This window comes from Rhodobacter maris (assembly GCF_900217815.1).
In the GTDB taxonomy this organism is placed as follows: domain Bacteria; phylum Pseudomonadota; class Alphaproteobacteria; order Rhodobacterales; family Rhodobacteraceae; genus Rhodobacter; species Rhodobacter maris.
Genome location: NZ_OBMT01000011.1, coordinates 1 through 109,840, shown reverse-complemented (window position 1 = coordinate 109,840; position 109,840 = coordinate 1). Strand labels below are relative to the sequence as shown.

The 109,840-nt window shown below is 65.7% G+C and carries 103 protein-coding genes, 2 tRNA genes and 1 pseudogene; 55 read left to right on the top strand and 51 right to left on the bottom strand.

The window, feature by feature from the left end:
* Nucleotides 1–773: 773 nt before the first annotated feature.
* Nucleotides 774–1,214 carry an ion channel gene (locus CRO22_RS14040; RefSeq protein WP_097070790.1) on the bottom strand — a complete coding sequence of 147 codons (441 nt, stop codon included), beginning with the start codon at nt 1,212–1,214 and terminating at the stop codon, nt 774–776.
* 108 nt (nt 1,215–1,322) lie between these two features.
* On the opposite strand from CRO22_RS14040, the gene smpB reads away from it, so the two are divergent.
* The 6 genes from smpB to CRO22_RS14010 all read left to right on the top strand — a co-directional run bounded on the left by smpB (nt 1,323) and on the right by CRO22_RS14010 (nt 7,110).
* A complete protein-coding gene (gene smpB, locus CRO22_RS14035) occupies nt 1,323–1,796 on the top strand; it encodes an SsrA-binding protein SmpB (RefSeq protein ID WP_097070797.1) in 474 nt (157 codons plus the stop codon).
* A gap of 71 nt (nt 1,797–1,867) precedes the next feature.
* Nucleotides 1,868–2,719, top strand: coding sequence for a 3-mercaptopyruvate sulfurtransferase (gene sseA / locus CRO22_RS14030; protein WP_097070789.1), 852 nt, complete (start codon nt 1,868–1,870; stop codon nt 2,717–2,719).
* Complete coding sequence (locus tag CRO22_RS14025; RefSeq protein ID WP_097070788.1) at nt 2,719–3,900, top strand: amino acid aminotransferase; 1,182 nt, start codon at nt 2,719–2,721, stop codon at nt 3,898–3,900. Before sseA ends, CRO22_RS14025 begins: the two co-directional genes overlap by 1 nt.
* A gap of 115 nt (nt 3,901–4,015) precedes the next feature.
* Nucleotides 4,016–4,474, top strand: a complete 459-nt coding sequence (locus CRO22_RS14020) for a MarR family winged helix-turn-helix transcriptional regulator (RefSeq protein WP_097070787.1) — start codon at nt 4,016–4,018, stop codon at nt 4,472–4,474.
* Nucleotides 4,464–5,552 carry an HlyD family secretion protein gene (locus CRO22_RS14015; protein WP_097070786.1) on the top strand — a complete coding sequence of 363 codons (1,089 nt, stop codon included), beginning with the start codon at nt 4,464–4,466 and terminating at the stop codon, nt 5,550–5,552. Before CRO22_RS14020 ends, CRO22_RS14015 begins: the two co-directional genes overlap by 11 nt.
* Before the next feature lie 4 nt (nt 5,553–5,556).
* Nucleotides 5,557–7,110: a DHA2 family efflux MFS transporter permease subunit gene (locus CRO22_RS14010; RefSeq protein ID WP_097070785.1), complete on the top strand. Its 1,554-nt coding sequence runs from the start codon at nt 5,557–5,559 to the stop codon at nt 7,108–7,110.
* Nucleotides 7,111–7,174: 64 nt separating this feature from the next.
* Here CRO22_RS14010 and CRO22_RS14005 read toward each other — a convergent pair whose 3' ends face one another.
* Together CRO22_RS14005 and CRO22_RS14000 are read right to left on the bottom strand one after the other, a co-directional pair.
* Nucleotides 7,175–8,530 carry an ammonium transporter gene (locus CRO22_RS14005; protein ID WP_097070784.1) on the bottom strand — a complete coding sequence of 452 codons (1,356 nt, stop codon included), beginning with the start codon at nt 8,528–8,530 and terminating at the stop codon, nt 7,175–7,177.
* 25 nt (nt 8,531–8,555) lie between these two features.
* Nucleotides 8,556–8,894 (bottom strand): P-II family nitrogen regulator, encoded by a 339-nt coding sequence (locus CRO22_RS14000; protein ID WP_097070783.1) that lies wholly within the window; start codon nt 8,892–8,894, stop codon nt 8,556–8,558.
* 259 nt (nt 8,895–9,153) lie between these two features.
* Here CRO22_RS14000 and CRO22_RS13995 point away from each other — a divergent pair, with 259 nt between their 5' ends.
* Entirely contained in the window at nt 9,154–11,394 is a 2,241-nt protein-coding gene (locus CRO22_RS13995) for a transglycosylase domain-containing protein (protein WP_097070782.1), read from the top strand.
* Between the two features lie 52 nt (nt 11,395–11,446).
* Here the strand turns inward: CRO22_RS13995 and CRO22_RS13990 are convergent, their stop codons facing one another.
* Both CRO22_RS13990 and CRO22_RS13985 read right to left on the bottom strand, forming a co-directional pair.
* Nucleotides 11,447–12,067, bottom strand: a complete 621-nt coding sequence (locus tag CRO22_RS13990; protein ID WP_245860983.1) for an MlaC/ttg2D family ABC transporter substrate-binding protein — start codon at nt 12,065–12,067, stop codon at nt 11,447–11,449.
* Nucleotides 12,057–12,824, bottom strand: a complete 768-nt coding sequence (locus tag CRO22_RS13985) for an MlaA family lipoprotein (RefSeq protein ID WP_097070796.1) — start codon at nt 12,822–12,824, stop codon at nt 12,057–12,059. The genes CRO22_RS13990 and CRO22_RS13985 overlap by 11 nt, the downstream gene beginning before the upstream one ends.
* A gap of 200 nt (nt 12,825–13,024) precedes the next feature.
* On the opposite strand from CRO22_RS13985, the gene CRO22_RS13980 reads away from it, so the two are divergent.
* Both CRO22_RS13980 and CRO22_RS13975 read left to right on the top strand, forming a co-directional pair.
* Nucleotides 13,025–14,761, top strand: coding sequence for a type I secretion system permease/ATPase (locus CRO22_RS13980; RefSeq protein ID WP_097070780.1), 1,737 nt, complete (start codon nt 13,025–13,027; stop codon nt 14,759–14,761).
* Nucleotides 14,758–16,257 carry an HlyD family type I secretion periplasmic adaptor subunit gene (locus CRO22_RS13975; RefSeq protein WP_245860982.1) on the top strand — a complete coding sequence of 500 codons (1,500 nt, stop codon included), beginning with the start codon at nt 14,758–14,760 and terminating at the stop codon, nt 16,255–16,257. The genes CRO22_RS13980 and CRO22_RS13975 overlap by 4 nt, the downstream gene beginning before the upstream one ends.
* On the opposite strand, the gene CRO22_RS13970 is transcribed toward CRO22_RS13975, so the two are convergent.
* Nucleotides 16,254–17,420: a lytic murein transglycosylase gene (locus CRO22_RS13970; RefSeq protein WP_097070779.1), complete on the bottom strand. Its 1,167-nt coding sequence runs from the start codon at nt 17,418–17,420 to the stop codon at nt 16,254–16,256. The genes CRO22_RS13975 and CRO22_RS13970 overlap by 4 nt on opposite strands.
* Before the next feature lie 194 nt (nt 17,421–17,614).
* Between CRO22_RS13970 and CRO22_RS13965 the strand changes: the two genes are divergently transcribed.
* A complete protein-coding gene (locus CRO22_RS13965) occupies nt 17,615–17,962 on the top strand; it encodes a hypothetical protein (RefSeq protein ID WP_245860981.1) in 348 nt (115 codons plus the stop codon).
* 8 nt (nt 17,963–17,970) lie between these two features.
* Here CRO22_RS13965 and fmt read toward each other — a convergent pair whose 3' ends face one another.
* The 3 genes from fmt to def (CRO22_RS13950) are packed head-to-tail and all read right to left on the bottom strand — an operon-like array spanning nt 17,971 to nt 19,920.
* Nucleotides 17,971–18,867 (bottom strand): methionyl-tRNA formyltransferase, encoded by an 897-nt coding sequence (fmt, locus tag CRO22_RS13960; RefSeq protein ID WP_097070777.1) that lies wholly within the window; start codon nt 18,865–18,867, stop codon nt 17,971–17,973.
* A complete protein-coding gene (gene def, locus CRO22_RS13955) occupies nt 18,867–19,376 on the bottom strand; it encodes a peptide deformylase (RefSeq protein ID WP_097070776.1) in 510 nt (169 codons plus the stop codon). The genes fmt and def (CRO22_RS13955) overlap by 1 nt, the downstream gene beginning before the upstream one ends.
* A 1-nt stretch (nt 19,377) precedes the next feature.
* Nucleotides 19,378–19,920, bottom strand: coding sequence for a peptide deformylase (def, locus tag CRO22_RS13950; RefSeq protein WP_097070775.1), 543 nt, complete (start codon nt 19,918–19,920; stop codon nt 19,378–19,380).
* A gap of 188 nt (nt 19,921–20,108) precedes the next feature.
* On the opposite strand from def (CRO22_RS13950), the gene CRO22_RS13945 reads away from it, so the two are divergent.
* The 6 genes from CRO22_RS13945 to CRO22_RS18900 all read left to right on the top strand — a co-directional run bounded on the left by CRO22_RS13945 (nt 20,109) and on the right by CRO22_RS18900 (nt 23,326).
* Nucleotides 20,109–21,287, top strand: coding sequence for a MalY/PatB family protein (locus CRO22_RS13945; RefSeq protein ID WP_097070774.1), 1,179 nt, complete (start codon nt 20,109–20,111; stop codon nt 21,285–21,287).
* A 111-nt stretch (nt 21,288–21,398) separates the two neighbouring features.
* The gene (locus tag CRO22_RS13940) at nt 21,399–21,638 is read left to right on the top strand and encodes a GlsB/YeaQ/YmgE family stress response membrane protein (RefSeq protein ID WP_097070773.1); all 240 of its coding nucleotides are present in this window, start codon (nt 21,399–21,401) and stop codon (nt 21,636–21,638) included.
* The gene (locus CRO22_RS13935) at nt 21,638–21,898 is read left to right on the top strand and encodes a hypothetical protein (RefSeq protein ID WP_097070772.1); all 261 of its coding nucleotides are present in this window, start codon (nt 21,638–21,640) and stop codon (nt 21,896–21,898) included. The genes CRO22_RS13940 and CRO22_RS13935 overlap by 1 nt, the downstream gene beginning before the upstream one ends.
* Before the next feature lie 36 nt (nt 21,899–21,934).
* Nucleotides 21,935–22,816, top strand: coding sequence for an SPFH domain-containing protein (locus CRO22_RS13930; RefSeq protein WP_097070771.1), 882 nt, complete (start codon nt 21,935–21,937; stop codon nt 22,814–22,816).
* Nucleotides 22,816–23,088, top strand: coding sequence for an NfeD family protein (locus CRO22_RS13925; RefSeq protein WP_097070770.1), 273 nt, complete (start codon nt 22,816–22,818; stop codon nt 23,086–23,088). The genes CRO22_RS13930 and CRO22_RS13925 overlap by 1 nt, the downstream gene beginning before the upstream one ends.
* An 85-nt stretch (nt 23,089–23,173) precedes the next feature.
* Nucleotides 23,174–23,326, top strand: coding sequence for a hypothetical protein (locus tag CRO22_RS18900; RefSeq protein ID WP_176518653.1), 153 nt, complete (start codon nt 23,174–23,176; stop codon nt 23,324–23,326).
* 66 nt (nt 23,327–23,392) lie between these two features.
* Here CRO22_RS18900 and pyrF read toward each other — a convergent pair whose 3' ends face one another.
* Complete coding sequence (gene pyrF / locus CRO22_RS13920) at nt 23,393–24,103, bottom strand: orotidine-5'-phosphate decarboxylase (RefSeq protein WP_097070794.1); 711 nt, start codon at nt 24,101–24,103, stop codon at nt 23,393–23,395.
* A gap of 128 nt (nt 24,104–24,231) precedes the next feature.
* Nucleotides 24,232–26,847 carry an ATP-dependent chaperone ClpB gene (gene clpB, locus CRO22_RS13915; protein ID WP_097070769.1) on the bottom strand — a complete coding sequence of 872 codons (2,616 nt, stop codon included), beginning with the start codon at nt 26,845–26,847 and terminating at the stop codon, nt 24,232–24,234.
* Nucleotides 26,848–27,130: 283 nt separating this feature from the next.
* On the opposite strand from clpB, the gene CRO22_RS13910 reads away from it, so the two are divergent.
* Complete coding sequence (locus CRO22_RS13910) at nt 27,131–28,393, top strand: DNA polymerase IV (RefSeq protein WP_097070768.1); 1,263 nt, start codon at nt 27,131–27,133, stop codon at nt 28,391–28,393.
* Between the two features lie 3 nt (nt 28,394–28,396).
* On the opposite strand, the gene CRO22_RS13905 is transcribed toward CRO22_RS13910, so the two are convergent.
* Nucleotides 28,397–29,272: an N-formylglutamate amidohydrolase gene (locus CRO22_RS13905; protein ID WP_097070767.1), complete on the bottom strand. Its 876-nt coding sequence runs from the start codon at nt 29,270–29,272 to the stop codon at nt 28,397–28,399.
* A gap of 157 nt (nt 29,273–29,429) precedes the next feature.
* Between CRO22_RS13905 and CRO22_RS13900 the strand changes: the two genes are divergently transcribed.
* Nucleotides 29,430–29,504, top strand: a tRNA-Val gene (locus CRO22_RS13900).
* Between the two features lie 63 nt (nt 29,505–29,567).
* Nucleotides 29,568–29,693, top strand: coding sequence for a type B 50S ribosomal protein L36 (ykgO, locus tag CRO22_RS13895; protein ID WP_013069105.1), 126 nt, complete (start codon nt 29,568–29,570; stop codon nt 29,691–29,693).
* An 83-nt stretch (nt 29,694–29,776) separates the two neighbouring features.
* Here the strand turns inward: ykgO and CRO22_RS13890 are convergent, their stop codons facing one another.
* Genes CRO22_RS13890 through CRO22_RS13880 form a run of 3 tightly spaced genes read right to left on the bottom strand, consistent with a single transcriptional unit; the run spans nt 29,777 to nt 32,192 of the window.
* Entirely contained in the window at nt 29,777–30,439 is a 663-nt protein-coding gene (locus CRO22_RS13890; RefSeq protein WP_097070766.1) for an HAD family hydrolase, read from the bottom strand.
* On the bottom strand, nt 30,436–30,999 hold the full coding sequence (gene rsmD, locus CRO22_RS13885; protein ID WP_097070765.1) for a 16S rRNA (guanine(966)-N(2))-methyltransferase RsmD: 564 nt from the start codon (nt 30,997–30,999) through the stop codon (nt 30,436–30,438). The genes CRO22_RS13890 and rsmD overlap by 4 nt, the downstream gene beginning before the upstream one ends.
* Complete coding sequence (locus CRO22_RS13880) at nt 30,996–32,192, bottom strand: NAD(P)/FAD-dependent oxidoreductase (RefSeq protein WP_097070764.1); 1,197 nt, start codon at nt 32,190–32,192, stop codon at nt 30,996–30,998. The genes rsmD and CRO22_RS13880 overlap by 4 nt, the downstream gene beginning before the upstream one ends.
* Nucleotides 32,193–32,266: 74 nt before the next feature.
* On the opposite strand from CRO22_RS13880, the gene CRO22_RS13875 reads away from it, so the two are divergent.
* Complete coding sequence (locus tag CRO22_RS13875; RefSeq protein ID WP_097070763.1) at nt 32,267–32,755, top strand: peroxiredoxin; 489 nt, start codon at nt 32,267–32,269, stop codon at nt 32,753–32,755.
* A gap of 24 nt (nt 32,756–32,779) precedes the next feature.
* Here the strand turns inward: CRO22_RS13875 and CRO22_RS13870 are convergent, their stop codons facing one another.
* From CRO22_RS13870 to smc, 5 genes are read right to left on the bottom strand one after another with little or no spacing between them, the layout of a single operon-like run.
* Nucleotides 32,780–33,943, bottom strand: coding sequence for a GNAT family N-acetyltransferase (locus CRO22_RS13870; protein WP_176518652.1), 1,164 nt, complete (start codon nt 33,941–33,943; stop codon nt 32,780–32,782).
* 48 nt (nt 33,944–33,991) lie between these two features.
* Nucleotides 33,992–34,750, bottom strand: a complete 759-nt coding sequence (locus CRO22_RS13865) for a glycerophosphodiester phosphodiesterase family protein (protein ID WP_097070793.1) — start codon at nt 34,748–34,750, stop codon at nt 33,992–33,994.
* Nucleotides 34,750–35,211, bottom strand: a complete 462-nt coding sequence (locus CRO22_RS13860) for a RidA family protein (RefSeq protein ID WP_097070761.1) — start codon at nt 35,209–35,211, stop codon at nt 34,750–34,752. The genes CRO22_RS13865 and CRO22_RS13860 overlap by 1 nt, the downstream gene beginning before the upstream one ends.
* Nucleotides 35,212–35,223: 12 nt before the next feature.
* Nucleotides 35,224–35,688, bottom strand: coding sequence for a YbjN domain-containing protein (locus tag CRO22_RS13855; protein WP_097070760.1), 465 nt, complete (start codon nt 35,686–35,688; stop codon nt 35,224–35,226).
* A 54-nt stretch (nt 35,689–35,742) separates the two neighbouring features.
* Nucleotides 35,743–39,201 (bottom strand): chromosome segregation protein SMC, encoded by a 3,459-nt coding sequence (gene smc, locus CRO22_RS13850; RefSeq protein WP_097070792.1) that lies wholly within the window; start codon nt 39,199–39,201, stop codon nt 35,743–35,745.
* Between the two features lie 183 nt (nt 39,202–39,384).
* Between smc and CRO22_RS13845 the strand changes: the two genes are divergently transcribed.
* Both CRO22_RS13845 and CRO22_RS13840 read left to right on the top strand, forming a co-directional pair.
* On the top strand, nt 39,385–39,741 hold the full coding sequence (locus CRO22_RS13845; protein ID WP_097070759.1) for a CidA/LrgA family protein: 357 nt from the start codon (nt 39,385–39,387) through the stop codon (nt 39,739–39,741).
* Nucleotides 39,734–40,450: an LrgB family protein gene (locus CRO22_RS13840; protein WP_097070758.1), complete on the top strand. Its 717-nt coding sequence runs from the start codon at nt 39,734–39,736 to the stop codon at nt 40,448–40,450. Before CRO22_RS13845 ends, CRO22_RS13840 begins: the two co-directional genes overlap by 8 nt.
* Here the strand turns inward: CRO22_RS13840 and rnhA are convergent.
* The 5 genes from rnhA to CRO22_RS13815 all read right to left on the bottom strand — a co-directional run bounded on the left by rnhA (nt 40,447) and on the right by CRO22_RS13815 (nt 45,164).
* Nucleotides 40,447–40,908 (bottom strand): ribonuclease HI, encoded by a 462-nt coding sequence (rnhA, locus tag CRO22_RS13835; protein WP_097070757.1) that lies wholly within the window; start codon nt 40,906–40,908, stop codon nt 40,447–40,449. The two genes, CRO22_RS13840 and rnhA, sit on opposite strands and share 4 nt — an antisense overlap.
* Entirely contained in the window at nt 40,908–41,510 is a 603-nt protein-coding gene (locus tag CRO22_RS13830; protein ID WP_097070756.1) for a LysE family translocator, read from the bottom strand. Before CRO22_RS13830 ends, rnhA begins: the two co-directional genes overlap by 1 nt.
* A 7-nt stretch (nt 41,511–41,517) precedes the next feature.
* Nucleotides 41,518–42,468, bottom strand: coding sequence for a 4-hydroxy-3-methylbut-2-enyl diphosphate reductase (gene ispH, locus CRO22_RS13825; RefSeq protein ID WP_097070755.1), 951 nt, complete (start codon nt 42,466–42,468; stop codon nt 41,518–41,520).
* Nucleotides 42,469–42,558: 90 nt separating this feature from the next.
* The gene (locus tag CRO22_RS13820; RefSeq protein ID WP_097070754.1) at nt 42,559–43,263 is read right to left on the bottom strand and encodes a response regulator transcription factor; all 705 of its coding nucleotides are present in this window, start codon (nt 43,261–43,263) and stop codon (nt 42,559–42,561) included.
* Entirely contained in the window at nt 43,260–45,164 is a 1,905-nt protein-coding gene (locus CRO22_RS13815; protein WP_097070753.1) for a PAS-domain containing protein, read from the bottom strand. Before CRO22_RS13815 ends, CRO22_RS13820 begins: the two co-directional genes overlap by 4 nt.
* Nucleotides 45,165–45,374: 210 nt before the next feature.
* Here CRO22_RS13815 and CRO22_RS13810 point away from each other — a divergent pair, with 210 nt between their 5' ends.
* From CRO22_RS13810 to CRO22_RS13775, 8 genes are all read left to right on the top strand, one after another.
* Complete coding sequence (locus CRO22_RS13810) at nt 45,375–47,540, top strand: AMP-binding protein (RefSeq protein WP_097070752.1); 2,166 nt, start codon at nt 45,375–45,377, stop codon at nt 47,538–47,540.
* Nucleotides 47,537–48,355, top strand: coding sequence for an ABC transporter ATP-binding protein (locus CRO22_RS13805; RefSeq protein ID WP_097070751.1), 819 nt, complete (start codon nt 47,537–47,539; stop codon nt 48,353–48,355). The genes CRO22_RS13810 and CRO22_RS13805 overlap by 4 nt, the downstream gene beginning before the upstream one ends.
* Nucleotides 48,348–49,334, top strand: a complete 987-nt coding sequence (locus CRO22_RS13800) for a branched-chain amino acid ABC transporter permease (protein ID WP_097070750.1) — start codon at nt 48,348–48,350, stop codon at nt 49,332–49,334. The genes CRO22_RS13805 and CRO22_RS13800 overlap by 8 nt, the downstream gene beginning before the upstream one ends.
* Before the next feature lie 162 nt (nt 49,335–49,496).
* Nucleotides 49,497–49,682: a hypothetical protein gene (locus CRO22_RS13795; protein WP_097070749.1), complete on the top strand. Its 186-nt coding sequence runs from the start codon at nt 49,497–49,499 to the stop codon at nt 49,680–49,682.
* A 49-nt stretch (nt 49,683–49,731) separates the two neighbouring features.
* Nucleotides 49,732–50,808 carry a branched-chain amino acid ABC transporter permease gene (locus CRO22_RS13790; RefSeq protein WP_097070748.1) on the top strand — a complete coding sequence of 359 codons (1,077 nt, stop codon included), beginning with the start codon at nt 49,732–49,734 and terminating at the stop codon, nt 50,806–50,808.
* 63 nt (nt 50,809–50,871) lie between these two features.
* Nucleotides 50,872–52,158 (top strand): ABC transporter substrate-binding protein, encoded by a 1,287-nt coding sequence (locus CRO22_RS13785; protein ID WP_097070747.1) that lies wholly within the window; start codon nt 50,872–50,874, stop codon nt 52,156–52,158.
* A gap of 49 nt (nt 52,159–52,207) precedes the next feature.
* Nucleotides 52,208–53,029: an ABC transporter ATP-binding protein gene (locus tag CRO22_RS13780; RefSeq protein ID WP_097070746.1), complete on the top strand. Its 822-nt coding sequence runs from the start codon at nt 52,208–52,210 to the stop codon at nt 53,027–53,029.
* A 78-nt stretch (nt 53,030–53,107) separates the two neighbouring features.
* Nucleotides 53,108–54,328 carry a phenylacetate--CoA ligase family protein gene (locus CRO22_RS13775; RefSeq protein WP_097070745.1) on the top strand — a complete coding sequence of 407 codons (1,221 nt, stop codon included), beginning with the start codon at nt 53,108–53,110 and terminating at the stop codon, nt 54,326–54,328.
* A gap of 9 nt (nt 54,329–54,337) precedes the next feature.
* Here CRO22_RS13775 and map read toward each other — a convergent pair whose 3' ends face one another.
* On the bottom strand, nt 54,338–55,147 hold the full coding sequence (map, locus tag CRO22_RS13770; protein ID WP_097070744.1) for a type I methionyl aminopeptidase: 810 nt from the start codon (nt 55,145–55,147) through the stop codon (nt 54,338–54,340).
* 111 nt (nt 55,148–55,258) lie between these two features.
* Here map and CRO22_RS13765 point away from each other — a divergent pair, with 111 nt between their 5' ends.
* Genes CRO22_RS13765 through CRO22_RS13755 form a run of 3 tightly spaced genes read left to right on the top strand, consistent with a single transcriptional unit; the run spans nt 55,259 to nt 57,632 of the window.
* On the top strand, nt 55,259–55,987 hold the full coding sequence (locus CRO22_RS13765; protein ID WP_097070743.1) for a competence/damage-inducible protein A: 729 nt from the start codon (nt 55,259–55,261) through the stop codon (nt 55,985–55,987).
* Entirely contained in the window at nt 55,984–56,694 is a 711-nt protein-coding gene (locus tag CRO22_RS13760; RefSeq protein WP_097070742.1) for a GNAT family N-acetyltransferase, read from the top strand. Before CRO22_RS13765 ends, CRO22_RS13760 begins: the two co-directional genes overlap by 4 nt.
* Nucleotides 56,691–57,632, top strand: coding sequence for an OmpA family protein (locus CRO22_RS13755; RefSeq protein ID WP_097070741.1), 942 nt, complete (start codon nt 56,691–56,693; stop codon nt 57,630–57,632). Before CRO22_RS13760 ends, CRO22_RS13755 begins: the two co-directional genes overlap by 4 nt.
* Nucleotides 57,633–57,692: 60 nt before the next feature.
* On the opposite strand, the gene CRO22_RS13750 is transcribed toward CRO22_RS13755, so the two are convergent.
* Nucleotides 57,693–58,598, bottom strand: coding sequence for a LysR family transcriptional regulator (locus CRO22_RS13750; protein WP_097070740.1), 906 nt, complete (start codon nt 58,596–58,598; stop codon nt 57,693–57,695).
* 212 nt (nt 58,599–58,810) lie between these two features.
* Here CRO22_RS13750 and CRO22_RS13745 point away from each other — a divergent pair, with 212 nt between their 5' ends.
* From CRO22_RS13745 to CRO22_RS13720, 6 genes are all read left to right on the top strand, one after another.
* Nucleotides 58,811–60,823 carry an NADPH-dependent 2,4-dienoyl-CoA reductase gene (locus CRO22_RS13745; RefSeq protein WP_097070739.1) on the top strand — a complete coding sequence of 671 codons (2,013 nt, stop codon included), beginning with the start codon at nt 58,811–58,813 and terminating at the stop codon, nt 60,821–60,823.
* 65 nt (nt 60,824–60,888) lie between these two features.
* Nucleotides 60,889–61,311, top strand: a complete 423-nt coding sequence (gene arfB, locus CRO22_RS13740) for an alternative ribosome rescue aminoacyl-tRNA hydrolase ArfB (protein WP_097070738.1) — start codon at nt 60,889–60,891, stop codon at nt 61,309–61,311.
* On the top strand, nt 61,304–62,566 hold the full coding sequence (locus tag CRO22_RS13735; protein ID WP_097070737.1) for an aspartate aminotransferase family protein: 1,263 nt from the start codon (nt 61,304–61,306) through the stop codon (nt 62,564–62,566). The genes arfB and CRO22_RS13735 overlap by 8 nt, the downstream gene beginning before the upstream one ends.
* Nucleotides 62,563–63,534, top strand: coding sequence for a phosphotransferase enzyme family protein (locus CRO22_RS13730; protein WP_097070736.1), 972 nt, complete (start codon nt 62,563–62,565; stop codon nt 63,532–63,534). The genes CRO22_RS13735 and CRO22_RS13730 overlap by 4 nt, the downstream gene beginning before the upstream one ends.
* Nucleotides 63,534–63,980: an NUDIX hydrolase gene (locus CRO22_RS13725; RefSeq protein ID WP_097070735.1), complete on the top strand. Its 447-nt coding sequence runs from the start codon at nt 63,534–63,536 to the stop codon at nt 63,978–63,980. The genes CRO22_RS13730 and CRO22_RS13725 overlap by 1 nt, the downstream gene beginning before the upstream one ends.
* A 102-nt stretch (nt 63,981–64,082) precedes the next feature.
* Nucleotides 64,083–65,555 (top strand): inorganic phosphate transporter, encoded by a 1,473-nt coding sequence (locus CRO22_RS13720; RefSeq protein WP_097070734.1) that lies wholly within the window; start codon nt 64,083–64,085, stop codon nt 65,553–65,555.
* Between the two features lie 27 nt (nt 65,556–65,582).
* Here CRO22_RS13720 and pncB read toward each other — a convergent pair whose 3' ends face one another.
* The 3 genes from pncB to CRO22_RS18895 all read right to left on the bottom strand — a co-directional run bounded on the left by pncB (nt 65,583) and on the right by CRO22_RS18895 (nt 67,744).
* Nucleotides 65,583–66,875 (bottom strand): nicotinate phosphoribosyltransferase, encoded by a 1,293-nt coding sequence (gene pncB / locus CRO22_RS13715; protein WP_097070733.1) that lies wholly within the window; start codon nt 66,873–66,875, stop codon nt 65,583–65,585.
* Nucleotide 66,876: 1 nt separating this feature from the next.
* Nucleotides 66,877–67,485 carry a bifunctional nicotinamidase/pyrazinamidase gene (pncA, locus tag CRO22_RS13710; RefSeq protein WP_097070732.1) on the bottom strand — a complete coding sequence of 203 codons (609 nt, stop codon included), beginning with the start codon at nt 67,483–67,485 and terminating at the stop codon, nt 66,877–66,879.
* Between the two features lie 100 nt (nt 67,486–67,585).
* Entirely contained in the window at nt 67,586–67,744 is a 159-nt protein-coding gene (locus tag CRO22_RS18895; protein ID WP_176518651.1) for a hypothetical protein, read from the bottom strand.
* A 153-nt stretch (nt 67,745–67,897) separates the two neighbouring features.
* On the opposite strand from CRO22_RS18895, the gene mbfA reads away from it, so the two are divergent.
* From mbfA to CRO22_RS13695, 3 genes are read left to right on the top strand one after another with little or no spacing between them, the layout of a single operon-like run.
* Complete coding sequence (gene mbfA, locus CRO22_RS13705; RefSeq protein WP_097070731.1) at nt 67,898–68,875, top strand: iron exporter MbfA; 978 nt, start codon at nt 67,898–67,900, stop codon at nt 68,873–68,875.
* 39 nt (nt 68,876–68,914) lie between these two features.
* The gene (locus tag CRO22_RS13700; RefSeq protein ID WP_097070730.1) at nt 68,915–69,832 is read left to right on the top strand and encodes an AEC family transporter; all 918 of its coding nucleotides are present in this window, start codon (nt 68,915–68,917) and stop codon (nt 69,830–69,832) included.
* Entirely contained in the window at nt 69,829–70,446 is a 618-nt protein-coding gene (locus tag CRO22_RS13695) for an HAD family hydrolase (protein WP_097070729.1), read from the top strand. Before CRO22_RS13700 ends, CRO22_RS13695 begins: the two co-directional genes overlap by 4 nt.
* Before the next feature lie 21 nt (nt 70,447–70,467).
* Here CRO22_RS13695 and dxs read toward each other — a convergent pair whose 3' ends face one another.
* The 8 genes from dxs to CRO22_RS13655 all read right to left on the bottom strand — a co-directional run bounded on the left by dxs (nt 70,468) and on the right by CRO22_RS13655 (nt 78,325).
* Nucleotides 70,468–72,378 (bottom strand): 1-deoxy-D-xylulose-5-phosphate synthase, encoded by a 1,911-nt coding sequence (gene dxs / locus CRO22_RS13690; RefSeq protein WP_097070728.1) that lies wholly within the window; start codon nt 72,376–72,378, stop codon nt 70,468–70,470.
* 7 nt (nt 72,379–72,385) lie between these two features.
* On the bottom strand, nt 72,386–73,204 hold the full coding sequence (locus tag CRO22_RS13685) for a polyprenyl synthetase family protein (RefSeq protein ID WP_245860984.1): 819 nt from the start codon (nt 73,202–73,204) through the stop codon (nt 72,386–72,388).
* 47 nt (nt 73,205–73,251) lie between these two features.
* A complete protein-coding gene (locus CRO22_RS13680; protein WP_097070726.1) occupies nt 73,252–73,494 on the bottom strand; it encodes an exodeoxyribonuclease VII small subunit in 243 nt (80 codons plus the stop codon).
* Nucleotides 73,495–73,839: 345 nt separating this feature from the next.
* Nucleotides 73,840–74,460 (bottom strand): queuosine precursor transporter, encoded by a 621-nt coding sequence (locus tag CRO22_RS13675; protein WP_097070725.1) that lies wholly within the window; start codon nt 74,458–74,460, stop codon nt 73,840–73,842.
* A gap of 93 nt (nt 74,461–74,553) precedes the next feature.
* The gene (locus tag CRO22_RS13670; RefSeq protein ID WP_176518650.1) at nt 74,554–75,456 is read right to left on the bottom strand and encodes an esterase-like activity of phytase family protein; all 903 of its coding nucleotides are present in this window, start codon (nt 75,454–75,456) and stop codon (nt 74,554–74,556) included.
* Complete coding sequence (gene mepA / locus CRO22_RS13665) at nt 75,429–76,331, bottom strand: penicillin-insensitive murein endopeptidase (protein ID WP_097070724.1); 903 nt, start codon at nt 76,329–76,331, stop codon at nt 75,429–75,431. The genes CRO22_RS13670 and mepA overlap by 28 nt, the downstream gene beginning before the upstream one ends.
* A gap of 16 nt (nt 76,332–76,347) precedes the next feature.
* Nucleotides 76,348–77,694, bottom strand: coding sequence for an MFS transporter (locus tag CRO22_RS13660; protein WP_097070723.1), 1,347 nt, complete (start codon nt 77,692–77,694; stop codon nt 76,348–76,350).
* A gap of 94 nt (nt 77,695–77,788) precedes the next feature.
* Entirely contained in the window at nt 77,789–78,325 is a 537-nt protein-coding gene (locus tag CRO22_RS13655; RefSeq protein ID WP_097070722.1) for an acyl-CoA thioesterase, read from the bottom strand.
* Nucleotides 78,326–78,465: 140 nt separating this feature from the next.
* Here CRO22_RS13655 and CRO22_RS13650 point away from each other — a divergent pair, with 140 nt between their 5' ends.
* Both CRO22_RS13650 and recQ read left to right on the top strand, forming a co-directional pair.
* Nucleotides 78,466–78,753: a YggT family protein gene (locus CRO22_RS13650; RefSeq protein ID WP_097070721.1), complete on the top strand. Its 288-nt coding sequence runs from the start codon at nt 78,466–78,468 to the stop codon at nt 78,751–78,753.
* Nucleotides 78,754–80,820 (top strand): DNA helicase RecQ, encoded by a 2,067-nt coding sequence (recQ, locus tag CRO22_RS13645; RefSeq protein ID WP_097070720.1) that lies wholly within the window; start codon nt 78,754–78,756, stop codon nt 80,818–80,820.
* On the opposite strand, the gene CRO22_RS13640 is transcribed toward recQ, so the two are convergent.
* Complete coding sequence (locus CRO22_RS13640; RefSeq protein WP_097070719.1) at nt 80,821–83,043, bottom strand: response regulator; 2,223 nt, start codon at nt 83,041–83,043, stop codon at nt 80,821–80,823.
* Between the two features lie 139 nt (nt 83,044–83,182).
* Here CRO22_RS13640 and CRO22_RS13635 point away from each other — a divergent pair, with 139 nt between their 5' ends.
* Nucleotides 83,183–88,627, top strand: coding sequence for an alpha-2-macroglobulin family protein (locus tag CRO22_RS13635; RefSeq protein WP_097070718.1), 5,445 nt, complete (start codon nt 83,183–83,185; stop codon nt 88,625–88,627).
* Nucleotides 88,624–90,666 carry a penicillin-binding protein 1C gene (gene pbpC / locus CRO22_RS13630; protein WP_097070717.1) on the top strand — a complete coding sequence of 681 codons (2,043 nt, stop codon included), beginning with the start codon at nt 88,624–88,626 and terminating at the stop codon, nt 90,664–90,666. Before CRO22_RS13635 ends, pbpC begins: the two co-directional genes overlap by 4 nt.
* Here pbpC and bktB read toward each other — a convergent pair whose 3' ends face one another.
* The 4 genes from bktB to CRO22_RS13610 all read right to left on the bottom strand — a co-directional run bounded on the left by bktB (nt 90,667) and on the right by CRO22_RS13610 (nt 95,724).
* Nucleotides 90,667–91,842: a beta-ketothiolase BktB gene (gene bktB, locus CRO22_RS13625; protein WP_097070716.1), complete on the bottom strand. Its 1,176-nt coding sequence runs from the start codon at nt 91,840–91,842 to the stop codon at nt 90,667–90,669.
* Between the two features lie 247 nt (nt 91,843–92,089).
* A complete protein-coding gene (locus tag CRO22_RS13620) occupies nt 92,090–92,848 on the bottom strand; it encodes a metallophosphoesterase family protein (protein ID WP_097070715.1) in 759 nt (252 codons plus the stop codon).
* 64 nt (nt 92,849–92,912) lie between these two features.
* Entirely contained in the window at nt 92,913–94,508 is a 1,596-nt protein-coding gene (serA, locus tag CRO22_RS13615; protein WP_097070714.1) for a phosphoglycerate dehydrogenase, read from the bottom strand.
* Between the two features lie 70 nt (nt 94,509–94,578).
* Nucleotides 94,579–95,724, bottom strand: coding sequence for a phosphoserine transaminase (locus CRO22_RS13610; RefSeq protein WP_097070713.1), 1,146 nt, complete (start codon nt 95,722–95,724; stop codon nt 94,579–94,581).
* Between the two features lie 166 nt (nt 95,725–95,890).
* Here CRO22_RS13610 and serB point away from each other — a divergent pair, with 166 nt between their 5' ends.
* Nucleotides 95,891–96,763, top strand: a complete 873-nt coding sequence (gene serB / locus CRO22_RS13605; RefSeq protein ID WP_097070712.1) for a phosphoserine phosphatase SerB — start codon at nt 95,891–95,893, stop codon at nt 96,761–96,763.
* On the opposite strand, the gene nagA is transcribed toward serB, so the two are convergent.
* Nucleotides 96,739–97,887, bottom strand: coding sequence for an N-acetylglucosamine-6-phosphate deacetylase (nagA, locus tag CRO22_RS13600; RefSeq protein WP_097070711.1), 1,149 nt, complete (start codon nt 97,885–97,887; stop codon nt 96,739–96,741). The two genes, serB and nagA, sit on opposite strands and share 25 nt — an antisense overlap.
* Nucleotides 97,875–98,699, bottom strand: a complete 825-nt coding sequence (locus CRO22_RS13595) for a BadF/BadG/BcrA/BcrD ATPase family protein (RefSeq protein ID WP_097070710.1) — start codon at nt 98,697–98,699, stop codon at nt 97,875–97,877. Before CRO22_RS13595 ends, nagA begins: the two co-directional genes overlap by 13 nt.
* A gap of 139 nt (nt 98,700–98,838) precedes the next feature.
* On the opposite strand from CRO22_RS13595, the gene CRO22_RS13590 reads away from it, so the two are divergent.
* The 3 genes from CRO22_RS13590 (at nt 98,839) to CRO22_RS13580 (ending at nt 100,729) form a co-directional block, all read left to right on the top strand.
* A complete protein-coding gene (locus CRO22_RS13590; RefSeq protein ID WP_097070709.1) occupies nt 98,839–99,459 on the top strand; it encodes a hypothetical protein in 621 nt (206 codons plus the stop codon).
* Between the two features lie 139 nt (nt 99,460–99,598).
* Nucleotides 99,599–100,372, top strand: coding sequence for a DUF6478 family protein (locus CRO22_RS13585; RefSeq protein ID WP_097070708.1), 774 nt, complete (start codon nt 99,599–99,601; stop codon nt 100,370–100,372).
* A 9-nt stretch (nt 100,373–100,381) separates the two neighbouring features.
* Nucleotides 100,382–100,729, top strand: a complete 348-nt coding sequence (locus CRO22_RS13580; protein WP_097070707.1) for a hypothetical protein — start codon at nt 100,382–100,384, stop codon at nt 100,727–100,729.
* Here the strand turns inward: CRO22_RS13580 and mtaB are convergent.
* Together mtaB and dapF are read right to left on the bottom strand one after the other, a co-directional pair.
* Nucleotides 100,726–101,985 (bottom strand): tRNA (N(6)-L-threonylcarbamoyladenosine(37)-C(2))-methylthiotransferase MtaB, encoded by a 1,260-nt coding sequence (gene mtaB, locus CRO22_RS13575; RefSeq protein ID WP_097070706.1) that lies wholly within the window; start codon nt 101,983–101,985, stop codon nt 100,726–100,728. The genes CRO22_RS13580 and mtaB overlap by 4 nt on opposite strands.
* Nucleotides 101,982–102,815 (bottom strand): diaminopimelate epimerase, encoded by an 834-nt coding sequence (dapF, locus tag CRO22_RS13570; protein WP_097070705.1) that lies wholly within the window; start codon nt 102,813–102,815, stop codon nt 101,982–101,984. The genes mtaB and dapF overlap by 4 nt, the downstream gene beginning before the upstream one ends.
* Before the next feature lie 105 nt (nt 102,816–102,920).
* Here dapF and CRO22_RS13565 point away from each other — a divergent pair.
* A tRNA-Lys gene (locus CRO22_RS13565) sits at nt 102,921–102,996 on the top strand.
* Nucleotides 102,997–103,252: 256 nt separating this feature from the next.
* Nucleotides 103,253–103,924 (top strand): hypothetical protein, encoded by a 672-nt coding sequence (locus tag CRO22_RS13560; RefSeq protein ID WP_176518649.1) that lies wholly within the window; start codon nt 103,253–103,255, stop codon nt 103,922–103,924.
* Here CRO22_RS13560 and CRO22_RS13555 read toward each other — a convergent pair.
* The 4 genes and pseudogenes from CRO22_RS13555 to CRO22_RS13540 form a co-directional block, all read right to left on the bottom strand.
* Nucleotides 103,925–105,048 (bottom strand): annotated as a pseudogene (locus CRO22_RS13555) (transposase). It abuts the gene before it with no gap.
* Between the two features lie 179 nt (nt 105,049–105,227).
* The gene (locus tag CRO22_RS13550) at nt 105,228–106,202 is read right to left on the bottom strand and encodes a sensor histidine kinase (protein WP_097070704.1); all 975 of its coding nucleotides are present in this window, start codon (nt 106,200–106,202) and stop codon (nt 105,228–105,230) included.
* Nucleotides 106,199–106,876, bottom strand: a complete 678-nt coding sequence (locus CRO22_RS13545) for a response regulator transcription factor (RefSeq protein ID WP_097070703.1) — start codon at nt 106,874–106,876, stop codon at nt 106,199–106,201. Before CRO22_RS13545 ends, CRO22_RS13550 begins: the two co-directional genes overlap by 4 nt.
* Nucleotides 106,873–108,360, bottom strand: a complete 1,488-nt coding sequence (locus CRO22_RS13540) for a DUF4153 domain-containing protein (protein WP_102024758.1) — start codon at nt 108,358–108,360, stop codon at nt 106,873–106,875. Before CRO22_RS13540 ends, CRO22_RS13545 begins: the two co-directional genes overlap by 4 nt.
* A gap of 331 nt (nt 108,361–108,691) precedes the next feature.
* Here CRO22_RS13540 and CRO22_RS13535 point away from each other — a divergent pair, with 331 nt between their 5' ends.
* From CRO22_RS13535 to CRO22_RS13525, 3 genes are all read left to right on the top strand, one after another.
* Complete coding sequence (locus CRO22_RS13535; RefSeq protein WP_097070701.1) at nt 108,692–109,063, top strand: hypothetical protein; 372 nt, start codon at nt 108,692–108,694, stop codon at nt 109,061–109,063.
* 215 nt (nt 109,064–109,278) lie between these two features.
* Nucleotides 109,279–109,554: a hypothetical protein gene (locus CRO22_RS13530; RefSeq protein ID WP_141399449.1), complete on the top strand. Its 276-nt coding sequence runs from the start codon at nt 109,279–109,281 to the stop codon at nt 109,552–109,554.
* Between the two features lie 41 nt (nt 109,555–109,595).
* Nucleotides 109,596–109,840, top strand: a 245-nt coding sequence (locus CRO22_RS13525) for an RNA ligase family protein (RefSeq protein WP_176518648.1), incomplete at its 3' end; no start/stop codon positions are given.

Genomic DNA, 109,840 nt, shown 5'->3' with positions numbered 1-109,840 from the left:
GAAGCTAGAGCGCCGATATGTCTCGGTCCGCAGTCGCTTTCGCGCCCAAACCGCCCACATATCTCTTCAGATATCCATCAATGTCAAAGAGCAGGGAAACAAATTCAACTAGTTGCGCCCAATCTCGTGGCGCCGCTAGCCAACCTCATCTCCATTTTTTCCTTCGCTTTCAGTCGCTTGCGCTTCCGTCCGCTACACCGTCGCGCTGTGTTCCGCTTCGGTGAGGGGCTATCTACGGATCTCCATCCCCCTCCGCAACCCCCTTTCACAAAAAATCCAAAACTTTTTCCAACACAACGCCAAACTCCCTTGTTTCATTGAAAGAATCCCGAAAACTTTCCTCCCGAAACACAGCCACAGCCCCTCAATAACCTCACCCGAACCACCCCGGGAAACACAAAACGAAAGAATCTTGCGCGAATAGGGGTGACAGCGAAACAGGATCCAGTGAATCGTAGAGGAATCGCCCGCCCCCTGATCACCCCTGTCTCGCGCGCCGAGAATCCGCGCCGGAAGCGTCGCCCCGATCCCCTCGGCCCGGCACACGATCTGTGCCAAAAGCGTCAGTCCGGAAGGGTCCCGCAACGAGGGGCAAGACCGGCATCGACCTTGCCGTCGGGGGCCGGGGTGTCGCTGGATGCGGTGCAGGGCACCACCGAGAACCATCACCGAGAACGATCACGGGCGGCGCCGGGGCGGTGAGGTTGCCCCGGCCATCGCATGCCGTGCGCGGTGCCTGCCGGCAAGATCAGCGCCCCGGCGGGCGCCGCAGTTTACTGGCGGCGCAGTGCCTCGATCTGATTGACCCGCACCTGACGCAGCGCTTCCACGAGCATCGCGGCGAGGATGCCGAAGTTCAGGAAGCCCCCTGCCCCGGTCATGCCGCCAAGGATCCGCCACTCCTGCGGCAGGATCACGTCGCCGTATCCGAGCGTGGTATAAGAGACGAGCGAGAAATAGACCGCCGCCTCCATCGAGTGAAAGACGCCGAGCACCCGGTAACAGAGCGCCCAGAACCAGACCCCCACCGTGACCACCGCCATCGCCCAGAAGGTAATCAGCAGAAGAACGATCAGAAGCTTCGGCCGGTAGGGGCGGCGCATCAGCCAGCCATGCCAGCGCAGGAACGCCCATTCCATCAGCCAGGCCGCGAGCCCGGCGACCAGCACATTGCCGAGGATCATCCCCGATCCGATCAGAATTTGCAAAAACATCGCCGCCTCCCCGCGCCTGTCTTGCGCTACTGCCCCGCGGGCGCTCCGGTCAAGCGTGATGGCGCCGCACTGGACATGGCGCCCCGGCTCCCCTATTTCGGGCGGATCATGGCCCAGAAATCCGACCCCAATTCCAAGCTGATCGCCGAGAACCGGCAGGCGCGTTACCATTACGCGATCGAGGATGATCTCGAGGCCGGGATCGTGCTCATGGGTTCGGAGGTGAAAAGCCTGCGCACCGGGCAGTCCAACATTGCCGAGAGCTATGCCTCGGTGGAGAATGGCGAGTTGTGGCTGATCAACTCCTATATCGCCGCCTACAAGGAGGCGGGCGTGTTCGGCCATGAGGAGCGGCGGCATCGCAAGCTTCTGGTCTCGAAAAAGGAGCTGAGCCGGCTCTGGAGCGCGATCGGCCGTGAGGGCATGACGCTGGTGCCGCTCGCGATGTATTTCAACGACAAGGGCCGGGTGAAGCTGAAGCTCGGCATCGCCAAGGGCAAGAAGCTTGCCGACAAGCGCGAGACCGAGGCCAAGCGCGACTGGAACCGACAAAAGCAGCGCCTTTTGAAGCAGCACGGATAAGAGCTTCGGCCTTGCTCCCATGATCGTGCGAGTCTAAGCACGAAACGATCACTGGAGGGCAAGCGATGGCTATGGACGACCCGAAAACGCTCGTTTCCACCGACTGGCTGGAGGCACATCTGCGCGACCCGGATCTGCGCATTCTCGATGGCTCCTGGTTCCTGCCGCAAATGGGGATCGACGCGAAAGCGGCCTATGACGAGGCGCATATTCCCGGCGCACGGTTTTTCGACATCGACGAGATCAGCGACACCCGGTCAGAGCTGCCGCATATGGCGCCGCCGGTCGAAAAATTCATCTCGCGGATGCGGGCGATGGGCGTGGGCGATGGCCATCAGGTCGTGGTCTATGACCAGAAGGGGATCTTCTCCGCCCCGCGCGTGTGGTGGACTTTCCGGCTGATGGGCAAGACCGATATCGCCGTGCTCGATGGCGGCTTGCCGAAATGGATCGCCGAGGGGCGTGAAGTGGAAGACATGCCGCCCGTGCTGCGCGACCGCCACATCACCGTGCAGCGGCAGGCAAGCCTCGTGAAGGATGTCACCCAGGTCGCCCATGCCTCGAAGCTCGGCGATCACGAGATCATCGATGCGCGCGCGCATGGCCGTTTCATCGGGGCCGATCCCGAACCGCGGCCGGGGCTGCGCCAGGGTCATATCCCGGGTTCGAAGAATGTGCCTTGGGACAGCGTTCTGACCGATGCGGGCACGATGAAATCGCCCGAGGCGCTGCGCGCGGTGTTCGAAGCGGCGGGCGTCGATCTTTCCAAACCCGCGATCACTACCTGCGGCTCGGGCGTCAGTGCGGCACTGCTCGCCTTCGCGCTCGAACGCATCGGCCACCGCGACCATGCCGTTTATGACGGGGCCTGGGCCGAATGGGGCATGTTCAACGACCTCAGGGTCGCAACCGGAGAAGCATGATGTTCAATTCCCTCAAAGCGCAGGCGCCGGACAAGATCCTGGCCCTGATGGGTCAGTTTCGCGCCGACCCGCGGCCTGAGAAGATCGACCTCGGCGTCGGTGTCTACAAGGACGCCGAGGGCCGGACCCCGGTGATGCGGGCGATCAAGGCCGCCGAAAAGCAGCTTTGGGACAGCGAGACGACGAAGACCTATACCGCGCTCGCGGGCGAGCCGGCTTTTCATGCGGTGATGGCGGAGATGGTGCTCGGCGCGGGCTATCCGGCCGAACGGCTTTCCTGCCTCGCCACGGTGGGGGGCACCGGCGCCTGCCGTCAGGGCTTTGAGCTTGCGCGCATGGCGAACCCGGGTGCCACAGTCTGGGTCTCCGATCCGACCTGGCCGAACCACCTCTCGATCCTCGCCTTCATGAAGCAGGACTACAAACTCTACCGTTACTTCGACAGCGCCGCGCGCACGGTGGCGTTTGAGGCGATGATGGAAGACCTCGCCGCGGTGAAAGCGGGCGATCTGGTGCTGCTGCACGGCTGCTGCCACAACCCGACCGGCGCGAACCTCACGCTCGAGCAATGGGCCGCCGTGGCCGACCTGCTGGAGGCGAAAGGCGCGGTGCCGATGATCGACCTCGCCTATCAGGGCTTCGGCGACGGGCTCGATCAGGATGCCGCGGGCACCCGGCTGATTGCCTCCCGCCTGCCCGAGGTGATCATCGCGGCGTCGTGCTCGAAGAACTTCGGCATCTACCGCGAGCGCACCGGCTGCCTGATGGTGCTCTCCGATGCGGCCGCGAAAGAGGTCACGCAAGGTACCCTTGCCTACCTCAACCGGCAAAACTACTCCTTCGCGCCCGATCATGGATCGCGGCTGGTGACGATGGTGCTCTCCGATCCGGCCCTGAAAGCGGACTGGATGGCGGAGCTCGAAGAGGTGCGCAACGGCATGCTGGGCCTGCGCGAGCAACTTGCCGCCGAGCTGCGCCAGCTCTCCAACTCCGACCGCTTCGACTTCATCGCCCGCCACCGCGGCATGTTCTCGCGGCTGGGCGCGAGCCCCGAAGCGGTGGAAAAGATGCGTGTCGATAACGGCATCTACATGGTTGGCGATTCGCGGCTCAACATCGCCGGGCTGAACACCAAGACCGTGCCGGTTCTCGCACGAGCGATCATCGCCGCGGGCGTGTGAGCGCAAACACAGCGATGTGAATGGACGGCCCCCGCGGGGGCCGTCTTTTTTTGATTATGTCACTTGAATTGATAAGCACGCTTATAATATATCTGCTCACCTCCTGGAGGATGAGATGAGTGATTGCGAGATACCCCGTGAAAGCCTCGGCTTTCTGTTGCAAGACGCGACGCGACTGATGCGGCGCCGGTTCGAGCTGCGCGCCGCCGATCTTGGCCTGACCTCGTCGCAGTGGCGGCTTCTGGTCACGTTGATGAAACGCGGGCCCCAGCCGCAGGCGCGGCTGGCCGAATTTATCGAAATCGAGCCGATCTCGCTCTCGCGCCTTGTCGATCGGATGCAGGAGGCGGGCTGGGTCGAACGCCGCCCCGACCCGACCGACCGGCGGGTGCGCATCGTCCATCCGACCGAACGCACGAAGACCGCGATCCGCGAGGTCAAGGATATCGCCGAAGCCATTTACGCCGATGCGCTCGACGGCCTTTCCTCCGAAGCGCGGCAAAACCTGATCGACGCTCTGCGCCGGATCATCTGCAACCTTTCCCAAACGACCGAGACCACCGATGAGTGCTGAAGCCCAAAGCCTGAAGAGAAAACCGAAAACCCTGCTGATGGCGGCGCTTCCGCTCGCGCTGGTCGCCGCCGGCCTGTGGATCTGGCTCGAGTCAGGCCGTTACGAGAGCACCGACAATGCCGCCGTGCAACAGGCGCGGATTTCCGTCGCCTCGGACATCTCCGGCCGGGTGACCGGTGTCTATGTTGCCGACAATGCGCTGGTGAAAGCGGGCGATCCGCTCTTCCAGGTCGACCCCGAGCCCTACAAGCTGGCGCATGCGCAAGCCGAGGCGGCGCTCGCCCAGGCCCGGCTCACAGTCGAGCAACTGCGCGCCGCCTGGGCCGCCGCCGTGGCCGAAGAGAAGGTCGCGCAGGACAATGCCGATTACCTTGCCACCGAACTGAAGCGGCAGGAGGCGATCACCGGACGCGGCGCGGGCACTGAATCGGCGCTCGACGAGGCGCGCCACAATGCTTCTTCGGCGCTGCAATCGCTGGCGGCCGCGCGGCAAAACGTGGTCGCTGCGCTGGCCGCGCTGGGCGGCGATCCGGATGTGAAGACAGACGATCACCCCACGGTGCAGGCCGCGCTTGTCGCACGCGATACCGCCGCCTACAACCTCGGGCTGACCACGGTGAAAGCGCCAGCCGATGGCGTGATCTACAAGGCCGACAGCTTCAAGAAAGGCCAGTTCGTCAGCACCGGCGCCGCGCTCTTCTCGCTGGTCGAAACCGGCGACACCTGGATCGAGGCGAATTTCAAGGAAACCCAGATCGGCCATATGGAACCCGGGCAGAAGGCCAAGGTGGAATTCGACACGTTCCCGGGCGAGGAGTTCGAGGCGGTGGTGAGCGCTGTCGGGGCGGGCACGGGTGCGGAATTCTCGCTGCTCCCGGCGCAGAACGCCACCGGCAACTGGGTCAAGGTCACCCAGCGTGTGCCGGTGATGCTGCGTCTTCTGCCCGGCGAGACCACGACCGGGCTGCGCACCGGGCTTTCTGCCTCGGTCACGGTGGACACCAAGGCGAAGACCCATCTCGATGCGCTGGTGAAGCAGATCGAGGCGAACCCGGCCCACGCCGACACCGGGAACTGAGCCAATGTCCACCGGTCACACCGAGGTCAAGCATCACGGGCTGATCACCGCCTCGCTGATGCTGGCCACGATCATGCAGGTACTCGACACCACGATCGCCAACGTCGCCCTGCCCGCGATGCGCGCCGACCTCGGCGCCTCCTCGGATACGATCAACTGGGTGCTCACGTCCTATATCGTCGCCGCCGCCATCGCCACGCCGCTTTCGGGCTGGTTCTCCGAACGGTTCGGGCGCAAGGAGGTGTTCATCGCCTCGGTCGCCGGTTTCGTCCTCACGTCGATGTTTTGCGGCATCGCCTGGAGCCTCGAGTCGATGGTGTTCTTCCGCATGGCCCAGGGCGTATTCGGCGCCGCCATCGTGCCGCTCAGCCAGACCTTCCTGCTCGACATCAACCCGCGCGAAAAGCACGGTCAGGCAATGGCGATCTGGGGTGCGGGGATCATGGTCGGCCCGATCATCGGCCCGACCCTCGGCGGCTACCTGACGGATACATTCAACTGGCGCTGGGTGTTCTATATCAACGTGCCGCTGGGCGCGATCGCGTTGATGGGCTGCGCCGCCTATCTGCCCAATATGGCTCGCCGGATCCGGCGGTTCGATTTCATCGGCTTTGCCGCGCTCGCCATCGGCGTCGGCGCACTGCAATTGCTGCTCGACCGCGGGGGCGAGGTGGACTGGTTCAACTCCGCCGAAATCTGGATCGAACTCGCCATCTCCCTGAGCGGCTTCTGGGTCTTCGTGATCTGGATCATGGGCACCGAGCACCCTTTCCTCGATCCGCGGATGTTTCTCGACCGCAACTTCTCGACCGGTCTTGTTTTCATCTTCGTCGTCGGCATCATCCTGCTCGCATCGCTGGCCCTCCTGCCGCCGATGCTGTCTGGCCTCTTCAGCTATCCGATTGTCACCACCGGCCTCGTGATGGCGCCGCGGGGCGTCGGTACGATGATCATGATGATGGCCGCGGGCAAGCTGATCCGGGTGATCGACCCGCGCAAGATCGTTGTCACCGGGCTCCTGCTTGCCGCATGGTCGCTCTACATCATGACCGGTTTCGGCCCGGAAATGAACGCCACGCCGATCGTCGTTTCGGGCTTCATTCAGGGGCTCGGGCTCGGGCTCGTGTTCGTGCCGCTCTCGACCGTGGCCTTCGCCACGATCGAACCGCAGTATCGCGGCGATGCCACCGCGCTCTTCAGCCTCGTGCGCAATATCGGCTCCTCGATCGGCATCTCGGTGGTCACCCTGCTGCTCACCCGCAATACGCAGATCAACCATACTGAACTCGCGACCAATATCTCGATGCTCGATCCGCAATTCTCGGCCCTGATGAGCGGACAGTTCGGCGCGCTCCTGAAGTCGATGACGCTGACCTATGGCGAATCTGCCTTCTGGACCGTGATCAACCAATCCGTCACTGCGCAGGCGATGATGATTTCCTACATCGATGACTTCAAGGCGCTGATGTGGGTGACACTCGCCGCGGTGCCGCTCGCGCTTTTGCTGCGCAAACCCTCGGCGCCAGCGCCGGGCGCGCTTCCGGTCGCCGCAGACTGAGCCTGACCGGCACAACGGAAAAGGCCCGGGGTCCCCCCCGGGCCTTTCTGGTGATGTGCCGCTCTTACGAGTGGTAGGCGCTTTCGCCGTGGGTCGTGAGGTCCAGACCCTGACGTTCGTCATCCGCCGCAACGCGCAGGCCAGTGACCGCCTTGACGATGTAAAGCAGGATCAGCGAACCGACGCCCGACCAGACGATGGTCACGAGAACCGCTTTCGCCTGGATGAACACTTGCGAAGCGATCGAGAAATCGTCGCCGCCGGTGCCACCGAAGGAGGGGGCCATCAGCACGCCGGTCATGATCGCGCCGACCATCCCGCCGACACCGTGAACGCCGAAGACGTCGAGGCTGTCGTCGTATTTCAGCATCGCCTTCACCTTGGTGACGAAGAAGTAGCACACCGGGGATACGAGGAGGCCGAGCACGATCGCCCCCACCGGACCCGAGGTGCCGCAGGCCGGGGTGATCGCCACGAGGCCTGCCACCATGCCCGAGGCGGCGCCGAGACCCGAGGGCTTGCCACGGAAGAGCGCCTCAACGGCAACCCAGCTCACCACCGCGGCGGCAGTCGCCACGAAGGTATTGAGCAGGGGCAGCGCGGCAGCGGCGGTCGCTTCGAGGTTCGACCCGGCGTTGAAACCGAACCAACCCACCCAGAGCATCGCAGCGCCGGTCATGGTGAGCGTCATCGAGTGCGGCGCCATGTTCTCTCTGCCAAGACCGATGCGCGGGCCGATCACGAAGGCGAAGACAAGCGCGGTGATCCCGGCGTTGATGTGCACAACGGTGCCGCCCGCGAAGTCGATGGCGCCCCAGTTGAAGATCAGGCCCGAACCATCCCAGACCATATGGGCGATCGGGAAATAGATCACGGTGACCCAGAGGATGGTGAAGAGCACCACGGCCGAGAATTTCACCCGCTCGGCGAAAGCGCCGACATAGAGCGCGGGCGTGATCGCGGCGAAGGTCATCTGGAAGGCGATGAAGACATATTCGGGCAGCACGACACCATCGGTGAAGGTGGCCGCGGTCGAATCAAGGTTCACGCCGGACAGGAAGAGCTTGCCCAGGCCGCCCCAGAACGGGTTGGTGCCGCCGCCAAAGGCGAAGGAATAGCCCCAAAGCACCCAGACGATCATCACCACCGAGGTGATCATCGTGGTCTGCATCAGCACGGAGAGCATGTTCTTGGTGCGCACGAGGCCGCCGTAGAACAGCGCGAGGCCCGGCACGATCATGAACAGGACGAGCACCGAGGCGGTCATCATCCATGCCACGTCGCCCTTGTCGATGACCGGCGCGGTTTCCACAACTTCGGCCACGGCTTCGGCCGCAGCGGCCGTCTCCTGAGCGAAGGCGGGCAACGCCAGCGCGGAAAGCGCCGCGGCAAGGCCCGAAATTTTTGCGAGGTTTTTCATTTGTCTCTGGTCCCCCTGAGCTTGCTTAGAGCGCGTCGTCGCCGGCTTCGCCGGTGCGCACCCGCACCGCCTGGTTGACGTCGAGCACGAAGATCTTGCCATCGCCGATCTTGTCGGTCTTGGCGGCTTTCAGGATCGTCTCGACCACTTCATCGGCAAGGCCATCGGCCACGACGATCTCGAGCTTCACCTTCGGCACGAAATTGACCGCATATTCGGCCCCACGATAAATTTCCGTGTGCCCCGACTGAGCGCCGAAGCCCTTGATTTCCGTCACCATCATGCCGCGCACGCCGATGGCGGTGAGCGCCTCGCGCACCTCCTCGAGCTTGAACGGCTTGATTGCTGCAATGATGAGTTTCACTGTATGTCCCTTCCTATTGTCAGCACTCCCCGATGCCCCGGAGGCACCGCACGGACGTAGAAGGCGCGGGAAGGGGGGTTCGCACAAGGACGCCCGCCTCATTCCTGAGCAAGCCAAATCCGATTCCGGACCCCGGAAGCAGAAATTGGGCAATGCGCATAAAATTTAAGCACAGCAAAAACCGAATCGTGATGCGTTGCGGCTCGAAATGGCTGCGACCTGCGTGTAAGTTGCCCAAAACAACGGGCACGGACGGACAATGGCAGGATCGGGCGGGCGGCGCGGGCCTTTGGTGGCAGACAAGCGATATGCAGCGAAACAAGGTACGAAAGCGGCGCCGAAACCGGCCTCTGCGGCAAAGAACACACCCGCGCGCAAGCCCCGCAAACCCCGCCGCAGCGGCCCGATCCGCAGCTTCTTCTTCGGGTTTTTCGGGCTCGTCTGGCGGGTGATCTGGGGCTTCAGCTGGCGCTCGGCAGCCGTTGTGGGGCTGATTCTGGGGCTCGCGACCTTTTATTTCTACAGCCAGTTGCCCGATTACACGGCACTTCTCGATGGCCGCAACCGCGGCTCGGTGACGATGCTCGACCAGTCCGGCCAGGTCTTTGCCTGGCGCGGCGAGACCTTCGGCGGCCAGACGACGGCGGACAACGTCTCGCCCTACCTGCGCAACGCCATCGTCGCCACCGAAGACAAGCGCTTCTACCGCCATTTCGGTGTCAGCCCGCGCGGCATCATTTCGGCGATCCGTATCAACCTTTCCGAGGGACGGGGGCCGCTTTCAGGGAACGGAGGCTCGACGATCACGCAGCAGGTTGCCAAGCTTCTCTGCCTCGGCGTGCCCTATGACCCGAAGCGCTGGAAGACCGAGGCCGATTACGAGACTGACTGTCGCTCCGGCGGCGTGACGCGCAAGGTCAAGGAAATCCCCTACGCGCTGGCGATGGAGATCAAGTATTCCAAGGATGAAATCCTGACAATCTACCTCAACCGCGCCTATCTCGGTGCGGGCGCGCGCGGCTTCGAGGCTGCGGCGCAGCGCTATTTCGGCATCTCGGCCGCCAATGTGAACCCGCAGCAGGCCGCGATGCTGGCCGGGTTGCTGAAGGCGCCCTCGACCTATGCGCCGACGACCAACCTCAAGCGCTCGCAGGAGCGCGCGGGCATGGTGCTGGCGCTGATGCATGAACAGGGGTATCTGACCGACACGCAATGGACCGAAGCGCGCGCGCATCCCGCCACGCTCTCGCAGGCAGCCCAGGCGCGCGCGGGCGGCTATTTTGCCGATTGGGTGATGGATTCGATCCCCGATTTTCTCGCCCGCGACACCACCGAAGACGTGGTGATCCGCACCACGCTTGACCAGCGCGTCCAGACCGCGGCCGAACAGGCGCTGAAAAGCGTGTTCGAGACCAAGGTCAAGGACGGCTCGGAAGCAGAGGCCGCGATCGTGGTGATGTCGGCCGATGGCGCGGTGCGCGCAATGGTCGGAGGGCGCGCCTCCAAGGTCTCCGGCGCCTTCAACCGCGCCACGCAGGCGCGCCGCCAGACCGGCTCCACGTTCAAACCCTTCGTCTATGCCGTCGCACTCGACATGGGCTGGACACCCGACACGATCGTCGAGGATGCGCCGCTCACCATCTACGTGCCGGGCTCCGGTCCCTGGACGCCGAAGAACTACGACAAGGACTATCTCGGTGCGATCCCGCTCTGGAAGGCGCTCGCGAAATCGATCAACACCGCCACAGTACGGGTGGGGCAGGCGGTGGGCTTTGATGCCGTGCGCCGCGCCGCAACCGATTTCGGCTTCGCCTCCGATCTGGCGAAAGGCCCCGCAGTGGTGCTCGGTGTCTCGGAGTCCACACTTCTCGAAATGACTGGCGCCTTTGCCGGCATTCTCAACGGCGGCTCCTCGGTCCGGCCCTACGGGCTCACCGACCTGCGGCTGAAAGGCGACAGCGATCCGCTTTTCGGTGCGGGTGGCGGCATGGGCGAGCGGGTAATCTCTGAAAAGGCCGCGCGCGAACTTATGTGGATGATGCATCAGGGGGTCGAGCAGGGCACCGGCATGCGCGCGCGCCTTGAGGGCCGCGAAGTGGCGGGCAAGACCGGCACCACCCAGGCCGCCCGCGATGCCTGGTTCATCGGCTTCACCGCCGATTACGTGGCGGGCGTCTGGATGGGGTATGACAACAACCGTCCCCTTTCGGGCGTGACCGGCGGCGGGCTTCCCGCCGAGATCTGGCACGAGGTCATGGCACGCGTCGAAGAGGGCCAGCCGGTCAATCCTCTGCCGATGGCCCAGCCCGAGGAATGGCGCGCGGGTGCGGCTTATGCCGGGCAGACCTGGAACTCGGGCGATCCGATCCCCGAGGGGGGCGTGCCGGTGGTGAACGGGCAACTGATGGCGCCCGGCCAGGTGCCGCCGCAGCCCGAGACGCGCAGCAAACCGCAAGGCCTGGGCCAGGCGATCGATTCCCTGCTGCGCGGCCTTTACTGACGAAAACGCGGCCCCGAAGGGCCGCGGGTCACCTTCGGATGTGCGCAGCCGCTCAGCTCGCCGTTTTCAAATCGGCGATCAGCGCGTCAAGGCTGCCGCGGCGGGCATCGAGCATCGCACCGATCTCGGTGCGCTCGGCCGCGAGCATGTTCACGCCCTCGATGATGATGTTGAAGAACAGGTTCTTGCCCGACTTGTCAGACACATGCCAGAGCGCCTCGAACGGCGCCTGGCCGCGCAGATGCGCCACCGTCTTCACTTCGTAGAAGGTCTTGACCTTGCGCGCGCCTTCCACCTCGAAACGCGCGCCGATGAATTCGTTGAAGCGCTTGCCATATTTACGCGAGATATAGCCGCGGAACGCCGTGGTGAAGGCCGACATCTGGCCCGGGCTCGCCTGCCGCGCGGCAACGCCCAGCGCCGAGCGCGCGATCGTCGGCACATCCGCGTATTTGGTGAAGATCGCCTCGAATTGCGCATAGAGCGCCGCGCCCGATTTGCCCGAATCGATCGCGGCATTGACGTCGTTCACCGCCTGACCGATCAGCGCCCGCGCCTGCGCATCATCGAGCGCGAAAGCCGGGCCGGGGCGCAAGGGGCCGAGCGCGACAAGCGCGCTGGCGCCCGCCCCCAGAATCACGCCGCGCCGGGTGGCACGGGTCTCATTGTGCATCGGGCTCTCCATAAGGATCGGCATAGGGATCCCAGGCTTCCTCATCATTCGTCTCCTCGCCCGCCACCTGGTGGCGGCGCATCTGCAGATAAAGCAGGCGTTCCTGCGCATAGCTGTCGGCGCTGTCATAGAGCACGGATTCGACGATATCGCCGTGCTGTTTGCGCTCGGCCACCTTGCCACCGACCGAAACCGTGCCAGCGACTGTCGCCTCGCGCGCGTCAAACGCATTGCCAAGCGGATCCAGCGCGAAATCGACGACCCGACCCACGGCATCGCGCGCCGTCGACGGGCCGAGGAGGGGCAGCTCCACATAAGCGCCCTCGCCCACCCCCCAGACGGCCAATGTCTCGCCAAAATCGGTATCGGTCTCGGGCAGGGCCAGCGCATGGCCGGCCGGATCGAAGATCCCGCCGATGCCGATCGTGGTGTTGATCACGAAACGGAACGTGTTCTTGACCGCCGGTGCGGGACGGCCCTGCAGGAGCGAGTTGACCACCTTCCCCGGCAAGGACAGGTTCGACCCCGCATTCGAGAAGCCGCGATAGACCGCATTGTCAACGCTGCGCGGCTCGCCGGGGCGTGCCTTGAAGAGGGCGCGGTCGACACCTTTGTTGAAGGCATGGATCTGCCGGTTCGTGGACTCGTAGGGGTCATTGATTCCCCCGGGCGTGGCAGGCCCCGCCGATATGGTTCCACCGCCACATCCTGCCAGAGCGACACTCGCGAGCAGGCAAAGACCGAAAATTTTCCGCATCATTCCCCCGGCAGCCCCGCGCCGGATGCGTCAAGGCAGGTGACAATCACTGTTTTTTGGGTCAAACCCCTGCCCAGCATTAAGGACGCATCGCGGAGGAAACAAGGCGCTGCGGCATAATTTATGGTTTGGCCGCACCGGACGGGCCGCCGCAGGGCGCGGCTCGGCAGGGAATCGCCGGTCATGCGTGGAGACGAGGCATGAAACGAGACGAGCTGGCCGCAGGCAAGGCCGAACTGCGGGCCGCGCGCCGCCAGGACCGGCGGTTGTTCTGGGCGGTCGGGCTGTTTTCGGCCTTCGTCAACCTGCTGATGTTGACCGGGCCGCTGTTCATGCTTCAGGTCTATGACCGGGTGCTTGGCGCGCGCTCGGTGGAAACGCTCACCGCGCTCTTCCTGCTCGTGATGTTTCTCTTTGCCGCAATGGGCCTGCTCGACCATGCCCGCGCACGGCTCGCCGCCCGGATTGGCGCGCGCCTGCAGGCGCGGCTCGAATCGCGGGTCTTCGATGCGGCGCTGCGCCGCAATGCGCTCGCCCCCAATGACTCGGTCTCCGCCGCGGGCCTGCGCGATCTCGACTCGATCAACCGCTGCCTTTCCGCACCGGTCTTTCTTGCGCTTTTCGACCTTCCGTGGGTGCCGATCTTCCTGTCGGCAATCTTCCTGTTTCACCCCATGCTCGGACTGCTCTCGATCGGTGGCGGGGTGTTCCTGATCTTTGCAACCTTGCTCAACCAGACGCTCAGCGCCCGCCCGCTGGCCGAGGCCACCGGAACGCAGATGCGCTCCGACCGGCTGGCCGATCAACTGCGCGACGAGGCGGAGCTGGTGCAGGCGCTCGGGATGCGCGCGGCGGCGTTCCGGCGCTGGCAGCAGGCGCGTGGACGGGCCGTGGAAGCCAGCCTCGGCGCGGCCGATCTGGGCGGCAGCTTTTCCACCTTCACCCGCACCTTCCGGCTTTTCCTGCAATCGGCGATCCTTGCGCTCGGGGCCTGGCTCGTGTTGCAAGGGCAGCTCACCCCCGGCGCGATGATCGCGGGCTCGATCCTGATGGGCCGAACGCTCGCGCCGGTCGAGCAGGCGGTGGCGGGTTGGGCTGTCCTCGCCCGCGCACGCGATGGCTGGGGCCGGCTCGCGCTCCTGCTCACCGCGACCCCGCCGGAGCAACCCCGCACGCCCCTGCCGCGCCCGCGCGCGGCACTCGAGGCGCAAGCACTCACCGTCGTGCCGCCCGGCGCGCAGGTGCCCACGCTGCGCGCCGTCTCCTTCCGGGTCGACCCAGGCCAGGCATTGGGTGTCATCGGCCCCTCGGGCGCGGGCAAATCCACCCTGGCGCGGGCGATCTGCGGGCTCTGGCGCCCCGCCAATGGCTCCCTGCGGCTCGATGGCGCCACGCTCGATCAGTTCGACCCCGATGTGCTGGGCCATCTGGTCGGCTATCTGCCCCAGAGAGTCGGGCTGTTTGACGGCACGATCGCCGAGAACATCGCCCGCCTCGCCGAGCGGCCGGACCCGGAGATGGTCGTCGATGCGGCCAAACGCGCCGCCGCGCATCAGCTCATCCTCGATCTGCCCGAGGGCTATGATACGAAGGTCAGCCAGACCGGCGGGCGGCTTTCGGGCGGGCAGATCCAGCGCATCGGCCTTGCCCGCGCGCTTTACGGCAACCCGGTGCTTCTGGTGCTCGACGAGCCCAATGCCAATCTCGACAACGAGGGCAGCCAGGCCCTCAACGCTGCGGTGCGGGGCATGAAAGCGGCGGGCGGCGCGGTTTTGATCATGGCGCACCGCCCGGCCGCAATCGCCGAATGCGACACGCTTCTGGTGCTCGACAACGGCACCCGCCGCGCCTTCGGACCGCGTGAAGAGGTGCTCAAGGCGATGGTGCAGAACGCTGCGGAACTGACCCGCAAACCGAGCCCCGGAGGTGTGGCATGACCCGCAAGACCGACACAGAACCGGGCCGGACGCCCCAGGAACTTGCCCCCGGCTTGGCGCCGACAGAAGCCGCAGCGCAGCGCTCGGCCGAGGATCTGGTGCGCGAAGCCGTCACCCCTCGCGGGCTTTCGACGCGTCCCAAAGCTGCGGCCATGGCCCCGGCGGCACCCGCCCCGGGCACATCGGGCGGCGCGGCGCCCCCTTCCGCACGGCTCTCGCCCCGGATCGCGCTCGCGATCGGCTTTCTCACCCTCGCGGTGCTCCTTGGCGGCTTTGGCGCCTGGTCAGTGTTTTCCTCGATTGCGGGCGCCGTGGTCGCCTCGGGCCGGGTCGAGGTGGATCAGCACCGTCAGGTGGTGCAGCATCCCGATGGTGGCGTGGTGGCCGAAATCGCGGTGAAGGAAGGCGATCACGTCGAGGCCGGGCAGCTTCTGATTCGGCTTGATGGCGAACTGGCGCAATCGGAGCGTGCGATCGTCGAGGGGCAGTTCTTCGAACTCCTCGCCCGGCGGGGCCGACTTGAGGCAGAGCGCGCCGATGCCTCCGAGATCAGCTTCAACGAGGAGCTGCTCACCAAGGCGCAAAAGGATCCGGACGTCGCGGAGCTGGTCGAGGGCCAGCGTCGGCTGTTCGCGGCCCGCCTCGAAACCCTGCAAAAATCGCTCGAACAGGTCGGCAAGCGCCGCGAGCAGACCCAGTCGCAGATCGACGGGATCGAGGCACAGCGCGCCGCGCTCGACCGTCAGCAGGAGCTGATCGAACAGGAACTCGTCGACCAGCGCGGCCTTTTCGAAAAAGGCCTCGCCCAGGCGAGCCGCGTGCTTGCCCTTGAACGCGAGGCGGCCAATCTTGCTGGCGACACGGGCGAACTCACCGCGGAAAAGGCACAGGCCGAGGGCCGGATGACCGAGCTTGAACTTGAGGCGCTGCGGCTGTCCTCGCAACGCCGCGAGGATGCCGAAAGCGAATTGCGCGACATCGGCTACCGCGAACTTGAACTGGCCGAGCGGCGCCGGTCGTTGACCGAGCAGATCAACCGGCTGGAACTGCGCGCCCCCGTTGCGGGCCGGATCTACGAGCTCTCGGTGACGACGCCGCGCGCGGTGATCCGTGCCGCCGAACCCGTTCTTTATATCGTGCCGCAGGATCGCCCGCTCGTGGTGACGGTGCAGGTTTCGCCGATCAATATCGACGAGATCACCGTGGGCCAGCCGGTGACGCTGCGCTTCCCGGCTTTTGCGAGCCGCACCACGCCCGAGATGTTCGGGCAGGTGACACGCATCTCCGCCGATGCGCTCACCGACGAAGCGACGCGGACAAGTTACTTCCGCGTCGAAGTGATGCTGAACCCCGGTGAGATGGACAAGCTTGGCGGCCTCGTGCTGCTGCCGGGCATGCCCGCCGAAGCCTATATCCGCACCGGCGACCGCAGCCCGCTCGCCTATCTCACCAAGCCCTTCACCGATTACTTCGCCCGCGCGTTCCGCGAGAACTAGAGCTTCGCAAGCAGCGCCGGGGTGGGCCAGGCATCGGCGGGCAGGCCCAAACGGGCTTGCTCGCGCTGCACCGCCTCGCGGGTCTTTTCGCCCAAGATCCCGTCGATCGGGCCGACATCATGACCGCGCGCCGCGAGTTTCTTTTGCAGCGCCTTCATCTGCTCGACGCCGAGCCCCGGCTCAGCCGCGCGCGGGTCGAGCCGGGGCGCGCCTTCCAGCCGGGTCGCAAAGTAAGCGGCCGTCGTCACATAGACGAAGCTCTTGTTCCACTCGAACAGCACCTCGAAATTCGGATAGGCGATAAAAGCGGGCCCCTTGCGCCCCATTGGCAAAAGCACCGCGCCCTGCCGCCCCTGAAAGGCGCCCGAACGCGGCCGCACCCCCATCCGCGCCCATTGGTCGGTCGAGAGGCTGTGGTTCAGCCCGGTTTGCGCCCAGTCCATCTGTTCGGGCACGGTGATCTCCTGCAGCCAGGGCTCGCCCCGGCGCCAGCCCATGCCCGAGATCATCTTTGCGCCCGACATCAGCGCATCGGCGCTCGATCCCTTCAGGTTCACATGGCCGTCGCCATCGCCATCCACGCCATTGCGCAGAATGTCCGCGGGCAGCATCTGCACCTGCCCGACCTCGCCCGCCCAGGCACCAATCGTGCGCGCAGGGTCAAAATCGCCCCTCTGGTAAAGCTGGGCCGCGGCGATCACCTGCGGGCGGAACAGATCCGGGCGGCGGCAATCATGCGCGAGCGTGACGAGGGCATCGCGGGTGTTGAAATCCCCCTGCACTTGCCCGAAATCGGTCTCGAGCGCCCAGAACGCCAAAAGCACCCCGCGCGAGACGCCATAGTCCCGCTCGATCCGGTCGAACACGGCATCGTAGCGCTGCGCCATTTTCGCGCCCGTGGTGAGCCGGTTTTGCGAGATCACCGCGGAGGCAAAATCGACAAAGGTCTTGCGAAACACGCCCTGCGCGCGGTCTGCCTTGAGCACGCGGCCATCCTGCCGCACGCCCTTGAAAAAGGCATTCGTCTCGGCGGCACTCAGCCCGGCGCGTTGCGCCTCGGCCTTGAGCCCGGCGACGAAAGCGGAAAAATCGCCGCCGCATTGCGCCTGTGCCGCCACGGGTAGGCAGGCGGAAAGGCAAAAGGCAGAAATAAAGGCACGCATGGTAATCCCCGGCTAACTCCTGCCGAGAGGCTAGCGCCGCCGTGCCGGCCCGGCAACCACCTGACGCCGGTGCGGGTCCGGCATGGTGCAAGGATCTTTATAGATTAACGCGACGATCCGCTTGATTTTTAAACTTTATGTTACAGATTTGATTTAGGCTGTCTTAGGGAGAGATCGGCCGACTGGAGGATGTGATGGAGTTCTTGCCGAACGACATTCTGAATGGTCTGCAACAGGCGCGAAGCCGGGAGACGAAGCGCCCCTCACGCCTGAGCGTGCATGCGGCGGGCAAGGTCTGGCCGGTGCTGCGGCGCTGGGTGGGCGGCTTTTCGCTCGATGCGGAAGGCGTGAGCAAACTGCGCGGCCACGTTGATCTTTATGAGGGGCCGCGCCATATCTCGACGGCGCTGATCATGGCCTCCGAGGTCGAAGGCAGCGAGCTTCTGTGCACCACCAAGCGCGAAACCCCGGTGCGGCAGGGCCCGGCGCTCGACTTCGTGCGCGATGAGAATGCGCCCGTGGGCTATCTGCCCTCCGCCTGAAGCCCGAATCAGTCGAGCCGGTCGGGGAGCGTCAGCCCCTTGAGCACCTCGCCCGCCGGCATCGGTTTCTTGCCCTCGCGCTGGGCTTCCAGCACGCGCAGAGCACCCGTGGCACAGGCAACATCGAAGCCCCCGAGCACCTGACCGGGCGCGCCCGCGCCCTCGGCAGTGGTGGCGCGCAACAGCTTCACCCTTTCGCCCCCCACAAGGCACCAAGCCCCCGGGAAGGGCGAGAGCCCGTTGATCTGGCGCAAGACCTCCGCCGCCGGGCGCGCCCACGCCACCCGCGCCTCTGCCTTGTCGATCTTTTTCGCATAGGTGACGCCCAGCTCGGACTGCACCTCCGGGGTCAGCTCACCAAGCAGATCGAGCGCTTCAAGGATCAGCTTTGCGCCCAGCGCGCTCAGCCGGTCATGCAGTTCGCCGGTGGTCTCGGTTGCGCCAATCGCAAGCGACTCACGCAACAGCACCGGCCCGGTATCGAGCCCCGCTTCCATCTGCATGATGCACACGCCCGTATCGGCATCGCCCGCCATCACCGCGCGGTGGATCGGCGCCGCGCCGCGCCAGCGCGGCAAAAGCGAGGCATGAATATTGAGGCAGCCAAGCCGCGGCGCATCGAGCACGGCTTGCGGAAGCAACAGCCCGTAGGCGACGACCACGGCAATATCGGCATCAAGCGCGGCCAGCGCTTCGCGGTCTTCGGCGGCCTTGAAATTCAGCGGATGGCGCACCGCGAGCCCCAGAGCCTCGGCGCGCGCCTGCACCGGCGCGGGGCGAAGCGCCTTGCCGCGCCCGGCGGGCCGCGGCGGCTGGGTATAAACAGCACAGATCTCGTGGCGCGCCGCCAGAGCGTCGAGCACCGGCACAGAAAAATCGGGGGTGCCCATGAAGAGGATGCGCATCAGGCTCTCTTTGCGAATTTGGCCGATTTCGCCACCAGCATCTTGCGCCGGAGCGCGCTGAGGTGGTCCACGTAAGTCTTGCCGTTCAGATGGTCGATCTGGTGCTGCACCGAAGTGGCCCAGAGCCCGACAAAATCGCGCTCTTCCACCGCGCCCTGATCGTTGAGAAACCGCACCGTCACTGCGCGGGGGCGCTCGATGGCCGCCCAGACGCCGGGCAGATTCGGGCTGCCCTCTTCGTGCTTGCGAAACTGCACCGAGGCATGAAGCACTTCGGGGTTCGCCATCCGCACCACCTGCCCCCGCGCCTCGGAGGCATCGACCACGGCGAGCCGCATCAGGATACCGATCTGCGGCGCGGCCAAGCCAACGCCCTGCCCCGGCATCGCCTCCATCGTGTCGATCATGTCATCCCAGATCATCCGCACCGTCTCGGTGATCGCGGCAACCGGGTCGGCAGGCGTATGCAGGCGCTTGTCGTCGTAAGCGATGAACGGGCGGACGGCCATTTCAGACCCAGCTGCTGCTCTTGGTTTCCCGCGCCTTCTCGCGCTTCCACTTTTCGAGCTTGCGGGTGATCATCTGCCGCTTGAGCGGCCCCAGATGGTCGATGAAAAGCTTGCCGTTGAGGTGATCGAGCTCGTGCTGCGCGCAGGTCGCCCAGAGGCTGTCGAACTGTTCCTCATGCATCTGCCCGTCAAGGCCGAGCCAGCGCATCCGCACCTCTTTCGGGCGGGTGACATCGGCATATTGTTCGGGCAGCGACAGGCAGCCCTCTTCATGCACGTTCTTTTCCTCGGAGACCCAGCTGATCTCCGGGTTCACCATCACCATCGGCTCGGGAATGCCGAGCTTGTCCTTGGCGCAATCCATCACGAAGATGCGCTTGAGCACGCCCACCTGCGGCCCCGCAAGGCCAACGCCGGGGGCGTCATACATCGTCTCGAGCATGTCATCGGCGAGTTGCCGGATCTCGTCGTCAATCGTAGCGACGGGATCGCAGGTCTTCTTGAGCCGCGGATCGGGATGGAGCAGGATGGTTTTCAGCGTCATGGAACTGATCTAAGCCATGGCTCGCGCGCGTGCAATATCTGCGCCGATGGCGACACGGCGACCTTTGCGCGCAGGTCCGTTCCTGAAATTGGCATAATTTCAGGAATTTGTTCTATCTTTTTTATCTTCACTGGAACAATGGACCGGAATATCACTCACCATAAGAACATCGCCCCAAGGAGCCCGGCATGACCACCCTTCCCGACTTCGATGAAGTCATCGACCGTATCGGCACCCATTCGGTGAAATGGGACTGCATGGAAGAGATTTACGGCGTGCCGCCGGGCGAGGGCATCGCGATGTGGGTGGCGGATATGGATTTCCGCCCGCCGCAGGTGGTGACCGAGGCGGTCGAAAAGCTCATCCATCAGGGCATTTTCGGCTACTGGGGCGACGACCGCGCCTATCACGCCGCGATCCAGTGGTGGATGGCGCACCGGCATGGCTGGCAGGTGGCGCCCGAATGGATCTTCACCACGCATGGGCTGGTGAACGGGACCGCGCTCTGCCTTGAGGCTTTCACCCAGCCGGGCGACGGCGTGGTGCTGATGACGCCGGTCTACCATTCCTTCGCGCGGGTGATCCGTGCCTCGGGCCGCAAAGTCGTCGATTGCCGGCTGAAGCTTGAGAACGGCCGCTACGAGATGGATTTCGACGCCTGGGACGCGCAGATGGACGGCACCGCGAAAATGCTGATCCTGTGCTCGCCGCACAATCCGGGCGGGCGGGTCTGGAGCCGCGCGGATATCGAGGCGACGGCGGCTTTCGCCAAACGGCACGGGCTGGTGCTGGTGTCGGACGAAATCCATCATGACCTCGTGATGCCCGGCCACAAACATATCCCGGCAGCCGTCGCTCTGCCCGATCAGCCGCTGGTGATGATGTCAGCCACGACGAAAACCTTCAACATCGCGGGCGCGCATTCGGGCAATGTGATCATCGCCGACCCGGAGCTGCGCAAGCGCTTTGCGGGCGCGATGGCGGCGCAGGCGATCTCGCCCAACAGCTTCGGCCTTGCCATGGCAACCGCCGCCTATTCGCCCGAAGGCGCCGCCTGGGTCGATGCGCTCACCCTCTATCTCGACGGCAACCGCCGCCTCTTCGATGAAAAGGTGAACGCAATCCCGGGGCTCACATCCATGCCGCTCGAATCGACCTATCTGGCCTGGGTCGATTTTGCTGGCACCGGCATGGCGGCAGAAGAGTTCATCGCCCGCGTCGAGAAGGGTGCGAAGATCGCGGCCAACCATGGCGCCACTTTCGGGCCGGGCGGCGAGAGCTTCCTGCGCTTCAACCTCGCCACCCCGCGCGCGCGGGTGATCGAGGCGGCCGAGCGGCTCGCAAAGGCCTTCGCCGATCTGCAATAGGCCGCCACCAGAAGCGGTCCCTCGCCCCGGCCTCCGTGCCGGGGCTTTTCTTTGCCCCTAGCGCCACCCATATTGGACTCGACTGTCGGCAGGCCAGCGGAGGAGGCGCCCTTGCCCGTGATCACCTTCATCGTGATCGGCATCGCCGCGGGCTTTCTCGCCACGCGGCTGATGAAGATCGACACGGATATTCCCACCACCATCGCCATCGGCGTCTTTGGCGCGCTGGTGGGCGGCCTCGTGCTGCGGTTCCTGATCGCGATCATGGGGCTGATGGCGGGGCTCGTGGGGGCTGTGCTCGGCGCCATGGCGCTCATTTGGGCGTGGCAGGCCTATGGAGGAAAACGCTGATGTGGGGACCGCTTCTGAGCTTTGCCGGCATGGCCTCGATGCGCACCGCGCTGGGGCTTTTCGGCATCGGGCTGTGGCTGATGTCGCGACCGGGGGGCTGGGCCGTGGTTGTCGCGGCGATTCTCGTCGGCGTGAAACTGCTGCCCACCCCGGCGGAAAAACCGCTCGAGACGGCCGCCCCCGCCGCTGTGAGCCCTGCGGAAGCCGCCACAGAAGTCGCGCGCAGCCCGAACCAGCCCTCAGACATCGCAAAGCCCTGACCATCCCGGCTCGCATTTTTCAAAGGAGTTTGACCCGTGACCCCTGAAGATCTGATCGGCGGCAATGCCGTGATGCTGGCGCTGGCCGCCTTCCTCATTCTCGCCGTCTTCCTCGGCGTGCGGATCGTGCCGCAATCGGAAAAACATGTGGTCGAGCGCTTCGGGCGGCTGCGCGCCGTGCTCGGGCCGGGGATCAACTTCATCGTCCCCTTCCTCGACCGGGTGGCGCACAAGGTCTCGGTGCTCGAACGCCAGCTTCCCACCACGCGGCAGGATGCCATCACCGCCGACAACGTGCTGGTGCAGGTGGATACTTCGGTCTTTTACCGCGTCACCGAACCGGAAAAGACGGTCTACCGGATCCGCGATATCGACGCCGCCATCGCCACCACCGTGGCCGGTATCGTGCGCTCCCAGATCGGGCAGATGGAGCTTGATACGGTGCAGTCAAACCGCTCCGGCCTCATTTCCCATATCCGCGACAATGTGGCGAATGTGGTCGATGACTGGGGGATCGAGGTCACCCGCGCCGAGATCCTCGATGTGAATCTCGACGAGGCGACCCGCGCGGCGATGCTGCAGCAACTCAATGCCGAACGTGCGCGCCGCGCGCAGGTGACCGAGGCCGAAGGGCGCAAACGCGCGGTCGAACTTGCTGCCGATGCCGATCTCTATGCCGCCGAGCAACAGGCGAAAGCGAAGCGCGTCACCGCCGAGGCGGAAGCCTTTGCCACGGCCGTGATCGCTGCGGCGATTGCGGAAAACGGGCTTGAGGCGGCGCAATATCAGGTCGCGCTCAAACAGGTCGACGCAATTTCCAAAGTTGCCGCCGGCCAGGGCAAGCAGACGGTGATTCTGCCCACCTCGGCGGTCGAAGCCTTTGGCGAAGCGTTCAAGCTCCTGAAAGGAAAAGGCTGATGTCCTGGCAAGACCCCTGGATCTGGATTGTTGCGGGCGTGGTGCTGGGCGGGCTCGAGATGGTGCTGCCCGGCTTCATCCTGCTTGGTTTCGCGGCTGGCTCCGTGCTTGTAGGCGTGCTTTTGTGGCTCGGCCTTCTGGGGGGCTCGCTACCGCTTGCGGTGCTGGTTCTGGCCGTCTCTTCGGTGCTTGTCTGGTTTGCACTGCGTCGCCTGCTCGGCGTGCGCAGCGGTCAGACCCGGATCTGGCATCACGACATCAACGAAAACTGACGAAAGCCTTCACATTCCTGCATGTGAGGCTGGACGGAACGCCGCATGCGGCGTAAGGACGCGGAAGGAACAGAGGAGCGCGACAATGACCAACGATTTCCCGCAAGAGACCAAGGGCCTGAGGTTTTTCCTGACGGCCGTGATCGTCTGTCTTGTGGGGCTGGTGCTCTGGCTGTCTTTTGCGCAACCGATGAGCCTGTCGCACCATGCGCCGGTGCCCGAAGGCGCTGCGCACTGACACCGGACCCCCCGGAGTTTCACCGAGCGACGGCGGCCGATCGGCCGCCGCTTGTATTTTATCCGCTCAGATCGCCGCGATTTCGCGCAAGATCGCCTGCGCCGCCGCCTGCGGATCTTCCGCTTGCCAGACCGGACGGCCGACGACGATATGATCGGCCCCGGCGGCAAGCGCCGCGGCAGGCGTTTCCACCCGCTTCTGATCACCGAGCGCAGCGCCCGCGGGCCGCACGCCCGGCGTGACGATCAGCTTGCCCGCCGCCTCGGGCAGCGCGCGGATCAGCGCGGCCTCGCGGGGGCTCGCGATCACGCCATCCGCCCCGGCAGCAAAGGCGCGCCCCGCCCGCTCCACCACGAGATCGGCCACGTCGCCCGCACGGATCAGCGCCCCGTCGAGATCGGCGCGGTCCAGCGACGTGAGGATCGTCACCGCGAGGATCTTCAGATCCTTGCCCGCCGCCCCCTGCTTTGCCGCCGTCACCACATGGGGATCGCCATGCACGGTAAGAAAATCGAGATCGAAGCGCGCCAGCCCCCGCACCGCGGCCTCGACCGTGGCGCCGATGTCAAACAGCTTCATGTCGAGGAAAATCCTCTTGTCCTGCTCGGCCTTGAGTTCGTTCGCAAGCGCCAGCCCGCCCCCCGTCAGCATCCCGAGCCCGATCTTGTAAAAGCTCACCGCGGCGCCCAGCCGCGCCGCAAGCTCCAGCCCCGCAACGGCATCGGGAACGTCCATCGCAACAATCAACCGATCGTCGGCAGGCAGGGGCAGGGTCATCACAATCTCCGGGGAAAAGGGCAAACGGCCGCTTTCTGCCCCCGTTTGCCGGGTCGGTCAAGGCATTTGCCACCCGCCCCGCGCCTGCGGGAGAGAATGCGGGGCGGGGGCAGCCCCCCGCCCGCACCTCAGTTCAGCACGCGTTCTTCGGGCTGCGGGCGTTGCGAGGCGGAGAGACGCCCGCCCACGACAAGCCCGTCGGGCCCGGCCGTAACCTTGACCTCCGCGCCGTCCAGCACTTCGCCCGCAAGAATCAGCTCGGCCAGCGGATCTTGCAGCGCGCGCTGGATCACCCGTTTGAGCGGGCGCGCGCCGAAGACCGGGTCATAGCCCTCGTCGGCGAGCCATTTGCGCGCGGCCTCATCGAGCGCGAGCGTGATCTTGCGCGCGGCGAGCCGTTTTTCGAGCCGCGCGAGCTGGATCGTGACGATGCCGTCCATATTGGCGCGGTTGAGCCGGTCGAAGATCACCATTTCGTCCAAGCGGTTCAGGAATTCGGGGCGGAAATGCATCCGCACCGCCTCCATCACCTCGGCTTTCGCCTCCGAAGCATCCGAGCCCTCGGGCAGGCGGCTCAAGGCCTGGGAGCCGAGGTTCGAGGTCAGCACGATCAGCGTCTGCTTGAAATCGACTGTGCGGCCCTGGCCATCGGTGAGCACGCCATCGTCGAGCACCTGCAGGAGCACGTTGAACACATCGGGGTGCGCCTTTTCCACCTCGTCAAAGAGCACGACCTGATAGGGGCGCCGCCGCACCGCTTCGGTGAGCACGCCGCCCTCGTCATAGCCGACATAGCCGGGCGGAGCGCCGATCAGCCGGGCCACGGAATGCTTCTCCATGAATTCCGACATGTCGATCCGCACCATCGCCGCGTCGTCGTCAAAGAGATAGTTGGCGACGGCTTTGGTGAGCTCGGTCTTGCCGACCCCGGTCGGGCCGAGGAACAGGAACGAGCCGAGCGGGCGGTTTTCATCGTTGAGCCCCGCACGGGCACGGCGCACGGCATTCGAGACGGCGGTGATCGCCGCATCCTGCCCGATCACCCGGCGATGCAGTTCTTCTTCCATCTTCAGCAATTTCTCGCGCTCGCCCTCGAGCATTTTCGAGGTCGGGATGCCGGTCCAGCGTTCGACCACTTCGGCGATCTGCTCGGGGCGGACGGCCTCTTCGACCATCTTCGCCTCGCTCGCCTCTTCGGCCTCGGCCAGCACCCGCTCAAGCTCGGGAATGCGGCCATATTGCAGCTCGCCCGCCTTGGCGAAGTTGCCCTCGCGTTTGGCCTGCTCCAGTTGCGCGCGCGCCTGCTCAAGCTGCTCCTTGACCGAGCGCGAAGCTTCCAGCATGTCGCGTTCAGCCTGCCATTTCGCGGTCATCGCGGCAGAGCGCTCCTGCACCTCGGCCAGATCCTTCTCGAGCTTTTCGAGCCGGTCCTTCGAGGCGGCATCATCCTCGCGCTTGAGCGCCTCGGCCTCGATCTGCATCTGCAGGATCTGCCGGTCGAGCGCGTCAAGCTCTTCGGGCTTGCTGTCCACTTCCATCCGCAGCCGGCTCGCGGCCTCATCTACAAGGTCGATCGCCTTGTCGGGGAGAAACCGGTCGGTGATGTAGCGGTGCGAAAGCTGCGCCGCGGCGACGAGCGCCGAGTCGGAGATCCGCACGCCGTGGTGCAGCTCGTATTTCTCCTTGATGCCGCGCAGGATCGAGATCGTGTCCTCGACGGTGGGTTCTTCCACCATCACCGGCTGGAAGCGCCGCGCAAGGGCCGCGTCTTTCTCGACATATTTGCGGTATTCATCGAGCGTGGTGGCGCCGACGCAATGCAGCTCGCCCCGCGCCAGCGCGGGCTTGATCAGGTTGGCCGCATCCATCGCGCCATCGGATTTGCCCGCGCCCACAAGCGTGTGCATCTCGTCGATGAAAAGGATGATCTCGCCTGCGGCCGCCTCGATTTCCTTCAGGATCGCTTTCAGCCGTTCCTCGAACTCGCCGCGGTATTTGGCGCCTGCGATCAGCGCGCCCATGTCGAGCGCCAGAAGTTTCTTGTTCTTCAGGCTCTCGGGCACGTCGCCGTCGATGATGCGCAGCGCCAGACCCTCGGCGATGGCGGTTTTGCCCACGCCGGGCTCCCCGATCAGCACCGGGTTGTTCTTGGTGCGGCGCGAGAGCACCTGCATGGTGCGGCGGATCTCGTCATCACGGCCGATGATCGGGTCGATCTTGCCTTCCTCGGCGGCGGCCGTCAGGTCGCGGGCATATTTCTTCAGCGCGTCATAGCCTTCCTCGGCGGAGGCGGAATCGGCGGTGCGGCCCTTGCGGATGTCGTTGATCGCGGTGTTGAGCTTTTGCGCCGTCACCGCGCCCGCATCGAGCGCGTCTTTCGCCTTGGTGTTGACCATGGCGAGCGCCATCAGCATCCGCTCCACCGGAACGAAGCTGTCGCCCGCCTTTTTCGCCAGTTTCTCGGCCTCGTCGAGCACGCGCACAAGGCTTTGCTCCACGTAAACCTGCCCGTCGCCGCCCGAGACCTTCGGCAGTTTCGAGACGTAAAGATCAACCGTTTCCTGCACGCGTTTGGGCTCGCCGCCGGCGCGGCTGATCAGATTGGCCGAGAGCCCCTGATCGTCATCCATCAGCGCTTTCAGCAGGTGTTCGGGCACAACGCGTTGATGCCCCTCGCGCATCGCGATCGTCTGCGCGGCTTGCAAGAACCCGCGCGACCGTTCCGTGAACTTCTGCATGTTCATCGGTTCTCTCCTCTATAAAGCCCCCGGCCCATGGGCGCCCGTCATGGCACGCCCCGTCTCCGGGTCTTGGAGAAGAAGTGGTTTTTGCGGCCTCACGGTTCAAGGGGGGCCCAAGGGAGGAGCGGAAATTTCCGCAGCCCTCGGGCGCCCCCCTTTTTCCGCCCTCTCCGCGCGCGGGGAAGCCCGGAACTCCCCGATGTCTGCCCGACCGCGTCATTGCCCTCGCAGCACCGCTCCCTTCCGAGTATGATCGCGACGCCTCCTGCGCCGAAACAGCCCTGTCATGCCCGCCCTTTGCCGCGACTGCCTTGCTACATTCAGCACCAGCCCCGCGCGCTGTCCGCGCTGCGGGCGACCGCGTGTGGTTTCGCACCCCGAACTCTTCACGCTCTCGATCGCGCATATCGACTGCGACAGTTTCTTCGCCTCGGTCGAGAAGCGCGACGATCCCACGCTCTCCGGCAAGCCGATCATTGTTGGCGGCGGCACCCGCGGCGTTGTTACCACCTGCTGCTATATTGCGCGCATCGCCGGGGTGCGCTCGGCCATGCCGATGTTCGAGGCGCGCAAGCTCTGCCCGGAGGCCACGGTGATCGCGCCACGCCGCGCGCGCTATGCTGAAGTCTCGGCACAGATCCGTGCCAAGTTCACCGCCCTCACCCCGCTTGTGGAACCGCTCTCTCTCGACGAGGCCTTCCTCGATCTGAGCGGCACCGAACGGCTTCATAACGCTCCCGCCGCCGTGGTGCTCGCGCGTCTCATCCGCGAAATCGAGGCGGAGATCGGTGTGACCGCCTCGGTCGGGCTCTCGCACAACAAGTTCCTCGCCAAGATCGCCTCGGATCTCGACAAGCCGCGGGGATTCTCGGTGCTGGGCCGCGGGGATACGGAAGCCTTCCTGCGCGACAAGCCCGTCTCGTTGCTCTGGGGGGTTGGCGAGGCCACGCGCGCCGCCCTTGCGCGCGCCGGGCTGCGCACGTTGTCCGACCTGCGCCGCACCGGAAAACCGGCGCTCGAGGCCCGTTTCGGCGCCACCGGGGCACGGCTGTACGACCTCGCCCAAGGCCTCGACCGACGCCTTGTCACCCCCGACGCCGGGCTGAAATCCATCTCGCATGAAACCACGTTCGAACACGATATTGCCGACCGTGAAACGCTCGAAAACCACCTCTGGAGCATGTGCGAAAAGGCCTCGGACCGGATGAAAGCAAAGGGGCTTGCCGGCCACACCGCGGTGCTGAAGCTGCGGCGCGCCGATTTCAGCGCGATCAGCCGCCAGACCCGTCTCGACGAACCCGCACAACTTGCCGACACGCTCTTTCGCACGACCCGGGCCCTTTTGCGCGCTCTCCCCGAACCCGGACCGTTCCGGCTCATCGGCGCGGGCTACACCGATCTTGTGCCCGCCGAGGGGCCTGATCCGGCCGGGGATCTTTTTGATCCGCAAGCAAGGGCGCGCGCCGGGGCAGAGCGCGCGGCGGATGCGATTCGCGCGCGTTTTGGCGCAGAGGCGATTCGGCTCGGCCGGGGCTGGGAGCGCTCCTGAGCCCTATTCCGCTGCGAGCGGTTCCGCCCGCTCGCCCGGCAGGCGCACCAGATCGGCAAGCTCGGCCGTCACCGCGCCGATCAGATGCGCGAAAAGCTCGAAATGCGGCAGCGGTTCGACCCGCTCCTCATCCATGTAGAGCGCGCGGGAAATCTCGACCTGTACCACTTCGAGCCCCGCCGTAGGGCGTCCGTAGCGGCCAACGATATAAGCGCCCGCAAAGGGCGTGTTGCGCGCCACGCTGAAGCCCGCACGGCGAAACGCCGCCTCCGCGCGCGCCATCGTCTCGGCCCGGGCGGAGGTGCCGAAACGGTCGCCCAGCACGATTTCGCTGATCCGGCTGCGCGGCGTGGTGGCCTCGCTCGGCATCGAGTGGACATCAAAAAGAAGTGCCCGGCCGAACTGCGCGCGGCGCGCCTGCATCAACGCCTGCAACTCCGCATGATAGGGCCGCCAGATCCGTTCGAGCCGTCCCTCGGCGGCGGTGCGCGGGATCCGGCCGCGAAAGATCTCGCGCCCTCCCGCCACGACGCGGGGAATCACGCCAAGCCCCATCGTCGCGCGCGAGCCCCCCGAGCCGCGTGCAAGCCCCTCGATCAGCGCCGGGTCGAGTTCGTCGTCCCCCCGGTTGAGATCGACATAGGCGCGCGGATACAGCGCTTCGATCAGCGTCGCCCCCTGCTCGGGAACGGCGCCAAGCAACTGGTCGACGAAAGCATCTTCGGAGGAGCGCAGGCGCAGCAGGTCAAGTTGAGAGGCCGCGACGAAATCGGGCGGATAGAAACGGCCCGAATGCGGTGAGGCAAAGATCACCCCCGAGCAGAGAAGCTCAGGAAGATGCAGCCGGAAAGGCGGGATCACTGGCACGGCCTCAGGCATTGACTCTCCTTGCAGCCGCAAGCTTACACCAATTTCTTTTCCCACCAAAAGGGCCTTGAAAGCCGCCGCGACTCCTTCTATAGACCCCCAGACCGACGCGGTTCTGCCCGCGTCCTTTCTTTTCGGACGGGACGCAGCAGAAACGCAAGAGGTTTTCGGGCGGTTAGCTCAGCGGTAGAGCACTACGTTGACATCGTAGGGGTCACTGGTTCGATCCCAGTACCGCCCACCATTCACCGCCCCTTCGGGGGCATTTGCTTTCAAGGCGCACGTCGCCGCGAAGAGGAGAAGGCCGATGAAGGTCCGCAATTCGCTCCGCTCGCTCAAGCAGCGTCATCGCGATTGCCAGATCGTGCGCCGCAAAGGCCGCGTCTACGTGATCAACAAGACGCAGAAGCGCTTCAAGGCCCGTCAGGGCTGAGGCTTGCTTCGAGCAGGTTAGAAGGGCCGCAGGGGCAACCCGGCGGCCTTTTTCCTTTTGGGCTTCCCGTCACGGGACCGAGCTCAGGCAAGCCCGATCCGCGCCGGGATCTCGTCAAGACACGTGATCAGCTCCGCCCCCACTTTGGTCAGCGTTTCGCGCGCATGATCCGAGCCGCCGGGCGGCACGAGCCCGAAGCAGCGCATCCCCGCCGCCAGCGCCGAGCGCGCGCCGGTGGCGCTGTCTTCCACCACCACGCAGGCCTCGGGCGGCTGGCCCAGAAAGGCCGCGGCATGCAGGTAAAGCCCCGGATCGGGCTTCGGGCAGCCAAGCTCCTGACCGGAAAAGAGCCGGTCCTTGAGCCGCGCCCAAAGGGCCGGGTGCTGGCCGAGCGTCGCTTCCATCTTGCGGCGGTGCCCGTTCGAGCCCACGGCATAAACGACCCCCGCCGCATCGAGCCGGTCCAGCAGCGCCGCGATTCCCGGCATCTTGGGCGTGCCCTGCCGCAGATGCGCATAGAGTTTCTCGTAGAACTCCCCCACCCATTCGGGCGGCAGCCCGGCGCCAAGCGCATTCGCGGTCTGGCGCAGCTTCTCCATCGTGCCGCCGATAAAGAGCCGTTCCATCTCCTCCATGCTGAGATGGAGCCCATGCGCGGAAAGTTCCTGTTGCAGCAACACGAAGGTGGCGGGTTCACTGTCGACGAGCACCCCGTCGCAGTCGAAGAGAATGGCTTTGATGGTCATGAAGGCATCCGGGCAAGGGTCACGAGCGTGTCGCCATAGCGGCGCTGGTCGATTTCTTCGAGGGGCGCGGGCACGAGGGGGGCGGTGTTTTCCTCCCAGACCACCATCGCGCCGGGCGCGATCCAGCCATTGGCGAGGCAGGAGGCAAGCGCCTTCTCGCCCAGCCCCATGCCATAGGGCGGATCAAGAAACACGAGCCCATAGCCCGCGCCGCGGCAGGGGCCCATATTGGTGGCATCGCGCCGCCAGATGTCGGTCACGCCCATGGCGCGCATCAGCTCCACATTCTTGCGCAAGAGCACCCGCGCCGCGGTGCCTTCATCGACAAAGGCCACCCGCGCCGCGCCACGGCTCAGCGCCTCAAGGCCGAGCGCCCCGGTGCCGGCAAAGAGGTCGAGCACACGCGCGCCCGGAATCGGGTTGCCATGAGTGCCATTGATCAGCAGGTTGAAGATGCTCTCGCGCACCCGGTCGGTGGTGGGGCGCAGATGCGCCTCCGCATCGCCCGCGCCCACATCGGTGAGCTTCAGCCCCCGCCGCTCGCCTCCGATAATCCTCATGCCATCAACGCTTTCAGATCCGTGGCGGCTTCGACGGCCTCGGGGCGCACGACCTTGCCCCCCTCAATCAGCCGCTTGCCGATCATGTAGGCGCGCGGCGCATTGAGCGCATCCACCGCGATCAGTTGGCCGTTGCGGAAATACCAGAAGGATTTCCCGTCGATCTCCTTGGTCACCACCTGGTCGTAGCCGGTGCAGAGGCCCGCAATCTGCAGCTTGGCATCGAACTGATCCGACCAGAACCAGGGTTTGGGCACATAGGTCTTTGCGGCGCCCAGCATGTTCTCGGCCACGATCTCGCCCATGTCGATGGCGTTGCCAACCGATTCAAGCCGCATCCGCCCCTCCGGCCCCGGGAAAGAGGCGCAATCCCCCGCAGACCAGATCAATGGGTCGGAGGTCCGCCCCTCCGCATCGACCGCAATGCCATTCTCGATCACGAGCCCGGCGGCTTCGGCCAGCCCCGTTTCCGGCGCCACACCGATCCCGACAATGACGAAATCGGCCGCAATCGCGCGCCCGTCGGCAAGGTCGACCCCGCTCACGCAGCCCTCGCCGGTCAGCCGGGCAAGGCCCACGCCTTCGATGATCTCGACCCCATGCGCCTGATGCAGGGCGCGGATCGCTGCCGCCGTCTCGGCGCTTGCCACCCGCCCGAGGATCCGCGGCGCCGCCTCGACCAGCGTCACGGTCAGGCCAAGCTTCGCCGCCACCGCGGCTGCCTCCAGCCCGATATAGCCGCCACCAACAACCACGAGCCGTCGCCCGGCGACAAATTCCTCCGCCACGGCATCGACATCGGCGAGCGTCCGCACCGTGTGAACGCCCGCCAGAGCACCACCGATGGCCGCGGGCAGGGTCCGCGGCGTGGCCCCGGTGCACAGCGCAAGCTGGTCATACGAGATCCGCTCTTCCCCCAGCACGACCTCTTTGGCCGCGCGGTCAATCGCCGTCACCCCGGCGCCGGTGCGCAGGGTGATCTCGTTCGCCGCGTACCAGTCATCGCCCCGCAACGTCAGCCGCTCCAGCGGCATGGTGCCGAGCAGATAGCCTTTCGAGAGCGGCGGGCGCTGATAGGGCGGCACCGGCTCGGCGCCGAGGATCGTCACCGGCCCCTGGTGGCCAAGCCCGCGCAGTTTCGCCGCAAGCGCCGCCGCCGCCTGCCCGCCGCCGATGATCACGATCCCGCTCATGTCTTCCTCTGGTCAGTCGTTGTGTCCCTCCTATATCCTTCCCGCAAGTCATAGCAATGCGAAGGGAGACGGAGATGAGTATTACGGTTGGGGACAAGCTTCCCGGCGCGACGCTTCTGAAATTAGGCGAGAGCGGCCCCGAAACGGTCGATCTGGGGGCCAAACTGGCGGGCCGCAAGGTCGTGCTGTTCGCTGTGCCGGGCGCCTATACCGGCGTGTGCACCACCGCGCATGTGCCGAGCTTCATCCGCACCAAGGACAAGTTCGACGCCAAGGGCGTGGATGAGATCATCTGCCTGTCCGTCAACGACCCCTTCGTGATGGCCGCCTGGGGCGAAAGCACCGGGGCGACGGCGGCGGGGATCACCATGCTGGCCGATGCCGAGAGCGCCTTCACCACTGCGATCGGCATGGATTTCACCGCCCCCCCCGCGGGGTTGATCAAACGCTCGGCACGCTATGCGATGCTGGTGGACGACGGCGTGGTCAAGGTTCTGCACCGCGAGGAAGCACCCGGGGTCTGCGAGATTTCCGCTGGCGAAGGCCTTCTGGCTGCGATCTGAACCGACGGGCCGGGGAAACCCGGCCTATTCCATCCTGAAGGGGCCAAGCTCCCTCAACCCTTCAATGTCTTCGGCCACCGCCGCGCGCTCCTGATCAAGGTAATCCGCCACCGCGCGGCGCAGCCCCGGATGGGAGATAAAATGCACCGAATGGGTGGTCACCGGTAGGTAACCGCGGGCGAGCTTGTGCTCGCCCTGAGCGCCCGCCTCGACGCGCTTGAGGCCCCGCGCAATCGCCCAGTCCGTTGCCTGATGGTAGCAAAGCTCGAAATGCAGAAAGGCGTGGTCCTCGAGGCAACCCCAGTAGCGCCCGAAGAGGGCGTCTCGGCCAATGAAGTTGAGCGCCCCGGCGACCGGGCGACCATCGCGTTCGGCCAAGATCAGCAGGATATCGTTGCGCATCTGATGGAGCGCGTCGAAGAAGGCGCGGGTCAGATAGGGCGTGCCCCATTTGCGCGCGCCCGTATCCTGATAGAAGGCCCACATCGCTTCCCAATGTTCGGGGCGGATCTCGTCGCCCGCGAGCGCGCGGATCGTGCCGCCAAAAGCCTGCGCCTTCTCGCGTTCCTTGCGCAGCGCCTTGCGTTTACGTGAGGCAAGCGTGGCGAGAAAATCGTCAAAACTGCCGTAGCCGCGGTTTTCCCAATGGAACTGCAACCCGGTGCGATGCAACCAGCCCTGGGCCGTCGCCGCCTCCGCTTCCTCGGCCGCGCAGAAAGTCAGATGCGCCGAAGAGAGCCGGTTCTGCAGGGTCAATTCGGCCAACCCTTGCAACAACGCCGCCCGCCCCGCCGCCTCAAACCCCGGTTGGCACAAAAGCCGCCGCCCCGGGACCGGGGTGAAGGGCACCGCGCCCTGAAGCTTCGGGTAATAATCACCGCCCGCGCGGATATAGGCATCTGCCCAGGCATGGTCGAAGACATATTCGCCCTGCGAATGGGTCTTGAGGTAAAGTGGCGCGACGGCAAGGAGCTGGCCATCGATGCTGGCCGTCAGATGCTGCGGCGACCAGCCTGTTCCGGGCCCGACCGACCCCGAAGCTTCGAGCGCCGCCAGAAACCGGTGCCGCGCGAACGGATCGAACGGGCGGGCCCCGTCTTCTGCCTCAGGGCAGGCGCAGGTGTCCCAAGCTTGTTCGGGTATGTCCGAAATCCGGGAATGGATTGTGATCTCTACGCTCTTTTGCATGATCCCCCGCGCACATCCGACGACAGGATGGAGCGCGCGGGGGATTGGTCAAGCCGCGTAGCCTTCAAAGGTGATGTTCCGCGCAATCTTGCGCGCCGTGGCCTCGGCTTCGGGGCTGCGGATCGTCCAGCACAGGATCGCAGCGCCCTTCTGCGCAAGCTCCGCCACCCGCGGCGCACCAAGATCGGCAGCTTCATGTGAGATGAACGAACAGCCCAGCCGCTCGAAATCCGGGATCATCCGCAGATGATCGCGGGTCTTGGCCGGCAGGAGCGGCCAGCCCTCGGCCGTATAGGCCGAAGTGGTGAGCCCGATCGCCACCTCTGGCGCGAGCGCATGGAAGGCCGCCACCGCATGCGGGTTGAAAGACATCACCGCGAGCGGGCCTTTATACCCCTTCAGCAGTGCCGCCGCCGCTTCCTCAAGCGCGCCCACCTCGGGGCCCATGCCGCCATCCTGATCCTTGATCTCGACCAGAAGCGGCACTTGCCCCGCAACGATCTCGAGCACTTCCGCGAGCGTCGGGATGCCCTCGTCGCCCCCGGTGAGCACCGTCGCGCCCAGTTCGGCAGCGGTGAGGCCCCGCACGCGCCCCGTGCGCCCTGTCAGGCGGCGCAGGTCGTAATCATGAAACACCATCGGCACACCGTCGGCAGAGGGCTGCAGGTCGATCTCGATCCCGTAGCCCGCCGCCACCGCGGCACGCACCGCGGCCCGGCTGTTTTCCGGCCGGCCAGCGGTGCGGTCATGATAAGCCCGATGCGCGATCGGGCGGCCGAGGAAAGCCTCGGGAAGCGGCACAGCCATCATTCGACCTCGAAGATCGCCTCGATCTCGACGGCAACGCCCATCGGCAGCGCGCCCGCAGAGACCGCCGAGCGCGCATGGCGCCCGGCATCGCCAAACACCTCGACCATCAGATCGGAGCAGCCGTTCACCACCTTCGGCTGATCGGTGAAATCGGGCGCGGAATTGACGAAGCCCACGAGCTTCACCACCCGCTTCACCTTGTCCAGATCGCCCGTCGCCGCGCGCGCCTGAGCCAGCAGCGCAAGCCCGCAGCGCCGCGCCGCCGCGGCGCCCTCTTCGACCGAGAGATCCGTGCCGAGCTTGCCGGTGATCAGCCCGTCCGGCCCCGCCGAGATCTGGCCGGAGACAAAGAGCAGGTTGCCCGTGCGCACGAAGGGCACATAGTTTGCCGCGGGCATCGGTGCTTCGGGCAGGGTGATGTTGAGCGCGTTCAGCCGCGCTGCGATGTCGGATGCCATTTTGTCCTCTGTTTACCAGTCGATGAAAGTCTTGAACTCGCTCAGCACAACGCGCCACAGGTCGATCGTGTCGTCGAAATTGCGCCCGCCGCAGCCGTCGAAGTCGAGGTTCACGTCATATTCGATATAGGGGTCGCCCTCGTCGTCCAGATAGGCTTTGCCGAAGCGCTTTGTCCGGTTCCACTCGTTGATCTTCCAGGCACTCATCGGCTTGGTCATATCGAACCCGGCAGAGAACTGGATCGAATCGCAGATCTGCTTGGTGCAGCCATAGAAATAGACCTTGAAATTGGTCCCCTCGATCCGGCTCGACAGCCGCGGATCGCCCGATTTGTCGATATCTCGGCTGACTTGCAGGCCGTAGGTTTGCATGAAACTCTGGACCACATCCGGGTCGCCCACCACCTGGGCCGGTGCGGGCGCCGCGCCAAGGAAAAGCGCCGCGACAAGCGAAAGCGCGAACGGGCTGCGTTTCATCCAAACCTCCTTGCTTTGGCGCGACCTTAGGCGCTTGCGCCCGGTTTGGCCAGATCAAGCGACCAATTGTTCGGCCCGCTTGAGGTCGACAGAGACGAGCTGGCTCACGCCCTGTTCCTGCATCGTCACGCCAAAGAGCCGGTCCATCCGGCTCATCGTCACCGCATGGTGGGTGATGACGAGAAAGCGCGTGTCGGTGCGCCGGGTCATCTCGTCGAGCATGTCGCAAAAGCGGGTCACGTTGGCATCGTCGAGCGGCGCGTCGACCTCGTCGAGCACACAGATCGGTGCCGGGTTGGCGAGGAAGACGGCAAAAATCAGCGCCATCGCGGTAAGCGTCTGCTCGCCCCCCGACAAAAGGCTCAACGTGGAGAGTTTCTTGCCCGGAGGCTGGCACATGATCTCGAGCCCGGCCTCGAGCGGGTCATCGCTCTCAACGAGCTGCAGGCTCGCCGCGCCACCGCCAAAAAGGTGGGTGAAGAGGGTGCGAAAACTCTCGTTGACCTGTTCAAACGCGGTGAGCAGCCGCTCGCGGCCTTCGCGGTTGAGCCCGGAGATCCCCGAGCGCAGCTTGCGGATCGCCTCTTCAAGGTCGGTCTTTTCCTTGGCGAGCGCCTCATGTTCGGCGGCAATGCCGCGGGCATCCTCTTCGGCACGCAGGTTGACCGCGCCAAGCGCCTCGCGGGCACGCTTGAGCCGCGCCACTTCGGCCTCCAGATGCTCGGCCGCGGGAATCTCTTCTTGCGCGGTCCCGAGCGAATCAAACAGCGCCTGAGGTCCGAGTTCTGTCGCATCCGCGATGCGCTCGACAGCATGGGCGAGCGTTTCACGCGCCGCCTCAAGGCGCGCCTCGGCGCGGGCCCTGGCCTCGCGCGCTTCGCCCGCCACCCGTTCGGCATCGCGTTCGGCCATCTGTGCCGCGCGCACCGCCCCTTCCGCCTCGGAAAGCCGGTCGGCTGCCCTCGCACGGCGCTCCTGTGCCACCTCGATCGCTTCGTTCAACGCTTCGCGTTTCGCAGCAAGTTCCTCGGGCACGGCGGCGGCCGCGTCCAGCTCATCCGCCGCTTCCTCGCGCCGTGCGGCGAGCTCGGCCGAGCGTTTCTCGGCTGTCTCCAGCCGGTGCCGCCAGCCCGAAAGCTCCTTCGTCACTTCCTGCCGCCGACGCAGACGCGCCTCGCCCTCGCGGCGGGTCTCGTCATGCGCCGAGCGGCGGGTGAGCATGGTCACCCGCGCGGCCTCGACGGTGAGCTTGATCCGCTCGACAATCGCGCGCTCGGCCTCGAGATCGGGCAAATCGGCAAGCTGCGCCTCGGCCTCCTCCAGCGCCTCGCGGGCAAGTGCTGCCGCATCGCGGTGGCGCATCTGCGCCAGCCGTGCCGCCTCAAGCTTGCCGCCCGAAATCGAGCGCTCCGCCTCGGCGCGCGAGAGCGCCCGCCCTGCCTCGGCAAGGCGCGTATCGGCGCTGCGGCGCGCCTCACGGGCGCGCGCATCTGCCTCGGAGGCCTGCGTCAGGGCGCGTGACAGAAGCTCATGCGCCTGCCGCGCCCCCTCAGCCCGCGCCGCGACCTCTTCAAGGTCGCGCTTGAGCTCCACCAGCCGGTTGAGTTGGCGCAGCCGCAGCGCGGCAGCGGTCGGTGCATCTTCGGCGCCCGCGCGGAACCCGTCCCACCGCCACAGATCCCCCGCGAGCGAGACGAGCCTTTGCCCCGGCCTCAGCTCGGCCTGCCGCCGCGCCCCCTCGGCGGCATCCGCCACAAGGCCGATCTGCGCTATGCGCCGCGCCAGCACCCGCGGCACTTCGACATGGGTTGAAAGCGGCTCGACGTCCGAGGGCAGAAGCTGCAGCGTCGGGTAATCTGGGAGCGCCGTCCAGCCCGAGCGCGCAGCCGCATCCACCTCGGGGGCGCGCAGATCATCGGCCAGCGCCGCGCCAAGCGCGGCCTCGTAGCCGGGCCGCACCTTCAACCGGTCCAGAAGCTGATGCCCGCTTGCCGCCTCACGTTCAACAAGCCGGGCCAGGGCCGCCACTTCCGCGCGCAAGGCCCCCGCCTCGCCTTCGGCCTCGGAGCGGGCGGCGCGGGCCGCACTTTCGCGCGCCTGCACCTCGGCACGGGCTTCATCCGCGGCGGCCAGCGTCTCTTCGGCGGCCTCGGCGCGCTCATGGGCTTCTTCCTGCGCGGCCTGCGCCGCTTCGAAAGCCTCTTCGGCCCGCCCAAGCGCAGCCTCCGCCTCGGCGCCCGAGGCTTCGGCGCGCCCCGCCTCCGCTTCGGCTTTCGCCAGAGTGGCGCGGGCGTCGGTCACGAGCCTTTGCGCCGAACCATGCCGGGCGGCGAGCCGGGCCACATCTTCCGTGCGCTCGCTCAGTTGCGCCTCAAGTTCGGCAAGCACGCTGGCCGCCTCCGCCGCGGCCTCTGCCGCGGCTTCCAGCTTGTCGTCCTGCCCCTCGGCGGCCTTGGCAAGCTGGCCAAGCTCCCAGTCGAGCCGCGCGATCGTTTCGCCCGCATCGCGGTTGAGCCCCGCCTCGCGCTCCATGTCCCGATCAAGCTGGGCGATCCGCGCGGTGAGCCCCGAGATCCGGTTCTGGGCCTGCGCCTCGGCATCGCCAAGCGCCTCGCGCTGCATCGCCAGCCGTTGCAGGATCGCGCCCGCCACGGCCTCTTCCTCGCGCAGCGGCGGCAAACGCTCGTCAAGCTCCGCGCGCCGATTCACGGCGGAACGCGCGGCATTCTCCGCCTGCGCCGCGGCCATCATCGCCGCCCGCACGAGGCCCTCCGCCTCGATCCGGCCCTGATCTGCTTCGCGCCAACGGCGATAGAGCAGCATCCCCTCGGTACGGCGCAGCTCTGTTCCGATGTCGCGATAGCGCGCGGCCTGCCGGGCCTGCCGGGCAAGCGCGGCCAGCTGGGTGGAGAGCTGTTCGAGCACGTCATCGACACGCGCAAGGTTCTGTTCGGCCCCGCTCAGTTTCAGCTCCGCCTCGTGGCGGCGCTGGTAGAGCCCCGAGATCCCTGCGGCTTCCTCAAGGATGCGCCGCCGCGCCTTGGGCCGCGCGTTGATCAGCTCGGCGATCTGGCCCTGCCGGACCAAGGCCGGGCTTTGCGACCCGGTCGAGGCATCGGCAAAAAGCATCTGCACGTCGCGCGCGCGCACGTCCTTGGTGTTGACCTTGTAGGCCGAGCCCGCATCGCGGGTGATCCGGCGCACGATCTCCAGCGTGTCGGCATCGTTGAAACCCGAGGGCGCGAGCCGCTCGCTGTTGTCGATCGAGAGCGAGACCTCGGCAAAATGGCGCGCCGGGCGCGTGGCGGCGCCGGCAAAGATCACGTCTTCCATGCCGCCGCCGCGCATCGCGGTGGGCCGGTTCTCCCCCATCACCCAGCGCAAAGCCTCGAGCAGGTTGGACTTGCCACAGCCATTCGGCCCGACAACGCCGGTGAGCCCGTCATGGATGACGAGGTCGGTCGGGTCGACGAAGCTCTTGAAGCCGTTGAGACGAAGGCGGGTGAAACGCACGGAGGGGTCCGATTCCAGATCTGGGCCTGCCACTTTCAGGTCCGGCGCGAGCCAAGTCAACGCCGCCGCGTCACGTTCCGGCGAGCCCCCCGGGCTTATCCACAGGATCGACGGATTTCCGCTTGCGCGAAACCGCGCCGCCCCTAAAGTGGTAAAACTTTTTGTCCAATAAGGGGTGAAAGCATGATCCCGGCCCTGGCCATCATTCTGGCGTTTCAATTGGCGGGCGAAGTGATCTCGCGCGGGGCGCATCTGCCGCTACCGGGGCCTGTGCTCGGCATGCTGGGCATGGCGCTCACGATCAGCCTGAGCGCGCGGCTGCGCGAGATGATCCGGCCGGTCGCGCAGGGACTTCTGGGCCATCTGTCGCTGCTTTTCGTGCCCGCGGGCGTGGGGGTGGTCGCGCATATCCCCACGCTGATCGCGCATGGCCCGGCGCTGGCCGTGGCACTCGTCGTCTCGACGCTTCTGGCCATCGTCGTCGGTGCTGTCACCTTCACCCTCGTCGCCCGCCTCATCGGGAGCGCGTCTGATGACTGATGCCGCGCTGATCTGGTCTTACCTCTCCTCACAGCCGCTTTTGTGGCTCACCGCCACGCTCTTTGCTTATTGGGGTGGAGACACGGTGTTTCGCCTTGCCCGGCGCAGCCCGCTTGCCAACCCGGTGATGATCGCGGTGATCCTGCTCGCACTTCTGCTCTGGGTCACCGGCACCAACTACAGCGCCTATTTCGAGGGCGCGCAATTTGTCCACTTCATGCTCGGCCCCGCCACTGTCTGCCTTGCTGTGCCCTTGCAGGCAAACCTCAAGGCGATCCGCAAGGCGCTGGTGCCGATCATCGTGGCGCTGTTTGCGGGCTCTTTCACCGCCGTCGCCTCGGCCCTCGGGATCGCCAAGCTCCTTGGCGCCGATCCCATGCTGCTGGCCTCGCTCGCTCCGAAATCGGCCACCGCGCCAGTCGCCATCGGCATTTCCGAGGCGCTCGGTGGGCAACCGACGCTGACGGCGGTTCTGGTGCTGCTCACCGGGATGATCGGGGCGATTTTCGTCACGCCGATGCTCGATGCGCTCGGCCTGCGGGACTGGCGCGCGCGCGGCTTTGCCACCGGCGTGGCGGCGCATGGCATCGGCACGGCGCGCGCCTTTCAGGTGCATGACACCGCGGGCGCCTTCGCCTCGATCGGCATGGGGCTCAACGCGATCCTCACCGCGGTGCTGGCGCCGCTTGTGCTGCCGTTCTTCCTCTAGCCCTTCGCGGGCTTGAACGGCGCCATGCCCGCGCGGGCCAATTCGTCGGCGCGCTCGTTCTCGGCATGGCCAGCGTGGCCCTTGATCCATTTCCACACCACCTTGTGGCGCGCCTGCGCCGCATCGAGCCGCTGCCAGAGGTCGACATTCTTCACCGGCTTCTTGTCGGCGGTCTTCCAGCCATTGCGCTTCCAGCCGTGGATCCAGCTTTGCACGCCGTTTTTCACATAGGCCGAATCGGTGGTGATGGTGATGGTCGAGGATCGGGTCAGCGCCTCGAGCGCCGAGATCGCCGCCATCAGCTCCATGCGGTTGTTGGTGGTGTCGGCCTCGCCGCCGTTGAGCTCGCGCTCTTTCAGCACTGTCTCGCCGTCCATCGCGCGCATCAACACGCCCCAGCCCCCGGGCCCCGGGTTGCCGGAGCATGCCCCGTCCGTCCAGGCAAAAAGTTCGCTCATCAGGCGCGCTCAAAGGCCAGCCGCAGGCCAAGCGCTGCGAAGGAAGCGGCAAAGGCGCGCCGCATCCACGCCATCACGGCGGGCCGCGAAAGCACAGCCTCACGGCCTGAGGCCGCAAGCCCCGCATAGCCGATAAACACCAGAAAGGTGATCGCGGCAAAGACGATACCGAGCCCGGCCATCACCTCTGTGCCGTCGGTGGGGGCCATGAATTGCGGCAGGAAGGCGAGGAAGAACATCGGCAGTTTCGGGTTCAGGAGGTTGAGCAGGATGCCCTGCCGCACCAGCCGCGCGGGCGAGGCGGGATCGGCTGCGGCGATGGTGAGCCCGCCCGTGCCCTTGAGCGTGCCCCAGGCCATCCACAAAAGGTAAGCGACGCCCGCGTATTTCAGGCCCTGGAACAGCAGCGCAGAGGTGTGCAGCACCGCCGCGAGCCCCGCCATTGCCACGGCAAGGTGGACAAGCGTGGCGATGGTGCAGCCGATTGCGGCCAGAAAGCCCGCCCGGAAGCCCTGCCCCAGCGTGGCCGAAAGCGTGTAGACCACGCCGATGCCAGGAGCAACGCAGACGACAAGCGCGGTGACAAGAAACTCGAAGCTCATCACGGCCTCAGGCGTCGTGGCGGAAGATCCGCGGCGTCTTGAACTCGATCCGTTCCTTCGCGGTCTCGACCGTCTCGACGGTGAGATCGAAGTGATCCTTGAAAGCGTTCAGCACTTCCTCGATCAGCGCATCGGGCGCAGAAGCGCCCGCGGTGAGGCCGACCTTGTCGAGCCCGGAAAGCGCATCCCACGGAATGTCGCTGGCCCGCTCGATCAGGTGAGAGACGGCGCAGCCCGCGGTGCGGCCCACCTCGACCAGCCGTTTCGAGTTCGACGAATTCGGCGCGCCGATCACCAAGAGCGCCTCGACCTGCGGCGCCACCGCCTTTACCGCCGCCTGACGGTTGGTCGTGGCGTAGCAGATGTCATCCTTGCCCGGCCCCACAAGGCTCGGGAAGCGGGCTTTGAGCGCGGCGACCACCTCGGCGGTGTCATCGACCGAGAGCGTGGTCTGGGTGATCCAGGCGAGCTTGTCCGGGTTGCGCACCTCAAGCGCCGCCACATCGGCCGCGGTTTCAACCAGCAGCACCTCGCCCTCGGGGAGTTGCCCCATCGTGCCGATCACCTCCGGGTGGCCGGCATGGCCGATCATGACAATCTGCAAGCCCTCTTCGGCATGGCGCTCTGCCTCCAGATGCACCTTGCTCACCAAGGGGCAGGTCGCATCGACATAGATCATGTTGCGCCGCTCGGCCTCGGCGGGCACCGATTTCGGCACGCCATGGGCGGAAAAGATCACCGGCCGGTCGATCGGGCATTCGTCGAGTTCCTCAACGAAAACAGCGCCTTTCGCCGCGAGCGTGTCGACCACGTATTTGTTGTGCACGATCTCGTGGCGGACATAGACCGGCGCGCCCCATTTCTCGAGCGACATCTCAACGATCTTCACAGCCCGGTCCACGCCCGCGCAAAAGCCGCGCGGGGCGGCGAGGTAAAGGGTAAGGGCAGGTTTCATGATGCGCTCCGTCTTTGCCCCCCAGAGGTAATGCCCCGCGCGGCCCGCGTAAAGTGCGCCCCTGTCGCGGCGGCGATCGGGCGCGGGCGCGGGCTATTCCCAGCGCACCTCGCCAAGGAAGATATAGCCCGCGCCATAGATCGTCTTGATCAGGCGCGGGTTCTTCGGATCTTCGCCAAGCTTGGTGCGCAGCCGCGAGATCCGCACATCCATCGCCCGGTCAAAGCTCTCTCCCGCTGCGCCGCCCAGCGCCTGCTGCATTTGCGCGCGCGAAATCAACCGGTTCGGACTGTCGAGAAAAAGCCGCAGAACTTCTCCCTCGGCATGGGAAAAGGGGGTCTCCGCCCCTCTGGCATCAATCAGCACATAGCGGTCAAACGCCGCCTGCCATCCGGCAAAATGGGCCACTTGCGCCGGGGTGGCGGTGTCGGGGCGCGGTTTTCGCAGCCGCGCACGGATCCGCGCCACCACCTCGGCGGGATCGAAGGGCTTGATGATGTAATCATCTGCCCCGAGTTCGAGCCCGGTGACCCGGTCCTGCACCTGGGCGCGGCCCGAGATGATGATGATTGCCGCCCCCGATTCGAGCGCAAGCCGATGCACCAGCGCCAGCCCGTCGCGATCCGGCAGCCCCAGATCGACAAGGCAGACATCGGGCTGCGACCGCTTCAGCCCGGCCTCGAATTCGGTCGCACGGCCATAGGCGGTGGTGCGGAACCCCGCCTCTTCGAGCGCGTCGACAAGCATCCGGCGGATCTCGGGCTCGTCATCGAGAATGGCGACATGAGGCAGGGTCATCGGGGCACTCCGGCGATGAGCGCAGCGAGTTCCGCCGCGACAAAGGGTTTTTGCAACACCGGGCAGGGCGCGGAGGCACGCAAACGGTCTCCGGGCGGGAGCGAAGTCATCAAGGCCACGGGAAGCCGGTCCATCAGCCGCTCAGCCAGCGCCACGCCGGTTTCTCCGCCCGGAAGCTGGATGTCGGAGAGCACCATGCCGATCTCGGGCAGCGTCGCAAGCGCGCGCGCCTCGGCGGCGCTTTCCGCCTCAAGCACCGAATGACCAAGGCCGCGCAGCATCTCACGCACGCTTGCGCGAATATCGGCATCGTCCTCCACCAGCAGCACCAGCATCGGTGCGAGACCGCTTTCCACCACCCGCAACGGCAGGCGCAGCGTCACGCAGGCGCCCGGCTCGCAATTCTCGATACGGACCGTACCACCCGCAAGCTTGGTCTGGTCATAGACCATGCTCAACCCGAGCCCGGACCCCTCGCCGCCCTTGGTGGTGTAAAACGGGTCCAGCGCGCGCGTGAGCGCCTCCGGACTGAAGCCCGGCCCGGTATCGGTGACGGAAATCTCGATCCAGGTATCCTGAACCGGATGGGCGGCAATGCGGATCGCGCCCCCCCTCGCCCCCATCGCGTCGCGGGCGTTGAGAAGCAGGTTCAGAAGGCTGTCCTGCAACGGGCCGGGGTCGAGCAGGATCGGTGCGGCCAACCCGTCGACATCGATCGACACCGTGACGCGCGCGCCGAGCGTGGGCGCGGCCATCGTGGCAAGATCGGCAATCAGCGCGGGCAGGTTCACCGCCTGAGGGCGGAGCGCGCGCTTGCCGGAAATGGCCGCGATCCGGTCAAGGAGCGTGCCGCCGCGCCGCGCCGCCGAAAGCGTGGCCCGCACCGCGCCCAAAGCCTCGGCGGGCATTCCTTCGGTCCGCATCAACCGCCCCTGCAGCCCGAGGATGATGGTGAGAAGGTTGGCAAAATCATGCGCCATGCCGGAGGTGAGCTGTGCCGCGAGTTCGCGTTTGGCCGATTGCGTCAGCGCCGCCCGCGCCTGGGTTTCCTGCGTCACATCCGCCGAGAGGATATAGACCCCGCGCACCGCGCCGTCCTCCCCGGTATCGGGGGTCAGAGCAATGCGGATGCGACGACCGGAGAGATCATGGGTGATCTCGATCACATTTGCCTCGCCCGCGAAGGCCTTCAAGAAGCCGGGCAGAATGCGCCGGAACGTCTCTGCCCCCAGCACCGCCTCGGCCGGATGGCCGACCGGGTCATCCAGCGAGCCCGGCATGACCGAGGTGATGCGGCGGTTCGAGAAGGTGTAGATGTAATCCACCCCCATATGCGCGATATGGGCGGGCGTCATTTCCGTCACCTGCCGGATCCGCGCCGCGGTTTGCATCAGCTCGTATTGCGTCTCTTCGAGCGCGGCATTGGTCGCGGCCAACTCGCGGTTCGCCGCGGCAAGCCGCTCTGAATGGTCGAGCACCTGCTCAGACAGCTCCGCCGAGCGCGCGCGCAACAGCGCCTCCTGCCGCTTGATCCCGGTGATGTCAGTATAAACGGTGATCCAGCCGCCCTCGGCAAGCGGCGCCCCCTCAACCGCGATGGTGCGCCCGTTCGCCCGCGTGCGCTCCATGTAATGCGGCGCAAAGACCCGCGCCTGCTCCACCCGCGTCGCCACCCATGTCTCGAGATCATCGACCTCGCCATATTCGCCCTTTTCGGCCAGATAGCGGATCGTTTCCGAGAACGGCGTGCCCGGGCGGGTGAGCCGCTCCGGCAGATCGAACATCACTTGATACTGCCGGTTGGACACCGCCAGCCGCAGATCGCTGTCAAAGATCGACAGCGCCTGACCAATCAGATTGAGCCCCGCCTGCGTCAGCCGGGCACGTGCATCCTCGCTCATCGGGCTCCCCTCCCGCCCCATCGCTAGCATCGGATGGCGGCTGCGCAAAGCCCCCAACGCACCCCCGTTGCGCGCGCAAGAATTCGTTAGGATTGGGTAAAAATCAGGAAACCTTTGCCCGCGAGCTTCGAGACAGGTGCCGACGAGGGGGAGACTCGTCCGCACCCGGCGCCGACCGAGTTGGGGCCCGTCCGGCACGAGGGAGGAAAAATGGCAGATCAAGATGTGGCGGAGCAATTCGCCCAGTCGATTCCTGCGCTTCTGGCGAAAAACGTCGAAAGGTTCGGTCACCGCCCGGCCTATCGCGAGAAGGAATTCGGCATCTGGCAGAGCTGGACCTGGGCTGAAGCGGCCGATGAGATCCGGGCCATGGCGATGGGCTTTCTGAGCCTTGGCGTGGAACGGGGCGATCATATCGCCATCATCGGCCGCAACCGTCCGGCGCATTACTGGGCGATGGTGGCGGCGCAGATGTGCGGCGCGGTGCCGGTGCCGCTTTATCAAGACGCCGTGGCCGAAGAGATGGCCTATGTGCTCGAGCATTGCGGCGCGCGGTTTGTCGTTTGCGGAGATCAGGAGCAGGTCGACAAGGTGGTCGAGGTCGAGGACCGCATCCACCACATCCAGCATGTCATGTATACCGACAAGCGCGGCATGCGGAAATACGACCACTCCCGCATGAACGCGCTGGAAGACATCGTGGCCGAGGGCAAGGCGGGCCATTTCCGCTATCAAGGCGAGATCGCGGCTCGCATCGCGGAGCTGACCTACGACAGCACCTGCGTGATGCTTTACACCTCGGGCACCACGGGCAAGCCGAAAGGCGTGGTGCTCTCGAACAGAAACATCATCGAAACGGCGAAGAACTCCGCCGCCTTCGACCACCTTGGCCCCGATGAAGACGTGCTCGCCTATCTGCCGATGGCCTGGGTGGGCGATTTCATCTTTTCCATCGGGCAGGCGATGGTGGCGGGCTTTTGCGTGAACTGCCCCGAGAGCCCCGCCACCATGATGACTGACCTGCGCGAGATCGGGCCGACCTACTTTTTTGCGCCGCCCCGCATCTTCGAGACGATGCTCACCAATGTGATGATCCGCATGGAGGATGCGGGCGATCTCAAGCATGGGCTCTTCAAGCATTTCATGGAATTCGCCAAGGGCACGGGCGAAGAGTTCGGGATGCCGCGCTACCGGGTGAAACGTTCCAAGCCCACGTTGCGGCGGCGGCTGCGCTGGGCTTACCGCTTTTCCATGGGGATCGGCTTTTCCATCGAGACGATGGTGGAAAACGCCGTGCGCCTTGCCATTGTGCGGCTGCGCCACCCGATGGAGCACCGCAAATACTTCACGGCAAAAGGGCCGATCCTCAATATTTATCCGCAACCCTTGCGCGACTATTTCAATTACCGCACCGGCGATGTGACGATTTACGCGCCGCTCAAGAACACGCTCGGGCTGAGCCGCATCCGCGTGGCCTATACCGCAGGCGAGGCGATCGGGCCGGAGATCTTCGAGTTTTACCGCTCGCTCGGCATCAACCTGAAGCAGCTCTACGGCCAGACCGAGGCCTCCGTCTTCATCACCCAGCAGCCCGACGGGCAGGTGCGCGCCGATACGGTGGGCGTGCCCTCCCCCGGCGTCGAGGTGAGAATCGGCGAAAACGGCGAGGTGTTCTACCGCTCGCCCGGCACTTTCGTTGAATATTACAACAACCCCGACAGCACGGCCTCCACCAAGGATGCCGAGGGCTGGGTGGCGACAGGCGATGCCGGTTTCTTCGAGGAAGGCACCGGCCACCTGCGCATCATCGACCGCGCCAAGGACGTGGGCAAGATGGCTGATGGCCGGCTCTTCGCGCCCAAATACGTGGAAAACAAGCTCAAGTTCTACCCCAACATTCTTGAGGCCGTGGTCTTTGGCGCGGGCCGGGATCGCTGCACCGCCTTCATCAACATCGACCTCACCGCGGTTGGCAACTGGGCGGAGCGCAACAACATCGCCTATGCGAGCTATCAGGAGCTGGCCGGGCATCCGCGCGTTTACGAGATGATCCGCGAGCATATCGACGAGGTGAACCGGAGCGTGGCGCAAGACCCGATGCTCTCGGGCTGTCAGATCCACCGCTTCCTCGTTTTGCACAAGGAACTCGACGCCGATGATGGCGAGATGACCCGCACCCGCAAGGTGCGCCGCAACGTGATCGCCGAGAAATACGCCGATCTGATTGCTGCGCTCTATGACGGCGCGACGAGCATCTCCACCGAAACAGAAGTGACCTACGAAGATGGCCGCAAGGGGGCGATCAAGGCCACGCTGCGGATCGAAGATGCAAGCGTTGCGCCCGAAGGGCAGATTCACCGGGAGGCCGCGGAATGAAAGACATGATCGAGGGCTATACCACGGCCGATGGCCGCCAGATCGGCGGCGTACTGATGGAGTTGAAAAACATCACCCTCCGCTTTGGTGGCGTGGTGGCGATCAAGGATATCTCGTTTGATATCCGCGAGGGCGAGATCCGCGCCATCATCGGCCCCAATGGCGCGGGCAAAAGCTCGATGCTGAACGTGATCTCGGGCTTTTATGTGCCCACCGAGGGCGAGGTCTGGTTTCGCGGCGAGCGGCGCCCGGCCATGCGCCCTTATCAGGTCGCCCGCCTCGGCATTGCCCGCACCTTCCAGAACATCGCGCTTTTTGACGGCATGTCGGTGCTCGACAACATCATGACCGGGCGGCTCACACTGATGAAATCGGGGCTTCTGAGCCAAGCGCTCTGGATGGGCAAGGCGGCTGAAGAGGAAGACGCCCACCGCGAAAAGGTCGAGAAGATCATCGACTTCCTAGAAATTCAGAATATTCGGAAAACACCCGTGGGCCGTCTGCCCTATGGGCTGAAAAAGCGGGTGGAACTGGCCCGCGCGCTCGCCGCCGAGCCGAAGATCCTGCTGCTCGACGAGCCGATGGCCGGGATGAACGTCGAGGAGAAGGAGGACATGTGCCGCTTCATCCTTGATGTGAACGACGAATTCGGCACCACCACCGTGCTCATCGAGCATGACATGGGCGTGGTGATGGACCTTTCCGACCGTGTTGTCGTGATGGATTACGGCCGCAAGATCGGCGACGGCCCGCCCGAAGAGGTGCGCAACAATCAAGATGTGATCGACGCCTATCTGGGGGTGGCCCATGACTGACCAGCTTCTCTACGCCGCCGAGGCCGCGCTGAACGGGTTGATGGCCGGGGTGATGTATGCGCTCGTCGCCCTTGGTTTCGTCTTGATCTACAAATCCTCCGGCGTCTTCAACTATGCGCAGGGGGTGCTCGCCCTTTTCGCCGCACTCACGCTCGTTGGCATCCAGAAAGGCCAGGTGCCCTTTGCGCATCTGATCAATGCGATGACCGGCGGGCATCTCGAAACCTTCCCTTGGCAGGTGCCGGCGCTGCTCGCGATTCTGCTCACCGCCGGGGTGATGGTGGGGATGGCGCTCATCATCGAAAAGCTCGTTCTCAAGCATCTCGTCAATCAGGCGCCGATCATCCTCTTCATGGCGACCATTGGCCTTGCCTATTTCCTTGAAGGCTTTGGCGATGTGATGTGGGGCGCCGATATCAAGACGCTCGATGTCGGCCTGCCGCAGGGGATCAACGAGACCATCGAATCGGTGACCGACAGCCTTTTGGGCTACGGCTTCTTCATCGACAATCTCGATATTGTCGCCTCCATCGTCGCGGTGCTTCTGGTCGCGGCACTCACGCTTTTCAGCCAGTATTCGAAACAGGGCCGGGCGCTGCGCGCTGTGGCCGACGACCATCAGGCCGCGCTTTCGGTCGGCATCTCGCTGCGCTTCATCTGGGTTTTGGTGTGGTCCATCGCAGGCTTTGTGGCGCTCGTTGCAGGCATCATGTGGGGCTCCAAATCCGGCGTGCAATTCTCACTCTCGCTCATCGCCTTGAAAGCGCTTCCAGTTCTGATGCTGGGCGGGTTCACCTCGATCCCCGGCGCCATCGTCGGCGGGCTGATCATCGGCATGGGCGAGAAACTCTTCGAATTCTGGATCGGCCCGCTGATCGGAGGCGCCACCGAAAACTGGTTCGCCTATGTGCTCGCGCTCCTCTTCCTCGTGTTCCGACCGCAAGGCCTGTTCGGCGAGCGGATCATCGAGAGGGTCTGAGCATGCTGCGGGTGCAAAAGGAAAAATCTGTTGATTGGCGGGTCGGGCTGCGACATCCTGTCACTTCCCCGGCCGGGCAGGGAGGCCCGGAGCGGGGGGAAGGGTTGCATCACGCGCGGCCCGCTTGCGGGGCTGCGCAAGAGGTAGGGAGGCCTCTTCGCAATGACGCTCAAGACCTGTTCCATCGCCTTCACCATCGGTTGGTTGGCGGCGCTGACCTTCGGCTGGATCGCGCTTGCCGCCCCGCCGGAAGAACCGGCCACGCTGCGCACCATCAACATATTGTTCGCCGCCATGGGCGCCGGGGCCGGGATCTGGTCCTGGATGCGGATCCGGCGCGGCTGCTGAGGGGAACGGCATCGGCCCTCCCCCGCATTCAAAAACGGGGGAGAGGCTGATGTTCTACCGTGAGGCAGGCGATTTCAAGACGAGCTACCGGGCCGACAGCCAGACCTTTCCGATCCGGCTGGACCGGATGGGGTTCTGGGCGGCGATGCTCATAGCCTATGCCGTGGTGCCCTTCGTGATCGACGATTACTGGGCAAACGCGGTCTTCGTGCCGTTCCTGATCTATGCGATCGCGGCGATCGGGCTCAATATTCTGGTGGGTTTCGCGGGCCAGGTGAGCCTGGGCACCGGCGGTTTCATGGCCGTGGGGGCCTATGCGGTCTACAAGCTGATGACCGCCTTCCCTGAGGTGCCCTTTTTCTTCCATGTGATCCTGGCGGGCGGGGTCACCGCTTGCGTGGGCGTGCTCTTTGGCCTGCCTTCGCTTCGGATCAAGGGCTTCTACCTCGCCGTCGCCACCTTGGCCGCGCAGTTCTTTTTGGTCTGGCTCTTCAACAAGGTGCCGTGGTTTTACAACTACTCCGCCTCGGGCCAGATCACCGCGCCCGACCGCACCATGCTGGGCATCTACATCACCGGCGCGCAAACCTCGGCGGTTGCGAAATACCTGTTCTGCCTTGTGATCCTGACGCTGGTGGCGCTCGTTGCGCGCAACCTCACCCGCGGCACCGTCGGGCGCAAATGGATGGCGATCCGCGACATGGACATTGCCGCCGAGATCATCGGAGTGAACCCGCTCACTGCCAAAGTCACCGCCTTCGCCGTCTCCTCGTTCTTCATCGGCATCGCCGGGGCGCTTCTGTTCTCGGTCTATCTTGGCGCCGCGGAAGTGGGCGAGGCTTTCGGCATCAACAAGAGCTTCCTTGTCCTCTTCATGGTGATCATCGGGGGGCTTGGCTCGATCTTCGGCTCTTTCGCCGGGGCGGCTTTCCTCGTGCTTTTGCCGGTGTTCCTGAAGAACGTACTGGTGGGGGCTTTCGGTTGGCCCACCGATGTGGCGGCGCATCTTGAGCTGATGATTGTCGGCGCGTTGATCATTCTGTTCCTGATCGTCGAGCCGCATGGGCTCGCGCAGCTCTGGCGCATCGCCAAGGAGAAACTGAGACTCTGGCCCTTCCCGCATTGAAGGGCCCCAGAAGACCGGAGAACCGGCCAAAGCAACCGAATACGTGATTGGGAGGATGAACGTATGAAAAAGACCTTTGCCGCGCTCGCTGCGGCAGCGCTGATCGCCTCGGCGCAGACGGCGAGCGCCGATCTGACGGTGCCGAACCTGAGCTATCGCACCGGCTCCTATGCCGCCAACGGCATTCCCTATGCCGACGGTTTTGCCGATTATTTCACGCTGTTGAACGAGCGCGATGGCGGCATCGGCGGCGAAAAGGTGGCGGTGCCGGAATGCGAAACCGCCTATAACACCGAAAAGGGCGTCGAATGCTACGAGAGCACCAAGGGGCAGGCGGCGCTCGCCTATAACCCGCTCTCGACCGGCATCACCTATCAGCTGATCCCGAAAGTCACCGCGGACCATCATGTGCTTTATACCCCCGGCTACGGGCGCACCTCGGCGGCGAATGGCTCGGTGTTCGAATGGGTCTTCAACTACCCGGCGAACTATTGGGACGGCGCCTCGGTCGCGGTCAAATATCTGCTCGATGAAAACGGCGGCAGCCTTGAGGGCAAGAAGATCGCGCTTGTCTACCACAACTCCGCCTATGGCAAGGAGCCGATCCGCACGCTTGAGGAACTGGCCAAAAAGCACGGCTTCAGCCTGAGCTTGCTGCCGGTCGACCCGCCCGGACAGGAGCAAAAGTCGCAATGGCTGCAAATCCGCCGCGACAAGCCCGATTACGTGCTGATGTGGGGCTGGGGCGTGATGAACCAGGTCGCGATTCAGGAGGCCGTCAACATCCGCTTCCCGATGGAACACATGATCGGTGTCTGGTGGTCGGGCTCGGAGAATGACGTCGGCCCCGCGGGCGACAAGGCCAATGGCTACAAGTCGATCAGCTTCCACGGCGTCGGCGACGAATTCCCGATCTATGCGGACCTGAAGCAATATGTGTTCGATCCGGGCAAGGCCGCGGGCGCGGGCGACAACCTCGGCAACGTGCTCTATTCGCGCGGCATGTATGCGGCGATGATCATCTCCGAGGCGATCCGCACCGCGCAAGACATGGCGGGCCATGCCGCGGTGACGCCCGATGAGGTGCGCGAGGGCTTCGAGAACCTCAACCTCACCGAGGCGCGTCTGACCGAGCTTGGCCTGCCGGGCTTCGCGCAGGAAATCCACGCCAGCTGCGCCGACCATGGCGGCCCGGGCTCGGCGATGATCCTGCAATGGGATGCGGGCACGAAGAAATGGGGGGCAGTCTCTGACTGGATCACGTCTGACGCCGATGTGCTCGACCCGCTGATTGCCGAGGATTCGGCGGCCTTCGCCGCAGAATCCGGCATTACGCCGCGCTGCCAGTAACCCAACTCCCCCGGCCTTCGGGCCGGGGGTTTCCCCCCGGAGGACGCCCATGCTTGACGCCGCCAAGACCGATACGCTGCTCGAAGTGAACAACATCGAGGTGATCTACAACCACGTGATCCTTGTGCTCAAGGGCGTCAGCCTGTCGGTGCCCAAGGGCGGCATCACCGCGCTTCTGGGCGGCAATGGCGCGGGGAAAACGACAACGTTGAAGGCGATCTCGAACCTGCTGCGCTCCGAGCGCGGCGAAGTGACGAAGGGCACGATCCTTTACCGCGGCGAGCGGGTGCAGGATGGCTCCCCCGCCGATCTCGTGCGCAAGGGGGTCATTCAGGTGATGGAGGGGCGGCATTGCTTTGAACACCTGACGGTGGAGGAGAACCTGCTCACCGGCGCCTATACCCGCAAGGACGGCCGCGCCGAGGTGATGAAAGATCTCGAGATGGTCTACAGCTACTTTCCGCGCCTCAAGGAACGCCGCAAATCGCAGGCGGGCTACACATCGGGCGGCGAGCAGCAGATGGTGGCGATGGGGCGCGCGCTGATGTCCCGCCCGGAGACGATCTTGCTTGACGAGCCCTCGATGGGGCTCGCGCCGCAGTTGGTCGAGCAGATCTTCGAGATTGTGAAGGCGGTGAACGAGGGCGAGGGCGTGACCTTTCTCCTGGCCGAGCAAAACACCAACGTGGCACTGCGCTACGCGCATTACGGCTACATTCTGGAAAGCGGTCGGGTGGTCATGGATGGCCCCGCCGCGCAGCTGCGCGAGAACCCGGATGTGAAGGAGTTCTACCTCGGCATGTCGGATGATGGTCGCAAGAGCTTCCGTGACGTGCGCTCCTACCGCCGCCGCAAGCGCTGGCTCGCCTGACAAACCACTGATTTAATGCAATTGCTGCGCAGCATTCTGCAGCGCAGAAAATCCCGCCAAGGCAAGGGAGAGCCTGCCATGAGCCGCTACTACGACGATCTGGAAACCCGCTCAGCCGATGCCCGCGCCGCGGCCCTTGCGGTGGCGCTGCCGCAGGCGATTGCGCGCGCGCGCACCGCGCCGGGGATGGCGGCGCATCTGGGCCCGGTCGCGGCGGCAGAGATCACCAGCCTTGGCGCTCTGGCAAAGCTCCCGGTGCTGCGCAAATCGGACCTCGGTGCGGCGCAGAAATCTGCCGCGCCCTTCGGCGGGCTGACCACGAAACCGGCCCATGCCTTCGCCCATATCTTCCAGAGCCCCGGGCCGATCTACGAGCCCGGCGATACTTCGTCCGACTGGTGGCGGATGGGGCGGTTTCTGCATGCTGCAGGCGTGGGCCCCGGCGATATCGTGCAGAACTGCTTTGGCTATCACCTGACGCCGGCGGGGATGATCTTCGAAAGTGGCGCGCGCGCGGTGGGCGCAGCCGTGCTCCCCGCCGGAACCGGGCAGACCGAGCTTCAGGTGCGTGCCGCGGTCGACATCGGCACCACCGTTTATGCCGGCACCCCCGATTATCTGAAGGTGATCCTCGACAAGGCCGAAGAAATGGGCGAGCGGCTCGCCATCACGCGCGCGGCGGTGGGCGGTGGCGCTCTTTTCCCGAGCCTGCGCGCCGAATATGCCGCGCGCGGCATCCATTGCCTGCAATGCTATGCCACGGCCGATCTCGGCAATATCGCCTATGAGAGCCCGGCGATGGAGGGAATGATTGTCGACGAGGGCGTGATCGTCGAGATTGTCCGCCCCGGCACCGGCGATCCGGTGGCCGCGGGGGAAGTCGGCGAGGTGGTGGTGACAACGCTCAACCCCGATTATCCGCTCATTCGCTTTGCCACGGGGGATCTGAGCGCTGTGCTGCCCGGCGCCTCCCCCTGCGGGCGCACCAACACCCGCATCAAGGGCTGGATGGGCCGCGCCGATCAGACCACGAAGATCAAAGGCATGTTCGTGCGTCCCGAACAGGTCGCGGCCTTCGTCGCCGCGCATCCCGACGTGCGCCGCGCGCGTGTCGTCGCCTCGCGCGAGGGAGAGATGGATGCGATGACGGTGCGTATCGAAACGCTCTCCACCAATGCAGAACATTTCCTGCCCGGGGTCATTTCTGCGCTCAAGCTCAAGGGCCGGATCGAGCTGGTCGCCCCCGGCTCGCTTCCCAACGACGGCAAGGTGATCGAGGATCTGCGCAAATATGACTGAGCCGCGCGCTCAGCCCCAGGTCGGGTGGAACCGGTTTGCCGGGCTCAGCGTGAAGATCTCACAGCCATCGCAGGTCACCCCCACCGAATGCTCGAATTGCGCCGAGAGCGACTTGTCGCGAGTGACCGCAGTCCAGTCGTCGGAAAGCACCTTGGTTTCGGGCCGGCCAAGGTTCACCATCGGCTCGATGGTGAAGATCATCCCTTCTTCGAGCACGGCCCCCGCGCCCTTGCGGCCATAGTGCAGCACATTCGGCGGCGCGTGGAACACGCGGCCAACGCCATGGCCACAGAAATCGCGCACCACGCTCATGCGCTGCGCCTCGACATAGGCCTGGATCGCATGGCCGATGTCGCCAAAAGTATTGCCCGGTTTTACTTGCTCGATGCCGATCATCAGCGCGTCATGGGTGACCTGGATGAGCCGCTCCGCCTTGCGGGTCAGGTTGCCCGCCACATACATCCGCGAGGTATCGCCGAACCAGCCGTCCAGAATCACCGTCACGTCGATGTTGAGAATATCGCCGTCCTTCAACACTTTCGGGCCCGGGATGCCGTGGCAGACCACATGGTTCACCGAAATGCAGGAGGCATGCTTGTAGCCGCGATAGCCGATTGTCGCCGAGGTTGCGCCGAGTTCCTCCACTCGGTTGCGCACAAAATCGTCGAGCGCGGCGGTCGTCACTCCGGGCTCGATCAGCGGCGCGACCTCGTCAAGGATGCGCGCAGCCACATGGCCCGCCGCCTGCATCCCCTCGTATTCCGCCACGTCATAAATCCGGATGCCGTCCTTCGTCACGCGTCCCGCTGCGTCTGTCACTTTACATCTCCTGCACGAACCGCCCCTAGATAGTCACAATTGCGCCGCTTGGCCAGAGCCGGGCTTTTCCGCAAGGTCGCAGGGGCTTATACCGGGGCCAAGGAGGCCAATATGCCCAATCCCACCGCAGCGATCCTGATCATCGGCGACGAAATATTGACCGGCCGCACCCGGGAGGGCAACGCCCATCACCTCGCAGGCGAGCTGGTGAAGGTGGGGTTCGACCTGCGCCAGATCCGGGTGATTTCGGATGATCACGCCACCATCGTCGCCGCGGTGCGGGAGCTTGCGGCGGGGCATGACCAGCTTTTCACTTCGGGCGGCATCGGGCCCACGCATGACGACATTACCGCCGATGCCGTCGCCGAGGCTTTCGACCGGCCGATCTCCGTGCGCGCGGACGCCCGCGCGATTTTGGCGACGCATTACGCCGCGCGCAGGGTCGAGTTTACCGAGGCGCGGCTCCGGATGGCGCGCATCCCTGACGGCGCGGCGCTGATCGACAATCCGGTCTCCGGCGCGCCCGGCTTCACGATCGGCAATTGCCATGTCATGGCAGGCGTGCCGAACATCTTTCAGGCGATGGTGGCGGGGCTTCTGCCGCGGCTTGCGGGCGGCGCGCCGCTCCTGAGCCGCAACTGGCAACTGATGGTCGCCGAAGCAGCGATTGCCGATGATCTGCGCACGCTTGCCACCGCGCACCCCGAAGTGTCCTTCGGCTCCTATCCTTTTGTGACGGAGGGGAATTACGGCACCAATCTGGTGGTGCGCTGCACCGATCCGGCGGCGCTCGAGGCCGCCTTTGCCGCGCTCAAGGCCGCGTTCCCGGAGGGGCAATGACCGATTTCTTCGCGGTGATCGACGCCACATGGCCCCCGGCAACCACTCGGCGCGGAGGCGGCTTTCTGGTGCGCGAGGGGTTGGGCGGCGGCTCGCGGGTGAGCTGCGCAAGCCTTGAGACCCCGTTTGAGGCGGCGGATATTGCCGCGGCCGAAGCAGCGCATCGCGCGCTCGGGCAGGAGCCGAAATTCATGGCCCGACCGGGGGAGGAAGCGCTCGATGCCGCGCTCGCCGCGCGCGGCTACGAACTCTTCGATCCGGTGGTGATCCATGCCGCGCCACTCTCAAAGCTCTCGACCGATGTGCCGCCCGTCACCGCTTTCGTGCATTGGCCGCCCCTGGCCATCACCCGCGAGGTCTGGGCGGAGACCGGCATCGGCGCAGAACGGCAAGCGGTGATGGAACGGGTCACGGGGCCGAAGGCCGCGGTGCTCGGGCGCATCCGCGACCGCGCTGCCGGGGCAGCCTTCATCGCGCTCCATGAACGCACGGCGATGCTGCATGCGCTCACGGTCCTGCCCGAGTATCGCCGCGCCGGCCTTGCCCGCGCAATCATGGCCGAAGCCGCGCGATGGGCGGCAGAGGCGGGGGCAGAAGACCTCTCCCTCGTCGTCACCCGCGCCAATGTGCCCGCCAATGCCCTCTACCAGAGCCTCGGCATGGAGGTGGTGAGTGCCTACCATTATCGCCGCGAGGGCCGCGCATGAGGGGGGTGCGGAGCGCACTCGCCGCGGGGTTCATTGCCCTCGCCCTGCCCGCTCTGGCCGCGCCCTTCACGTTCGAACCACCGCCGGGCGCCACTGTCTCGGCCGAGCGCAACGCCCCGGCGAGTTCTTACGAGATGCGCATCGGGCCATGGCAAAGCGGGACCGCGCCGAGCCAGCATCTGGAAGGCAACCGCTCCGACACCGCCTGGCGGCTGCGCGCCAATCAGGATACGAGCCTTCAAATCTTTGCTGCCCTGCGCGCGCAGATCGAAAGCGCAGGCTTCGCCGTGATCTTTGAATGCGAGACCGATGCCTGCGGCGGCTTCGATTTCCGCTATGCGCTCGATCTGTTGCCCGAGCCGGAGATGCATGTCGATCTGGGAGATTTCCGCTATCTCGCGGCGCGGCGCGGCGACACCTGGCTTGCGCTCACCGTATCGCGGTCCTCGGAATCGGGCTTCGTGCATCTGACGCGGATGGCGGTGCAACAGGTCACGCCGCCTCCCCCCGGTGAGGGCCTCGCCGCACCGCAGCCCGCCCCCCCCCCTTCCGCAACCGGCTTCGGCTCAAAGCTGGAAGCAACCGGCGCTGTCGCCCTGGATGATCTGGTCTTCGAAAGCGGCGCCTCGGCGCTCGGCGAAGGCAGCTATGCCTCACTCGCCGGGCTTGCGGATTATCTCGCCACCCATCCCGGAGCGCAGGTCGCGCTCGTCGGCCATACCGACAATGCCGGCGCGCTCGCCGGCAATATCGCACTCTCCAAGGCACGGGCGGAAGCGGTGCGGGAGCGGTTGATCACCCGCCACGGTGTTGCGCCCGGACAGATCAGCGCCGAGGGCGCAGGCTGGCTTGCCCCCCGTGCCACGAACCTTACCGGCGAGGGACGCGAAAAAAACAGAAGGGTCGAAGCCGTTTTGCTGGCTTCGACCCCGAAGTAAATCCGCCCGATAGAAAGCCCGCATCCGAGCAGAGATCGGGGCCCGCAAAGGCCCGCGGGCTCACCAGTTGTCGGGCCCTTTGTCGGCGAAGGTCTGCGCCAGAAAGTCGATGAAAGCGCGCACTTTGGGCTGCGTGAAGCGGCCCGGCGGATAGACCGCATAGATGCCGAGCGTTTCCATGGGCAGCTCCGGCATCGCTTCCTCGACCAGCCCCTTCGCCATCGCCTCGGCATAGAGGAAGGAGGGCAGATAGGCGATGCCGAGCCCGGCAATCGCGGCATGAAGGAGCGACTGGCCGTCGTTCACCGTGAGCCAGCCTGCCGAGCGCACCTGCCGCCGCTCGCCCGAAGGGGCGGTGATCTTCCAGACATTGCCGTTCGACTGGTTCGAATAGTGCAGAAGCTTGTGTTCGTTCAGATCGTCGATCTTCGCGGGCCGCCCGTAGCGCTCGAAATATTTCGGCGCGGCGATCATCCGCTTGGCCGTATCGGTCAGCTTGCGGGCGCGCAGGGTGCTGTCTTCGAGTTCGCCCACGCGGATCGCCATGTCGAAGCCTTCCGAAATCAGCTCCACATAGCGGTTGTTGAGCACCATGTTCACGGTGATGTCGGGGTAGGCCTGCAAAAAGTCGCCAAGCACCGGCGAAAGCAGGTTCACCCCGAAATCGGTCGCAACCGAAATGCGCAGCAGCCCAGAGGGCGCGACCTGCATGGAAGTGACAAGCGCATCGGCCTCGCCCGCATCGTTGAGCACACGGCGCGCGCGGTCGTAATAGGCAAGCCCGATCTCGGTGGGCGACACACGGCGCGTGGTGCGGTTGAGAAGCCGCGCCCCCAGCCGCGCCTCGAGCGCCGAGACATGCTTGGAGACAGCCGATTTGGAGATTCCCATCTTCTTGGCGGCGTCCGTAAAGCCTCCCTGGTCCACTACGGTGGCAAAAGCTTCCATCTCGGTCAGGCGGTCCATCTTTCACCCATCGGCAGTGTTTCGCGTTCCTGTGAGGTTTGGCCGTGAATTCAGGCGCAAATTGGACGCTGCGAGGACAATACCGGGGAAATGCCTGCGCGCCGACCAGAGCCGGAAACGATTGTTGCCCGCCCCGGCGCGAGATGACGCCGCGTTGGACGTGACAGCGGCGGGAGCGCGCGGCAGGTTGGGGCCAGCCGAGGGAGGAAACCATGAGCCACTACCCGCATCTTCTGTCGCCGCTCGATCTCGGGCATGTGACGCTGCCCAACCGCGTGCTGATGGGCTCCATGCATACCAACCTCGAAGAAACCGGCGACTGGAACCGGGTCGCCGAGTTTTATGCCGCGCGCGCACGCGGCGGCGTGGGCCTGATGGTGACGGGGGGCATGGCGCCCAACCGCGAGGGCGGGGTGTTTCCGGGCGCGGCCGGGCTCTTCACGCCCGAGGACATCGCGCATCACCGCCTCGTCACCTCCCGCGTGCAGGAGGCGGGCGGGAGGATCGCGATGCAGATCCTGCATGCCGGGCGCTATGCCTACGGGCCGGAATGCGTTTCCGCCTCGGCCGTGAAATCCCCCATCTCCCCCTTTGCACCGAAAGAACTTGATGAAGCGGGCATCGAAAAACAGATCGCCGACATTGCCACGGCGGCGGCGCGCGCGCGCGAGGCGGGCTATGACGGGGTCGAGGTGATGGGCTCGGAGGGCTATTTCCTCAACCAGTTCCTGGTGCGCCATGTGAACCGCCGGACCGACGCTTGGGGCGGCAGCTACGCGAACCGCATGCGCCTGCCCGTGGAAGTGATGAAGCGCGTGCGCGCCGCGGTGGGGGATGATTTCATCGTCATCTTCCGCATCTCGCTCATCGACCTCGTCCCCGAGGGCTCGACCTGGGACGAGGTGGTGATGCTCGCCAAGGCGATCGAGGCGGCGGGGGCCTCGATGCTCAACACCGGCATCGGCTGGCACGAGGCGCGGGTGCCTACCATTGCCACCTCGGTGCCGCGCGCGGCCTTTGCCTGGCTTACCGCGCGGCTGCGCCCCGAGGTGACGATCCCGGTGATCACCTCAAACCGGATCAACACGCCCGAGGTGGCCGAAACGATCCTTGAAGCCGGGCAGGCCGATATGGTGAGCCTTGCCCGCCCCTTCCTTGCCGACCCGGATTTTGTCGCCAAGGCGGCCAGCGGGCGCGCGGCAGAAATCGCCCCCTGCATCGGCTGCAACCAGGCCTGCCTTGACCACACCTTTTCGGGCAAGATTTCGTCCTGCCTCGTCAATCCGCGCGCGGGCCATGAGACGGAGTTGGTGCTGGAACCCGCCGCCGAGCCCAAGCGCATCGCGATTGTGGGCGCGGGTCCGGCGGGGCTTGCCTGCGCTATCGCGGCTGCCGAGCGCGGCCATGCGGTGAAGCTCTTCGAGAAGGGGGCGGAAATCGGCGGCCAGCTCTGCCTGGCCCGCACCATCCCCGGCAAGGAGGAATTCGTGGGCCTCACCGACTGGTTCGCGACCATGCTGGAAAAATCCGGCGTCAGCCTGCGGCTCAACACCGAGGCGACGGTGCGCACGCTTGGCGAGTTTGACGAGGTGGTGATTGCCACCGGCGTCACCCCCCGCAGCCCCGGCATCCCCGGCGAAGAGCTTGCGGTGAGCTATGCCGATCTCCTCTCCGGGCGCGTCGCGGCGGGGCCGCGGGTGGCGGTGGTGGGCGCGGGCGGCATCGGCTTTGACGTTGCCGAATTCCTCACTGTGGAAGAAAGCCCGACCCTCCACCCCGAGGACTGGAGGCGCGAATGGGGCGTGGGCGATCCGGCGCAAACACCGGGCGGGCTGGCCGACCCCATCCCCGCGCCCCCCACCCGCACGGTCACGCTTTTGCAGCGCAAACCCGAAAAACCGGGCCGCAAGCTTGGCAAGACGACGGGCTGGATTCACCGCGCCGCGCTGGCCGCCAAGGGCGTGAAGATGATCGGCGGGGTGAATTACGAGCGCATCACGCCCGAGGGGCTGCATGTCACCTTTGGCCCCGGGCGCGAGACCCCGACTTTGATTGAGGCGGATACGGTCGTGCTCTGCGCCGGACAGGAAAGCCAGCGCAGCCTGGCCGAAGCGCTGAAGGCGCAGGGTATCACCGCGCATGTGATCGGCGGTGCCGATGTCGCAGGCGAGCTCGATGCCAAACGCGCCATCGATCAGGGCACAAGGCTCGCTGCCACGCTCTGAGCCCCCTCAGCAGCTTTTGTGCCAGACCCCCTTTCGTTTTCCGCGCGGAAGGCTAGGGTCTAGCCATGCTGTGGATCGACGACAGAGTGGCGATTGCCGATTGGGAGCTCTCCGAGAGCTTCACCCGCGCGCAGGGGCCGGGCGGGCAGAATGTGAACAAGGTCTCGACCGCGGTGGAACTGCGCTTTGAGGCCGAACGCAGCCCGCATCTCACGCCAGCAGTGAAGGCGCGGCTCAAACGCATCGCGGGGCGCAAATGGACGCTCGACGGCGCGATCGTGATCCGTGCCGAAGAGACCCGGTCCCAGACCCGCAACCGCGAGCTTGCCCGCGAGCGGCTGGCCGAGATGATCCGTGCGGCGCTGGTGGCCCCGAAGCGCCGCATCGCCACAAAGCCGACGCTGGGCAGCCAGCGCCGCCGCCTTACCGCCAAGGCGGTGCGCGGTGAGGTGAAAAGCCTGCGTGGCAAGGTGGGCGACGATGAGTGATCTTATGGCACGGCGCGCAGCGCTTCTGGGGCCGAATGTGCCCACCTTTTACGACGATCCCGTGCAGATCGTCCGTGGCGAGGGCGTCTGGCTTTATGATGCCGAGGGGCGGCGCTACCTCGATTGTTACAACAACGTCGCACATCTGGGGCATTGTCATCCCCGCGTGGTCGCGGCCATCGCGCAGCAATCCGCGCGCCTCAACACCCACAGCCGCTACCTGCATGAAGGCATTCTCGACTATGGCGAGCGGCTGGTGGCGAAATTCGGCCATGGCCTCAGCCAGATGCTGATGACCTGCACGGGCTCCGAAGCGAATGACGTAGCGCTTCGCATGGCGCAGGCGGTGACGGGGAAAACGGGCTTGATCGCCACCGACAACACCTATCACGGCAACACAACGGCAGTGGCGCAGCTTTCCACCCGCCGCCCGCCGATCGGCGGCTACCCGCCCCATGTGCGCCGCGTGCCCGCGCCCGACAGCCTTGCGCCTTTGGGTGGCTCGACCGAAGCACAAGCGGCCGCTTTTGCCGCCAATGTGGCGCGCGCGATCGAAGAGCTTGAAGCGGCCGGTCACGGCTTTGCCGGGCTGATGCTCTGCCCGATCTTTGCCAATGAGGGGATGCCGGGGCTCGATCCGGGCTTTCTCGATGCCACGGTGGCGGTGGTGCACCGCGCGGGCGGGCTTGTGCTTTGCGACGAGGTGCAGCCCGGATTTGGCCGCCTTGGCAGCCATTGGTGGGGGCATGAGCGGCTCGACTTTGCCCCCGATGTCGTCACGCTTGGCAAGCCCATGGGCAATGGCCATCCGGTCGCCGCCGTGATCGCCCGGCCCGACATCATGGCCGCCTTCCGCAATGCCTTTGGCTATTTCAACACATTCGCGGGCAACCCCGTCTCCTGCGCTGCGGCAAGCGCCGTGCTCGATGTGATCGAAGAGGAAGGGCTGGTGGAGAACGCCCGCGACGTGGGCGCCTATGCGCTCGATCTGCTGAGCGCCCTCCGCCACCCGCTGATTGCCGACATCCGCGGCCTTGGCTTTTTCTTCGCCATCGAATTTGCCCGAGAGGGCGTGCCCGACGGCGCCTTTTGCGGCCGCGTGGTCGAGGCGGCCAAGGCGCGGGGCATCCTTCTGGGCCGGGTCGGGCGCGCGCAGCACATTCTCAAGATGCGCCCGCCGATGCCGTTCTCGCGCGCAAACGCCGAGAGGCTGGCGGAAACGCTCGATCAGATCCTGCGGGAGATGCCCGCATGATGGACGACGCCCGCGCCTATGACCTCGCCACAGCCGCGCAACGTGCCTGGCTCTGCCAGGGCGCCCCCCTGCAGCTGGTCTGGCGCTCCGAAAACATCGTCTTCGCCACGCTGCACGGCTCGGGCGCAAAGCTCGCGCTGCGGCTCCACCGCCCCGGCTATCAAAGCCCCGCCGCCATCGCCTGCGAACTGGCCTTTTGCGCACGCCTCGCCGATGCGGGTGTCTCTGTCGTCGAGCCGCTCCCCGCCGCCTCGGGCGCCTGGATCGCGCAGGTGGGCGGGCTGACCGTTTCTTGCCTGCGCTGGATCTCGGGCCGCCCGATGGGCGAGGCGGGCGCACCGCTTGCGGGCTCTGCGGTCTTGGGGCGCGCCGAGGAACTGGGCACCTTGCTCGCGCATCTCCATAACGCCGCCGATGCGGGCGCATGTCCTGCGCCTTTCGCGCGCGCCCCCTGGGATGCCGAGGCGCTCTTGGGCCCCGCGCCACGGCTTGGCCCGTTCTGGGAGAACCCGACGCTTGCGCCCGAAGAGTCCTTGCTCTTGCAGCAGGCACGCGAAAAGGCCGCGTTGCTGGTGCCGCAAGCCACCGACTACGGGCCGATTCACGCCGATGTGCTGCGCTCGAACGTGATGGTCGAAAACGACCGGCTGCGGCTTCTCGACTTCGACGATTGCGGCCCGGGGTTCCGGCTTTACGAACTCGGCTCGGTGCTCATTCAGAGCTGGGGCGACCCGGACCTGCCCGAACAGGCCCGTCGGCTCGTGCGCGGCTACCGCGCCGCCCGCGCGCTGCCCGACGACCAGCTTGCCCTTCTGCCCCTGTTCCTCGCGCTGCGTGGCTTTGCCTCGGCGGGCTGGGTGGTCAGCCGCGCGCCACAAGACCGCACCCGGCAGCGCGGCTATGCCGAACGCGCCGTGGCACTCGCGCGGATGCTGCTCGCGGATGCCGCCCCCTGGGAGGATCTGTGATGATCGACATGCCGCACTTCCTCGGCACGCTGATGGGCAAGCGCCCCGATGCGCTGCAGGTGGCCGCGCTCTGCCGCCGCGACGGGGAAGAGGGGCTTGAGGTGCTGCTCGTCACCTCGCTCGACACCGGGCGCTGGATCGTGCCGAAGGGCTGGCCGATGCGCGGCAAGACGCTGGCCGAAGCCGCCCTGCGCGAGGCCTGGGAAGAGGCGGGCGTGACCGGCACCGTCCATCCCGAGGCCTTCGGCAATTACGTCTATACCAAGCGGCGCAAGACCGGGCTCGACCAGCGCTGCGAGGTTTTGTGCTTCCTCGTCGATGTCGAGACGGTGGAAGACAAATACCCCGAGGCGGGGCGGCGCAAGCGCTTCTGGGCGCGCCCGAAAGCCGCCGCCAAACGCGTGCAGGAAAAGGATTTGAAGCTCCTTTTGCGCACGCTTTCGTGAAAGCGCCGTTGAACTGCAGGCGCAAACAGGCTAGTCCCCCGGCCCGAATGTAACAGAATCCCCCCTGTTTGATGACAGCCGGGATGGTTCAGGGGAACAGCCGTGGCCACACCGCCCGTCAACCAGTGGAAAACCCTCGACAAGGATCTCAAGCGCATCGGTCTGATCGAGGAGGCGGCGGGTTTCGTCGCGCGCCCGCTGGTGGCGCCGGGGCTGTCGCTCGCCTTCATCGTGCTCGCCGGGCTTGCCGCGGGCGTGCTGATGGGCGCGCAGCCGGGCGCTCTCATCGTCATCGCCGCCGCCGCGATCGGCGCCTATATGGCGCTCAACATCGGCGCGAACGATGTGGCCAACAACATGGGGCCCGCGGTCGGCGCGAATGCGCTCACGCTGGGCGGTGCGCTCGCGATTGCCGCGGTGTTCGAGACGGCCGGCGCCCTGCTGGCCGGGGGCGACGTGGTCAAGACCGTCTCCACCGGCATCCTTGCGCCGGAGGCCGTGCCCGATGCGGCGCATTTCGTCTGGGCGATGATGTCGGCGCTGCTCGCCTCCGCGCTCTGGCTGCACCTTGCCACCTGGATGGGCGCGCCGGTCTCCACCACCCATTCCATCGTCGGTGGCGTGGTCGGTGCGGGCGTTGCCGCGGCGGGTTTTGGCGCAGTGAACTGGGAAGCGATCGGCACGATTGCCGCGAGCTGGGTGATCTCGCCGCTCATGGGCGGGGTGATCGCCGCGGCCTTCCTCGCGCTGATCAAGGCGAAGGTTATCTATGTCGAAGACAAGATCGCCGCCGCGCAACGCTGGGTGCCCGGCTTCATCGGCCTGATGACCGGCGCCTTCGCGACTTACCTCGCGATCAAGGGGCTGAAAAAGGTCATCCACCTGTCGATGGGCTCCTCGGTTCTGCTCGGGATCCTCTGCGGGCTCGCCGCCTGGGCGCTCGCCGTGCCGCTGGTGCGCCGCCAGTCGCGGGGCATGGAAAACCGCAAGAAATCGCTCAAGAAGCTCTTCACCCTGCCGCTTGTCGTTTCCGCCGCGCTTCTCTCCTTTGCGCATGGCGCCAATGATGTCGCCAATGCGGTGGGCCCGCTCGCGGCCATCGTGCATGCCGTCGAGGCGGGGGAACTCGCCGATCAGGTCACCGTGCCGCTTTGGGTAATGGTGGTCGGCGCGCTTGGGATCTCGGTCGGGCTGATGCTGTTCGGGCCGCGCCTGATCCGGCTAGTGGGCTCCGAAATCACCAAGCTCAATGCGATGCGCGCCTATTGCGTGGCCCTTTCCGCCGCGATCACCGTGATCGTCGCCTCCTGGCTCGGGCTCCCCGTCTCCTCCACCCATATCGCGGTGGGCGGTGTCTTTGGCGTCGGCTTTTACCGCGAATGGCATGCCGAGCGGCGCGCGCGGATGCTCGGGCTGCAAAAGGGCAAGCCCGTTGCCCCCGAAGAGCGCTCGCGCCGCCTCTTGGTGCGGCGCGCACATATCACCACGGTCATCGCGGCCTGGGTGATCACCGTGCCCGCTTCGGCGGCGCTTTCCGCGGCGCTCTTCTGGGTGCTCAACACGCTTGAAGGCTGAGAGCGAAGATACTGAGGGCGAAAGCCCTCAGACCACCACCGGCATCGCCGCCTGCGCCCCCACCTCAAACACGCGCCGATAGCGCGCGATCTCTTCGGCCGGGCCGGTTGCCTTTTCGGGATTGTCCGAAAGCTTCACCGTTGGCCGCCCGTTCGCCGCCACCGCCTTGCACACGAGGCTGAAGGGCGCGAGCGCATCTTCTGCCACCAGCTTGCGGAAATCGTTGGTGAGCAGTGTGCCCCACCCGAAGCTCACCTTCACCTGGCCGCGGAAATGGGCATGCAGATCCTCGATCTGCGCCACGTCGAGCCCGTCGGAAAAGATGATCAGTTTTTTGCGCGGATCTTCGCCGCGCGCCCGCCACCAGTCGATCGCCCTTTGCGCGCCCTCGAACGGGTTGCCGGAATCGATCCGCACCCCGGTCCAGGCGGCGAGCCAGTCGGGCGCATGGGCCAGAAAGCCGTTCGTGCCATAGGTGTCGGGCAGGATGATGCGCAGGTTGCCCTCGTGCTCTTCGTGCCAAGCCTCAAGCACCTTGTAGGGCGCCTGCCGCAACTCATGCTCGGTTTCGGCGAGCGCGGCAAAGACCATCGGCAACTCATGGGCATTGGTGCCCACCGCCTCAAGGTCGCGCCGCATCGCGATCAGGCAGTTCGAGGTGCCGGTGAAGGCCTCGCCCAGCCCTTCGAGCATCGCCTGCACGCACCAGTCCTGCCACAAAAACCCGTGCCGCCGCCGCGTGCCGAAATCGGCGATCTTCAGCCCTTCGATCTTGCGCAGCCGCTCGATCTTTTCCCACACGCGGGTCATCGCGCGGGCGTAGAGCACCTGCAGTTCGAAGCGCTTCATGTCGCCCAGAACGGCGCGCGAACGCAACTCCATCAGGATCGCAAGCGCCGGGATCTCCCACATCATCACCTCGGGCCAGGCGCCCTCGAAGGTGAGCTCATATTGCCCGTCGCGTTTCTCGAGGTGATAGGGCGGGAGCTGGAAGGTCTCGAACCACTCCATGAAATCGGAGCGGAACATCTGCCGCTTGCCGTAAAAGGTGTTGCCTCTGAGCCAGGTGCTTTCGCCCCGGGTGAGCCGCAGACCACGGGCATAGTCGAGCTGGGCGCGCAGCTCCCCCTCGTCGATCAGATCGGCGAGCCGGATCGCCTTGGTGCGGTTGATCAGCGAAAAGGTCACCTGCGTGTCGCGCGCATTGCGATAGACCGACTGGCACATCAGCAGCTTGTAGAAATCGGTATCAAGCAGCGAGCGCACGATCGGGTCGATCCGCCAGCGGTGGTTGTAGACGCGGGTGGCAATATCGACCATGTCAGGCGTCCAGCACCACGCCCGCGGCCTGCATCGCCGCGCGCGCCGCCTCCAGCGAGCCGTCAAGGTCGATGGCGCGGCAGGCGCTCTCGATCACGCGCACCTCAAAGCCGAGCCGCGCCGCATCCAGCGCCGACCAGCCGACGCAGTAATCGAGCGCGAGGCCCACGAAGGTCAGCCGCGTGATGCCGCGCTCGCGCAGATAGCCCGCGAGCCCCGTGGCGGTGGTGCGGTCGTTTTCGAAAAACGCGGAATAGCTGTCGATGCCGGGGCGGAAGCCCTTGCGCAGGATCAGCTCTGCGCGTTCGACATCGAGCCCGGGGTGGAAATCCGCCCCCTCCGAGCCTTGCACGCAATGGCTCGGCCAGAGCGTCTGCATCCCGTAGGGCATCTGCAATGGCGAGAAGGGCGCCGCGCCGGGATGGTTGGCGGCAAAGGACGTATGGTTTTCCGGGTGCCAGTCCTGCGTCAGCACGCTGATGGGAAATTGCGCCATCAGCGCATTCACCTGCGGCAGGATCTCGTCACCCCCAGCTACCGCCAGCGCACCACCGGGGCAGAAGTCATTCTGGATGTCGATGACGATCAGGGCATCTTGCGGTTCGGCCATGCGCTCCTCCCGGTCCGGATTTCAGACTCAATGGGTAGGGCGCTGGCCCAGCGGGGTCAATTGCCTGTTGACCGCGGCCAGGCTTGTTGCGCGGGCGCCTTTACAGCTTGCAGGTCTGCGTCAAATGGCTGCAGCCCTGGGTCGAGACGCTCGCGGTGGTCGGGAAGTCGAGCCGCGGGATATCGAAGCTCCAGCCCCCCGCCGCCGCCGCGGTAGCGGTCACGGTCGCCAGAACAAGACCGGAAATGAGGCGTTTCATATCATTCTCCTTTTCTGAACCACTCGGTTCATATAAGCCATATGAACTCTTCGGTTCAGTTTTTCAAGAGGAAATGAACTGGATGGTTTATATATTTCGGTTGTATGTTCGGGCAGCGCCAATATTTTAGAACCATTCCAAGAAAGGACTCCCATGCTGCCCGGAATCGCCTCCCGTCGCCGGTTCAAGGATCTCTCGGAACAGGAGATTCTCGCCCTTGCCATCTCGTCGGAAGAGGATGACGCGCGGATCTATCGCAGCTATGCGGAGCGGCTCCGGGCCGAGTATCCGGGCACGGCGGCTGTCTTCGACGGGATGGCGGAAGAGGAAGACGGGCATCGCCGGCTTCTGATCGAGCGGCACCGCGCGCGCTTTGGCGAGGTGATTCCGCTAATCCGCCGGGAGCATGTCTCGGGCTTTTACAATCGCAAACCGGTCTGGCTCGCCACCAACCTCTCGCTCGAGACGATCCGGGCGGAGGCGGAAGAGATGGAGCGGGCCGCGGGGCGGTTCTATACCTATGCTGCGCAACGCACCCAGGATGCCGCGACGCGGAAGCTTCTGGGCGATCTGGCCGCCGCCGAACAGGGACATGAGACGCGCGCCGAGCAACTCGTGGCCGAACATCTCGATGGCGAGACGAAATCCGAGGAAGATCACGCCGCGCATCGGCAATTCGTGCTGACATGGGTGCAGCCGGGGCTCGCGGGGCTGATGGATGGCTCCGTCTCCACGCTGGCGCCGATCTTTGCCACCGCCTTTGCAACGCAAGATACCCACACCACGCTGCTTGTGGGCCTTGCCGCCGCCACCGGCGCGGGCATCTCGATGGGCTTCACCGAAGCCGCCCATGATGACGGCGTGATCTCTGGTCGTGGCAGCCCGCTCAAGCGCGGCCTCGCCTCAGGCATCATGACGGCGGTGGGCGGGCTCGGCCATGCGCTCCCCTATCTGATCCCGGATTTCTGGACCGCAACGGTGATCGCCATGATCATCGTTTTCGTCGAGCTTTGGGCGATTGCCTGGATCCAGAACAAATACATGGAAACGCCCATTCTGCGGGCGGTGATTCAAGTGGTGATCGGCGGCGCGCTGGTCTTTGCCGCGGGCGCGTTGATCGGCGCGGGCTGAGTGCTGGCGCCGCAGCGCAGCCCGTGCTAGCGCTGAGGCATGTGGGAGATCTTTCTCAAGACGCTGCCCTTCTTCGGGCTGATCGCGCTTGGCTGGGGGGCCGGGCGGGCGCGGTTTTTTCCGCCCGAGGCCACCGCCTGGCTGACGAAATTCGTCTTTTACTTTGCGCTCTCGGCGATGCTGTTTCGCTTCACCGCCACGCTGCCGCTTGAAGAGCTGTTCGACCCGGCCTTTTTCGCCGCCTATCTCGCCGGCTCAATCTTTGTGTGGATCATCGGCTTTGCCGTTGCCAAGGCGCGCGCGCGCCCCTTGGCCGAGGCGGCGATGGAGGCCCATACCGCGATGACCGGCAATACCGGCTTTCTCGGCGTGCCGATGCTTGTGGTGCTTTTGGGGCCCAAGGCCGCGGGGCCGGTGCTGATGGTGCTTGCCGCCGACATGATCGTGTTTTCCACGCTGATCACGCTTCTTGTCACCTATGCGCGCCATGGCCGGGTGGCGCTGGCCCCGCTTGCGCTCGGGCTGGCAAAGAACCCGATGATCGTCTCGATGATCGCCGGTCTCGCCTGGGCGCTGCTGCACCTTCCGATGCCCGGCCCGCTCGACGAATTCATGAAGATCCTCGGCGGGGCCGCCACACCGGGCGCGCTGTTTGCCATTGGCGCCTCGCTCGCGGGCCGCAGCGCGGAAAAGGTTGGCCCGGCGCTCTGGCTTTCGGGCGCCAAACTGTTTCTGCATCCGGCCGCGGTGGCAGTGGCTGCGCTCTTTCTCTTCCCGGTCGAGCCCTTCGCGGCGGGCGTGATGATCGCAGCCGCGGCACTCCCCGTCGCGGGCAATGTCTACATTCTCGCCGCGCATTTTGGGGTGGCCCCACAACGGGTGTCTTCGGCGATCCTGTTCTCGACCGCCGCGAGCATCCTCACCATCCCCGCCGTCATCGCATGGGTGCATACATGACCAAGGCTGTCGTCTTCGACATCGGCAAGGTGCTGATCGAATGGAACCCGGACACGTTTTATGAGGCCCGTCTCGGGGCAGAACGCGCCCGCGCCTTTTTTGCCGAAAGCGGGATCGAGGCGGCGAATGAAGAAATTGACCTTGGCGCGCCGTTTCATGCCCGGATCGCGGCACAGGCCGCGGCCTTCCCGCAATGGGCGGCAGAAATCATGCTCTGGCATGATGAATGGCTCACCATGGCCTCGCCCGGCATCCCCCATTCCGCGCGGCTCCTTGGCGCGCTGAAAGCCCGTGGCGTGCCGGTTTTTGCGCTCTCGAACTTCGGTGCCGAAACCTTCGAGATCGCCTGCGAGGCCTATCCCTACCTCACCACCTTCGACCGGCTCTTTGTCTCGGCGCATCGGCGCATGATGAAGCCCGACCCGCGCTTTTATGCGCTGCTTGAGGAGGAAAGCGGGCTATCGGGCACTGATCTGCTGTTTGCCGATGACCGGCCCGAAAACATCGCTGCGGCATCCGCACGCGGCTGGAAAACGCATCTTTTCACGCAGCCCGAGGGCTGGGCGAAGCGTCTGGTCGCCGAAGGGTTGCTCAGCGCCGAAGAAGCGGCCTGAGGCCGCCCCAAAGCAGGGTCTTCAGGCGCGCTTCGCCACGGCAACGCCAAGCAGTTCGAGTACTTTCGCCTCGATATGTTCGGCGTTCATTTTGGCGCTGGCATACATATCTTCGGGGCTGGCGTGGTCGATGAACGTATCGGGCAGCACCATCGAACGGAACTTGTAGCCCCGGTCGAACACGCCCTGCGCGCTCAGGAACTGCGCGACATGGGAGCCAAAGCCGCCCACCGCACCCTCTTCGATGCAGATCACCGCCTCATGCTCGGCCACGAGCCGCAGGATAAGGTCGGTATCGAGCGGCTTGGCAAAGCGGGCATCCGCCACGGTGGGCGCCATGCCGCGCGCGGCCAGGGCTTCGCGCGCCTTGAGCACCTCGGCCAGACGCGTGCCATAGGAGAGGATCGCGACCCGCGCGCCCTCTGACACGATCCGGCCCTTGCCGATCTCAAGCGGCATGCCGTGCTCGGGCATATCGACGCCCATCCCCTCCCCGCGCGGATAGCGGAAGGCAATCGGCCCTTCGTCATGCGCCGCCGCCGTGGCAACCATATGCACAAGCTCAGCCTCGTCGGCCGCCGCCATCACCACCATGCCCGGCAGATTCGCCATGAAGGCGATGTCATAGCTCCCGGCATGGGTTGCGCCATCGGCGCCCACAAGACCCGCACGGTCGATGGCAAAGCGCACCGGCAGCCGCTGGATCGCCACGTCATGCACGATCTGGTCATAGCCGCGCTGCAAGAAGGTGGAATAGATCGCGCAGAAGGGCTTCATCCCTCCGGCCGCCAGACCCGCCGAGAAGGTCACGCCATGCTGCTCGGCAATGCCCACGTCAAAGCAGCGCCGCGGGAACCGGTCAGCGAAAAGGTTGAGCCCGGTGCCCTCGGGCATCGCCGCGGTCACGGCAACAATCTTCTCGTCACGGCTTGCCTGATCGATCAGCGCCTCGGCAAAAACCTTGGTGTAGCTCGGCGCGTTCGACGGCGCCTTGACCTGCGCGCCGGTGAGCACATCAAAGCGCGCCGTGGCATGGCCGCGGTCGGGGCGGTTTTCGGCGGGGGCATAGCCCTTGCCCTTCTTTGTCACCGCATGGATCAGCACCGGCCCCGTCGCACGCGCCTTGAGCGTGCGGAAGAGCGGCAGAAGCGTCTCGAGGTCATGCCCGTCAACCGGGCCGACATAAGAGAAATTCAGCTCCTCAAACAGCGTGCCGCCCAGCGCCATGCCCTTGAGCATCTCTTTTGCGCGGCGCGCGCCCTCCTGCAACGTTTCGGGCAGCAGGCTCACCGCGCCTTTCGCCATCGCCTTGAGGTCTTGCAAGGGCGCCTCGGCATAAAGCCGGGTGAGATAGCCCGAAAGCGCGCCCACGGGCGGCGCAATCGACATCTCATTGTCGTTGAGCACCACGAACATGCGCTTGCCAAGGTGGCCCGCGTGGTTGAGCGCCTCGAAGGCCATGCCGCCGGTGAGCGCGCCATCGCCGATGATCGCAATCGCATCCCCGCATTCCGAGCCCAGTTCGCGCGCCATGGTGAAGCCCGTCGCCGCCGAGATCGAGGTGGAGCTGTGCCCCGCGCCAAAGGCGTCATAGGGGCTTTCGGAGCGCTTGGTGAAGCCCGAGAGCCCGCCCTTGGTGCGCAGCGTGCGGATCCGCTCCCGCCGCCCGGTGAGGATCTTGTGCGGGTAGCACTGGTGGCCCACATCCCAGATGATCTTGTCACGCGGGCAATCAAAGATGGCATGAAGCGCAACCGTCAGCTCGATCACGCCAAGCCCGGCGCCCAGATGACCGCCGGTCACCGACACCGCCGAGATCGTCTCGGCGCGCAGCTCTTCGGCAAGGCGCTGCAATTCGCGGTCAGAAAGGCCCTTCAGGTCGGAGGGCAGGCGAACACGGTCGAGGACGGGGGTGATTGGCGGCTGGCTCATCGGTCTTTCACTTGTCACGGGCGATCACAAAACGCGCGGCATCGCGCAGGCGTTCGGCGGCAGGCCCATAGGGCTCAAGCGCCGCGACGGCTTCGGCCACAAGCTCGGCGGCGCGCGCCTTGGCGCCCGCGAGGCCGAGATGCGAGACGAAGGTGGCCTTGCCCGCATCGGCATCCTTGCCCAGCCGCTTGCCCGCCGTTTCCTCGCTGCCTTCCACGTCCAGGATGTCGTCCGCAATCTGAAAGGCAAGGCCCAGCGCCTTGGCATAGGCCGCGAGCGGGGCGCGGTCGGCCCCCGCGAGAATGGCGCCCGCCTGCGCGGCAAAAGAAATCAGCGCCCCGGTCTTGCCCGCCTGCAGCTTGATGATGTCGTCGAGCGAAAGCGGCGCGGCGGCTGTTTCGGCGGCGATGTCGAGCGCCTGCCCATAGACCATGCCTGCCGCGCCGGAGCCGACGGCGAGCGCTTTTACCAGCTCGATCCGGTGCGCGGCATCGCCCAGCACCGGATCGGCACAAAGCTCAAACGCGAGGGTCTGGAGCGCATCGCCCACCAGCACAGCGGTGGCTTCGTCCCATTTGCGGTGCACCGTCGGCAGGCCGCGGCGGAGATCGTCATTGTCCATGCAGGGCATGTCGTCATGAACAAGGCTGTAGGCGTGCAGCGCCTCGATGGCGAGCGCGGCAGGCATCGCCTGTGCGTCGGTCAGGCCATGGATCCGCGCGGATTCAAGCACGAGAAAGGCGCGCAACCGCTTGCCGCCCTGCGCCGCATAGGCCATCGCGTCGCGCAGATCGCTTTGCGGGAACGCCGCAATCGCTGCCTGCATCGCGGCCTCGACCGCGTCCTGCACCTCTTTCAGACGTTCCTCGAACATCACAGACCTTCCACCGCTTGCGTGCCCACGGGCTGCCCGCCCTCGCCGAGCATGATCTTTTCGACCCGCTCCTCGGCCTCTTTGAGGAGTTTCGCGCAACGCTCCTTGAGCTTTGCGCCGCGTTCGGAGAGCGCGATCGACTGATCAAGCGCCACCTCGCCACGTTCGAGCTGATTGACCACCTGTTCGAGCGCGGCCATCGCCTGTTCGAACGTCATCTTGGAAATATCGTCATCCGTCATCGGCCCCTCCACGTCCCTCTGGAGTGCCACGCTCCGCCCGGCAATTCCAGCCCCGGAAACGAAAAAGGGGCGCCAAACGCCCCGCCCGGTCGATAAGTCGCAAAAGAAAAGGGCCGCGGGATTTCCCTCGCGACCCCCGAGATCTACGGAGATGGTCCGGTTAGGGTCTGGATCAGATCCTCCGTCCCAGCCAGGGATGAAACCCTTGGGGTTGCCCTCAGGCCTCGGCCCCCCTGACTGTCCCGACACCTCTCTCCAATATCACTCTAGACACTGGACCACCTCCTTTCATGAATGTTGCCGATAAGGAGAGGGTGGCACAGATCTGGTGTATGGCAAGTAAATTTACGCAATCCTTGGCGAGAACCGCCAGATAATTGCCCGAAACGGCGCCAGTGCAATGACCGCAAGCGCGATTTTTACGCACCAATCGGCTACGCCGAGCGAAATCCAGAGCGGCACGGCCGGACCGACGCCCAGAAGCGGCAGGATTTCATTGGCCCAGGTCACGTCATTGCCGGGTTCGAGGAAGGTGAGCTGCGCGGCAAACGCCGTGGTGAAGAAGATCATCGTGTCGAGCGAGGCGCCGACGAGGGTGGAAAAGAGCGGCGCCGTCCACCAGCCGCCTTTCGCGCGCAGCCGGTTGAAGATCGTCACATCGGTCAGTTGCGCGGCGAGGAAGGCGAGCCCGGAGGCGAGCGCAACGCGGAAGCTGACGAGCGGGCCAAATTCGCCCATGATCTGCGAGCCGATGAGCGAGCAGATCACGCCCACGACAAAGCCTGAAACGACCACGAGCCGCGCCGCGCGGGCGCCTTGCAGGCGGTTCGTCAGATCGGTGACGAGGAAGGCGAGCGGATAGGTGAACGCCCCGAGCGTCAGCCACTGGCCATAGAGATATTGCACGAGGATGTTGGAGGCCACGACGATGGCGGCCATGGCAAGAATGCCGGGCAGGTAGCGCATTGGATCACCGTTTTTACATGGTAGCGGAGACATGGTCCGCAGCATGCGGACGGCGCCGCTTACGCCCGGCCCGCCCGCCGGTCAAGAAAAACCTCAATGCGGCAAGCGATACTCGACGATTTCGGTGCTCAGGAAGGTGCTGAAGTTGTCATCGGCAATCATCGTCAGCCGAATCGCTCCGGCAGCGTCCCGCCAGACCGCAATCCCCTCAAGATCGCCATGACGCCCCGGCGGCGTTTCGAGAACCACCTCGCCCGCGCTGATCCGGTCCCCGGAAATATCGAAAACCCGCACCCTCGTGGCGAATCCCGCAAGGCCGCGCAGGTCGCGCTCAAGCAGATAAAACCGACCATCGGGGCCGAAATCGGCACCCACCGGTTTCCACGCGCCGTCGCGCGGAATGCCGAAAGGCTGGCTCCATCTTGCGCCGGAAAAGCGCCACACCGGGCTATCGCTGCGCCCAGCGATCGCATCTTCGGGCAGAGTATAGAGCGCCCCGTCGGGCCCGATCGCGAGCGCTTCCAGTGAGCCGTTCTTCGGCAGGCTCTTGAACCCCATAACCCGCGGCAGCATTCGTTCGGGCGACTCGGGCGTCGCATAGGAGCTGACACGCGCACGCCCCTCGAAAGAGATGTAAAGCCCGCCATCCTCCGCAACCGCGAGCCCCTCGGAATCCCCGATCGCCTTGTTCAGCGGCTTGCCCCGGCCATCGCGCAGCACGGCCATATCTTCCGTGAAAACGGAACTGATGGCGCCCGCGGCATCGCGATTGATCCTTCCGCTCCACACCGTTGCACGATCCGACAGGGTGACGAAACGATTGCCGGTCTCGTCCAGCTCGATCGCCGAAAAACCGCCGAAAGACGGCTCATTCAGGCGCCAGCGATAGCTTTGAAGGAATTCGGCAGCATCGCGCGTCTCCTGTGCATGCGAGACCGATAGTCCGAAGACAAACGGCACGGCAACGATCAGGGCGCGGAAAGAACATTGCGGCATTCAGCAGGCAGATCCGACATCACATAAGTTTTTGCGTTTTTGGGCGGCGGCCCCGGGTTGGCCGGCCGCTTCGGCGGGTGGCGCAATTCTTCAAGATAAGTCGTTACCCACCAGTTAAGGCTCTCGTCGCAACCATCACCGCCCTGAGAGAGCTGCGCCACGGTCGGGCTCTGCGTTTCGCACAGCCGCGCGCCGGGCGGACATTTGAGCCGCACATGAAAATGCGTGTTATGGCCATAAAGCGGGCGGATCTTTTGCAACCAGGCCTTGTCGGCGCGGCTGGCCTGACGGCACATGGCGATCTTGGCGGCGGCCGCGACAAAAATCCGGTCCACCCGCGGGTCGGAAGCGGCAGCCCGCAAAAGTGCCATATGCGCAGGCGTCCAGTTACCGTTGATCCGGGTTTGATCCTCGGTGCGAATCGAGATCGACGAAATGCTCTCACGCTGGGAGCGGCTGAGCCGCAGCGAGCTGGGCGGCAGCATCCAGATATCGGCATCAAGCCCGATCTGATGGCTTGCGTGCCCTCCCGTCATGGGCCCGCCGCGCGGTTGGCTCATGTCGCCGATGTAGAGCCCCTGCCAGCCCGGCAGCGTTGCCGCATAGCGTGAGAGATCTTCGAGGAACTGGACGAGTTGCGGCTGGCCCCAGTTGCGGTTGCGGCTGAGCCGCATGGCCTGCCAGGTGGGCCCGGTTTCGGGCAGGGCCACAAGCCCCGCGGCACAGCCGCGCGCATAAGCCCCGATGGGTTGCGACGGCCCGGCCGAGGGAGCCGCCTTCGCCCCGAAAAGGCTGCGGGCAAGCGGCTCGGCCTGAGTCGCCCCCGCGGCGAGCGCCAGCGCGAGGGCGGCGGTCAGCAGGCGGATCGGGGTCATCGGCGCTCCTCCCGGCTCAGGGGGTCGTTGCGGGCGTCTCGCCCTCGGTCTTCACGAAGGCTAGCAGGATCAGCCCCAGAACGAAAAGCACGATGATGGGAGTGATGCCGATCGACTGGTTGCCGCTGAGCCCGGTCACAAGCCCGATCGAGAGCGGCGCGATGAAGGCCGTGGCCTTGCCGGTGAGCGCATAAAGTCCGAAACATTCGGTCATCTTCTCCGGGTCGGACTGACGCACCATCATCGTGCGCGAGGCCGATTGCAGCGCCCCGCCGCCCGCGCCGATGAGCCCGCCAAGCATATAGAAGGCGATATCAGGCAGCGTGCTGTCCGGTGCGACAGCGACGCCGAAGACGCTGCTGCGCGAGATGAAGACAACCCCGATCGTCACCGCCGTCAGCACCACGAGGTTGAACACGATCACTGCCTTCGGGCCGAAGCGGTCGTCCGCCTTGCCGCCGAGCCAGGCAAAGGTGGCGCCGGTGATCGTGCCCAGAATGCCGAACAGCCCGATTTGCGTGATCGACCATTCGAGCACGCCCGCCGCATAGATGCCGCCGAAGGTGAAGATGCCGTTGAGCGCGTCGCGGTAGAACATCGAGGAGATCAGATAGGCGAAAAGGCTCGGCTTCTTTGGCAGTTCCGAGAGTGTCTGACGCAGCTCCGGCCAGGCGGCGCGGGTGGCCGCGCCGATCGGCACGGCGCCCGCATGGCGCGGCTCGCGCACCCACAGGAAAAACGGGATCATGAACACCGCATACCAGACCGCGGTGAGCGGGCCGACGATGCGGGTATCTTCGCGGCTCTTCACATCGAGCCCGAACACCGGATCGAGCCCGATCAGGGTTTTGCCGGTGTCGGGGTTGGCCTGCAAAAGCGTGAGCATGATGATCAGCGCGATCATGCCGCCCAGATAGCCAAAGGCCCAGCCCGAGCCCGAGACCTTGCCGAGGTTCTCGCGCCCGGCAAGATCAGGCAGCATCGCATTGGTGAAGGAGGTGGCGAATTCCATGCCGATCATGCCGATGGCGAAGGAGACCATCACCAGCATCAAGCTGAAATTCCCGGGCTCGGCGAACCACAGCCCCCAGGCGCCCAGCACATACATGAGCGAGAAGAGCCAGACGAACGGCATCCGCCGCCCGGTCTTGTCCGCGATGGCACCGAGGAAGGGCGAGGCGAGAGCGATGATCAGCCCCGCCGCGCCGATGCCATAGCCCCAGACCTCCTGCGCGGTGGTGCCATCGCCCAGAAGCACCTTCATGAAAGGGGCAAAGATGAAGGTGATGAGAAGGGTGTTGTAGGGCTGGCTCGCCCAGTCGAAAAACCACCAGCCCCAGATGCGCCGTCTTTGCGTGATCATGCCGCCCCCCTGACCCGTTTCCCCGGATCAAGCCCGAAACCGGGGCAGCGCGCAAGATTTACCTCAGCGGTGCGATTTGCGTGGGGGCACGTGCTCAGGCGGCGGGCATTTCGGGCGGCCAGGGGCGCTCGTGATCCGCCGCGATCCAGGCCTGAACCCAAGCGGGCAGCGCCGGGCTCTCGCCCCTGTGCCCCATCGCCTCCACAGCCTTTTGCGGCGCCACGATGCCCGCTTTCGAGGTGATCGCGCCGCGAATGAGGATGTGGTTGCAGCACTCCCCCTTCCGCCACATCGACTGCTCCATATAAACGAAGCGCTGATCCCAGCCGATACAGCGGGTGCGCATTTCGAAGCGCTGGAACATGGTGATGCGCTTGCGGTAGCGCGTCGTGTTGCCCGCCACCACGATGCCCCAGCGGTTTTTCATCAGCGTGGCGGTGAGCCCCGTCTCGGCGGCGAGCGCGATCCGGCCCAGATCGAACAAGGTGATGATTCGGCCATTGTTGAGGTCTTTCCAGGGATCGATGTCCCAGGGCCAGGCGCGATGCCAGGTCGAGATCGGTTCCAGAATATCGCGGCGCTTGCCGCGCGATGCGACAATCGCCTTCACCATGCGGATGATCGGATACATCGGCCCCTCCCCTGCTTTTCTCGTCCTGCCGCAGCGCAGCGATGCGGTCAACATTACCGTTGCGGAAAATGCGCCCTTCACGGCGGTTGCAAGCGGGGCGCGGCTCGCTTACCTGTCTCGAAACCTTGCGGAGGTATCCGATGCTCTCTTCCTTCCTGCCTTACGGGGTTCTCGTGGCCCTGCATCTCGTGTTCCAGATCCTGTGGTTCGTGATCCTTGCCCATGTCATCATGAGCTGGCTGATCGGCTTCAATGTGCTCAACATGCGCCAGCCGCTTGTCTACAAGCTCTGGGATCTGCTCTCGCGTGCGCTGGAGCCGTTTTATGGCCCGATCCGCCGGATCCTGCCGCCGATGCAGGGGATCGACCTGACGCCGATGATCGTGATCATCGCGATGATCTTCATCCAGCGGCTTCTGGGCATCTGAATGCCCGCAGAGCCGGCCCCCACGCCCGAGGCATTGCTTGCCTCGGTGTTCGGATTCCATGCCTTTCGACCGGGGCAGGAAGAGATCGTGCGGGCGGTTCTGGCGGGGCGCGACACGCTCGCCATCATGCCCACGGGCGGCGGCAAGTCGCTCTGCTTCCAGTTACCCGCGCTTTGCCTCGATGGCCTGACCGTGGTGATCTCGCCGCTGATTGCGCTGATGCGCGATCAGGTGCGCTCGCTGAGGGAGGCCGGAGTGGCGGCAGGGGCGCTCACCTCGGGCAATACCGAGGAAGAAACCGAGGCCGTGTTCGAGGCGATTGACGCGGGCACGCTCAAGCTTCTCTACATCGCGCCCGAACGGCTTGCCGGGGGCGGCACCACCACGCTGCTGCGCCGCGCGAAAACGCGGCTCATCGCGGTGGACGAGGCGCATTGCGTGAGCCAGTGGGGCCATGATTTCCGCCCCGATTACCTGCGCATCGGAGATCTCAAGCGCGCGCTCGGCGTGCCCTTGGCCGCGTTTACCGCCACCGCCGATGAGGAAACCCGCGCCGAGATCGTGACGCGCCTGTTCGAGGGCCGCGCCCCCGCCACCTTTCTGCGCGGGTTTGACCGGCCCAATATCGCGCTCGCCTTCGAGCCCAAGGACCAGCCGCGCAAGCAGATCCTCGATTTCGCCGCGGCACGGCGCGGGCAATCGGGCATCGTCTATTGCGCCTCGCGCGCAAAGACCGAGCAACTGGCGGGGGCGTTGCGCGAGACGGGCCACCCTGCCTGCCATTATCACGGCGGCATGGAGGCGGAGGAACGTCGCAGCGTCGAGGCACGGTTCCAGCGCGAAGACGGGCTGATTGTCACCGCCACGGTTGCCTTCGGGATGGGGATCGACAAGCCCGATATCCGCTGGGTCGCCCATGCCGATCTGCCAAAGTCGATCGAGAGCTATTATCAGGAGATCGGCCGCGCGGGCCGCGATGGAGCCCCTGCCGAGACGCTCACCCTTTACGGCGCCGATGACATCCGCTTTCGCCGCCAGCAGATCGACGAGGGGATCGCCCCCGATGAACGCAAGGCCGCCGATCATGGGCGGCTCAATGCGCTTTTGGGGCTGGCCGAAGCCACGGGCTGCCGCCGCCAGCGCCTTCTGGCCTATTTCGGCGAAAGCTCGGAGCCCTGCGGCAATTGCGATCTGTGTGAAACACCGCCCGATCTTTTTGACGGCACGGAGGCGGTGCGCAAGGCCCTCTCTGCGGCGCTGCGGACGGAAGAAAGCTATGGCGCGGGTCATCTGATCGAGATCCTGCTCGGGCAAAGCAATGACCGTATTCGCGCCCGCGGCCATGATCGGCTGCCCACCTTTGGCGTGGGGCGCGAGTTCTCGCGCTCCGAATGGCAGGCGATCTTTCGGCAGATGCAGGGGCATGACCTTGTCCGCCCCGATACGGCCCGCCATGGCGCCTTGGTGATGACCGCCCGCGCCCGCCCGATTTTGCGCGGCGAGGAAAGCATCACCCTGCGCCGCGATCTTGTGCGCAAGGGCCGCGCGAAACCGGTGGCCAAGGCGCTTGTCGCCGATGAGGATGCACCGCTTCTTTCTGCGTTGAAAGCGAAACGCCGCGCGCTCGCGGAGGCCGCCGGCCTGCCCGCCTATATGATCTTTCCCGACCGCACCCTGATCGAAATGGCCGAGACCCGCCCCGCCAGCCTCGATGCCTTCGCGCGGGTGAGTGGCGTCGGCGCGAAAAAGCTCGAAAGCTACGGTGCCGCCTTTCTGGAGGTGATCGCCGGGGCGCAGGCCGCCATGCCACCCCATCCTGCGCGCCGCAAGCTCGCGGGCAGCACCGCCGGGCCGCTTTATGACGCGCTCGAAGAGGCACAGCGGGAACTTTCGCGCGGCACGGATGGGCACGACCGCTACTTGAGCTGCACCGCCACCACCTTGCGGCGCATCGCCGAGACAAAGCCCCGCACCCGCGCCGAGCTGGAACGCATCGGCGGCATGGGCGAGGCCAAGATCGAGCGCTTTGGCCCGACCTTTCTGGCGATCATCGCCGCGGCGGGCTGATCAGCCCGCCGCCGCTTCGGGCAGCACCGCGCGTGCCTCCTCGGGTTGATGCGCCCGGATCCGCTCGGTGATCGAGGCCTTCTTGAGCGGCTTCGTCAGATAGTGATCAAGCCCCGCCTCGAAAATCGACTCGCTGTCGCCCTCCATCGCATGGGCGGTGAGCGCGCAGATCGGCACGCGCGCGCCGGTGCCGAACTCGGCGGTGCGGATCGCCCGCGTCGCCTCGCGCCCGTCCATCTCCGGCATCGAGATATCCATGAAGATCAGGTCCGGCTTGAAACTTTGCCATTCCTCCACCGCCTCGCGGCCATTGCCGGCAAAGCGCAACTCGATGTCGAGATCCTTCACCATCTTGCCGAAGACGAGCTGGTTCGTGCGGTTGTCCTCCGCGGCGAGCACGCGCATTGCCCGCTTCACCGGTTTGGGGGGCGGTTCGGGTGCGGGTGGGGCAACCGACTCGGGCGCGGGACGCAGTGAGATCTTCTGCAGCATGCGGAACAGATCCGAGCGCAGCACCGGCTTTTCGAGGCAACCAAAGAGCGTTTCTTCACCCTCGGCATCTTCCATCGCGGCACGGTCGGAGGTGAGCAGCAGGACCGGCGTTTCGGTCCCGCGCGCGCGCAGCCGCCGCGACAGCTCGACCCCATCGAGATCGGGCATGTGATGATCCGTCAGCACCACGTCAAAGGTGCCACCATGCTCGACCGCGGAGAGCGCCTCGGCGCCGGTGCGGCAAAGAGTAACCTGCAGGCCATAGGTTTCAAGCTGGCGTTCAAGGATGACCCGGTTCACCAAAAGATCGTCGACCACGAGGGCCGCGCGCAGCGTCACCGGCGGGGTCGGCCCGAGTTGCGTCACCGGCTCGGCGCGCGGCAGCGTAACGATGAAGCCAAAGCAGGATCCCTCGCCGAGATTGCTGTCGACCCAGACCGAACCGCCCATCAGAAGCACCAGTTGCCGGGTGATCGCAAGACCGAGCCCGGTACCCTCGAACCGCCGGTTCGAGGTGCTTTCCACCTGATTGAATTCGCCGAACACATGGTCGATGTTCTCGGGGGAGATGCCGATGCCGGTGTCTTCCACCGTCACATGCACCTCATAGGCATCCGGGCCCCGTTCAAATCCCACGACCCGCGCGAGCACATGGCCGGAATTGGTGAATTTGACCGCATTTCCAAGAAGGTTTGTGAGGATCTGCCGCATCCGCCCCGGATCGGCAAGGAAGCGTGTGGGCAGAAAAAGGTCGTAATCGACAAGAAGCTTCAGCCCCTTGTCCTTGGCGGAGGGCTGCAGCAGCACCATGATCTCGTGCAGGCAGCGCTCGAGGTCGAACACCTCTGGGTAAAGCTTCAGCCGCTCGGCCTCGATCTTCGAATAGTCCAGCACGTCGTTGATGATGGTGAGCAGCGCCTCGCCCGAAGAGCGGATCGTCTCGGCATAGAGTTGCTGTTCCTCCGTCAGGTCGGTCTCGGCCAGAAGCTCGGCCATGCCAACAACGCCGTTCATCGGCGTGCGGATCTCGTGGCTCATATTGGCGAGGAACGCCGATTTTGCGCGGTTTGCCGCCTCGGCCCGATTGCGTGCTTCCTCAAGTTCGCGTTCGCGTTCGATGATATGGGTGATGTCCTGCGACAGGCAGACGAGGTCGCCATCTGCGCCCCAGCGGTCGATCATCTTGATGTGGCGGCCCTCGCGCGTGCGCAAAACCACCGGCTCGATATGTTCGCGCCGGATCCGGGCGATCATGTCATGGTGCCAGTCGAGCGGGTCGCGCCCGGCCATGTCGATCATCTGGTGGCTGGCGACGATCTTGAGGACAGAGTCATAAGTGACCCCGGCCGTAACCGCGATCTCTCCATGAAAGAAGGAGAGATAGGCCTTGTTCGCGACCACGAGTCGCAGATCGCTGTCATAGACGGCGAAACCGTCGCGGATCGTTTCGAGCGCGTCCCAGAGCCGGCGCTGCGCGATCATCGCCACCGATTCCGCGCGCTCCAGATCACACCGCACTTTCGAGTTTTCACCCTTCAGCGAGGCGGCCTCGGTCAGTGCCTGCTGCAGCCCGTGGCGCTGTTGCACGATCTGGTCGGAAAGCGCCCGCGCGTGAAGCGCAAGCTTCTGATTTGCAGAGAAAAGTTCGCGCTTCTTTTGCTCCAGAAGCCGCTCGGCGGCAAGCCGTGCCCGCCGCTCCTGCGCCAATTTTTCCGCCAATGCGGCTTCCATGCCCGACACCTGTCCGAAATCTTTCCGGCACGCTCCCAGATTCCAGTGAATTTGCGGTTAACACGCGCTGGCGCATGCTTCGTCGTTGAACCGCGCACCGAAGGGTGAGAGCATTCGCCCGAACCGATCGGAGGTCGCCATGCATTTGCCCAAAGCCTTCCTGGCACTGTCGTTTTCGTTTCTTACAGCGCTGCCTGTCTTGGCCGAAAGCGCCCTGCTGGTGCCGCCGAAGCGGCTCTCTGTCGCCGAAGGAATGGATCTTGCAGGGCGTGACCTCGCGCAGATCTTCGACACCACGCTGGAAGCTTGCGAGGCGGCCTGCCTGCAAGATCCGGGCTGTGAGGCCATCACCTTCAATGCCCGCAACAATTCCTGCTTTCCGAAGGCCGATGTCAGCGGCATGACCCCCTATCAGGGCGCGTTCTCGGGGGTGGTGCTCATGGCCGCGAAGGGCGCCGAGGCGCGCGCCGAGCGGCGCGCGGCAGAGCTCGGCTTCCTGCGCGCGGGGGCGCTTGCCGAGGCCACCGCTCTGGCCGCCGAGATGGGGCGGCGCCACATGACGAATTTCGTCTCCGAGGCAGAGCTGCAAGGCGCGCTTGCCGCAGCGCGCACGGCGGGCGACACGGTGCGGATGCGGGCGCTGACCGGAGCGCTGATCGTTCTGACCGATGCCGCCGATCTGTGGACCGATTACGCCGCGCAGGGGCGTGAGGAACACAACGCCTCCGCGCTCGCGCGAAGTGCCTCGGCGGCGGTGAACGGCTATCTGCGCGCGACTACGCCCGCCGCGCAGGCGCAGGCGCTGTTCGTGATGGCGCAACTGCTCGAGAAAACGGAGCGCACGCGCGAGATGCTTGGCGCGCTGCGGCTTGCCACGACGCTCTCGCCGCGTGCCGACATCGCCGATGCGTTGAACGATGCGGAGGGCAAATACGGCTTCCGCATCGCGGAGCATACTGTCGAGGCCGATAGCGCGAGCCCGCGCATCTGCGCCCATTTCAACGAAGATCTGGCGAAAAGCGGGGTTGATTATACCAGCTTCGTGCAATTGCCAGCGCCCGGTCTCACCGTCGAGGCGGAAGGTAACCAGATCTGCATCGGCGGGCTCACCCATGGCGCGCGCTATGCGCTGACTTTCCGCAAGGGCCTGCCCGATGGCGCGGGCGACACGCTTGCCAAGGACACCAAGATCACCGCCTATGTGCGCGACCGCGCGCCTTCGGTCAGCTTCCCGGGACGGGCCTATATCCTGCCGCGCGGCGCCGACAATGGCGTTCCCGTCGAGAGCGTCAACCTTGAAACGCTCGATCTCAAAATCCTGCGCGTCTCCGATCGCAACCTGATCGAGACGATGCGCAACGGTGATTTCGCCAGCGCGCTCGACAGCTGGAGCCTCGGCTCCCTCGCCGAGACGATGGCGGAGGAGATCTGGCACGGCACCGCGGACGTGAAACGCGAACTGAACCGCGATGTCACAACGCGCCTGCCGGTGCAGGAAGTGACCGGCCCTCTGGGCGCGGGGGTTTATGTGCTGGTGGCCGCGGTCCCCGGCGCCGATGAATGGGAAACGCCCCCCGCCGCCCAATGGGTCGCGATCTCCGATCTCGGCATGACGAGCTTTTCCGGCACGGACGGGCTGACCGTCGCGGTGCGCGGCCTCTCCGATGCGGCGGCCGTGGCGGGCGCCGAGGTGGAGCTTGTTTCGAAGGCCAACCGTGTGATCGCCACGGTGACGACCGATGCCGATGGCCTGGCGCATTTCGATGCGGCTCTGGCGGCCGGGGCGGGCAATGCCGCGCCGGGCCTCGTCTCGGTGCGGCGCGGCGATGACCTTGCCTTCCTGTCGCTGATGGATTCCGAATTCGACCTTTCCGACCGAGGCGTGGCGGGCCTGCCGCCCGCGCCTGCGATCGACGTGTTCCTCACCACCGACCGCGGCGCCTACCGTGTCGGCGAGACGGTGCACGCCACCGCTCTCGCCCGCGATGCCAGCGCGAAAGCGCTCCCGGGTCTGCCGCTCACTGCCGTACTGATGCGCCCCGATGGGGTGGAATATTCCCGAATCCTTGCCACAGACGCGGGCGATGGCGGCGAGACCGCAGCGCTGCCGATCGGCGCGCAAGCCCCGCGCGGCACCTGGCGGCTCGATATCTTTGCCGATCCGAAGGCCGCGCCGCTCGCCTCGACCAAGATCCTCGTCGAGGATTTCCTGCCCGAACGGATCGACTTTGAGCTGAGCCTGCCCGCGGGGATTCTCGCCGGCGGCGCGATGCCGCAAATCGGGCTCGATGCGCGCTATCTCTTTGGTGCGCCGGGCGCCGGGCTTGCCATCGAAGGCGATCTGACGATGACGGCGGCGGCGGATCTGCCGGGCTTCGAGGGCTATCGCTTCGGCCGCCATGATGAGACCACAGGCACGACATGGGGCACGATCGACTCCGCCGAAACGGATGACAGCGGCCATGCCGAGATCTGGGCGCAGATCCCCGAGGATGGCTTCGAACAGGGGCGGCCCCTGCAGGCCACCTTCGCGCTGCGGGTGCGCGAAGGCTCGGGGCGGCCGGTGGAACGGTCGATCTCGCGGCTGGTGATGCCGCCCGAACCGGTGGTCGGCCTCAAGCCGCTCTTTGCCGATGACACGCTCCCCGAAGGCGCAGAGGCGCGGTTCGAGATCGTGGCCCTCGATGCGGGCCTTAAGCCGGTGGCAATGCCGCTGCGCTGGGTCGTGAACCGTGTCGAGACGCGCTATCAATGGTATGCGATGGACGGTTACTGGAACTGGGAACCGATGACCCGGCGCACCCGCATCGCCGAGGGCACTGGCACGACGGGCACGCGTGAACCGCTCGCGGTCGTGGCCAAAGTCGACTGGGGCGCCTATGAGATCGTGCTCAAGAATGGCGCGGATCAGGTGGTGGCGAGCTACGGTTTCGACGCGGGTTGGTATGCGCCTGCCGATGTTCTGGCCAGCCCCGACCGGCTTCAGCTCTCGCTCGACAAGCCCGCCTATGCTGCGGGCGACACGGCGCAACTGCGCGTTGTCGCGCCTACCAAGGGCGTGGCGCTCGTCTCGGTGCTCTCGAACCGGCTGATCGCGCTCAAGGCGGTCGATGTGGCGGCGGGCGAAAACCGCATTGCGCTGCCGGTCACCGAGGAGTGGGGCGCGGGCGCCTATGTCACCGCCTCGGTGTTGCGTCCGCTGGCCGATGCCGCGCCCGACCGCGCGCCCAACCGCGCGCTGGGGCTTGCCTATGCCAAGGTCGATCCCGGCGCGCATGCGCTTCTCGCCCGTTTTGACGTGCCCGCTGCCTCCGACCCGCGCGCGGCCCTGCCGGTGGCGCTCAAGGTCGATGGCGTCGCACCCGGCGAGACGGTGCATGCCACGATTGCCGCGGTCGATCTCGGCATCCTGAACCTCACCGCCTTTCAGGCGCCCGATCCGCAGGCGCATTACTTTGGTCAGCGCCGGCTCGGCGTGGGCCTGCGCGACATCTACGGCCGGCTGATCGACGGGCGCGCGGGCGAGGCGGGGGTGATCCGCTCGGGCGGCGATGGCGCGCCGCAGATGTCGATGCAGGCGCCGCCGCCCACCGAAGAGCTCGTCGCGTATTTCTCCGGCGCGCTGACGGCGGATGAGAACGGCGTGATCCACACGCGCTTCGACATGCCCGCCTTCAACGGCACGGTGCGGCTCTCCGCGGTGGTCTGGTCAAAAACCGGGGTCGGGCAGGCGAGCGCCGATGTGCTGGTGCGCGACCCGGTGGTGGTGACAGCCTCGCTGCCGCGCTTCCTCGCACCGGGAGACAGCTCGCGGCTGCTTCTGGAAATCGTGCATGCCACCGGGCCCTCGGGCCGGATGGGGCTCGATGTCACCTCGGCGGGGCTGACGCTTGGCGCGACACCATCGGGGGTCGATCTCGCCGATCTCGGCAAGGCCGAAGTCTCTGTCCCCTTTACCGCGCCGCTGGCGGAAGGGGGGCAGGAGGTGCGGGTGGCGCTGACCACGCCCGACGGGCGGCTGCTTGAGAAAACGCTGAAAGTGGCGGTGGAGAACCTGAGCCCCGAAGTGGCGCGGCAATCGCGCTTCGATCTGGCAGCAGGCGACACATTCACGTTCGACGCCAATGTCTTTGCGGGCTTCCTGCCGGGCTCGGCCAGTGCCACGCTGGCGGCCGGGCCGCTCGCGCAATTCGATACACCCGCCCTTCTTGCCGCGCTCGACCGCTATCCCTATGGCTGCACCGAGCAGATCACCTCGAAAGCGATGCCGCTCCTCTACCTCAGTTCGGTGGCCGAGACGATGGGCCTCGCCTCCCCCGCCGATCTGGGGAACCGGATCGACACCGCGATCCGCAAGGTGCTGACGAACCAGGATGCGAGCGGCGCATTTGGGCTCTGGCAACCTGAATCGGGCGACGGCTGGCTCGATGCCTATGTCACCGATTTCCTCAGCCGGGCGCGCAAGGAGGGCTATCAGGTGCCCGATGCCGCTTTCCGCAACGCGCTCGACAACCTGCGCAATCAGGTGAATTACGCGCCCGATTTCGACACGACATCGAATGGCGGCGGCAAGGTTCTTGCCTATCAGCTGATGGTGCTGGCGCGCGAAGGCGCCGCGGCGGTGGGAGATCTGCGCTATTATGCCGATGTGAAGGGCGACGATTTCGCCACGCCTCTCGCTGCGGCACAGCTTGGAGCGGCGCTCGCCTCCTATGGAGACCAGACCCGGGCCGATGCGATGTTTGCCCGTGCCGCGCGGCTGATCCGCGAGGCGACGACCGAAAAACCGCTCTGGCGCGACGATTACGGTACGACCCTGCGCGACAGCGCCGCCGTGCTTGCGCTGGCCTCCGAGGCGGGCTCGCAGGCGGTGAACATGGAGACGGTCGGCGCCTCGGTGACGGGCCGTCTTGGTCAGGTGCCGCTCTCGACGCAGGAGGCAAGCTGGACGCTTCTGGCCGCCCATGCGCTGATCGACCGGCCCGGGATGGAAGGGCTGACGGTGGATGGCGCGCCAGTGACCGGCCCGCTTGTGAAGGTGATCGACGCCGAGACGGCCGGGCGCGCGCTCGTGATCGGCAATTCCGGCGCGAAGCCCGCCACGCTGACGCTCACCACGGTCGGTGTGCCCGAGGTGGCGGAGCCCGCAGGCGGCAAGGGCTGGGCCATCAACCGGCGCTATTACACGCTTGAGGGCAAGCCGGTGGACGTGGCGCAGGTGGCACAGGGCACGCGCCTTGTGACCGTGCTCGAGGTGACGCCGCAGGGGCGTCAGGAAGGGCGGCTGATGGTCTCCGACCCGCTGCCCGCGGGCTTCGAGATCGACAACCCGAACCTGATCCGCGGCGGAGATGTGGCGGCGCTCGACTGGCTTGACGTGCTCGACGAACCGCGGATGACCGAATTCCGGCAGGAGGAATTCCGCGCCGCGGTCGACTGGCAATCGAAAGAGGCCTTCCGCCTTGCCTATATCGTGCGCGCGGTCAGCCCCGGGAAATTCGCGCATCCCGCCGCCTCGGTAGAAGATATGTATCGCCCGGCATTGCGCGCCCATGGTGCCAGCGGGACGGTCGAGATCGAGTGAGACCGCGGCTTTTATTCGCCGCCGCGCTCGGCCTCGCGCTGGCGGCGGGCGCGCGCGACGGCTTTGACAGTTGGGTGGCGGCCACCGAACTGCCGCCCCTCACCGTGCCGGTCGGCAGCGAGGTTCTGGCGCGCGACGGCACGCTTTTGCGCGCCTTCCCGGTGGCTGACGGGCGCTGGCGGCTGGCCCCCGGGCCCGTCGACGCGGCTTATCTGCAAGCGCTGATCGCCTTCGAGGATGGCCGGTACCGGCAGCACGCCGGGGTCGATCCGCTGGCCGTGCTGCGGGCCGCGGGGCAGATGCTCTGGCATCGCCACATCGTCTCTGGGGCCTCGACGCTGAGCATGCAGGTGGCGCGGCTTCTGGAAGACGGCCCGACCGGCACGCTTCCGGGTAAGGCGCGACAGGCGCGACTGGCGCTGGCGCTCGAGCGAAAACTGACGAAGGATCAGATCCTTGATCTTTACCTGCGCCTCGCGCCCTTCGGCGGCAATCTGGAGGGGGTGCGGGCGGCGGCGCTCGCTTATTTCGGCAAGGAGCCGCGCCGGCTCACGCCCGCCGAGGCGGCGCTCCTGATCGCGCTGCCGCAATCTCCCGAACGGCGTCGGCCGGACCGCAACCCGAAGGAGGCAAAAGCGGCGCGCGACCGGGTGCTGGACCGCCTCATGCGGGCGGGCATTCTGCAGGCCGATACCGTCGCCGCCGCAAAAGCCGAACCGATTCCGACCCGGCGGCGAGACTTCCCCGCGCTGGCGCCACATCTGACCGAGCGGCTGTTTGCGAGCACGCCCCCGGGCACACGGATCGAGACGGTGATCGACCCGCGCCTGCAACGCGCCGCGGAAACGCTTGCCCGCCGCGCGATCGCGGGGCAAGGCGGGCAGGTTTCGGTGGCGATGGTGCTGGCCGACCACCAGAGCGGAGAGATCCTCGCCGAGGTCGGTGGCGCGGAATGGACCGATACACACCGCGCAGGCTTCCTCGACCTGACGCAGGCGCCGCGCTCCCCCGGCTCGACGCTCAAACCCTTCGTCTATGCACTGGCGTTCGACGATGGCCTCGCCCATCCCGAAACCCTGATCGAGGATCGCCCCGTCGCTTTCGGCCCCTGGCGACCACAGAATTTCGACCGCAGCTTTCGCGGCACGGTAACGGTGCGGCGGGCGCTCACGCTCTCGCTCAACATCCCCGTCGTCAGCCTGACCGAGGCCTTGGGGCCCGAACGGCTGCTTTCGACGCTGCGGCGCGCAGGCGCAAAACCAATCTTGCCCTCAAATGCCCCGCCGGGCCTTGCGGTGAGCCTTGGCGGGCTCGGCATCAGCCTCGAAGATCTGGTGCAGGCCTATGCCGGGCTCGCACGGCTTGGCCGCCCGGTTACGCTTTCGGCGGAGGCGGGGAAGGCCGGTCCAGCCAGCGGGCAGCTCTTTGGTGCCGTTGCGGCCTGGCAGGTGGGGGATATCCTCGTGCATATCCCGCCACCGCCCGGGGCCGCACCGAACCGCATCGCCTACAAGACCGGCACCTCCTATGGCCACCGCGACGCGCTCGCCCTGGGCTATGACGGGCGGCATGTGGCGGGCGTCTGGATGGGCCGGGCCGATGGCACGCCGGTACCCGGCGCCTTTGGCGGGGAACTGGCCGCGCCGGTGCTCTTCGAACTCTTCGACCGGATCGGGGCGGACCGCGTGCCCCTCCCCGCGCCACCGCCCGCCACGCTGATCCTGCCCAATGCGCGCCTGCCGCAGCCGTTGCAACGCTTCCGCCCGCGCGATGCCGCCTTTGCCGATACCGTCATCGGTGCGCCCGAAGTTACCTTTCCGCCCGAGGGCGCCGAAATCGAGACCGCGGGCGAAGGGCTGGTGGTGAAGCTGCGCAGTGGTGCACCGCCTTTCACCTGGCTTGCGAACGGGGTGCCGGTTCTTTTTGGCACTTCGAGTCGCGAGACAGTTCTGAACCTCACCGGCCCCGGCTATGTAACCCTGACCGTGCTCGATGCGCGAGGGCGCGCGGCGCACCGCCGGGTGGTGCTGCGGCCCTGATCAGAGCCGTTCGAGCGCGAGTGCGATCCCCTGTCCGCCGCCGATGCACATGGTGACAAGGCCGCGCTTTTCGCCGGTCCGCTGCATCCGGTGCAGGATCTTCACCGTCAGGATCGCCCCCGTTGCCCCAACCGGATGCCCCAGCGCAATCGCGCCACCATCGGGGTTTACTTTCGCCGGATCGAGACCAAGGTCTTGGCTGACCGCAAGGGCCTGCGCGGCAAAGGCCTCGTTGCTCTCGATCACGTCGAAATCCGAGATCTTCAAGCCGGTCTTTTCACAAAGCTTGCGCACCGCCGGGATCGGCCCGAGCCCCATCACCTCCGGGCGCACCCCGGCCACCGCCCAGCCGAGGATCCGCGCCAGAGGCTTCACCCCGGTCGCAATCGCCGCCGCCTCCCGCGCGAGAATGAGCGCCGCGGCGCCATCGTTGATGCCGCTCGCATTGCCCGCGGTCACCGTGCCCTCCTTGATGAAGGCAGGCTTCAGCGCGGCGAGCTTCTCGGCCGAAGTCTCCTTCGGATGCTCGTCGGTGTCAAAGATCACGGTGCCCCTGCGCGAGACGCTCTCGACCGGAACGATCTCTTCGGAAAAGGCGCCTGCGGCGAGCGCCGTCGCGGCCCGGGTCTGGCTTTGCAGAGCGAAAGCATCCTGCGCGGCGCGCGTGATGCCATATTCCGCCGCGACGTTTTCTGCCGTCACCCCCATATGTCCGGTGCCGAAGGGGCAGGTGAGCGCGCCCGTCATCATGTCGAGCGCCTTCGTGTCCCCCATCTTCTGGCCGAAACGCGCGGTCTGCAAAATATAGGGCGTGCGGCTCATCACCTCCGCCCCGCCCGCCAGCGCGAAATCGCCCTCGCCGAGCATGAGCGCCTGCGCGGCAGAGACCACGGCCTGCACCCCCGAGCCGCAAAGCCGGTTCACGTTCATCGCGGGCGTGCCCACCGGCACGCCAGCTCCAACAGCCGCCATGCGCCCGAGATAAAGGTCGCGCGGCTCGGTGTTGAGGATGTGGCCGAACACCACCTGCTCGATTTGCTCGGGCGCAACCGCGGCACGTGCCAGCGCCGCTTTCGCGACGATGGTCGCCAGATCGATCGGTGCAAATCCCGCAAGACTGCCGCCGAAGCTGCCAATCGCGGTGCGCGCGCCCGCAAGGATGACGATGCCGGTCATGAGTTCCTCCCCTGAATGCGGGAAGGTTAGCCGCGACATCAGGGCACGAGAAGGCCCCGGCCTGCGCCGTGACGACACGTCATCGCCGAGGACGGCGCCCTCACATCTGCCAGAGCCAGACCATCCGCAGCGGATGAGGATCGGTCGCGGAGCTGATCACCCAGCCCGCCGTCAGTTTCGGTTCCGCATAAATCCGCATTCCGGCCTCCTCAGAGTCGCCCGTTTGCGGCAGGATCGGCGCAAAGGATTAAGAGGTTGTCTCCGCCTGCAATTGCGGCTCCATTTTCTTGCGCCCCTCGGGGGTCAGAAGCCAGGCATCGCGCCCCTCGATCACCGCAGCGGTCACCGGTCCGCCATAGCCCGCGGAACTGTCGAGGTTGAGCCGGTTGCCGTAATGGGTTGGCACATCGAGCGCAGTATGCCCATGCACGATCAGCATGCCGTGATCGCGCGGATCGGTGAGAAACGAAGACCGGATCCACAGCAGATCGTCCTCGCTCTGGTCTTCAAGCGGCACGCCCGGCGCGATCCCCGCATGGACAAAGAGCGCCTCATCGCGGCGATAATAGAGCGGGAGCGCAGCATGCCAGTTGCGATGGGCGAGCGGCACGGCCTCGAGCGCCTCGGCATGCACCTGATTGACCGGGCGGGTGCCGGGCTCGCGCAGCCCGTAACTCTCGAGCGTCTTCGGCCCGCCAAGGCGCGGATGCAGCCAGGTGAGCTCGGCGCGCAACCGCGGATCGCGTGCGAAAGGATCGATGAGAAACGTGGCAAACATCCGGTCATGGTTGCCCTTGATCACGACAATGTTTTCGCCGCGCTTCTGGGCTTCGTAAAGATAGGCGATGACCTGAGCCGATTTCGGCCCCCGGTCGCACAGATCTCCCAGCACGACCACCGGGGTGTCGGCGCTGCCGTCGCGCGCCCGATCTTCGGAAATCAACTCGAAAGCGCGGATCATCAGGTCATATTGGCCGTGAATGTCGCCTATTGCGTAGGTCTGCATGGTCACTCCAATGAAAAAGCCCCCCGCGGTCGCGGAGGGCCTCGATAACTCTCCCTGATCTAGATCAATGGATGCTGAATTCCAAGGGCTTCACTTGCTGGAAAAGGCCCGTGGCTTCAAGTTCGGCCACCACTTCGGCACCAAGCGGCTCGTCAAGATAGGCGATGGCGATGGCCTCGCCGCCCGCCTGCGACCGGCCGAGGGTAAAGTTCGCCACGTTCGCCTTGTGCTTGCCCAGAAGCGTGCCGAGCGTGCCGATGATGCCGGGAACGTCCTTGTTGGTGGTGTAGAGCATATGGTTGCCCACTTCCGCATCGACGGTGATGCCCTTGATCTGGATGAAGCGCGGCTTGCCATCCGAGAAGCAGGTGCCAGCAATCGAGCGCTCGCGCAGGTCGGTCACCACGGTCACCTTGATGTAGCCGTCGAACACGCCCGACTTGTCTTGCGTCGTGGTCGAGATCTGGATGCCGCGTTCTTTCGCGATCACCGGGGCCGAGACCATGTTCACATCCGGGTTGGCGCGGCTCATGATGCCCGCGACCACGGCGCAATCGAGCGCCTTGAGGTTCATCGCCGAGGCGGTGCCGTCATAGGTGATGTTGATCGCCTTGATCGGCTCGTCGGTCATCTGGCCGATGAAGGCGCCGAGGTATTCGGCGAGCTTCACCCAGGGGCCCATGACTTTCGCCTCGTCGGCGGTCATCGAGGGCATGTTGAGCGCGTTTTCGACCGCGCCATCCAGCAGGTAGTTCGCCATCTGCTCGGCCACCTGCAGCGCCACGTTTTCCTGCGCTTCCGAGGTGGAGGCGCCAAGGTGCGGGGTGCAGACCACATTGGGCAGGTTGAAGAGCGGGTTTTCGGTGGCGGGCTCGACAGAGAACACGTCGAAGGCGGCGCCCGCGACATGGCCCGATTTCAGCATCTCGGCCAGCGCTTCCTCATCCACAAGGCCGCCGCGCGCGCAGTTGATGATGCGAACGCCGGGCTTGGTTTTAGCGAGCGCCTCGCGGCTCAGGATGTTGCGGGTGCTGTCGGTCAGCGGCACATGGAGCGTGATGAAATCGGCGCGCTTGAGCAGCTCTTCCAGCTCGACCTTTTCCACGCCCATCTTCTCGGCCTTCTCATCCGAGAGGAAGGGATCATAGGCGATCACTTTCATCTTCAGGCCCTTGGCGCGGTCGCAGACGATCCCGCCGATGTTGCCCGCGCCGATCACGCCAAGGGTCTTGGCGGTCAGCTCAACGCCCATGAACTTCGATTTTTCCCATTTGCCGGCATGGGTCGAGGCGGAGGCCTCGGGGATCTGGCGCGCCACGGCGAACATCATCGCAATCGCATGTTCGGCGGTGGTGATCATGTTGCCGAAAGGCGTGTTCATCACGATCACGCCTTTTTTCGAGGCGGCTTCGCGGTCGACGTTATCAACACCGATCCCGGCGCGGCCAACGACTTTGAGATTGGTCGCCTTTTCGAGCAGCGCGGCGGTCACCTTGGTGGCCGAGCGGATCGCCAGCCCGTCATAATTGCCGATGATCTCGGCGAGCTTGTCCTTGTCCTTGCCGAGTTTCGGCTGGAAGTCGACGTCGATGCCGCGATCACGGAAAATCTGCACGGCGGCGTCAGAGAGTTCGTCGGAGATGAGAACCTTGGGGGCCATTTCTGGGGCTCCTGAAATTTCGAGATTGTGGGAAGGGATGGGCGCCGGCTGCGCCCATCCTGTTCACAAATCAGGCTTGCGCCGCGATTTCCGCCTCAAAGGCGTAGGCGATCCAAGGCATCAGCGCCTCGACATCGGCGGTTTCAACCGTCGAGCCGCACCAGATCCGCAGACCGGCGGGCGCATCGCGGTAAGCGCCGACATCAAGCGCAACACCTTCTTTTTCCAGCCGTTTTGCCACGCCCTTGGCAAAAGCCGCCCCGTCCTTGATGCGCGGATCGGTGAACTTCACGCAAACGCTGGTCGTCGAGGCCGTCGCCGGGTCATTGGCGAGGTTGGCGATCCAGTCATTGGCGGCGCAGAAATCCCAGACCACCTTGGCGTTGGCGGCAGCGCGGTCGATCAGGCCCTTGAGCCCGCCAATCGTTTGCGCCCATTTCAACGCCACAAGATAATCTTCAACGCAGAGCATCGAGGGGGTGTTGATGGTCTCGCCCACGAAGATGCCTTCGATCAGCTTGCCCTTCGAGGTCAGGCGGAAGATCTTCGGCAGCGGCCAGGCGGGGGCATAGCTTTCCAGCCGCTCGACCGCGCGAGGCGAGAGGATCAGCACACCATGACCGCCCTCACCACCGAGCACTTTCTGCCAGGAGAATGTGGTGACATCGAGCTTGTCCCACGGCAGGTCCATGGCAAACGCCGCCGAGGTGGCGTCGCAGATCGTCAGGCCTTCGCGGGTGGCCGGGATCGCATCGCCATTCGGCACGCGCACGCCCGAGGTGGTGCCGTTCCAGGTGAAAACGACATCGGTGGTGAAATCGACGGTAGTGAAATCGACGATATCGCCGTAGCCCGCCTCTTTCACTTCGGCGTCGAGTTTGAGTTGCTTGACCACATCGGTCACCCAGCCCGAGCCGAAGCTTTCCCAGGCGCACATGGTGACCTTGCGGGCGCCGAGGATCGACCAGAGCGCCATCTCGACGGCGCCGGTATCCGAGGCGGGGACGATGCCGATGCGGTAATCCGCAGGCACGCCCAGAATGTCACGGGTGAGGTCAATCGCCTCTTTCAGCTTGGCTTTGCCAATCGCGGCGCGGTGCGACCGACCGAGCGGCGCATCAGCAAGCATATCGAGGGAGAAACCGGGGATCTTCGTGCAGGGGCCCGAAGAAAAACGCGCGTTCGCCGGCCGCGTGGCCGGAGCAGTCAGTGCCATTTGTGCTATCCTTCCAGATAAACGCCCCTCGTTGGGGAGGGGTGTCCCGCCGTCGCTCGTACAGATTTCGCCGCACTGGCACAATACGGAAAATGCGGCTAAAGCGTCGCATCGGACACGAAAAGCGACACCCTTCTCCACTATCGGAAACAGCCCCGGAAACGCCATGTTCATTGCCACCCTGCTTGCCGACCCGAAAGCCGCCAATCTGACCCTCAGCGCGGTCGAGTCGCTGCGCAATGCCTGGGGGGGCAGCGACTGGCGCTGGCTCGCGCCCGCCATCGCGGCGGAATTTACCCTTGAAGCGGTGCCGGACAACCGCTGGCAGGTCTGGGAAGACCTGCAGGCAATCGGCCTCGATCTCGTGGTGCAGCCCGCCGAGGGACGCCGCAAGAAGATGCTTCTGGCCGATATGGACAGCACGATGATCCAGCAGGAATGCATCGATGAGCTGGCCGATGTGGCGGGGGTAGGCGCGCAGGTGAGCGCGATCACGGCACGGGCAATGAACGGCGAACTTGACTTCGAGGGCGCGTTGACCGAGCGGCTGGGCCTTCTCACCGGGCTCTCGGCCGATGTGATTGGGCGGGTGATCGAAGAGCGCATCACCTTCATGCCGGGCGGGCATGACCTCCTGCGCACGATGAAGGCGCAGGGCGCTTATTGTGCGCTTGTCTCGGGGGGGTTCACGGCCTTCACCGGCTATGTCGCCGAAACGCTCGGCTTTGATGAAAACCGTGCCAATGTGCTCGGCATCGCAGATGGCAAGCTCACCGGCATTCCGGTGCGCCCGATTCTGGGCCGCGAGGCGAAGGTGCAGGCCTTCCATGACATCACCGCGAAGCTCGGCCTTTCGGGCGATCAGGTGATGGCGGTGGGGGATGGTGCCAATGACCTTGGCATGCTGCATCTTGCCGGCGCGGGCGTTGCGCTGCACGCCAAACCGTCGGTCGCCGCGCAATGCGACATCCGCATCAACCACGGCGATCTGACGGCGCTGCTTTACATTCAGGGCTATGCGCTGGCCGATTTTGCCTGAAGCTCCACCCCGCCTTGCCAGACCCGGGCAAGGCCGCCCGCCTCGGTCAAATGCACAAGATCGGCGGCAAGGCCGGGCGCGAGCCGCCCGACCGGCGCGCCGATCAGCTGCGCGGGGCGCGATGTCGCCATGGCCAGCGCCTGATCGGGCGCCACTCCGAGCCGTTCGATGCAAAAACGAATCGCTTGCGGCAGGGTCAGGTCCGCGCCCGCAAGCGTGCCGGTCTCGGTGCGCAACGCACCCGCGCGGCGCAGAATGCGCTGCCCGGCTAAGTTGAATTCGCACAAATCCGTGCCCGCAGCCGCCATTGCATCGGTAACGAGAAAGATCCGTTCCCCCGCCAGCCTCAGCGCCAGTGCCGCCGTCTCGGGCGCAACATGGATACCATCGGCAATCAGCCCCGCTGCCAAGGGGAGCGAGAGCGCCGCGCCCACAAGGCCCGGTTCGCGCGAGCCAAGCGGGCTCATCGCGTTGAAGAGATGGGTCACGCCCCGCGCCCCCGCGCGCGCGGCCGCCGCGGCCTCGGCAAGGCTGCACTCGGCATGGCCAAGGAAGACGATCACCCCGGCCTCGTTCAGCCGGGCGATCTGTTCAAGGCTTACGGAAGCGGGCGCGAGCGTCACCATCAACGCGGGCAGGCCCGCGCGCGCCTCGCACAGCGTGAGCAGGTCTTCCTCCGCCATCGGCCGGATATGCCGGGGCGGATGGCAGCCCGGGCGTCGCGGGTCGAGATGCGGCCCTTCAAGATGGAGACCCAGAAAGCCCGGCACCCGGCCCACCGCCGCCACGCCCGCCGCCAGCACCTGCCGCGTGGTGGCAGCCGAGGTGGTGATCAACGTCGGCAGCACCGAAGTGGTGCCAAGCGCGGCATGGGCGGCGCAGATCGTGGCAATCTCTGCAAGCGGATCATCACCGCCCAGCATCACGCCACCGCCGCCATTCACCTGCAGATCGACAAGCCCCGGCGCGAGAAGGCCACCGGCAAGCCGCAGCCCCTGCCCCATCGGCGCCTCCGCCTCGGGCACAATCGCGGCGATCTGGCCGTCCGAGAGCACGAGGGCGTGGTTGTCGAGGAACTGCGCCCCGTCAAAGAGCCGCGCGCCCGAAAGGATCATTCGGCCCATGTCGCCGCATCCTGCGCCATTGCGAGCGCGCCATCGAGCGCAGTGCCTTGGGGCTCCTGCCGCGGCCAGTCGTCAAGCGCGAGCGTGGCGCCCAGCCCGCCCTGCCAGACCACGGGAAGCGGCGGATCGCATTGCAAAACGCCAATGGCGCGGCGCAGCTCGCCCCGGGTCTCGGCCAGAACCTCCTGCGAGAGCGGATCCTCAAGCGCGGCGGCCATGCGGTAGACAAGCCGGGCATGATCGCCCGGCGTTTTCGTGAGCGTGAAGGACACGAGCCCCGGCCCACCGCCGAGATCGGCGAGCACCGCCTTCGCCAGGGGCGTGAGCGGGGCGTAACCGTCGATCATCCGCGTGATGCGGTTGAGCATGAGCCGCCCCATCCAGGCGCCCGAGGCCTCGTCGCCAAGCCGGAACCCCCAGCCGCCGATCACGCGCATCTCCCCCGCCCGTTGCCGCGCGAAGACCGAGCCGGTGCCGATCGCGGCCACGATGCCGTCGTCCGCGCCCAGCGCCCCGCGCAGCGAAGTGGCGATGTCCTGCACGACCTTCGCGCGGAACGGCAGCATCGCGGCGAGCCGCGGCCCCGCGCCAGAGAGGTTTGCCCCGGCCACACCCAGAACCGCGCGCACCTCTGCCATCGGGCGCGCCCCGATAACCTCGCGCGCAAGCGCATCGAGCCGGGCCGCGGCAGTGTCAAAATCTGAGGCGATATTGGCGGGCCCGCTCTCGGCGCGCGCCAGCACCGCGCCTGCGGCATCGGCCAGAACCGCACGGCAGCCGCTGCCGCCGCCATCGATGCCCAGATAGATCATGCGCCCTCCGTTTGCGCGCACCATGCCGCGCGGGGGAGCGCCCCACAAGATGAAAGCGAAAACCCTGCGCCGTCACGGATCGGCGCTTGCGAGCATGGTAACGGGATTGTTAGGAGAGGCTCGGGTGCAGGGAGGGGCGATGCGTCACGGATGGATTCTGGCTCTGGCGATGGGGGTTTCGGGCTGCACGATGGCACTGCCGGTTCCGGCTGTCTTCCAACCGCCCCCGCGCATCAGCTCAAATGCTCTGGTATTTGACGGCAACCTGACCCTTGCCGCCCCGGAGGGCTATTGTGTCGATGCCGCTTCGCGTCTGGACGGGCCCGAGGCCGCTTTCGTGCTCTGGGGCAATTGCGCCGCCATCGCGCAGGATCCGCAGGCGCGCCAGCCGCACCACCGCGCACTTCTCAGCGCCACGATCGGACCCGCAAGCCGGGAACCGGTGGCGCGTGCGCTGGGGCGTTACGAGCGCTTTTTCCGCTCGGCGGCAGGGCGTGCGGCGATGGCGCGCTCGGGGCTTGCCGAGGATCTGGAGATCATCGAGACGCAGCGGGGCGCGCAGGCGCTGCTGCTCAAGATCGCCGATCATTCCGCACCGCAAAACGCGCCGGTTGAACCGGTCTACTGGCGCGCGATCACCGGGCTTTCGGGCCATGTGACCGCGCTTTCGGTGATGCCGCTTTCGGGCAGCAGAATCGACGATGCGACCCAGCTCGCGTTGTTGCAGGCTTTCGAGGAGAGCATCCGCGCTGCGAACTGAGCCCTTTCGCGCGCAGGTTGCAAAGCGGGCCCCGCGCCCCGTTTCAGGCGATTGGCGCTTCAATTCCATCGCCCGGCGTGCCAGAAAACAACGATCTGATTGATGCTCGCCTGGATCACACCGAGGGCGCAGGGACCGAATGAGCGGCAAATCCAATTCCTTTCTCGACCGGCTGGTGCAGGGCCGGATGCTGGCGCGCTGGGCGCGCGCGGCGCGGTTGGCGCCGGGGCTCGACCGGGCGCAGCTGCGCCAGTTGCGCGCCGATGCGCAGGCGATGCGCCGCGAGATCGATCGTGTTCTGTTTACTGCCGACGAGCGGTTGACTGCGCCTATCGGCGGGGGCGATGGCATCGAGCGGCCGCTTGGCTGCGACTGGGCCTGGCGCCCCGAGCTCTGGCGCGGCCCCATCTTCCCGCCGGGGATCGCCGCCGCCCCGTCGCGCACGATGCTGGGGCGAGAGATCACGCTGTTTCATGACGGCAAGATGAGCGAGCTGACGCTGCGCCAGATCCGCAATCAGAGCGCAAGCCATCGCGCGCCTTTCGGGCTGCGGATGGATGTGTTCCGTTTCGACGGCTCGTTTCTCTCGCTCGTGCTCGATCTGCCCGATCCGGCCGTGCGGGGCCTGCGCCGCAACCACCTGCTGCGGATCGGGCTTACGGTCACGCTGGAGCGGCCGCTGGAGATCTTCTTTCGCTTGAACGTAAAACACGGCCCAAACACCGAGCAGCTGGTGCGTGAATTGCCGCTCGACGGCGGCGGGAACTTTGTCGAATTCGACCTCGCTTATACCAAGATCAACGAGAAGCGGGTCGAGAAAGCCTGGGTCGACATTATCTTCGAAGGGCCGCAGATGAACCAGATTTGCGCGCAGGATCTGACTTTCGCGCGGTATCCGCGCGCCGAGATCTGAGGGGGAACCATGCTGGAACTGTCGCGCATTCGCGCCGGGCAATGGGAAGGTATCTGGACAGGCAAGGATGCGCCCGATTTCGAAGTGCTGCATCTCGAAACCACGCTCGAAGGGCTTTCGGTCGAGGCGCTCGAAGAGGGGAAATGGAAGCTCCGGCTGCCGATCCCGGCAGAGCTTCTGTCGGACGGGGTGCAGACGTTCGTGCTGAGCGCGGGCGGCGAGACGGTGGGGCATTTCAGCATCGTCACCGGCGCCGCGCTGGAACATGACCTGCGCGCGGAAATCGAGCTTTTGCGTGCCGAGCTTGATCTGCTCAAGCGCGCCTTCCGGCGGCATTGCGTGGAAACGGGCGCCTAGGCTTTCAGCCGGACGCCGTCGTGGCCGCTCAGCCGCAGCGCCATCACGGTGCCCTCGGGCATGTCGCGATCAAAGCTCACCTCGGTAAAATACTCGGTGCGGCCAAGGCGCGGCCCTTCGGTCAGCACCTGACGCTCCTGCCCGACCTCGGCCTCCAGATGGCGCAGGAGGGCCGCCTCCCCCGCCGCCCGCAGCCGCGCTGCGCGCTCCTTGATGGCGGGTCCGGCCACGCGGGGCATGCGCGCCGCAGGCGTGCCCTTGCGCGCCGAGAACGGGAAGACATGCAGGAAGGTGAGGCCGCAGTCTTCCACGAGCTTGAGCGAATTTTCGAACATCTCCTCGGTCTCGGTCGGGAACCCGGCGATGATGTCGGCGCCAAAAACGATGCCCGGGCGCAGCCGCCGCGCCTCTTCGCAAAACCGGATCGCATCGTCGCGCAGGTGGCGCCGCTTCATCCGTTTCAGGATCATGTCATCGCCATGCTGCAGGCTCAGATGCAGATGCGGCATCAGCCGCGGCTCCGTGGCAATGGCGAGCATCAGGTTTTCATCCGCCTCGATGCTGTCGATCGAGGAGATCCTGAGCCGCGCGAGATCCGGCACAAGCCTGAGGATCCGCATCACAAGGTCGCCGAGCCGTGGCGCGCCCGGCAGGTCTGCCCCCCATGAGGTGAGATCGACGCCGGTCAGCACCACCTCGGCAAAGCCCTTGCCCACGAGCCGCTTGATCTGCTCCACCACAACACCCGCGGGAACGGAGCGGGAATTGCCGCGCCCATAGGGGATGATGCAGAAGGTGCAGCGATGATCGCAGCCGTTTTGCACCTGCACATAGGCGCGGTGGCGGCCAAAGCCGTCAATCAGATGCCCCGCGGTTTCCTTTACCGAGAGGATGTCGTCGACCATCACCCGCTCGGTCTCGCCGATGAAATCGGCACCCTTGGGCGCGAGTGCCGCCCATGTCTCGGGTTGCATCTTCTCGTGATTGCCGATCACGCGCGTCACCTCGGCCATCGCGGCAAAGGTCTCGGGCTCGGTTTGCGCGGCGCAACCGGTGACGATGATCGGCGCCTGCGGGTTCTCGCGCGCGAGCTTGCGAATCTCCTGCTTAGCCTTGCGCACCGCCTCGGCGGTGACGGCGCAGGTGTTGACCACCACCGCGCCCTCGAGCCCGGCGGCGGCGGCCAGTTCCTTCATCGCTTCCGTCTCATAGGCGTTGAGGCGGCAGCCGAGCGTGGCAAAAACGGGCGGTTTCATAGGCTGGCCAGAAAGGCGGGCGAGAGCGTGGCCTCGAACACCATCGCCGTCGGTCCGGTCATCCAGACGCCATCCTCGCGCCAGTCAATCTCAAGCCGCCCGCCATCAACATCAACGATCACATGCCGCCCCGTGAGGCCTTTCAGATGCGCCGCCACGGCGGTCGCACAAGTGCCCGAGCCGCAGGCAAGCGTGATGCCCGCGCCCCGCTCCCAGACCCGCATCCGCAGATGATCGGGCGCGACGAGCGCGGCAAATTCCACATTGGTGCGCGCGGGAAAGAGCGGGTCATGCTCGATCTGCGGGCCAAGCCCGGCCACATCGACCGCCTCGGCGTCTTCGACAAAATAGATGCAATGCGGATTGCCCATGCCCACCGCGACCGGCGCGCCTGCGCGCGGCAGCGCCATCGGGTCCGCCAGAACGGGAATCGCTTTCGCGTCGAGAATCGGGGCGCCCATATTGACCGAAACCAGACCATCGGCGCGGCGGCAGGCCGAAAGCTGACCGCGTTCGGTGAAAAGCGTCACCGCCTCCCGGCCCAGATCGCGCATCATCAGGTCTGACACGCAGCGCGTGGCATTGCCGCAGGCGCCGGCCTTCGAGCCATCCGAATTCCAGAATTCCAGCGTGAAATCCGCATCCTCCGCCGGCAAAATCACCGCCAACTGATCAAAGCCCACGCCACGGTGGCGGTCGCCCAACGCCTGCGCGAGCGCAGGCGTAACGGGGTTTTCGCCCCTGCGGGCGTCGATAATCACAAAATCGTTGCCAAGACCGTGCATCTTGAGAAAGCGCAGGTTGGCCGGGGAGAGGGGCGCGTGGTCCATGCCGCCCTCTACACCCCTGCCCAGCTTTTTTCCAGTGGCGCGATTTTTTCGCGCTTTCGCCCTTGACCCCCCCGACGCACCCCTTTAGAGAGCCGCTCCAGTGATGGGCCGTTAGCTCAGTTGGTAGAGCAGCTGACTTTTAATCAGCGGGTCGCAGGTTCGAATCCTGCACGGCTCACCATCACTCTCCCTGTCAGGTGACACCTGACAGGTCCACTGTGACAGATCTTTTGTCCATTGGACGGTATTTAGACGAAAAATTTAGCCGAGGATTGTTCTCCGGCAGGCATATGTTCTCCCGTGCAGTATTCCCTGCTAAAGTCTCCTGACCTTCGCACGAGCAGCACCCAATGACCCTCTTGGACACCGCCGCCCCCCCATTTCGGGCATGAGAGCATCATGCCAACGCCCGGCGCCCGTTCCGCGACACCACGCATATGGACGCCGCGCTGATCGAGGCGCTCTGGCAGAAGGCCGGGCCCGAAGATGATCTCGGGATCATCGGCGATTTCGCCTTCGACCCGAAGGCCAAGGATCCTGACTGGCTGCTCGCGCTCTTCGCTCAACTGCCGGGCGCGCGACGGTACCTGATCACCGGCAATCCTGACGACCCGCTGACGCAGGCGCTGCCGTGGGACAGCGTGTCGCTGCTCGCCGAAGTGGCGGACCCGGCTACGCCCCTGCCGGTCACGCCCTGCCAGTACCCGATGATGACGTGGAACAACGCGAGGAAAGGCGCGCTGCACCTGTTCGGGCACGTTCACGGACACTGGCAAGGCAGCGTCAACAGTCTCAACCTCGGGGTCGATGTCTGGGACTACCGGCCCGTAACGATTGTAGAGGCCGCCCGGCGCGCAACGTCTTTGCCCAAACACGAGCACTGGAAAGACGTGAAGCCGAGGGCACGAAAGATCGCGGCGCTCCCTGGAATGGAGGTCGGTGACGTACCCGGCCGCGGCTGTGTCAAAACTCGGAAGCAGGGCCTGCATGGCGGCGATTTTCCGTGCTTCTCGGCATGGCGGCGTCAGATCTTCTTTTCGTGCGGGTGGCTGCCAGATAGGCCTCGCCGGAGACAGTGCTGCGCCGGAAGTGGGGCGGGTGAGCCCTGATCATGCCGGAATGTCCCGCATCAGGCGCCGGATGCCGATCAGGGAGATCACCCGCTTGATGTTGTAGGCCATGACGTTCAGGGCCATCTCGGTGCGGACATTCTTCAGCCCGCGGGTCAGAAAATGCGTGTGCCCATCCAGCCCTTGATCGTGTCGAAGGGGTGTTCGACGGTGCAGCGGCGAAGGGTCATCGGATCGGTGTCCCGGCTCAGCCTTTCTCGCATCGCGTCGATCAGATGCGCATGCTCCCATCGGGTGATGCGGCGTTCCGTGCCTGTGGTGCAACGGTTTCACAGCGGGCAGGTCTGGCATTCGTTGTTCCAGTATCGCCGGACCTGAACACCGCGCTCCTCGGTGATGGTGCGATAGATCAGGTCTTCACCGGCCGGGCAGACATAGACATCGCATTCCGGATCGTAGGCGAAATCGGCCTTCACATACATGCCTTTGGCCGTATTGCCCGAGGTGGCCGGTCGCGGCACGGTCGTGGTGATGCCCGCCTTATGGCAGGCGAGAATCTCGGGGCCGCCGAAATAGCCCTTGTCGGCCCGGGCCTCGCCGTCTTCCTACCGGTCGATGCGGACCATCTCGTTGATATAACGTTCAACATCGGCCTCCAGATGGGCGAGGCGGTTGGCGATCTTGTTCTTCGTGAAGCTCCCGTCACGGTTGTTCACCGCCTTGAACTTGCTGCCGTCGATGGCAACGCAATCGCCCTTGAGCACCCCGATCCGGCGGCAAAGCTCCACGAACTGCGCGCAGGTCCCGCGGATCGCGCGGCCATTCGTGCGGCGGAATTCGGCGATGGTCTCGTGATCTTGCGCCAGCCTGCCGGTCAGCCACATCACCTCGACATTGCGCCCTGCTTCCCGTTCCAGCCGGCGGCTCGACGGGATCCGGTTCACATAACCATAGATGAACAGCTTCAGCAAAACGGCGGGATGGTATCCCGTTCGGCCAGTGCGCGCAGAGGTCGCGCGCTCAAAGCCGAGGGCAGACAGATCGAGCTCATCGACGAACAAATCGACGACGCGAACAAGATCATCCTCACCGATCCAGTCTTCCAGGCGCTCGGGGAAAAGCACCGTCTGGCTGCGCTGAACCCCCTCGATGAACCCCGCCATGCTGATCTCCCGCTACCGAGAAAGCATAGCATGCCACCGAGTTTTGACACAGCCTCGGCCGTCAGGCGACAGTCGACTCTTCCGGCGCAGGCCGCCGAAGCGATCGCTCGAACATGCCGCAGCGAGAGGATTGCACAGCCCTGAGAGAACCTCCGCGCTGATCGCGGTGCAATCCGGCCTCAATAGGTTGCGGCTCCGCCAAAGAGAATGCGGAACCGGGTGGGTTGACCGGTGCAGAGCGTGATCCCGGCGCGATGTGCAGACAAAAGGTTGCGCACGACCGCAAGGCCCATGCCGGTACCGCCCGACGCCCGCCGCGTGGTGAAAAAAGGCTCGAACACCCGCGCCTCGTTCCCCTTCGAGATGCCGCAGCCATCGTCGGTGATGTCGAGCGACACGCCCTCCGGTGTCAGGGCGGCTTCGAGCTGCACCCGCCCAGCCCCATGTTCGGCGGCATTGCGCAGCAGCTGCGCCAGCACGATCTGCAGTCCCGCAGCGGCGATCGGCAGGGTCAGGGTGTCGCCCGAGGCCGTGATCTGCAGCGCCGGGAAATCGACCCGCAACGTTGGAAGCAGATCGGCCAGCCGCGATTGGCCCAGATGGCGCAGCTCGCGGGCCTGCGCGGCGCGGCGCAGCGCGGTCAGTTGCGCCTCGATCTGCACTCTGGCGCCGTCGATCTCGCCGAGCAACCGGGCATCTTCGGGCGTCAGGGCGCCGCCGTCCTGCATGAGTTCCGCCGCCGCCCGGATCGCCGCGACGGGGGGTTTCAGCTCATGCGTGACATGGTCGGTAAAGGCGCGGATCGTCGCCTCGCGGTCCCGCGCCGCCTCGGCCATGGCGATCACACGCACCGCTGTCGCCGCGGTTTCGCGCGTGCCGAAATGGCGCGGAGGGGGAGCATCGGCACCGCTTTCCTGCGCCCGTGCATAGGCTTCGAGCGCGCGGATCGGGCGCAGCAGCAGCCGCAAGAGCAGCCAGCCCAGCCCCGCCGTCGCGGCGGTGATCGTCAACCCCAGACCCGCCGCCGCCACTTTGAAGCCGAGGATTGGCCCCAGATAGCGCAGCGCCACCAGCCCGATGAAGGACAGTGCCAGCGTCCCCGCCAGCGCACCGCCCAGCACGAAGGCGAGCGACGGCCGCCAGCGCCGGGTCATGTGCAGGCCCCAAGCCGCATGCCCTGCCCATGGACCGTCTCGATGGCACTTTCGCAGCCCGCCTCGGAGAGTTTGCGGCGCAGGTTGCGCAGGTGGCTGTCGAAGGTGCGGTCCGAGACCGCGCTTTGCGCCCCCCAAAGCGCCGCGATCGGCGCGGGCCGCGGGACGAGCCGGTCCGGCTCGGCCAGAAGCCGCGCAGGGATGTCGAATTCGGTCGCGGTCAGCGCCAGATCCGCCCCCGCCACCCGGCAGACCCGCGCCCGCAGATCGAGCGCGATCTTGCCATGGGCAAGCGTTTCCGGGCTGGCCGCGCCGCGCCCCGCGCGCTTGAGGATCGCGCGCACCCGCGCCACCAGTTCGCGTGGGCTGAAGGGTTTCGTCACATAGTCGTCCGCGCCCAGTTCCAGCCCGACGATGCGGTCGATCTCGTCGTCGCGCGCGGTCAGAAACAGGATCGGCACGTCGGATGTGGCGCGGATACGACGACAGACCTCGAACCCGTCCAGCTCCGGCAGGCCGATGTCGAGCACGATCAGATCGGGGGCCTCGCGCCGGGCATGGATCAGCGCGCTGGCGCCCTCGGCGGCGGTCAGGGTGGCAAAACCCGCCCGTTCGAGCGCGATCCGCACCAGATCGCGCAGGCGCGGATCGTCATCGACGATCAGGATCTTCATTCGGTCCGCTCCGGTGTGGTCATGGCGGCACTGTAGCGGGCGACGCGCCAGGAACGGACCCCCCATTCCCGCCAGCCGGGGGTTTGGGGCGGGACCCAGATGGCGCAGGGGCGGGACTCGATGCGCAGCCCGGGGTTCGCCCGCGCGGCATCCAGAAGCGCGCCATGTGCCATCGGCCCGAGCGAACAGATATAGTCGGTATCGGGGTTGGCCCGGGCCAGGTTCTGCGCCGCAATGATCTGCGCGAAATTGACGAAGGCGCAGAGATAGAGTGTGCCAAGGCCAAGCGCCGCACAGCGTGTCAAAAGCCATGCGGCATTGCGCCCGCGCAGGGTCTGCACCGCGACAAGGCCAAGCCCGATCGCCACAAGGCCCATCCAGATCTGGGCGTAAAGCCGCAGATAGGTCAGCCCGAAGGTGTCGATGTAATGCTCCAGTCGCAGCATCGCCGCGCCGCAGAGCACCATGTTTTGCCCCAGCCACAGCAGCAGTAGTGGCCGGATCGCGCGATGTTCATGCAGGAACGGCTGCGCCGCCAGCGCGAACGCCCCCGCCAGAAGGGCCGTCGCCAAAAGCGGATAGGCGCCGCGATGGGCGTATTCGGCGAGGCTCATCCCCTCGGGCAGGGCGGCGCCAAAGACGAGGATCGACAGGTCGGTGACCGATTGCAGCGCGATCAGCGCGTTGAAAAGGACAAGCGCGCGCAGCACCGAGCGCGGGTTGAGGCCAAGGCGGGCGGCCCCGGGCAAGGCGATGGGCGAGAGCGGCACGGGGGCGGGCAGCTCGGGGGACAGCAGGGGGGCGACAAACAGGGCCGCCGCGCCCCAGAACGCCGCGCGCGAAAGCGCCGACCAAAGGTCGAGGTCAAGCGCCAGCATCTGTGTCAGCACCGGGTTCGCCTGCATCAAGAGCCCCAGAAACACAAGGCTTCCGGCCAACGGGAAGGCCCAGTCGCGCAGCGCCTTGCGCGCGCTCTGGCTGGCGCGGGAGGGGCGGGTGATGCGCGCCAACACGCCTGCGCGTGGCAGGAGCGGCGCCAGCCAATGCCCGGGCAGGTGGCGCAGAAAGGCTGCCGCCAAGGCCAGCATCTCGGTCGTTCCGGCCTCGGGGCGGCGCAACCAGACCAGTGACCCCGCCAGCCCAAGGCCGAGACAGGCGAACGAAAGCGCCTGCAGATGCTCGACCACCGGCGCCGCGGCAAGCACAAGCAGCACCAAAGGCCGCGCCGACAGCCGACCGCATCCGGCTGCGGCCACGCCAAGGATCGCAAAAGCAAAGAGTGCCAGCGACAGGCCGGGGGCGTGATGCCAGAACAACAGATCCGCCAGCGCGACCAAACCCGCCAGCCCGGCCCAATGCGGGCCTCGGGTGGCCCGGGCCTCGCCCGGCGGCACATCGGGCGGGCCGGCGACCGGCGCATCGAGCCACCAGCCGTCACGCGCAAGCGACCGGGGCAATCCGGGAATAAGAAGGGGCTGTGTCATGATCTGGCTCCGCAACCTGTTTGCGGGATCTTGCGTCGGCGCGTGTGCAGGTGCTGCGTGCAGGAGGTGCAGATGTCGTGCAGAGCGGTTGCGCGCGCCCACGGTACTCAACCGGGATAGAGTTCCACGCAGGTGCGATTTTAATGAAGCGCCGCACATAACGCCCCGATGACAGCCCCGGAAAGACCCGCGACACAGTCAAGGGGCCGTCTGCCGCGACGTGGCAAGCCGATACCCGGGGCCAAGCCTTTCCGCGACCGCATCAGCCGCATTGCCCCTTGGCGCGGGGCATGAAAGGACTCAATACCCACAACCGAGAGGAAGTTGCGCAATGTTCGGGACAGCCCTGATCTTCGGGATGGCTTTTCTGATCCTTACTCTGCAACTCTGGATCGGATTTCCGCCGCTTTATCGTCGGTTCGGACGCATCGCCGAGGCGGAGCTCCGCCGCCTGATCCCGCATTTCTTCCTGATCTTCCCGGCGATGGCGGCCTTCATGGCGTTCAATCGACAGATGCTTCTCATCCTGCCCGCGGCGGTCGGGCTCTGGTGCGGCTTGCGCATCCGCCGCCTGATCGCCGCCGAGGGAGCCGCGCCCCGCTTCGTGCCAGCTTGGCCGATTTTCGCCCTCTATCCGATGCTTGCCTTCGATCTTTGGACGCTGTGCGGCGCAACCGCCTTTGCCGGGCTCACGCTGCTGTGACCACTCCCCTGCCGCCCCGAACGGGATGGATCCTCCTTCCCATGGCCGGGCTGATCGCCGCGGGCTATGCCGATCTGACGCCGCTGTCTTTGTTGCACGGGCCGCGCGTCCCGGCTTCATCGCCGCGGCGGTTGCCGCGATGATCGATGGCGGGTCGGCCCTTGCCTTCCTCTAGGGCCTGATGCGGACCCTTGCCGTCGTGCGCGGCCTTGCTGATGACCTTTCCGACGCTCATGGTCCTTTGGGCGCTCGCGACGGTCCCCGCCGCCGCGGTTTCGGTGCTGCAAATTGCGGCGGGCCATCCCTATTTCATCGCGCGCCACGGGGAGCAGGGCGCGCTTCAAAGCTGGGCAGACTTGCGCGGGCTCCCGCTTTACACCACCCGCACCGTCTACTTCACCCCGCGACCCCATCCCGACTGGCTGACCGAGCGCACGGGAAGCGAATGCACCCCCGAACCGGGGTTCCTTGCCACGCTCGCGCCGTTCTGAGGCCTCTTTCCGCCCTCGTGGCATCCGGATACTCTCGCCGCATGACGAAGAAATATGGCCGCACCTTTCATTTGCCGATCTCGCCCGGCGCCAGCAGCGATGACAAGATCATGACCTCGCTCGAGGGGCTGATCTGCGACGATCTGGTGATCACTGAAAAGATGGACGGCGAGAACACCACGCTGCACCGCGGCGGGTGCCATGCCCGCAGCCCCGACAGCCGCAACCACCCCTCGCGCGACTGGCTCAAGGCCTTTGCCGCGGGTATCGCGCCGCTACTGGCCGA

Excerpts from the sequence above, each read along its gene's own strand:
- CRO22_RS13870 (WP_176518652.1), bottom strand. The coding sequence starts at position 33,943 with ATGCAAAAGAGCGTAGAGATCACAATCCATTCCCGGATTTCGGACATA.
- CRO22_RS13990 (WP_245860983.1), bottom strand. The coding sequence starts at position 12,067 with ATGCACAATGAGACCCGTGCCACCCGGCGCGGCGTGATTCTGGGGGCG.
- pncB (WP_097070733.1), bottom strand. The coding sequence starts at position 66,875 with ATGGTCGATATTGCCACCCGCGTCTACAACCACCGCTGGCGGATCGAC.
- CRO22_RS13610 (WP_097070713.1), bottom strand. The coding sequence starts at position 95,724 with ATGGCACTGACTGCTCCGGCCACGCGGCCGGCGAACGCGCGTTTTTCT.
- mepA (WP_097070724.1), bottom strand. The coding sequence starts at position 76,331 with ATGACCCCGATCCGCCTGCTGACCGCCGCCCTCGCGCTGGCGCTCGCC.
- CRO22_RS13700 (WP_097070730.1), top strand. The coding sequence starts at position 68,915 with ATGTGGGAGATCTTTCTCAAGACGCTGCCCTTCTTCGGGCTGATCGCG.
- CRO22_RS13650 (WP_097070721.1), top strand. The coding sequence starts at position 78,466 with ATGCTCTCTTCCTTCCTGCCTTACGGGGTTCTCGTGGCCCTGCATCTC.
- def (WP_097070775.1), bottom strand. The coding sequence starts at position 19,920 with ATGACGCTGAAAACCATCCTGCTCCATCCCGATCCGCGGCTCAAGAAG.
- CRO22_RS13755 (WP_097070741.1), top strand. The coding sequence starts at position 56,691 with ATGAGGGGGGTGCGGAGCGCACTCGCCGCGGGGTTCATTGCCCTCGCC.
- bktB (WP_097070716.1), bottom strand. The coding sequence starts at position 91,842 with ATGACCGGCATCGTCATCCTTGCGGGCGCGCGCACCGCGATTGGCAGC.
- CRO22_RS13675 (WP_097070725.1), bottom strand. The coding sequence starts at position 74,460 with ATGCGCTACCTGCCCGGCATTCTTGCCATGGCCGCCATCGTCGTGGCC.
- CRO22_RS13970 (WP_097070779.1), bottom strand. The coding sequence starts at position 17,420 with ATGCGTGCCTTTATTTCTGCCTTTTGCCTTTCCGCCTGCCTACCCGTG.
- CRO22_RS13910 (WP_097070768.1), top strand. The coding sequence starts at position 27,131 with ATGCCCGCCCTTTGCCGCGACTGCCTTGCTACATTCAGCACCAGCCCC.
- CRO22_RS13535 (WP_097070701.1), top strand. The coding sequence starts at position 108,692 with ATGTTCGGGACAGCCCTGATCTTCGGGATGGCTTTTCTGATCCTTACT.
- pncA (WP_097070732.1), bottom strand. The coding sequence starts at position 67,485 with ATGGCCGAACCGCAAGATGCCCTGATCGTCATCGACATCCAGAATGAC.
- CRO22_RS13580 (WP_097070707.1), top strand. The coding sequence starts at position 100,382 with ATGCTGGAACTGTCGCGCATTCGCGCCGGGCAATGGGAAGGTATCTGG.
- fmt (WP_097070777.1), bottom strand. The coding sequence starts at position 18,867 with ATGCGCATCCTCTTCATGGGCACCCCCGATTTTTCTGTGCCGGTGCTC.
- CRO22_RS13980 (WP_097070780.1), top strand. The coding sequence starts at position 13,025 with ATGAAACGAGACGAGCTGGCCGCAGGCAAGGCCGAACTGCGGGCCGCG.
- CRO22_RS13845 (WP_097070759.1), top strand. The coding sequence starts at position 39,385 with ATGATCCCGGCCCTGGCCATCATTCTGGCGTTTCAATTGGCGGGCGAA.
- CRO22_RS13680 (WP_097070726.1), bottom strand. The coding sequence starts at position 73,494 with ATGACGGATGACGATATTTCCAAGATGACGTTCGAACAGGCGATGGCC.
- def (WP_097070776.1), bottom strand. The coding sequence starts at position 19,376 with ATGGCCGTCCGCCCGTTCATCGCTTACGACGACAAGCGCCTGCATACG.
- CRO22_RS13785 (WP_097070747.1), top strand. The coding sequence starts at position 50,872 with ATGAAAAAGACCTTTGCCGCGCTCGCTGCGGCAGCGCTGATCGCCTCG.
- CRO22_RS13790 (WP_097070748.1), top strand. The coding sequence starts at position 49,732 with ATGTTCTACCGTGAGGCAGGCGATTTCAAGACGAGCTACCGGGCCGAC.
- CRO22_RS13905 (WP_097070767.1), bottom strand. The coding sequence starts at position 29,272 with ATGCCTGAGGCCGTGCCAGTGATCCCGCCTTTCCGGCTGCATCTTCCT.
- CRO22_RS13880 (WP_097070764.1), bottom strand. The coding sequence starts at position 32,192 with ATGAGCGGGATCGTGATCATCGGCGGCGGGCAGGCGGCGGCGGCGCTT.
- CRO22_RS13550 (WP_097070704.1), bottom strand. The coding sequence starts at position 106,202 with ATGACCCGGCGCTGGCGGCCGTCGCTCGCCTTCGTGCTGGGCGGTGCG.
- recQ (WP_097070720.1), top strand. The coding sequence starts at position 78,754 with ATGCCCGCAGAGCCGGCCCCCACGCCCGAGGCATTGCTTGCCTCGGTG.
- clpB (WP_097070769.1), bottom strand. The coding sequence starts at position 26,847 with ATGAACATGCAGAAGTTCACGGAACGGTCGCGCGGGTTCTTGCAAGCC.
- serA (WP_097070714.1), bottom strand. The coding sequence starts at position 94,508 with ATGGCCCCCAAGGTTCTCATCTCCGACGAACTCTCTGACGCCGCCGTG.
- CRO22_RS13660 (WP_097070723.1), bottom strand. The coding sequence starts at position 77,694 with ATGATCACGCAAAGACGGCGCATCTGGGGCTGGTGGTTTTTCGACTGG.
- CRO22_RS13620 (WP_097070715.1), bottom strand. The coding sequence starts at position 92,848 with ATGCAGACCTACGCAATAGGCGACATTCACGGCCAATATGACCTGATG.
- CRO22_RS14040 (WP_097070790.1), bottom strand. The coding sequence starts at position 1,214 with ATGTTTTTGCAAATTCTGATCGGATCGGGGATGATCCTCGGCAATGTG.
- CRO22_RS13805 (WP_097070751.1), top strand. The coding sequence starts at position 47,537 with ATGAAAGACATGATCGAGGGCTATACCACGGCCGATGGCCGCCAGATC.
- CRO22_RS14020 (WP_097070787.1), top strand. The coding sequence starts at position 4,016 with ATGAGTGATTGCGAGATACCCCGTGAAAGCCTCGGCTTTCTGTTGCAA.
- mbfA (WP_097070731.1), top strand. The coding sequence starts at position 67,898 with ATGCTGCCCGGAATCGCCTCCCGTCGCCGGTTCAAGGATCTCTCGGAA.
- CRO22_RS13810 (WP_097070752.1), top strand. The coding sequence starts at position 45,375 with ATGGCAGATCAAGATGTGGCGGAGCAATTCGCCCAGTCGATTCCTGCG.
- CRO22_RS13640 (WP_097070719.1), bottom strand. The coding sequence starts at position 83,043 with ATGGAAGCCGCATTGGCGGAAAAATTGGCGCAGGAGCGGCGGGCACGG.
- CRO22_RS13875 (WP_097070763.1), top strand. The coding sequence starts at position 32,267 with ATGAGTATTACGGTTGGGGACAAGCTTCCCGGCGCGACGCTTCTGAAA.
- CRO22_RS13765 (WP_097070743.1), top strand. The coding sequence starts at position 55,259 with ATGCCCAATCCCACCGCAGCGATCCTGATCATCGGCGACGAAATATTG.
- CRO22_RS13635 (WP_097070718.1), top strand. The coding sequence starts at position 83,183 with ATGCATTTGCCCAAAGCCTTCCTGGCACTGTCGTTTTCGTTTCTTACA.
- CRO22_RS14005 (WP_097070784.1), bottom strand. The coding sequence starts at position 8,530 with ATGAAAAACCTCGCAAAAATTTCGGGCCTTGCCGCGGCGCTTTCCGCG.
- CRO22_RS13995 (WP_097070782.1), top strand. The coding sequence starts at position 9,154 with ATGGCAGGATCGGGCGGGCGGCGCGGGCCTTTGGTGGCAGACAAGCGA.
- CRO22_RS13540 (WP_102024758.1), bottom strand. The coding sequence starts at position 108,360 with ATGACACAGCCCCTTCTTATTCCCGGATTGCCCCGGTCGCTTGCGCGT.
- CRO22_RS13840 (WP_097070758.1), top strand. The coding sequence starts at position 39,734 with ATGACTGATGCCGCGCTGATCTGGTCTTACCTCTCCTCACAGCCGCTT.
- CRO22_RS13865 (WP_097070793.1), bottom strand. The coding sequence starts at position 34,750 with ATGGCTGTGCCGCTTCCCGAGGCTTTCCTCGGCCGCCCGATCGCGCAT.
- CRO22_RS13560 (WP_176518649.1), top strand. The coding sequence starts at position 103,253 with ATGGACGCCGCGCTGATCGAGGCGCTCTGGCAGAAGGCCGGGCCCGAA.
- ykgO (WP_013069105.1), top strand. The coding sequence starts at position 29,568 with ATGAAGGTCCGCAATTCGCTCCGCTCGCTCAAGCAGCGTCATCGCGAT.
- CRO22_RS13530 (WP_141399449.1), top strand. The coding sequence starts at position 109,279 with ATGACCTTTCCGACGCTCATGGTCCTTTGGGCGCTCGCGACGGTCCCC.
- CRO22_RS14015 (WP_097070786.1), top strand. The coding sequence starts at position 4,464 with ATGAGTGCTGAAGCCCAAAGCCTGAAGAGAAAACCGAAAACCCTGCTG.
- CRO22_RS13760 (WP_097070742.1), top strand. The coding sequence starts at position 55,984 with ATGACCGATTTCTTCGCGGTGATCGACGCCACATGGCCCCCGGCAACC.
- CRO22_RS13725 (WP_097070735.1), top strand. The coding sequence starts at position 63,534 with ATGATCGACATGCCGCACTTCCTCGGCACGCTGATGGGCAAGCGCCCC.
- CRO22_RS13695 (WP_097070729.1), top strand. The coding sequence starts at position 69,829 with ATGACCAAGGCTGTCGTCTTCGACATCGGCAAGGTGCTGATCGAATGG.
- CRO22_RS13780 (WP_097070746.1), top strand. The coding sequence starts at position 52,208 with ATGCTTGACGCCGCCAAGACCGATACGCTGCTCGAAGTGAACAACATC.
- CRO22_RS13545 (WP_097070703.1), bottom strand. The coding sequence starts at position 106,876 with ATGAAGATCCTGATCGTCGATGACGATCCGCGCCTGCGCGATCTGGTG.
- CRO22_RS13890 (WP_097070766.1), bottom strand. The coding sequence starts at position 30,439 with ATGACCATCAAAGCCATTCTCTTCGACTGCGACGGGGTGCTCGTCGAC.
- CRO22_RS13820 (WP_097070754.1), bottom strand. The coding sequence starts at position 43,263 with ATGACCCTGCCTCATGTCGCCATTCTCGATGACGAGCCCGAGATCCGC.
- CRO22_RS13965 (WP_245860981.1), top strand. The coding sequence starts at position 17,615 with ATGGAGTTCTTGCCGAACGACATTCTGAATGGTCTGCAACAGGCGCGA.
- CRO22_RS13815 (WP_097070753.1), bottom strand. The coding sequence starts at position 45,164 with ATGAGCGAGGATGCACGTGCCCGGCTGACGCAGGCGGGGCTCAATCTG.
- CRO22_RS18900 (WP_176518653.1), top strand. The coding sequence starts at position 23,174 with ATGACCAACGATTTCCCGCAAGAGACCAAGGGCCTGAGGTTTTTCCTG.
- CRO22_RS13745 (WP_097070739.1), top strand. The coding sequence starts at position 58,811 with ATGAGCCACTACCCGCATCTTCTGTCGCCGCTCGATCTCGGGCATGTG.
- CRO22_RS13945 (WP_097070774.1), top strand. The coding sequence starts at position 20,109 with ATGACCACCCTTCCCGACTTCGATGAAGTCATCGACCGTATCGGCACC.
- CRO22_RS13730 (WP_097070736.1), top strand. The coding sequence starts at position 62,563 with ATGATGGACGACGCCCGCGCCTATGACCTCGCCACAGCCGCGCAACGT.
- rsmD (WP_097070765.1), bottom strand. The coding sequence starts at position 30,999 with ATGAGGATTATCGGAGGCGAGCGGCGGGGGCTGAAGCTCACCGATGTG.
- CRO22_RS13735 (WP_097070737.1), top strand. The coding sequence starts at position 61,304 with ATGAGTGATCTTATGGCACGGCGCGCAGCGCTTCTGGGGCCGAATGTG.
- CRO22_RS18895 (WP_176518651.1), bottom strand. The coding sequence starts at position 67,744 with ATGAAACGCCTCATTTCCGGTCTTGTTCTGGCGACCGTGACCGCTACC.
- CRO22_RS13860 (WP_097070761.1), bottom strand. The coding sequence starts at position 35,211 with ATGGCATCCGACATCGCAGCGCGGCTGAACGCGCTCAACATCACCCTG.
- CRO22_RS13775 (WP_097070745.1), top strand. The coding sequence starts at position 53,108 with ATGAGCCGCTACTACGACGATCTGGAAACCCGCTCAGCCGATGCCCGC.
- sseA (WP_097070789.1), top strand. The coding sequence starts at position 1,868 with ATGGACGACCCGAAAACGCTCGTTTCCACCGACTGGCTGGAGGCACAT.
- rnhA (WP_097070757.1), bottom strand. The coding sequence starts at position 40,908 with ATGAGCGAACTTTTTGCCTGGACGGACGGGGCATGCTCCGGCAACCCG.
- dapF (WP_097070705.1), bottom strand. The coding sequence starts at position 102,815 with ATGGACCACGCGCCCCTCTCCCCGGCCAACCTGCGCTTTCTCAAGATG.
- nagA (WP_097070711.1), bottom strand. The coding sequence starts at position 97,887 with ATGGGCCGAATGATCCTTTCGGGCGCGCGGCTCTTTGACGGGGCGCAG.
- CRO22_RS13855 (WP_097070760.1), bottom strand. The coding sequence starts at position 35,688 with ATGAAACGCAGCCCGTTCGCGCTTTCGCTTGTCGCGGCGCTTTTCCTT.
- CRO22_RS13685 (WP_245860984.1), bottom strand. The coding sequence starts at position 73,204 with ATGCAGGCAGCGATTGCGGCGTTCCCGCAAAGCGATCTGCGCGACGCG.
- CRO22_RS13595 (WP_097070710.1), bottom strand. The coding sequence starts at position 98,699 with ATGATCTATCTGGGCATCGATGGCGGCGGCAGCGGCTGCCGTGCGGTT.
- CRO22_RS13935 (WP_097070772.1), top strand. The coding sequence starts at position 21,638 with ATGTGGGGACCGCTTCTGAGCTTTGCCGGCATGGCCTCGATGCGCACC.
- CRO22_RS13800 (WP_097070750.1), top strand. The coding sequence starts at position 48,348 with ATGACTGACCAGCTTCTCTACGCCGCCGAGGCCGCGCTGAACGGGTTG.
- arfB (WP_097070738.1), top strand. The coding sequence starts at position 60,889 with ATGCTGTGGATCGACGACAGAGTGGCGATTGCCGATTGGGAGCTCTCC.
- CRO22_RS13585 (WP_097070708.1), top strand. The coding sequence starts at position 99,599 with ATGAGCGGCAAATCCAATTCCTTTCTCGACCGGCTGGTGCAGGGCCGG.
- pyrF (WP_097070794.1), bottom strand. The coding sequence starts at position 24,103 with ATGACCCTGCCCCTGCCTGCCGACGATCGGTTGATTGTTGCGATGGAC.
- CRO22_RS13750 (WP_097070740.1), bottom strand. The coding sequence starts at position 58,598 with ATGGACCGCCTGACCGAGATGGAAGCTTTTGCCACCGTAGTGGACCAG.
- CRO22_RS13925 (WP_097070770.1), top strand. The coding sequence starts at position 22,816 with ATGTCCTGGCAAGACCCCTGGATCTGGATTGTTGCGGGCGTGGTGCTG.
- CRO22_RS14025 (WP_097070788.1), top strand. The coding sequence starts at position 2,719 with ATGTTCAATTCCCTCAAAGCGCAGGCGCCGGACAAGATCCTGGCCCTG.
- mtaB (WP_097070706.1), bottom strand. The coding sequence starts at position 101,985 with ATGAAACCGCCCGTTTTTGCCACGCTCGGCTGCCGCCTCAACGCCTAT.
- CRO22_RS13830 (WP_097070756.1), bottom strand. The coding sequence starts at position 41,510 with ATGAGCTTCGAGTTTCTTGTCACCGCGCTTGTCGTCTGCGTTGCTCCT.
- dxs (WP_097070728.1), bottom strand. The coding sequence starts at position 72,378 with ATGAGCCAGCCGCCAATCACCCCCGTCCTCGACCGTGTTCGCCTGCCC.
- smpB (WP_097070797.1), top strand. The coding sequence starts at position 1,323 with ATGGCCCAGAAATCCGACCCCAATTCCAAGCTGATCGCCGAGAACCGG.
- CRO22_RS13985 (WP_097070796.1), bottom strand. The coding sequence starts at position 12,824 with ATGCGGAAAATTTTCGGTCTTTGCCTGCTCGCGAGTGTCGCTCTGGCA.
- CRO22_RS13670 (WP_176518650.1), bottom strand. The coding sequence starts at position 75,456 with ATGCCGCAATGTTCTTTCCGCGCCCTGATCGTTGCCGTGCCGTTTGTC.
- CRO22_RS13590 (WP_097070709.1), top strand. The coding sequence starts at position 98,839 with ATGCGTCACGGATGGATTCTGGCTCTGGCGATGGGGGTTTCGGGCTGC.
- CRO22_RS13795 (WP_097070749.1), top strand. The coding sequence starts at position 49,497 with ATGACGCTCAAGACCTGTTCCATCGCCTTCACCATCGGTTGGTTGGCG.
- CRO22_RS14010 (WP_097070785.1), top strand. The coding sequence starts at position 5,557 with ATGTCCACCGGTCACACCGAGGTCAAGCATCACGGGCTGATCACCGCC.
- CRO22_RS13975 (WP_245860982.1), top strand. The coding sequence starts at position 14,758 with ATGACCCGCAAGACCGACACAGAACCGGGCCGGACGCCCCAGGAACTT.
- CRO22_RS13655 (WP_097070722.1), bottom strand. The coding sequence starts at position 78,325 with ATGTATCCGATCATCCGCATGGTGAAGGCGATTGTCGCATCGCGCGGC.
- serB (WP_097070712.1), top strand. The coding sequence starts at position 95,891 with ATGTTCATTGCCACCCTGCTTGCCGACCCGAAAGCCGCCAATCTGACC.